This window comes from Bacillus haynesii (assembly GCF_014042035.1).
Lineage (GTDB): Bacteria > Bacillota > Bacilli > Bacillales > Bacillaceae > Bacillus > Bacillus haynesii.
Map to the genome: position 1 here is coordinate 57,672 of NZ_CP059494.1, position 115,343 is coordinate 173,014.

Annotated in this window: 115 protein-coding genes, 1 tRNA gene, 1 riboswitch and 3 other annotated features (2 of these 120 cut by a window edge); of the genes, 98 read left to right on the forward strand and 18 right to left on the reverse strand. The window is 46.7% G+C overall.

Translation table 11 applies throughout. The features are described from left to right. The 4 genes from H2R00_RS00275 to cstA form a co-directional block, all read left to right on the forward strand. Window positions 1-148, forward strand: partial view of a carbohydrate ABC transporter permease gene (locus H2R00_RS00275; RefSeq protein ID WP_154995560.1) — the 3' end only. Its footprint begins 695 nt before the window's first position; 148 of the gene's 843 nt are visible here — the last part of the coding sequence; its start codon lies off the left edge, out of view; its stop codon occupies window positions 146-148. A 35-nt stretch (window positions 149-183) separates the two neighbouring features. After that, window positions 184-1,692, forward strand: coding sequence for an arabinosylfuranosidase ArfA (gene arfA / locus H2R00_RS00280; protein WP_154995558.1), 1,509 nt, complete (start codon window positions 184-186; stop codon window positions 1,690-1,692). 93 nt (window positions 1,693-1,785) lie between these two features. Next, entirely contained in the window at window positions 1,786-2,061 is a 276-nt protein-coding gene (locus H2R00_RS00285) for a hypothetical protein (protein WP_154995556.1), read from the forward strand. Window positions 2,062-2,277: 216 nt separating this feature from the next. Beyond that, on the forward strand, window positions 2,278-4,074 hold the full coding sequence (gene cstA, locus H2R00_RS00290) for a carbon starvation protein CstA (protein WP_144498768.1): 1,797 nt from the start codon (window positions 2,278-2,280) through the stop codon (window positions 4,072-4,074). A 33-nt stretch (window positions 4,075-4,107) separates the two neighbouring features. Here the strand turns inward: cstA and sspI are convergent, their stop codons facing one another. Next, window positions 4,108-4,320 (reverse strand): small acid-soluble spore protein SspI, encoded by a 213-nt coding sequence (gene sspI / locus H2R00_RS00295; RefSeq protein ID WP_023855460.1) that lies wholly within the window; start codon window positions 4,318-4,320, stop codon window positions 4,108-4,110. A 117-nt stretch (window positions 4,321-4,437) separates the two neighbouring features. On the opposite strand from sspI, the gene H2R00_RS00300 reads away from it, so the two are divergent. From H2R00_RS00300 to pheT, 3 genes are all read left to right on the forward strand, one after another. Further along, a complete protein-coding gene (locus H2R00_RS00300; RefSeq protein ID WP_154995554.1) occupies window positions 4,438-5,184 on the forward strand; it encodes a TrmH family RNA methyltransferase in 747 nt (248 codons plus the stop codon). Between the two features lie 362 nt (window positions 5,185-5,546). Beyond that, window positions 5,547-6,581: a phenylalanine--tRNA ligase subunit alpha gene (gene pheS, locus H2R00_RS00305; RefSeq protein ID WP_076793188.1), complete on the forward strand. Its 1,035-nt coding sequence runs from the start codon at window positions 5,547-5,549 to the stop codon at window positions 6,579-6,581. A 15-nt stretch (window positions 6,582-6,596) separates the two neighbouring features. After that, complete coding sequence (gene pheT, locus H2R00_RS00310) at window positions 6,597-9,011, forward strand: phenylalanine--tRNA ligase subunit beta (protein WP_182070252.1); 2,415 nt, start codon at window positions 6,597-6,599, stop codon at window positions 9,009-9,011. 59 nt (window positions 9,012-9,070) lie between these two features. On the opposite strand, the gene H2R00_RS00315 is transcribed toward pheT, so the two are convergent. Both H2R00_RS00315 and rnhC read right to left on the reverse strand, forming a co-directional pair. Further along, the gene (locus H2R00_RS00315; protein ID WP_182070253.1) at window positions 9,071-9,874 is read right to left on the reverse strand and encodes a hypothetical protein; all 804 of its coding nucleotides are present in this window, start codon (window positions 9,872-9,874) and stop codon (window positions 9,071-9,073) included. A gap of 211 nt (window positions 9,875-10,085) precedes the next feature. Then, window positions 10,086-11,027, reverse strand: coding sequence for a ribonuclease HIII (gene rnhC, locus H2R00_RS00320; RefSeq protein WP_182070254.1), 942 nt, complete (start codon window positions 11,025-11,027; stop codon window positions 10,086-10,088). Between the two features lie 149 nt (window positions 11,028-11,176). On the opposite strand from rnhC, the gene zapA reads away from it, so the two are divergent. The 13 genes from zapA to H2R00_RS00385 all read left to right on the forward strand — a co-directional run bounded on the left by zapA (window position 11,177) and on the right by H2R00_RS00385 (window position 25,946). Then, window positions 11,177-11,434 carry a cell division protein ZapA gene (zapA, locus tag H2R00_RS00325; protein ID WP_020452506.1) on the forward strand — a complete coding sequence of 86 codons (258 nt, stop codon included), beginning with the start codon at window positions 11,177-11,179 and terminating at the stop codon, window positions 11,432-11,434. Window positions 11,435-11,442: 8 nt separating this feature from the next. Further along, window positions 11,443-11,979 carry a CvpA family protein gene (locus H2R00_RS00330; RefSeq protein ID WP_154997608.1) on the forward strand — a complete coding sequence of 179 codons (537 nt, stop codon included), beginning with the start codon at window positions 11,443-11,445 and terminating at the stop codon, window positions 11,977-11,979. Window positions 11,980-12,122: 143 nt separating this feature from the next. Next, window positions 12,123-13,838, forward strand: a complete 1,716-nt coding sequence (gene polX / locus H2R00_RS00335; protein WP_182070255.1) for a DNA polymerase/3'-5' exonuclease PolX — start codon at window positions 12,123-12,125, stop codon at window positions 13,836-13,838. Between the two features lie 16 nt (window positions 13,839-13,854). Beyond that, window positions 13,855-16,212, forward strand: coding sequence for an endonuclease MutS2 (locus H2R00_RS00340; protein WP_182070256.1), 2,358 nt, complete (start codon window positions 13,855-13,857; stop codon window positions 16,210-16,212). Window positions 16,213-16,230: 18 nt separating this feature from the next. Beyond that, window positions 16,231-16,635, forward strand: a complete 405-nt coding sequence (locus H2R00_RS00345) for a DUF350 domain-containing protein (RefSeq protein WP_026579111.1) — start codon at window positions 16,231-16,233, stop codon at window positions 16,633-16,635. A 207-nt stretch (window positions 16,636-16,842) separates the two neighbouring features. Beyond that, window positions 16,843-18,522, forward strand: coding sequence for an AMP-binding protein (locus H2R00_RS00350; protein WP_182070257.1), 1,680 nt, complete (start codon window positions 16,843-16,845; stop codon window positions 18,520-18,522). Window positions 18,523-18,663: 141 nt separating this feature from the next. Continuing rightward, window positions 18,664-19,266 (forward strand): fatty acid metabolism transcriptional regulator FadR, encoded by a 603-nt coding sequence (locus H2R00_RS00355; RefSeq protein WP_154997600.1) that lies wholly within the window; start codon window positions 18,664-18,666, stop codon window positions 19,264-19,266. A gap of 2 nt (window positions 19,267-19,268) precedes the next feature. Further along, entirely contained in the window at window positions 19,269-20,045 is a 777-nt protein-coding gene (locus H2R00_RS00360; protein ID WP_182070258.1) for an enoyl-CoA hydratase, read from the forward strand. A gap of 31 nt (window positions 20,046-20,076) precedes the next feature. Beyond that, window positions 20,077-20,850 carry an electron transfer flavoprotein subunit beta/FixA family protein gene (locus H2R00_RS00365; protein ID WP_182070259.1) on the forward strand — a complete coding sequence of 258 codons (774 nt, stop codon included), beginning with the start codon at window positions 20,077-20,079 and terminating at the stop codon, window positions 20,848-20,850. Window positions 20,851-20,899: 49 nt separating this feature from the next. Next, complete coding sequence (locus tag H2R00_RS00370) at window positions 20,900-21,877, forward strand: electron transfer flavoprotein subunit alpha/FixB family protein (protein ID WP_154997594.1); 978 nt, start codon at window positions 20,900-20,902, stop codon at window positions 21,875-21,877. A gap of 211 nt (window positions 21,878-22,088) precedes the next feature. Then, complete coding sequence (gene trxA, locus H2R00_RS00375) at window positions 22,089-22,403, forward strand: thioredoxin (protein WP_182070260.1); 315 nt, start codon at window positions 22,089-22,091, stop codon at window positions 22,401-22,403. A gap of 145 nt (window positions 22,404-22,548) precedes the next feature. Continuing rightward, window positions 22,549-24,321 carry an excinuclease ABC subunit UvrC gene (gene uvrC / locus H2R00_RS00380; protein ID WP_154997592.1) on the forward strand — a complete coding sequence of 591 codons (1,773 nt, stop codon included), beginning with the start codon at window positions 22,549-22,551 and terminating at the stop codon, window positions 24,319-24,321. 64 nt (window positions 24,322-24,385) lie between these two features. Further along, a riboswitch (Lysine riboswitch) is annotated at window positions 24,386-24,565 on the forward strand. Window positions 24,566-24,713: 148 nt separating this feature from the next. Next, window positions 24,714-25,946 carry an aspartate kinase gene (locus H2R00_RS00385; protein ID WP_154997590.1) on the forward strand — a complete coding sequence of 411 codons (1,233 nt, stop codon included), beginning with the start codon at window positions 24,714-24,716 and terminating at the stop codon, window positions 25,944-25,946. A gap of 562 nt (window positions 25,947-26,508) precedes the next feature. Here H2R00_RS00385 and H2R00_RS00390 read toward each other — a convergent pair. Together H2R00_RS00390 and H2R00_RS00395 are read right to left on the reverse strand one after the other, a co-directional pair. Further along, complete coding sequence (locus H2R00_RS00390; protein ID WP_182070261.1) at window positions 26,509-27,930, reverse strand: sensor histidine kinase; 1,422 nt, start codon at window positions 27,928-27,930, stop codon at window positions 26,509-26,511. Between the two features lie 2 nt (window positions 27,931-27,932). Beyond that, the gene (locus tag H2R00_RS00395; protein WP_182070262.1) at window positions 27,933-28,607 is read right to left on the reverse strand and encodes a response regulator transcription factor; all 675 of its coding nucleotides are present in this window, start codon (window positions 28,605-28,607) and stop codon (window positions 27,933-27,935) included. Between the two features lie 164 nt (window positions 28,608-28,771). Between H2R00_RS00395 and H2R00_RS00400 the strand changes: the two genes are divergently transcribed. Further along, window positions 28,772-29,521, forward strand: coding sequence for an ABC transporter ATP-binding protein (locus H2R00_RS00400; RefSeq protein ID WP_154997584.1), 750 nt, complete (start codon window positions 28,772-28,774; stop codon window positions 29,519-29,521). Continuing rightward, complete coding sequence (locus H2R00_RS00405) at window positions 29,518-32,091, forward strand: FtsX-like permease family protein (protein WP_182070263.1); 2,574 nt, start codon at window positions 29,518-29,520, stop codon at window positions 32,089-32,091. The genes H2R00_RS00400 and H2R00_RS00405 overlap by 4 nt, the downstream gene beginning before the upstream one ends. A gap of 176 nt (window positions 32,092-32,267) precedes the next feature. Here H2R00_RS00405 and H2R00_RS00410 read toward each other — a convergent pair whose 3' ends face one another. Then, a complete protein-coding gene (locus H2R00_RS00410) occupies window positions 32,268-32,711 on the reverse strand; it encodes a YslB family protein (protein ID WP_154997581.1) in 444 nt (147 codons plus the stop codon). 301 nt (window positions 32,712-33,012) lie between these two features. On the opposite strand from H2R00_RS00410, the gene H2R00_RS00415 reads away from it, so the two are divergent. The 15 genes from H2R00_RS00415 (at window position 33,013) to H2R00_RS00485 (ending at window position 45,070) form a co-directional block, all read left to right on the forward strand. After that, entirely contained in the window at window positions 33,013-33,621 is a 609-nt protein-coding gene (locus H2R00_RS00415) for a succinate dehydrogenase cytochrome b558 subunit (protein WP_154997579.1), read from the forward strand. A gap of 33 nt (window positions 33,622-33,654) precedes the next feature. Next, window positions 33,655-35,418 (forward strand): succinate dehydrogenase flavoprotein subunit, encoded by a 1,764-nt coding sequence (gene sdhA, locus H2R00_RS00420; protein WP_154997577.1) that lies wholly within the window; start codon window positions 33,655-33,657, stop codon window positions 35,416-35,418. Then, window positions 35,415-36,179 (forward strand): succinate dehydrogenase iron-sulfur subunit, encoded by a 765-nt coding sequence (sdhB, locus tag H2R00_RS00425; RefSeq protein WP_182070264.1) that lies wholly within the window; start codon window positions 35,415-35,417, stop codon window positions 36,177-36,179. The genes sdhA and sdhB overlap by 4 nt, the downstream gene beginning before the upstream one ends. Before the next feature lie 64 nt (window positions 36,180-36,243). Continuing rightward, a complete protein-coding gene (locus H2R00_RS00430) occupies window positions 36,244-36,714 on the forward strand; it encodes an acyl-CoA thioesterase (RefSeq protein ID WP_182070265.1) in 471 nt (156 codons plus the stop codon). Between the two features lie 17 nt (window positions 36,715-36,731). Then, on the forward strand, window positions 36,732-37,430 hold the full coding sequence (locus H2R00_RS00435) for an SDR family NAD(P)-dependent oxidoreductase (RefSeq protein WP_154997573.1): 699 nt from the start codon (window positions 36,732-36,734) through the stop codon (window positions 37,428-37,430). Between the two features lie 175 nt (window positions 37,431-37,605). Beyond that, the gene (gene gerE, locus H2R00_RS00440; protein ID WP_003184172.1) at window positions 37,606-37,830 is read left to right on the forward strand and encodes a spore germination transcription factor GerE; all 225 of its coding nucleotides are present in this window, start codon (window positions 37,606-37,608) and stop codon (window positions 37,828-37,830) included. 161 nt (window positions 37,831-37,991) lie between these two features. Then, the gene (locus tag H2R00_RS00445) at window positions 37,992-38,435 is read left to right on the forward strand and encodes a MarR family winged helix-turn-helix transcriptional regulator (protein WP_003184148.1); all 444 of its coding nucleotides are present in this window, start codon (window positions 37,992-37,994) and stop codon (window positions 38,433-38,435) included. A gap of 7 nt (window positions 38,436-38,442) precedes the next feature. Continuing rightward, the gene (gene racE / locus H2R00_RS00450) at window positions 38,443-39,261 is read left to right on the forward strand and encodes a glutamate racemase (protein WP_182070266.1); all 819 of its coding nucleotides are present in this window, start codon (window positions 38,443-38,445) and stop codon (window positions 39,259-39,261) included. 152 nt (window positions 39,262-39,413) lie between these two features. Then, window positions 39,414-40,523 carry a GerMN domain-containing protein gene (locus H2R00_RS00455; protein ID WP_182070267.1) on the forward strand — a complete coding sequence of 370 codons (1,110 nt, stop codon included), beginning with the start codon at window positions 39,414-39,416 and terminating at the stop codon, window positions 40,521-40,523. A gap of 125 nt (window positions 40,524-40,648) precedes the next feature. Further along, the gene (gene rph / locus H2R00_RS00460) at window positions 40,649-41,389 is read left to right on the forward strand and encodes a ribonuclease PH (protein ID WP_020452486.1); all 741 of its coding nucleotides are present in this window, start codon (window positions 40,649-40,651) and stop codon (window positions 41,387-41,389) included. Window positions 41,390-41,411: 22 nt separating this feature from the next. Then, window positions 41,412-42,002, forward strand: a complete 591-nt coding sequence (locus H2R00_RS00465) for an XTP/dITP diphosphatase (protein WP_154995892.1) — start codon at window positions 41,412-41,414, stop codon at window positions 42,000-42,002. Window positions 42,003-42,018: 16 nt separating this feature from the next. Further along, window positions 42,019-42,540 carry a YfcE family phosphodiesterase gene (locus tag H2R00_RS00470; protein ID WP_182070268.1) on the forward strand — a complete coding sequence of 174 codons (522 nt, stop codon included), beginning with the start codon at window positions 42,019-42,021 and terminating at the stop codon, window positions 42,538-42,540. Window positions 42,541-42,659: 119 nt separating this feature from the next. Further along, a tRNA-Arg gene (locus H2R00_RS00475) sits at window positions 42,660-42,733 on the forward strand. Window positions 42,734-42,909: 176 nt separating this feature from the next. Further along, window positions 42,910-44,205 (forward strand): Kelch repeat-containing protein, encoded by a 1,296-nt coding sequence (locus H2R00_RS00480; protein ID WP_182070269.1) that lies wholly within the window; start codon window positions 42,910-42,912, stop codon window positions 44,203-44,205. 382 nt (window positions 44,206-44,587) lie between these two features. Then, on the forward strand, window positions 44,588-45,070 hold the full coding sequence (locus H2R00_RS00485; protein WP_182070270.1) for a hypothetical protein: 483 nt from the start codon (window positions 44,588-44,590) through the stop codon (window positions 45,068-45,070). 43 nt (window positions 45,071-45,113) lie between these two features. On the opposite strand, the gene H2R00_RS00490 is transcribed toward H2R00_RS00485, so the two are convergent. Next, the gene (locus H2R00_RS00490) at window positions 45,114-45,368 is read right to left on the reverse strand and encodes a hypothetical protein (RefSeq protein WP_043926318.1); all 255 of its coding nucleotides are present in this window, start codon (window positions 45,366-45,368) and stop codon (window positions 45,114-45,116) included. 409 nt (window positions 45,369-45,777) lie between these two features. On the opposite strand from H2R00_RS00490, the gene gdhA reads away from it, so the two are divergent. Continuing rightward, entirely contained in the window at window positions 45,778-47,160 is a 1,383-nt protein-coding gene (gdhA, locus tag H2R00_RS00495) for an NADP-specific glutamate dehydrogenase (RefSeq protein WP_182070271.1), read from the forward strand. A 45-nt stretch (window positions 47,161-47,205) separates the two neighbouring features. Here gdhA and H2R00_RS00500 read toward each other — a convergent pair whose 3' ends face one another. Further along, window positions 47,206-47,433: a hypothetical protein gene (locus H2R00_RS00500; protein ID WP_234113250.1), complete on the reverse strand. Its 228-nt coding sequence runs from the start codon at window positions 47,431-47,433 to the stop codon at window positions 47,206-47,208. Between the two features lie 456 nt (window positions 47,434-47,889). Here H2R00_RS00500 and ilvE point away from each other — a divergent pair, with 456 nt between their 5' ends. The 14 genes from ilvE to yihA all read left to right on the forward strand — a co-directional run bounded on the left by ilvE (window position 47,890) and on the right by yihA (window position 66,405). After that, window positions 47,890-48,804 (forward strand): branched-chain-amino-acid transaminase, encoded by a 915-nt coding sequence (ilvE, locus tag H2R00_RS00505; RefSeq protein WP_182070272.1) that lies wholly within the window; start codon window positions 47,890-47,892, stop codon window positions 48,802-48,804. Between the two features lie 4 nt (window positions 48,805-48,808). Continuing rightward, window positions 48,809-49,070 (forward strand) — a binding site (T-box leader). A 157-nt stretch (window positions 49,071-49,227) separates the two neighbouring features. Then, window positions 49,228-50,952 (forward strand): acetolactate synthase large subunit, encoded by a 1,725-nt coding sequence (ilvB, locus tag H2R00_RS00510; RefSeq protein WP_154995881.1) that lies wholly within the window; start codon window positions 49,228-49,230, stop codon window positions 50,950-50,952. Further along, the gene (gene ilvN, locus H2R00_RS00515) at window positions 50,949-51,467 is read left to right on the forward strand and encodes an acetolactate synthase small subunit (RefSeq protein WP_154995879.1); all 519 of its coding nucleotides are present in this window, start codon (window positions 50,949-50,951) and stop codon (window positions 51,465-51,467) included. Before ilvB ends, ilvN begins: the two co-directional genes overlap by 4 nt. 23 nt (window positions 51,468-51,490) lie before the next feature. Next, window positions 51,491-52,519 carry a ketol-acid reductoisomerase gene (gene ilvC / locus H2R00_RS00520; RefSeq protein WP_003184095.1) on the forward strand — a complete coding sequence of 343 codons (1,029 nt, stop codon included), beginning with the start codon at window positions 51,491-51,493 and terminating at the stop codon, window positions 52,517-52,519. Next, complete coding sequence (locus H2R00_RS00525) at window positions 52,506-54,062, forward strand: 2-isopropylmalate synthase (RefSeq protein ID WP_182070273.1); 1,557 nt, start codon at window positions 52,506-52,508, stop codon at window positions 54,060-54,062. Before ilvC ends, H2R00_RS00525 begins: the two co-directional genes overlap by 14 nt. A 27-nt stretch (window positions 54,063-54,089) precedes the next feature. Then, window positions 54,090-55,202: a 3-isopropylmalate dehydrogenase gene (gene leuB, locus H2R00_RS00530; RefSeq protein ID WP_182070274.1), complete on the forward strand. Its 1,113-nt coding sequence runs from the start codon at window positions 54,090-54,092 to the stop codon at window positions 55,200-55,202. A 33-nt stretch (window positions 55,203-55,235) separates the two neighbouring features. Continuing rightward, complete coding sequence (leuC, locus tag H2R00_RS00535) at window positions 55,236-56,654, forward strand: 3-isopropylmalate dehydratase large subunit (RefSeq protein ID WP_182070275.1); 1,419 nt, start codon at window positions 55,236-55,238, stop codon at window positions 56,652-56,654. A 12-nt stretch (window positions 56,655-56,666) separates the two neighbouring features. After that, window positions 56,667-57,266, forward strand: a complete 600-nt coding sequence (leuD, locus tag H2R00_RS00540; RefSeq protein WP_154995875.1) for a 3-isopropylmalate dehydratase small subunit — start codon at window positions 56,667-56,669, stop codon at window positions 57,264-57,266. Window positions 57,267-57,395: 129 nt separating this feature from the next. Next, window positions 57,396-58,403, forward strand: coding sequence for a DNA damage checkpoint antagonist DdcA (gene ddcA / locus H2R00_RS00545; protein ID WP_076793590.1), 1,008 nt, complete (start codon window positions 57,396-57,398; stop codon window positions 58,401-58,403). Window positions 58,404-58,629: 226 nt separating this feature from the next. Continuing rightward, the gene (tig, locus tag H2R00_RS00550; protein ID WP_154995873.1) at window positions 58,630-59,904 is read left to right on the forward strand and encodes a trigger factor; all 1,275 of its coding nucleotides are present in this window, start codon (window positions 58,630-58,632) and stop codon (window positions 59,902-59,904) included. A gap of 260 nt (window positions 59,905-60,164) precedes the next feature. Beyond that, complete coding sequence (clpX, locus tag H2R00_RS00555; RefSeq protein ID WP_154995871.1) at window positions 60,165-61,430, forward strand: ATP-dependent protease ATP-binding subunit ClpX; 1,266 nt, start codon at window positions 60,165-60,167, stop codon at window positions 61,428-61,430. Window positions 61,431-61,611: 181 nt separating this feature from the next. Beyond that, window positions 61,612-63,267 (forward strand): ATP-dependent protease LonB, encoded by a 1,656-nt coding sequence (gene lonB / locus H2R00_RS00560; protein WP_043926307.1) that lies wholly within the window; start codon window positions 61,612-61,614, stop codon window positions 63,265-63,267. 229 nt (window positions 63,268-63,496) lie between these two features. Continuing rightward, entirely contained in the window at window positions 63,497-65,821 is a 2,325-nt protein-coding gene (gene lon / locus H2R00_RS00565; RefSeq protein WP_154995869.1) for an endopeptidase La, read from the forward strand. After that, entirely contained in the window at window positions 65,818-66,405 is a 588-nt protein-coding gene (gene yihA / locus H2R00_RS00570; protein WP_182070276.1) for a ribosome biogenesis GTP-binding protein YihA/YsxC, read from the forward strand. Before lon ends, yihA begins: the two co-directional genes overlap by 4 nt. 47 nt (window positions 66,406-66,452) lie before the next feature. Here the strand turns inward: yihA and H2R00_RS00575 are convergent, their stop codons facing one another. After that, the gene (locus H2R00_RS00575) at window positions 66,453-66,938 is read right to left on the reverse strand and encodes a hypothetical protein (protein ID WP_154995867.1); all 486 of its coding nucleotides are present in this window, start codon (window positions 66,936-66,938) and stop codon (window positions 66,453-66,455) included. 188 nt (window positions 66,939-67,126) lie between these two features. Here H2R00_RS00575 and hemA point away from each other — a divergent pair, with 188 nt between their 5' ends. From hemA to ysxE, 8 genes are all read left to right on the forward strand, one after another. Then, on the forward strand, window positions 67,127-68,488 hold the full coding sequence (gene hemA / locus H2R00_RS00580) for a glutamyl-tRNA reductase (protein ID WP_182070277.1): 1,362 nt from the start codon (window positions 67,127-67,129) through the stop codon (window positions 68,486-68,488). Between the two features lie 5 nt (window positions 68,489-68,493). Further along, on the forward strand, window positions 68,494-69,324 hold the full coding sequence (locus H2R00_RS00585) for a cytochrome c biogenesis protein (RefSeq protein ID WP_154995865.1): 831 nt from the start codon (window positions 68,494-68,496) through the stop codon (window positions 69,322-69,324). Between the two features lie 39 nt (window positions 69,325-69,363). Next, on the forward strand, window positions 69,364-70,305 hold the full coding sequence (gene hemC, locus H2R00_RS00590; RefSeq protein ID WP_154995864.1) for a hydroxymethylbilane synthase: 942 nt from the start codon (window positions 69,364-69,366) through the stop codon (window positions 70,303-70,305). Beyond that, window positions 70,295-71,086 carry a uroporphyrinogen-III synthase gene (locus H2R00_RS00595; protein WP_154995863.1) on the forward strand — a complete coding sequence of 264 codons (792 nt, stop codon included), beginning with the start codon at window positions 70,295-70,297 and terminating at the stop codon, window positions 71,084-71,086. The genes hemC and H2R00_RS00595 overlap by 11 nt, the downstream gene beginning before the upstream one ends. A 3-nt stretch (window positions 71,087-71,089) precedes the next feature. Beyond that, window positions 71,090-72,064, forward strand: a complete 975-nt coding sequence (hemB, locus tag H2R00_RS00600; protein ID WP_154995862.1) for a porphobilinogen synthase — start codon at window positions 71,090-71,092, stop codon at window positions 72,062-72,064. 26 nt (window positions 72,065-72,090) lie between these two features. Further along, window positions 72,091-73,386 carry a glutamate-1-semialdehyde 2,1-aminomutase gene (hemL, locus tag H2R00_RS00605; protein ID WP_154995861.1) on the forward strand — a complete coding sequence of 432 codons (1,296 nt, stop codon included), beginning with the start codon at window positions 72,091-72,093 and terminating at the stop codon, window positions 73,384-73,386. Window positions 73,387-73,534: 148 nt separating this feature from the next. Further along, entirely contained in the window at window positions 73,535-75,073 is a 1,539-nt protein-coding gene (locus H2R00_RS00610; protein WP_182070278.1) for a LysM peptidoglycan-binding domain-containing protein, read from the forward strand. A 27-nt stretch (window positions 75,074-75,100) separates the two neighbouring features. Next, window positions 75,101-76,123 carry a spore coat protein YsxE gene (ysxE, locus tag H2R00_RS00615; protein WP_154995859.1) on the forward strand — a complete coding sequence of 341 codons (1,023 nt, stop codon included), beginning with the start codon at window positions 75,101-75,103 and terminating at the stop codon, window positions 76,121-76,123. An 18-nt stretch (window positions 76,124-76,141) separates the two neighbouring features. Here ysxE and H2R00_RS00620 read toward each other — a convergent pair whose 3' ends face one another. Next, entirely contained in the window at window positions 76,142-76,333 is a 192-nt protein-coding gene (locus H2R00_RS00620; RefSeq protein WP_020452457.1) for a YszA family small membrane protein, read from the reverse strand. Window positions 76,334-76,500: 167 nt separating this feature from the next. After that, window positions 76,501-76,731, forward strand: a binding site (T-box leader). Between the two features lie 59 nt (window positions 76,732-76,790). Between H2R00_RS00620 and H2R00_RS00625 the strand changes: the two genes are divergently transcribed. The 11 genes from H2R00_RS00625 (at window position 76,791) to minD (ending at window position 88,503) form a co-directional block, all read left to right on the forward strand. After that, the gene (locus H2R00_RS00625; protein WP_154995858.1) at window positions 76,791-79,433 is read left to right on the forward strand and encodes a valine--tRNA ligase; all 2,643 of its coding nucleotides are present in this window, start codon (window positions 76,791-76,793) and stop codon (window positions 79,431-79,433) included. Between the two features lie 81 nt (window positions 79,434-79,514). After that, window positions 79,515-80,813 carry a bifunctional folylpolyglutamate synthase/dihydrofolate synthase gene (locus H2R00_RS00630; RefSeq protein WP_280527941.1) on the forward strand — a complete coding sequence of 433 codons (1,299 nt, stop codon included), beginning with the start codon at window positions 79,515-79,517 and terminating at the stop codon, window positions 80,811-80,813. Window positions 80,814-80,963: 150 nt separating this feature from the next. Continuing rightward, the gene (locus H2R00_RS00635; protein ID WP_154995856.1) at window positions 80,964-81,713 is read left to right on the forward strand and encodes a prepilin peptidase; all 750 of its coding nucleotides are present in this window, start codon (window positions 80,964-80,966) and stop codon (window positions 81,711-81,713) included. 204 nt (window positions 81,714-81,917) lie between these two features. After that, window positions 81,918-82,952, forward strand: a complete 1,035-nt coding sequence (locus H2R00_RS00640; protein ID WP_182070280.1) for an SPOR domain-containing protein — start codon at window positions 81,918-81,920, stop codon at window positions 82,950-82,952. 152 nt (window positions 82,953-83,104) lie between these two features. Next, window positions 83,105-83,677, forward strand: a complete 573-nt coding sequence (locus H2R00_RS00645) for a Maf family protein (RefSeq protein WP_154995854.1) — start codon at window positions 83,105-83,107, stop codon at window positions 83,675-83,677. A 55-nt stretch (window positions 83,678-83,732) separates the two neighbouring features. Continuing rightward, window positions 83,733-84,407 (forward strand): RadC family protein, encoded by a 675-nt coding sequence (gene radC / locus H2R00_RS00650; RefSeq protein ID WP_154995853.1) that lies wholly within the window; start codon window positions 83,733-83,735, stop codon window positions 84,405-84,407. Window positions 84,408-84,494: 87 nt separating this feature from the next. Beyond that, window positions 84,495-85,505 (forward strand): rod shape-determining protein, encoded by a 1,011-nt coding sequence (locus H2R00_RS00655; RefSeq protein ID WP_003184042.1) that lies wholly within the window; start codon window positions 84,495-84,497, stop codon window positions 85,503-85,505. 30 nt (window positions 85,506-85,535) lie between these two features. Next, on the forward strand, window positions 85,536-86,444 hold the full coding sequence (gene mreC / locus H2R00_RS00660; RefSeq protein ID WP_003184040.1) for a rod shape-determining protein MreC: 909 nt from the start codon (window positions 85,536-85,538) through the stop codon (window positions 86,442-86,444). Further along, a complete protein-coding gene (gene mreD / locus H2R00_RS00665; protein WP_003184039.1) occupies window positions 86,441-86,959 on the forward strand; it encodes a rod shape-determining protein MreD in 519 nt (172 codons plus the stop codon). Before mreC ends, mreD begins: the two co-directional genes overlap by 4 nt. A gap of 54 nt (window positions 86,960-87,013) precedes the next feature. Further along, a complete protein-coding gene (gene minC / locus H2R00_RS00670) occupies window positions 87,014-87,694 on the forward strand; it encodes a septum site-determining protein MinC (protein WP_182070996.1) in 681 nt (226 codons plus the stop codon). A gap of 2 nt (window positions 87,695-87,696) precedes the next feature. Continuing rightward, the gene (gene minD / locus H2R00_RS00675) at window positions 87,697-88,503 is read left to right on the forward strand and encodes a septum site-determining protein MinD (RefSeq protein ID WP_003184035.1); all 807 of its coding nucleotides are present in this window, start codon (window positions 87,697-87,699) and stop codon (window positions 88,501-88,503) included. Between the two features lie 45 nt (window positions 88,504-88,548). On the opposite strand, the gene H2R00_RS00680 is transcribed toward minD, so the two are convergent. Both H2R00_RS00680 and H2R00_RS00685 read right to left on the reverse strand, forming a co-directional pair. After that, a complete protein-coding gene (locus H2R00_RS00680) occupies window positions 88,549-88,872 on the reverse strand; it encodes an ArsR/SmtB family transcription factor (RefSeq protein WP_043925396.1) in 324 nt (107 codons plus the stop codon). Further along, a complete protein-coding gene (locus H2R00_RS00685; protein ID WP_182070281.1) occupies window positions 88,872-89,300 on the reverse strand; it encodes an SRPBCC family protein in 429 nt (142 codons plus the stop codon). The genes H2R00_RS00680 and H2R00_RS00685 overlap by 1 nt, the downstream gene beginning before the upstream one ends. 145 nt (window positions 89,301-89,445) lie before the next feature. Here H2R00_RS00685 and H2R00_RS00690 point away from each other — a divergent pair, with 145 nt between their 5' ends. From H2R00_RS00690 to pheA, 9 genes are all read left to right on the forward strand, one after another. Beyond that, window positions 89,446-90,237 carry a M23 family metallopeptidase gene (locus H2R00_RS00690; RefSeq protein WP_154995852.1) on the forward strand — a complete coding sequence of 264 codons (792 nt, stop codon included), beginning with the start codon at window positions 89,446-89,448 and terminating at the stop codon, window positions 90,235-90,237. Beyond that, window positions 90,230-91,096 (forward strand): M50 family metallopeptidase, encoded by an 867-nt coding sequence (locus tag H2R00_RS00695; RefSeq protein WP_182070282.1) that lies wholly within the window; start codon window positions 90,230-90,232, stop codon window positions 91,094-91,096. Before H2R00_RS00690 ends, H2R00_RS00695 begins: the two co-directional genes overlap by 8 nt. A 73-nt stretch (window positions 91,097-91,169) precedes the next feature. Next, window positions 91,170-91,244: a sequence feature (ribosomal protein L21 leader region), on the forward strand. 12 nt (window positions 91,245-91,256) lie between these two features. After that, a complete protein-coding gene (gene rplU / locus H2R00_RS00700; protein ID WP_003184027.1) occupies window positions 91,257-91,565 on the forward strand; it encodes a 50S ribosomal protein L21 in 309 nt (102 codons plus the stop codon). 12 nt (window positions 91,566-91,577) lie between these two features. Beyond that, window positions 91,578-91,919 carry a ribosomal-processing cysteine protease Prp gene (locus H2R00_RS00705; protein WP_043925400.1) on the forward strand — a complete coding sequence of 114 codons (342 nt, stop codon included), beginning with the start codon at window positions 91,578-91,580 and terminating at the stop codon, window positions 91,917-91,919. Between the two features lie 12 nt (window positions 91,920-91,931). Beyond that, the gene (gene rpmA / locus H2R00_RS00710) at window positions 91,932-92,213 is read left to right on the forward strand and encodes a 50S ribosomal protein L27 (protein WP_003184023.1); all 282 of its coding nucleotides are present in this window, start codon (window positions 91,932-91,934) and stop codon (window positions 92,211-92,213) included. A 225-nt stretch (window positions 92,214-92,438) separates the two neighbouring features. Further along, complete coding sequence (locus H2R00_RS00715) at window positions 92,439-93,017, forward strand: sporulation initiation phosphotransferase B (RefSeq protein WP_154995847.1); 579 nt, start codon at window positions 92,439-92,441, stop codon at window positions 93,015-93,017. Window positions 93,018-93,050: 33 nt separating this feature from the next. Further along, window positions 93,051-94,337 carry a GTPase ObgE gene (gene obgE, locus H2R00_RS00720; RefSeq protein ID WP_043925402.1) on the forward strand — a complete coding sequence of 429 codons (1,287 nt, stop codon included), beginning with the start codon at window positions 93,051-93,053 and terminating at the stop codon, window positions 94,335-94,337. 113 nt (window positions 94,338-94,450) lie between these two features. After that, complete coding sequence (locus tag H2R00_RS00725) at window positions 94,451-94,894, forward strand: ACT domain-containing protein (protein ID WP_003184018.1); 444 nt, start codon at window positions 94,451-94,453, stop codon at window positions 94,892-94,894. 27 nt (window positions 94,895-94,921) lie between these two features. Continuing rightward, a complete protein-coding gene (pheA, locus tag H2R00_RS00730; protein ID WP_182070997.1) occupies window positions 94,922-95,773 on the forward strand; it encodes a prephenate dehydratase in 852 nt (283 codons plus the stop codon). Between the two features lie 42 nt (window positions 95,774-95,815). On the opposite strand, the gene H2R00_RS00735 is transcribed toward pheA, so the two are convergent. Together H2R00_RS00735 and H2R00_RS00740 are read right to left on the reverse strand one after the other, a co-directional pair. Continuing rightward, the gene (locus tag H2R00_RS00735) at window positions 95,816-96,379 is read right to left on the reverse strand and encodes a transcription repressor NadR (RefSeq protein ID WP_411802384.1); all 564 of its coding nucleotides are present in this window, start codon (window positions 96,377-96,379) and stop codon (window positions 95,816-95,818) included. Further along, on the reverse strand, window positions 96,327-97,505 hold the full coding sequence (locus tag H2R00_RS00740) for an IscS subfamily cysteine desulfurase (protein WP_182070283.1): 1,179 nt from the start codon (window positions 97,503-97,505) through the stop codon (window positions 96,327-96,329). Before H2R00_RS00740 ends, H2R00_RS00735 begins: the two co-directional genes overlap by 53 nt. Before the next feature lie 100 nt (window positions 97,506-97,605). On the opposite strand from H2R00_RS00740, the gene nadB reads away from it, so the two are divergent. From nadB to H2R00_RS00775, 7 genes are all read left to right on the forward strand, one after another. Further along, entirely contained in the window at window positions 97,606-99,180 is a 1,575-nt protein-coding gene (gene nadB, locus H2R00_RS00745) for an L-aspartate oxidase (RefSeq protein WP_182070284.1), read from the forward strand. Further along, window positions 99,161-100,000 (forward strand): carboxylating nicotinate-nucleotide diphosphorylase, encoded by an 840-nt coding sequence (gene nadC / locus H2R00_RS00750; RefSeq protein WP_182070285.1) that lies wholly within the window; start codon window positions 99,161-99,163, stop codon window positions 99,998-100,000. Before nadB ends, nadC begins: the two co-directional genes overlap by 20 nt. 21 nt (window positions 100,001-100,021) lie before the next feature. Beyond that, window positions 100,022-101,131, forward strand: coding sequence for a quinolinate synthase NadA (gene nadA / locus H2R00_RS00755; RefSeq protein ID WP_182070286.1), 1,110 nt, complete (start codon window positions 100,022-100,024; stop codon window positions 101,129-101,131). Between the two features lie 115 nt (window positions 101,132-101,246). After that, window positions 101,247-102,302 (forward strand): SafA/ExsA family spore coat assembly protein, encoded by a 1,056-nt coding sequence (safA, locus tag H2R00_RS00760; RefSeq protein WP_154995833.1) that lies wholly within the window; start codon window positions 101,247-101,249, stop codon window positions 102,300-102,302. A gap of 170 nt (window positions 102,303-102,472) precedes the next feature. Beyond that, window positions 102,473-103,108: a YhcN/YlaJ family sporulation lipoprotein gene (locus tag H2R00_RS00765; RefSeq protein ID WP_154995830.1), complete on the forward strand. Its 636-nt coding sequence runs from the start codon at window positions 102,473-102,475 to the stop codon at window positions 103,106-103,108. 126 nt (window positions 103,109-103,234) lie between these two features. Further along, entirely contained in the window at window positions 103,235-103,957 is a 723-nt protein-coding gene (locus H2R00_RS00770; protein WP_154995828.1) for a YebC/PmpR family DNA-binding transcriptional regulator, read from the forward strand. Between the two features lie 145 nt (window positions 103,958-104,102). Further along, window positions 104,103-104,429 carry a hypothetical protein gene (locus H2R00_RS00775; protein WP_154995827.1) on the forward strand — a complete coding sequence of 109 codons (327 nt, stop codon included), beginning with the start codon at window positions 104,103-104,105 and terminating at the stop codon, window positions 104,427-104,429. A 109-nt stretch (window positions 104,430-104,538) separates the two neighbouring features. On the opposite strand, the gene H2R00_RS00780 is transcribed toward H2R00_RS00775, so the two are convergent. Further along, on the reverse strand, window positions 104,539-104,718 hold the full coding sequence (locus H2R00_RS00780) for a DUF8096 family protein (RefSeq protein ID WP_182070287.1): 180 nt from the start codon (window positions 104,716-104,718) through the stop codon (window positions 104,539-104,541). A gap of 413 nt (window positions 104,719-105,131) precedes the next feature. Between H2R00_RS00780 and H2R00_RS00785 the strand changes: the two genes are divergently transcribed. The 3 genes from H2R00_RS00785 to H2R00_RS00795 all read left to right on the forward strand — a co-directional run bounded on the left by H2R00_RS00785 (window position 105,132) and on the right by H2R00_RS00795 (window position 106,655). Then, window positions 105,132-105,842 carry a poly-gamma-glutamate hydrolase family protein gene (locus H2R00_RS00785; RefSeq protein WP_154995824.1) on the forward strand — a complete coding sequence of 237 codons (711 nt, stop codon included), beginning with the start codon at window positions 105,132-105,134 and terminating at the stop codon, window positions 105,840-105,842. 60 nt (window positions 105,843-105,902) lie between these two features. Next, complete coding sequence (locus H2R00_RS00790; protein ID WP_182070288.1) at window positions 105,903-106,367, forward strand: DinB family protein; 465 nt, start codon at window positions 105,903-105,905, stop codon at window positions 106,365-106,367. A 108-nt stretch (window positions 106,368-106,475) separates the two neighbouring features. Further along, the gene (locus H2R00_RS00795; RefSeq protein WP_154995820.1) at window positions 106,476-106,655 is read left to right on the forward strand and encodes a small acid-soluble spore protein H; all 180 of its coding nucleotides are present in this window, start codon (window positions 106,476-106,478) and stop codon (window positions 106,653-106,655) included. Window positions 106,656-106,932: 277 nt separating this feature from the next. Here the strand turns inward: H2R00_RS00795 and H2R00_RS00800 are convergent, their stop codons facing one another. Next, entirely contained in the window at window positions 106,933-107,580 is a 648-nt protein-coding gene (locus H2R00_RS00800) for a protein kinase family protein (RefSeq protein WP_154995818.1), read from the reverse strand. A 244-nt stretch (window positions 107,581-107,824) separates the two neighbouring features. On the opposite strand from H2R00_RS00800, the gene H2R00_RS00805 reads away from it, so the two are divergent. The 7 genes from H2R00_RS00805 to yajC all read left to right on the forward strand — a co-directional run bounded on the left by H2R00_RS00805 (window position 107,825) and on the right by yajC (window position 112,835). Then, entirely contained in the window at window positions 107,825-108,346 is a 522-nt protein-coding gene (locus tag H2R00_RS00805; RefSeq protein ID WP_154995816.1) for an intercompartmental signaling factor BofC, read from the forward strand. 123 nt (window positions 108,347-108,469) lie between these two features. After that, window positions 108,470-109,075: a Holliday junction branch migration protein RuvA gene (gene ruvA, locus H2R00_RS00810; RefSeq protein WP_154995814.1), complete on the forward strand. Its 606-nt coding sequence runs from the start codon at window positions 108,470-108,472 to the stop codon at window positions 109,073-109,075. 9 nt (window positions 109,076-109,084) lie between these two features. Next, a complete protein-coding gene (ruvB, locus tag H2R00_RS00815; protein ID WP_043925416.1) occupies window positions 109,085-110,089 on the forward strand; it encodes a Holliday junction branch migration DNA helicase RuvB in 1,005 nt (334 codons plus the stop codon). Then, window positions 110,082-110,282: a DUF2905 domain-containing protein gene (locus H2R00_RS00820; RefSeq protein ID WP_003183984.1), complete on the forward strand. Its 201-nt coding sequence runs from the start codon at window positions 110,082-110,084 to the stop codon at window positions 110,280-110,282. The genes ruvB and H2R00_RS00820 overlap by 8 nt, the downstream gene beginning before the upstream one ends. A 40-nt stretch (window positions 110,283-110,322) precedes the next feature. Next, window positions 110,323-111,351, forward strand: coding sequence for a tRNA preQ1(34) S-adenosylmethionine ribosyltransferase-isomerase QueA (queA, locus tag H2R00_RS00825; protein ID WP_182070289.1), 1,029 nt, complete (start codon window positions 110,323-110,325; stop codon window positions 111,349-111,351). A 28-nt stretch (window positions 111,352-111,379) separates the two neighbouring features. Beyond that, entirely contained in the window at window positions 111,380-112,525 is a 1,146-nt protein-coding gene (gene tgt, locus H2R00_RS00830) for a tRNA guanosine(34) transglycosylase Tgt (protein WP_043925418.1), read from the forward strand. A gap of 46 nt (window positions 112,526-112,571) precedes the next feature. Further along, window positions 112,572-112,835 carry a preprotein translocase subunit YajC gene (yajC, locus tag H2R00_RS00835; RefSeq protein ID WP_085959518.1) on the forward strand — a complete coding sequence of 88 codons (264 nt, stop codon included), beginning with the start codon at window positions 112,572-112,574 and terminating at the stop codon, window positions 112,833-112,835. Window positions 112,836-113,037: 202 nt separating this feature from the next. Here the strand turns inward: yajC and H2R00_RS00840 are convergent, their stop codons facing one another. Further along, the gene (locus tag H2R00_RS00840; RefSeq protein ID WP_154995807.1) at window positions 113,038-113,421 is read right to left on the reverse strand and encodes a TIGR04086 family membrane protein; all 384 of its coding nucleotides are present in this window, start codon (window positions 113,419-113,421) and stop codon (window positions 113,038-113,040) included. A gap of 154 nt (window positions 113,422-113,575) precedes the next feature. Between H2R00_RS00840 and H2R00_RS00845 the strand changes: the two genes are divergently transcribed. Next, on the forward strand, window positions 113,576-114,226 hold the full coding sequence (locus H2R00_RS00845; RefSeq protein ID WP_182070290.1) for a DUF421 domain-containing protein: 651 nt from the start codon (window positions 113,576-113,578) through the stop codon (window positions 114,224-114,226). 8 nt (window positions 114,227-114,234) lie between these two features. On the opposite strand, the gene spoVB is transcribed toward H2R00_RS00845, so the two are convergent. After that, window positions 114,235-115,343, reverse strand: the 3' portion of a protein-coding gene (gene spoVB / locus H2R00_RS00850; RefSeq protein ID WP_154995803.1) for a stage V sporulation protein B. It continues 445 nt past the right edge of the window; the window shows 1,109 of its 1,554 coding nt (coding positions 446-1,554); its start codon lies off the right edge, out of view; its stop codon occupies window positions 114,235-114,237.

The following is a 115,343-nucleotide window of genomic DNA, read 5'->3' on the forward strand; positions in this document are numbered from 1 at the left end:
GCTGTCCGCTTTGCTCAGTCCGTACGGGAACAATTATGACATGTTGATTTCGGGTTCTGTGCTGGCAATTCTGCCTGTGATTCTTATCTTCCTGTTCTTCCAGAAGTACTTTATATCAGGTTTGACGGCGGGCGGAATTAAAGGCTGATCCACTATATATTATCTTGAAAGGAATGGTTTAACATGACTGCACACAAAGCGAAGATGACGATTGACAAGGAATATAAGGTGGCAGAGGTTGATAAACGAATTTACGGCTCCTTTATCGAGCATCTCGGCAGAGCCGTTTACGAAGGCATTTATGAGCCTGATCATCCTGAAGCTGACGAATCGGGTTTTCGGAAAGACGTCATCAAACTGGTCAGAGAACTGAAGGTTCCATTTATCAGGTATCCCGGAGGAAACTTTGTCTCGGGCTATAACTGGGAGGACGGGGTCGGACCTGTCGAACAGCGGCCGACAAGACTTGATTTAGCGTGGGCGACAACCGAGCCGAACTTAATCGGGACGAACGAGTTTATGGATTGGGCAAAGCTTGTCGGGGCAGAGGTGAATATGGCCGTCAACCTCGGAACGAGAGGAATTGATGCCGCACGCAACCTTGTTGAATATTGCAATCATCCGTCAGGATCGTACTACAGCGACTTGAGAAAATCCCACGGATATAAGGAACCGCATAAAATTAAAACATGGTGTCTTGGCAATGAAATGGACGGTCCATGGCAAATCGGGCATAAAACAGCAGCCGAATACGGAAGACTTGCCGCTGAAGCTGCAAAGGTGATGAAATGGACGGACCCGTCGATCGAGCTCGTCGCCTGCGGAAGCTCGGGAAGCGGAATGCCGACATTCATCGACTGGGAAACGACGGTGCTTGATCATACGTACGAACACGTCGAGTACATCTCGCTTCACTCGTATTACGGAAACCGTGATAACGACCTTCCAAACTATTTGGCGAGATCGCTAGATATGGATCAATTTATCAAAACGGTCATCTCAGTCTGCGACTATATGAAAGCGAAAAAGAAAAGCAAGAAAACGATTCACCTTTCATATGATGAGTGGAATGTCTGGTATCACTCGAATGAAAAAGACAAAGAAGCCGAGCGCTGGGCGAAAGCGCCGCACCTTCTTGAAGACATCTACAATTTTGAGGATGCACTTCTCGTCGGCTGTATGCTGATTACGATGCTCAAGCATGCGGACCGTGTGAAAATCGCCTGTCTGGCTCAGCTTGTCAATGTCATCGCGCCGATTATGACAGATAAAGGAGGAGAAGCGTGGCGACAGACCATTTTCTATCCGTTTATGCACGCTTCCGTCTACGGCAGAGGAACGGTATTGCAGACGGCCGTATCGTCTCCGAAGTATGATGCGAAAGACTTTACGGATGTTCCGTACTTGGAGTCCGTGTCTGTTTTCAATGAAGAAGCCGAGGAATTAACCGTTTTTGCCGTCAACCGCGCAACAGACGGCAGCCTTGAAATGGAAGCCGATATGAGAAGCTTTGAAGGGTACAGCGTCTCTGAGCACATCGTTCTGGAACACGAGGATCATAAAGCGACGAATGAAAAAGACCGCAACAACGTCGTTCCGCACAGCGGAGGAGACGCCAAAGTATGTGACGGCAGGCTGACGGCTCACCTTCCGAAGCTTTCCTGGAATGTGATCAGAATGAAAAAACGATAAATTGAAAAACCGGCCCGGCGAGGCCGGTTTTTTTAGATGAAAAAAGGCTTCCGCAAATATGCCGAAGAATAAGATAAAACGGGAGGAGGATCTATGAAGACGTTTTTTTCGGCTGCCTACTGTTTTTTGATGTATGCATTTTTAGCATACCTTTGGCTTCTGTTTATCACAGCGGTCATCGATAGGGTACGGTCTTTTGATCAGCCGCTTTTAGCGGCGGGTTTTATTTTCATCGGCACCATGCTGTTTTTTTCACTGTCACGCCATTTTTCAGCTTCGCTTGTCACGACAACCGCCGGTCGAATCGCGGGTATCGCCGCTTTTTGTCTAGTCATGGCCGTTCATTTTTTTGTCGTTCCATTATGCTAACAGAAAAAAGGCGGATATCTTGTTGATATCCGCCAATGATGCCTTCAAAAAGGCTGCAGATGAAGCTTGTATTTATTTTATTCTTATTATTCCTATTCGTCAACTTGGTTTATGGTTGTCGGGAAGCAGCTGATTGAAAACTTCGCACAAAAAGATGATTGCGCTTACATAAAATATGAGATATGTTAAAAAAGAAACAAAGGGGGGAGGAATTGGATGAATGCAATAACAATTGTGATCGCTTCCATCTGTATTTTGGCGATCGCCTATCGTTTGTACGGAACATTTATGATGGTGAAAGTGTTGAAGGTTGATGATGACAAGCCGACTCCTGCCCATCTCCAGAAAGACGGCAAAGATTATGTGCCGACGAACAAATGGGTGTCTTTCGGCCACCACTTTGCGGCCATCGCAGCTGCAGGGCCGCTTGTCGGGCCGATCTTGGCGGCGCAGTTCGGCTACTTGCCGGGGCTATTGTGGCTCTTGATCGGAGCGGTGATCGGGGGAGCCGTGCATGATATTGTCGTTTTATTTGCGTCCATGCGGAGGAAGGGAAAGTCGCTTTCAGAAGTGGCGAAAGAAGAGCTCGGGCCTGTTGCGGGATTTTGCACGGGGCTTGCGATGCTGTTTATTATTACGATCACGATGGCAGGGCTGTCGATGGTTGTACTTCATGCGCTTGAACGCAATCCGTGGGGGACGTTCGCCGTTGCGATTACAATTCCGATCGCGATGGGGGTCGGTTTATTTTATAAAAAGACAGGCAACTTAAAATTAGCGTCAACCGGAGGATTTATTTTGCTGATGGCCGGTGTCTTCATCGGGCCCTCCATCGCGGAGACGCCGCTTGGAGACGCCTTGACGCTCGATACGAAAACGCTTGCTGTCGCACTTCCTGTCTATGCATTTTTTGCAGCGGCGCTCCCTGTCTGGCTGCTGCTTGCACCGCGCGATTATTTGAGCAGCTTTATGAAAATCGGAGTGTTTATCGCCTTGATTGCCGGGGTGTTCGTCGTCAATCCGGCGATTCCGTTTCCGGCGTTTACCGAGTTCACGGGCGGAGGGGGACCTGTATCGCCTGGTCCAGTCTGGCCGTTTATTTCAATTACGATCGCCTGCGGCGCGATTTCCGGCTTCCATGCATTTGTCGGTTCAGGCACGACGCCGAAGATGCTTGATAAGTGGAGCGACATGAAATTCGTCGGCTTCGGGGCGATGCTCGTTGAGTGTCTTGTCGGCATCATGGCTTTGATCGCGGCAACGGCCTTGCAGCCGGGCGATTATTTTGCCATCAACAGTTCACCAGAAGTCTTTCGGACGCTTGGCATGAATGTCGTCCACCTGCCTGAACTCAGCCGCGAAATCGGTCTCGATCTTGAAGGAAGAACAGGCGGAGCTGTTACCCTTGCCGTCGGCATGGCTTATATTTTTACGGATATTCCGTTTTTCAGCCATTTGGCCTCTTACTTTTTTCAATTTGTCATCATGTTTGAAGCTGTCTTTATTTTAACGGCGATCGATGCCGGTACAAGGGTGGCGCGTTATTTGATTCAAGACTTTTTCGGGGAAGTGTACAAACCGCTGAAAAAAACGGACTGGCTTCCGGGTTCGGTCGCAGCGAGCGCCCTTGCCTGTTTCATGTGGGGGTATTTGCTGTATTCAGGCGATATCAGCTCGATTTGGGCGCTGTTTGGCGTATCCAACCAGCTGATGGCATCCGTCGGTTTAATTATCGGAGCGACGGTCATTTTAAAAATTGCGGACAAACGGCGTTATATGCTGACATGCCTCATTCCGCTCGCTTATTTGTATGTGACGGTCAACTACGCGGGATACTGGATGATCAAAAACGTTTATTTTAATGCGGAAGCTGCCGGTTTCAGCGTTTTAAACGGCATTTTATCGATCATTATGCTGCTGTTGGGACTGGTGATCATGGCGGCTGCCATTAAAAAATGGACGGAGATTTGGCGTGATCCGGCTTTGCGGATGGAGCCTTCTATTCCTGGATGATCAAATAAACCGGGGCCATTTCAGGCCGCCGGTTTATTTCGTTTTTAAGCCTTGTTCCAATGTCTCGAGCATTTCGGTTTTGTCTGATTCAGTTGCGTGCTGCCAGATGACCTCGAACAACACACCCAATCCTGGAAGCATTTTTTCTTCACCGCTTTGGATCGCATCGACAATCGTATGCTCAAGCTCTTCTTGCGAGTTTCCTGATACATTGGCAATAACGGCATGGCGCAAATTCAAATCCATCATTTTTCACTCCATTTCATCATCTGATTTTCTATATTCTGCCTCGCTTTCGGGTTTATTATGTATCATTGATGAGATATAATGTGACTATTGCGAGACAAAAGGAGTCAAAACGATTTGAAACGAATTGAATCAGCTAAAAATCAAAAAGTGAAGGATTGGAAAAAACTTCACGCAAAAAAAGAGCGGACAAAAACCAATACTTTCTTAATAGAAGGCGAGCATCTTGTTGAGGAAGCGCTGAAGACACCGGGTGTTGTGAAAGAAATCATGGTCGCAGACGAAGCGGACTTCCCGGCTATGATTGATGAGTCTGTTGCCCGCTATATTTTGAGCGCTGATGCTTTTTCGGCGATTGCCGAAACGGAGACGCCTCAGGCTGTCGCCGCTGTATGCCGTATGCCCGAAAGCGGACCATTTCAATACGAAAAGGTGCTGCTTGCGGATGCTGTGCAAGACCCGGGCAATTTAGGGACGATCATCCGGACGGCAGATGCAGCGGGGATCGATGCGGTTGTTATCGGACAAGGCACTGTCGACCCTTACAATGCCAAAACGCTCAGGTCGGCTCAAGGCTCGCATTTTCACATTCCGATTTTAAAACGCGAGCTTTCAGAGCTGATTGAAGAGCTGAAGGGAAAAAGCGTCCCGGTTTACGGCACAGCGTTGCAGGATGCCGTGCCATTTAGAGAAGCGGAGCCGTCACAGTCATTTGCGCTTTTGATCGGAAATGAAGGATCTGGGGTCGATCCGGATCTCCTCGCACAGACTGACCAAAATCTGTACGTTCCGATCTACGGAAAAGCGGAGTCGCTGAATGTGGCGGCCGCAGCCGCGGTCCTTCTTTATCATCTCCGCGGATAACCGGTTGCACAGGACCATGTATTTCACTATAATGAATGTAATATGTTTAAAAACAGTGATAGAGGCTCCGTTTTTTCACATGCCGTCATTAAGGGAGAAAATGCCTTAGACTGCAAGCATTTTTATGACAGGCCGGAAAAACGCTTCACCTCTTGAGTTGTCACCGGGACCGCGTCTCTCAAGGGATGTGTAAAGGTGAACCGGATTCATTCCGTTATGCCAATGAAGTAAGCAGCAAAGCTTTTTTGCTTTGTTTTAAAAAAGGGTGGTACCACGGCCACGATTCGTCCCTTTCAATATGAAAGGGGCTTTTTTTATTGCCTAAAAAAACAGGTTGCTACATAAAAGGAGGAGTTTTTAAGATGCAGGAAGAGCTGAAACGGCTTGAGAAAGAAGCGGTTGAAAAAGTGGAAGCCGCTGGTTCATTAAAAGAAGTCAACGACGTCCGCGTTGCGTACCTGGGAAAAAAGGGACCGATCACAGAAGTGCTTCGGGGAATGGGAAAGCTGTCCGCTGAAGAAAGGCCGAAAATGGGCGCCTTGGCGAACGAAGTAAGAGAGAAAATCGCCGCGGCGATTGCCGAAAAAAATGCCCGCCTTGAGGAAGAAGAGGTGAAAAGGAAGCTGAAAGAACAGACGATTGATGTGACGCTTCCGGGAAGCCCTGTGAAAACAGGAGCACGGCATCCGCTGACGATCGTTATTGAAGAAATCGAAGACTTGTTTATCAGCATGGGATATTCGGTGGAAGAGGGTCCTGAAGTAGAAACCGATTATTATAACTTCGAAGCGCTCAACCTTCCGAAAGAGCACCCGGCCCGCGATATGCAAGACAGCTTTTATATTACGGAAGATACGCTGATGAGAACACAGACTTCTCCTGTTCAGACGCGCACGATGGAAAAGCATAAAGGCAAAGGCCCTGTCAAAATCATCTGCCCCGGCAAAGTGTACCGCCGCGACAATGATGATGCGACACACTCCCATCAGTTTATGCAGATTGAAGGGCTCTGTGTTGACCGCAATATCAGCATGAGCGACTTAAAAGGAACCCTTGAAACGGTCGCGAAAAAGATGTTCGGTGAAGAGCGCGAAATCAGACTGCGTCCAAGCTTCTTCCCGTTTACAGAGCCGTCTGTCGAAGTCGATGTTTCCTGCTTTAAATGCGGAGGCAAAGGCTGCTCCGTTTGTAAACAAACGGGCTGGATCGAAATTCTCGGCGCCGGAATGGTGCATCCGAACGTGCTCGAAATGGCCGGATTCGATTCCAAACAATATCAGGGATTTGCTTTTGGAATGGGTGTTGAACGAATCGCAATGCTGAAGTACGGCATTGACGACATTCGTCATTTCTATACGAACGATGTCAGATTTTTATCTCAATTTAAACAGGCTTAAAGAGGAGGACGCGTGATGTTTGTTTCATATAAATGGCTGCAGGAATACGTGAATTTAGACGGGATGACTCCCGAGATTCTCGCTGAAAAGATTACGAGAAGCGGAATTGAAGTGGAAGGCATCGAATATAAAGGAGAAGGAATGAAAGGCGTTGTCATCGGACATGTGCTGGAGCGCGAACAGCATCCGAACGCTGACAAATTAAACAAATGCCTCGTCGATATCGGTGAAGAAGAGCCTGTCCAGATCATCTGCGGGGCTCCGAACGTGGACAGAGGGCAAAAAGTAGCTGTCGCCACGGTTGGTGCGGTATTGCCCGGCAATTTTAAAATCAAAAAAGCGAAGCTCCGCGGGGAAGCGTCTAACGGCATGATCTGCTCTTTGCAGGAGCTTGGCATTCAAGGCAAGCTTGTGCCGAAAGAATATGCGGAAGGCATCTTCGTCTTCCCGGGCGATGCTGAAACCGGTGCGGACGCCCTTCAAAGCCTGGCGCTCGACGATGCGGTTCTCGAACTGGGACTGACGCCAAACCGCGCCGACGCCATGAACATGCTCGGCGTTGCCTATGAAGTGGCTGCGATTCTCGGCCGTGAAGTCAAGCTCCCTGAGACGGCTTATCAGGCAGGCGCCGAAAAAGCGGCGGACTATATTTCCGTCAAAATTGAAGATACAGAAGCCAATCCTTTATACGCGGCAAAAATCATTAAAGACGTCAAAATCGGCCCGTCGCCGCTTTGGATGCAGACGAAGCTGATCAATGCCGGAATCAGACCGCATAACAATGTCGTCGATATTACGAACTTTGTGCTGCTCGAATACGGTCAGCCGCTGCACGCGTTTGATTATGACCGCTTCGGCTCAAAAGAGGTCGTCATCCGCAAAGCATACGAAAACGAAAAGATAACGACGCTGGACGAACAAGAAAGAACGTTGACGCTTGAGCATCTTGTCATCACAAATGGCTCTCTTCCGCAGGCTGTCGCAGGCGTAATGGGCGGAGCGGACTCCGAAGTCCGCGAAGATACGGCGACAGTGCTGCTTGAAGCGGCGTATTTTAACGGCCAGACAGTTCGCAAGGCATCAAAGGACCTCGGTCTTCGCAGCGAATCAAGCATCCGCTTTGAAAAAGGCATCGATCCCGCACGGGTGCGCCTCGCTGCAGAACGCGCGGCAGATTTGATCAGCCGGTATGCCGGGGGAACCGTCTTGGAAGGTACGGTTGAAAAAAACCATCTTGACATCAAAGAGAATGTCATTCGCCTTTCCGTTGATAAAGTGACGAAGGTTCTCGGCATGTCCATCAGCAAAGAAGAAATGGTCAACATTTTTGAAAGGCTCGGCTTTGCCGTTGAAGACGCTGAACGTGAACTGGTCGTGACGGTTCCATCAAGAAGAGGCGATATTGCAATTGAAGAAGACTTGATCGAAGAGGTCGCAAGACTGTACGGATATGACAACATTCCGTCGACACTGCCTGAAGTGACAGGCTTTGCGGGCGGACTGACACCTTATCAGGACAAGCGCAGAAAAGTAAGGCGCTTTTTGGAAGGGGCAGGGCTTTCCCAGGCGATCACATACTCATTAACAAACGATAAAAAAGCAACGGCTTACGCATTGGAAAAATCGTTTAAAACGATCCTTTCGCTGCCGATGAGCGAGGAAAGAAGCGTGCTGAGGCACAGCCTGCTCCCTAATCTGCTCGATTCGGTTGCATACAACTTGGCAAGGCAGGCCGATTCAGCTGCTTTTTATGAGATCGGTTCAGTTTTCTTGAAAGCCGAAGAACATACGAAACCTGTCGAAAAAGAACACGTCGCGGGAGCCGTGACAGGCCTGTGGCACAAAAACCTCTGGCAGGGCGAGAAAAAGCCGGTTGATTTCTTCGTCGTAAAAGGCATCGTCGAGGGTCTGTTGGAAAAGCTCGGAATCACCGACGGCATCGAGTTCGCTCAATCTGAAAGAAAAGAGCTTCATCCTGGGCGGACAGCCAATATTTTGCACAACGGCTCATTAGTCGGCTTCATCGGCCAGCTGCACCCGTCAGTTGAAAAAGAGCTGGATTTGAGCGACACGTATGTGTTTGAGCTGGACCTGCACGAGCTCCTTCGATTGGATGTACCGGAGATCACGTATACACCAATTCCGAAGTATCCTTCTGTTACAAGGGATATCGCGCTTGTTGTAGACAAAGAAACAACGGCCGGCCAGCTTGAGGACGTCATCAAAACAGCAGGCGGCAAATGGCTCAAAGAAGTCCATGTCTTTGACGTCTACGAAGGCGAGCACATGGAAGAAGGCAAGAAATCCGTCGCCTTCAGCCTGCAATATTTAAATCCTGAACAAACATTGACCGAAGAAGAAGTGACAAAAGTTCACGACCAAGTGCTCAAGGCACTTGAGGACACATATCAGGCTGTATTGAGAGGATAAAGAAAAACCGGTCCCCGATCATTCGGGAACCGGTTTTTTGTCTTCAACATGGTCAAAAGCTACTGACGCTTCAGAATCCGTTCGATTTTTTCTTCATCGGAGTCTAAAGCTCCGTACAGTACACCGGGCATGCTGTATTGATGACGTTTCCCTGCTGCAGTATAACGTAAAACAGGAGTGACCGTATAAAAATCATATTCGCCTGTCAGATCAAAAGACGGGACGACGATGTGTTTGCTTTGTTTCGCTTGAACGGCGGTCCCCTTGTCAAATGTATACGTCATGACGCCGTTTAGATCGGTGATCTTTTCAAGGGAAATATCTTTTGCCAGATTGTTTTTCAGCCGAACGTCCAAGGACGGCTTTGGATATCCTGCAGTATACTGGCCGGCAGGCGACAGATCGCCGCTTCGAACATTGTGTTCGTTTTGAAGGGTGATCTTTCCGATTTGAAATGCTTCTCTATCACATCCGTTAAAAGATATCAGCAGCTGATCCGTTTTTTCCGGTTTATCGCTGGAGATCCGGACGTCAACGATAATGTTGACGAGCATATAGCCTTTATGGCGAATCCCTGTTTCAACCTTGTAATCGCTGATTTGTATATGATCGTTATCAAAAGCGAGCGATGTAACCGTATCACCGCTTATCGGAACGCCGGTGTTTGTTTTTTGCAGGCCGAAAATGTTAAACGACATCGTCTCGTCTTCCATCACATAGCTGATGTAGTTTCGGGCAAATAAAAGCCCGTTTTCTTTATTTTCGCTGGCCTCTGTAAAGTTCGCCTTGTTGAAGAAAATAAAGAGAGAAAATGCCAGAGCTGCGCATATGGTGAGCGTGATGATCCATTTTATTTTTGACATGGTGACTCCTTTCTGAGTCTGTCGATTTGTATGAGAAGGAATGCGGAGATATTCGCAATAGTCATCCATAGAGGTCAATGATTCACCATATAAAGAAGAGAAGGTTCAAACATTTCACAGCTGGTCAAAATTCAGCAGGGGCTCTGAATTTTTAGTGAAATATGCGGGTCCAGTTGCAACGGACCCGCTCATCCAACCTAGTCGGCACCGTTTAACGTTTCGCCGCAATCCGCTTCGCCTTCTGCGTATTGGCAAAGTGCAGCTTTGTAAATACCCTCAATGCGCCTTCGCCGTGTTTCTTAATCAGCTTTGCCGCTGCTTCATCGACGAGCGGACCCGCTCCTTTCGGGAGCGTCATCCCGGCTTCTTTCGAAAGCTTATCCATCTCCATTAAAAATGAATAGCGTGCGATGATCGAGGCCGCTGCAACTGAAAGATGGATGCCTTCCGCTTTTGTGCTGAAATATGTACGTTCTTTGACGGCGGTTTTGCCTGCCAGGTGCTTGAAGTATACGGCAGGTTCTGCGAACTGGTCGATTAAAATCGCTTCCGGCCTGGTGCCGTCCAACTTTTTGAGAAGGTTGCCGATCGCCTGGTTGTGGAGAAGGGCCTTCATTTTTCCCTGGCTCATCCCTTTTTCCTGCATTTCATTATACTTTTCATTTCTCAAGACGAGCAGGCTGTAAGGGACTGTCTTGATTAAGTCGCGCGCGATCTGAACGATTTGCGGATCTTTTAAGTTCTTCGAATCTTTAACACCGAGTTCCTTTAATAGCGGCAGCTTTGTTTTGTCAGCGTATACGCACGCGACAGTGATCGGGCCGAAATAATCGCCTGTCCCGACTTCATCAGATCCGATCACAGACATGGAACCGATGCCTTCAGGCGGCTGATAGACGGACGGGATGCTTTTTTTGGATACGGGCTTTTTGGCAGCCGGTGTTTCAGCATCCGCCGTCCAGCGCTCCGCTTCCTTTTCCGCGTTTTTTCCTTGGAACAGCACCTTCCCTGACCGGTATGCTGTAATGGTGCACCCTTGGGGTTTGGCCTGGAAAACCGCGCCCTGTACCGAAAGTGAAGTCATGTCAGGCCCGTAGTAGCTTTGCATTCGTTCAATAACAGAAGGGGGAACTTTTAAAACAGAATGTGACACGTTCTAATCTCCTTTATTAGCCTTAAACACGCTAAATCATTGTTTTTATAAGTGTATCATAACAGCGGAGGGCTCGTCTTTCCATTCAATCTCTAAACATGTTATGATATAGACTAGGATTCTCGCATAATTGGAATGGAGGAGAAACGTTGTCTGATGGTCAAAAAACGAAAACAACAGTTGACATCTACGGTCAGCAATTCACAATTATCGGCGATGAGAGCAAGAGCCATATGAGGCACGTTGCCTCGATTGTGGATGATAAAATGAGAGAAATCAACGAAAAAAATCCGTACCTTGATATAAATAAACTGGCCGTTTTGACGGCTGTAAATGTGGTTCACGATTATTTGAAGCTGAAGGAAGAGCTTGAGAGATTAAAAGGACAAATTAAAGAAAAGGATTGAACATCACGATGTTAGATATCATCATTATCATTTTGCTTTTGTCCGGTTTGTTTATTGGACTCAAAAGAGGGTTTATCCGCCAGTTTATCCGTTTGGTTACGTTTATCGCAGCGATCGCTGTGGCAGCAACCTATTACGGCGACCTTGCGCCTAAGCTCGGCTGGATTCCGTCTCCCGACTTTACGGGCGGCCAGGCTGCGCTGGCGTTTGTAAACGGAAGCCTTGAAGGCGCTTATTACAATATGATTGCGTTTTTGATTCTCTTTTTCCTGACGATTATCCTTTTGAGAATTGCCGCATCGTTTTTGGATGCCGTTGCAAGCATACCGGTTCTTAAACAGATCAACCAAGTACTCGGAGCCGTGCTCGGTTTTGCGGAAATCTATCTGTTCGTGTTTGTCGTTCTGTTCATCGGAACGCTTCTGCCGATCGATGTCCTGCAAAACATGATGGCCGGATCGGTCATGGCTGATTTGATCATTCATAAAACACCGTTTTTATCAAACATGTTAAACAATCTGCTGCATCAGTACGGATCTTTGTAAAAACTTCTCTGTTTGTAGGGAAGTTTTTTTTCGGGGCTCTTGAGAACCTCGGAAGCTGTCGGATATGCCTGTTTGTTGTAGGAACAGCCAAAAATTTGTATGATTGAAGCAGGATGAACGAGGGGAAACAAGAGGTGAACAACATGCATAAAAAAGATATTATCAAATTACTTGAAACGATTGCGATATATATGGAACTAAAAGGAGACAACCCGTTTAAAATCTCCGCTTTCAGAAAGGCTGCGGCAGCTCTTGAACAAGACGACAGAAGCCTCTCGGAAATCGATGATATGATGTCCCTGTCCGGGATCGGCAAAGGCACATATGCTGTCATCAAGGAATATATGGACACGGGAGCATCCGGAACGCTGGAACGATTAAAGGAAGAGGTTCCGGAAGGACTTGTCCCGCTTTTGAAGTTGCCGGGTCTCGGCGGCAAAAAAATCGCCAAGCTGTATCAGGAGCTCGGCGTCTGTGATGCGGCATCTTTAAAAGAGGCCTGCGAACAGCAAAAGGTTCAGGGGCTTGCCGGATTCGGCAAAAAAACGGAAGAAAAAATCCTGCAGGCTTTGGGTGAAGCGGGGAAACGCCCTGAACGGTACCCGATCGCGGTTGCTTTGGCCGTCGCTGACATCATCGAAGAGCAGCTTGAAGGGCTCGCGGGTCTCATCAAGTTTTCGCGGGCCGGAAGCTTGCGCCGCGCCAAAGAAACGGTGAAAGACCTCGATTACATTATGGCTGTCACTGATCCGGAACTTGTCCGGGAAGGGCTCTTAAAGCTTTCGAACATCAAGGAGGTCATTGCCGCAGGAGATACGAAAGTGTCTCTCACATTTGCGTTTGAATACGAAATCAGTGCGGATTTCCGGCTGGTGACAGAGGAACAGTTCCCAACGACGCTTCATCATTTTACCGGATCAAAAGACCACAATATCAAAATGCGCCAGCTAGCCAAAGAAAAAGGCGAAAGAATAAGTGAATACGGCGTCGAAACCGTTGAAACAGGAGAAATTAAAACCTTTTCAAGCGAAAAAGAATTTTTCGCCCATTTCGGGCTTCCGTTTATTCCGCCCGAACTGCGGGAGACGGGAAGAGAAGTCGAGGACTACAGCGACGACATCGGGCTCGTTTCCGCCGAGGATATTCAAGGAGATCTTCATATGCACTCGGCTTGGAGCGACGGTGCTTTTTCGATCAGGGAAATGGCGGAAGCATGCATGGCAAAAGGGTATCGCTATATGGCGATCACAGACCATTCCCAATATTTGAAAGTCGCAGGCGGTTTGACGCCAGAGCGCCTGCGCATGCAGGCAAAGGAAATTGATGAACTGAATAAGGAATTTACCGATTTTCATATTTTTAAAGGCGTGGAAATGGACATCCTCCCTGACGGAACACTTGATTATGACGATGAGCTGCTGGCGGAAATGGACCTTGTCATTGCTTCCATCCATTCAAGCTTTTCACAGCCGCAGCACGTGATCATGAAGCGGCTTGAAACCGCGCTGATGAATCAGCACGTTGACATTATCGCTCATCCGACCGGCCGTCTGATCGGAAGAAGAGCGGGTTATGAAGTCGATATTGACCAGCTGATCGAGCTTGCGAAAAAAACGAATACAGCATTGGAGCTGAACGCAAATCCAGCGCGGCTCGATCTCAGGATGGAACACTTGATGAAAGCGAATGCTGCCGGAGTGACACTCGTTATTAATACGGATGCACACAACACAGCGATGCTTGATGATATGAAAACGGGCATTACGGCAGCGAGAAAAGGATGGACGCCAAAGGCCAATGTATTAAATACCCGCTCCTTTGAAGAAGTCCAGGCATTTTTGTCGCGCCATCGATCTTAAGGAGGTTTAATGGACGTTGCAGCAAAAAGCGCTATCAGCACTTGAATTTCATAAAGTAAAAGAACAGCTCACAGAGCATGCGGCATCTTCTTTGGGGAAGGAAATGCTTTTGGAACTCAAACCTTCCCGTTCGCTCGAAGAAGTCAAAAAGCTGCAGGAAGAAGTCGATGAAGCAGGAACCGTCCTGCGCTTAAAAGGAAGCGCCCCTTTCGGCGGCCTTACGGACATTAGAAAAGCGTTAAGAAGAGCAGAAATCGGCAGCATTTTAAGCCTGGCGGAATTGACTGAAATATCGGGTCTGCTTTACGCAGCAAAACAGATGAAGCACTTTCTCGAAGGCCTGTTCGAAGACGGGGTTGAGATCCTTTGTCTTCACCAATATGCAGAAAAGCTCATTCCGCTTTCCGAATTGGAAAGAGACATCAATTCGTGCATCGATGACCATGGAGAAGTGCTTGACCATGCATCTGAGACGTTAAGGGGAATCAGGACTCAGCTGCGGACGCTTGAATCAAGAATCAGAGACCGGCTGGAATCGATGCTGCGTTCTTCATCTGCGCAAAAAATGCTGTCGGATACGATCATCACGATACGAAACGACCGCTTCGTCATCCCTGTCAAACAGGAGTACAGATCAAGCTACGGAGGAATCGTGCACGATCAGTCGTCTTCCGGTGCGACATTGTTTATCGAGCCTCAGGCGATTGTTGATATGAACAATGCGCTTCGCCAAGCAAAAGTAAACGAAAAACAGGAGATTGAACGGATCTTGCGCGTCCTGACAGAAAAGACGGCAGAGCACACAAATGAACTCTTTCACGATGTCAAAGTGCTCCAGACGCTGGACTTTATTTTTGCAAAAGCAAAATACGCAAAAGCGACAAAAGCGGTTAAACCGGCTGTCAACGCTGACGGTTATGTCCGCCTGATTCAAGCTCGCCACCCGCTTTTGCCCCTGGATGAGGTCGTTCCGAATGATATTGAGCTCGGCGGAGAGTATACGACAATTGTCATCACGGGCCCGAACACGGGCGGTAAAACGGTGACGCTTAAAACGCTCGGGCTTTTGACCATTATGGCGCAGTCGGGATTGCACGTACCGGCTGAAGAAGGATCAGAGACCGCCATATTTGATCAAGTATTTGCCGATATCGGCGATGAACAGTCAATCGAACAAAGCTTAAGTACGTTCTCGTCACATATGGTCAACATCGTCGAAATTTTGAAAGACATGACGGAAAACAGCCTTGTGCTTTTTGACGAGCTCGGCGCCGGGACAGACCCGCAGGAAGGTGCGGCCCTTGCGATCAGCATCCTTGACGAAGTGTGCCAGACAGGCGCACGCGTCATTGCCACGACTCATTATCCGGAGCTGAAGGCATACGGCTACAATCGCGAAAATGTCATTAATGCAAGCGTCGAATTTGATATCGATACACTATCACCAACCTACAAGCTCTTAATCGGAGTGCCCGGCCGAAGCAATGCGTTCGAAATTTCGAAGCGCCTCGGGCTGCCTGATTACCTGATCGGCCGCGCAAAAGCGGAGATGACGGCCGAACACAATGAAGTTGATACGATGATCGCATCGCTGGAAGACAGCAAAAAGCGCGCCGAAGCGGAGCTGAACGAGACCGAAGCCATCCGCGCGGAGGCTGAAGCCCTTCACCGCGACCTGCAACAGCAGATCAGCGAATGGCAGGAGAAAAAAGACAAGCTCTACGAAGAAGCGGAGCAAAAAGCGGCTGAAAAAGTCAAAGCAGCGATGAAAGAAGCAGACGAGATCATCCAGTCGCTCCGCATGATCAAAGAAGACCATAAAGCATTTAAAGACCATGAGCTGATCGAGGCGAAAAAGCGCCTTGAAGAAGCTGTGCCTTCGTTTGAAAAAGCGAAAAAGCCGGCTCAGAAAAAAACGGACAAGCGCGAATTAAAACCGGGCGATGAAGTCAAGGTTTTAACCTTTGGCCAAAAAGGGACGCTGCTCGAAAAAACGGGTGCGGCCGAATGGAATGTTCAAATCGGCATCCTGAAAATGAAGGTCAAGGAAAAGGATCTGGAATTCCTGAAATCGGCACCTGAACCCGAAAAACAAAAAACGATCGCCGCCGTCAAAGGGAAAGATTATCACGTCTCGCTCGAACTCGATCTTAGGGGAGAGCGGTATGAAAATGCGCTTCACCGGGTTGAAAAATACTTGGATGATGCGGTGCTTGCGGGCTATCCGAGAGTCTCGATCATCCACGGCAAAGGTACCGGCGCCCTCCGAAAAGGCGTCCAGGACCTATTGAAATCCCACCGCAATGTGAAAAACTCCCGGTTCGGCGAAGCGGGAGAGGGAGGATCAGGCGTCACGATTGTCGAATTAAAATAAAAAAGGGAGTCTAAAAGGATGAAAGAGTTTTGGGAGAACGACCTTGTGGAAATCGCCGCGTACTACAGCGTTTCCGTTTTGTGTCTTGTGATATTTTTATCTGTGTTTGAACTCGTCACCACGTATAAAAATTGGGAGGAGATTCAAAAAGGAAACATGGCGGTTGCGATGGCAACAGGCGGAAAAATTTTAGGCATCGCCAACGTGCTGCAAAAATCGATCAGCCAGCATAATTCCCTGCTGCAAATGATGGGGTGGGGGCTGTTCGGTTTTATCCTGCTTTTGATCGGCTACTTCATTTTTGAATTTCTGACGCCGCGCTTTAAAATTGACAAGGAGATTGAAAACGACAACCGCGCAGTCGGCTTCATTTCATTCGTCATTTCAGTCGGCCTGTCATTTGTCGTGGCTTCGGGTATCTAAAGGGGATCAACATGGAGAAATTAGCGAAAGTCCTGTTTTTTACAGCTGGGGTATTTGTGGTTATCGGCCTGATTTATATGATCTTTTATGCTTAAAAAAGGTGTCCTGAAAAGGGCGCCTTTTTAAAAATGAAAAAATATCATTACTTTCTGAATATTGTTTTGATATACTGAAATCAAGAATATATTGTTTAAAAGGGGGGATCTTATGCCGACTGAAAAACCGTGGCTGCGTCATTATCCTGAACAAATTCCTCACGAACTGCAATTTGAAGACCAAACACTCCATTCCATCCTGCAACAATCCGCCCAACAGTTTTCTGAAAAAACAGCGATTCATTTTCTCGGAAAAAAACGTTCGTACCGGCAAGTTTACGAGGACGCTTTAAAAATGGCAGATTACCTGCTGTCACTCGGCATTCAAAAAGGAGACAGAGTCTCGATCATGCTGCCGAACTGCCCGCAGGCGGTTATCGCGTATTACGGCGTACTTTTCTCCGGCGGCATCGTCGTTCAGACAAATCCGCTGTATACGGAAAGGGAGCTCGAACATCTGCTTCATGACAGCGGGGCAACCATCATCATTACGCTCGACATGCTGTACCCGGCGGCATATAAAATGAAAGCGCTAACAAATGTCGGGCACATCATTGCGACAAGCATAAAAGATTACCTGCCTTTCCCTAAAAATCTGCTGTACCCGATTGTTCAAAAAAAAGAGAATCAAATGTCGGTTGAGATCAATGAAAATGAGACGACCCACCTTTTCCGCACCATCATGAAACGCCCCGTTCCAAGCGGTCCGCCGGATATTGAAATCGATCCAGCCCACGACATTGCCGTCCTGCAGTATACCGGAGGCACGACAGGCACGCCAAAAGGCGTCATGCTCAGCCACCGCAACATACTAGCCAACATGGAGATGTGCGCCGCCTGGTTTTATCAATTGAATAAAGGGGAGGAGAAGGTGCTGGGGATCGTTCCGTTTTTTCACGTCTACGGAATGACGGCCGTCTTGAATTTCACGATCAGGCAGGGGTATGAAATGATCCTGCTGCCGAGATTTGACGCGCGCTCTGCGCTGAAAACGATCGATAAAGAAAAGCCGACGATATTTCCGGGGGCACCGACGATTTATATCGCCCTGTTGAACCATCCTGACCTTCACCAATACGATCTGTCGTCAATTAAGAGCTGTTTGAGCGGATCAGCGGCGCTTCCTGTTGAAGTCAAACAGCAGTTTGAAAAGGTGACGGGCGGAAGGCTTGTCGAAGGTTACGGAATGTCTGAAACCTCGCCCGTCACCCACGCCAATTTTATTTGGGATTTGAATAAAGCGGGCAGTATCGGGTGTCCTTGGCCTGGTACAGACGCGGCGATCTATTCGGAAGAAACCGGCGGTTTTCTCGGGCCTTATGAGCATGGAGAAATCGCCGTCAAAGGACCGCAGGTGATGAAAGGCTACTGGAACAATGATGAAGAAACAGCTCAGAGTCTAAGGGACGGCTGGTTTTTTACCGGAGACATCGGCTACATGGATAAAGACGGCTTCTTTTATATCGTCGACCGCAAAAAAGACGTGATCATTGCCGGGGGATACAACATCTACCCGCGCGAAATCGAAGAGGTGCTCTACGAGCATGAAGCCGTTCAGGAGGCGGTCGTTGCCGGCATCCCTGACGAATACAGAGGAGAAACGGTTAAGGCTTTTGTTGTGCTGAAAGATCATGTTACAATAACAGAGAAGGAATTGGACGAATATGCCAGATCGCGTCTGGCTCCTTATAAAGTGCCGAAAGTATACGAGTTCAGGGACGAACTTCCGAAAACGGCAGTCGGAAAGATTTTAAGAAGAGCGCTCGTTCAAGAAGAAAAGACCGGCGTCTGAAAAAGCGAAGTCTGCCGTCGATTTTGACGGCATGCTTTTGTGATGCGATTTGAGTTTAGCTTCTTGACAAACCGTCCATTTTTATTTACGATTAACTCATGAATGAGTATTCATTCATTAATTTGAAAGGGACGAAGCCAATTGAAACAAAAGAGACCAAAGTATATGCAGATTATCGACGCAGCTGTCATTGTGATTGCAGAAAACGGATACCATCAGGCACAGGTTTCAAAAATCGCCAAGCAGGCCGGAGTGGCGGACGGCACCATTTATCTTTATTTTAAAAACAAAGAAGACATTCTCATCTCATTATTCAAAGAGAAAATGGGACAGTTTATCGAGCAGATGAACGAAGAAATGAAAGCGAAAAATTCGGCGACAGAAAAGCTTTCGCTGTTCATCAAAAAGCACTTTGAACTGCTCAGCAGCGATCGCCACCTCGCGATTGTCACCCAGCTTGAGCTGAGGCAGTCGAATCTTGAGCTGAGGCTGAAAATCAATGAGATTCTCAAAGGGTACTTAACGATCCTGGAAGACATCATCACCGAAGGAAAAGAAGCGGGAGAATTTAAGAGCACGCTTGACGTCCGCCTGGCGAAGCAGATGATTTTCGGTACGGTGGATGAGACGGTTACAACCTGGGTGATGAATGATCAAAAATACGATCTGCCAAACCTGGCAGACAACATTCATGAATTGCTGATCCACGGGTTCAGCAGCCAGAAGACGAAGGAGGAGGAATAAAAATGGCAGCATTATCATACACCGTAGACGCCCATGTCGCGATCATTACGATTCAGCACCCGCCGGCAAATGCGCTATCGACGCAAGTGCTTGAAGATCTTTCCGCATGCCTTGATGAACTTTCAGAACGTCAGGATGTCAGAAGCGTCGTGATTCACGGAGAAGGAAGATTTTTCTCGGCAGGCGCTGACATTAAAGAGTTTACATCATTGATGGACGGGTCTGATTATGCAAATTTGGCTGATAAAGGCCAGCAGATTTTCGAAAAGGTAGAATCTTTTCCAAAACCGGTGATCGCCGCAATTCACGGGGCTGCTCTTGGAGGCGGCCTGGAGCTTGCGATGGCATGCCACATCCGGATTGCCGAGGAAAGCGCTAAGCTCGGCCTTCCAGAACTGAATCTCGGAATCATTCCCGGCTTTGCGGGAACGCAGCGACTTCCGAAGTATGTGGGCACCGCCAAAGCGCTTGAAATGATCGGGACATCTGAGCCGATATCCGGCAAGGAAGCTTTTGAATACGGCCTTGTCACGATTTTGGCGGCGAATGAAGAAGAAGTGCTGCAAAAGGCACAAGAGCTCGCGCAAAAATTCGCTGAAAAAAGTCCGCAGACGATGGCTTATGTCATTGAACTCCTGAATTCGAGCAAAGTGTATTCGTATGAAGGCGGCCTCAAGCTAGAAGGGAAATACTTCGGCGAAGTGTTCCAATCCGAGGATGCGAAGGAAGGGATTCAGGCATTTCTTGAAAAGCGGAAGCCGCATTTTAAAGGGAAATAACAAACGTGAAAACAAAGGGGATGAATAGAACATGAACATTTATGTCTTAATGAAGCGCACGTTTGATACAGAGGAGAAAATTCAGATTGAACAAGGGGAAATCAACACGGACGGAGCTGAATTCATCATCAATCCGTACGATGAGTACGCCATTGAAGAAGCGCTTCAGCTGAAGGAGAAGCACGGCGGTGAAATTACGGTCGTCACAGTCGGCGAGGAAGAAGCTGAAAAAGAGCTCAGGACGGCTCTGGCGATGGGGTGCGACAAAGCCGTTCTGATCAACATTGAAGACGACCTGGAAGAAGCGGACCAATATACGGCTTCAGCCATCCTTTACAACTATTTGAAAGACCGCGAGTACGACATTATACTCGGCGGGAACGTGGCGATCGATGGGGGATCGGGACAGGTGGCGCCTCGTTTGGCAGAGCTGCTCGGCATTCCTTGTATTACGACGATTACAAAGCTGACGGTAAACGGCGCAGATGTTGAAGCGGAACGCGACGCCGAGGGCGATCTTGAAGTGATCCAGACGTCGCTTCCAATCGTAGCGACTGCACAGCAGGGGTTGAATGAGCCGCGTTATCCGTCTCTTCCAGGAATCATGAAGGCGAAGAAAAAGCCTCTCGAGGAGCTCGAGCTTGATGATCTGGATATCGACGAGGAAGACGTGGCCGCCAAAACAAAAACGATCGAACGATTCCTGCCTCCGAAAAAAGAAGCCGGGAAAATCCTTGAAGGGGAACCGGAGCAGCAGGCGGCAGACCTTGTATCACTGCTGAGAAGCGAAGCAAAGGTCGTTTGAAGCCGAAGGGAGAAAAAACACGGTCATTAAAATACAGGGGGAAATGGACATGAGCAAAAAAGTTATCGTATTGGGAGAGTTCAGGGACGGTTCGTTGAGAAATGTGACATTCGAAGCGATAGCCGCAGGAAAAACGGTTGCCCAAGGGGGAGAGGTAATCGGCGTTCTCTTCGGTGAAAGCGTTTCAAGTCATGCGGCAGAACTGATCCATTACGGCGCTGACAGAGTGCTTACAGCCGAAAACCCGCTCTTGAAAAACTATACGTCTGACGGCTATGTTCAAGCCTTTTTGCCAATCATTGAACGCGAGAATCCGGACGTGATGATTTTCGGCCATACGTCAATGGGAAAAGACTTGTCGCCGAAGCTTGCAGCCCGTATGGGAACAGGGCTGATATCGGATGCCGTCGACGTCGAAGTGGCCGGCGGCAACATCGTGTTTACAAGGCCGATTTACTCAGGCAAAGCGTTTGAGCGGATCATTTCCGAAGATGAAACGATTTTTGCAACGATCAGACCGAATAATATCGCCCCGCTTGACAAAGATGAGACGCGGACAGGAGCGGTTGAAAGCATCGAAGCAGATATTCGGGACATCAGAACGGTCATCAAGGACATTGTCAAAAAAACGTCCGAAGGCGTCGATTTGTCTGAAGCGAAAATTATTGTAGCAGGAGGTCGCGGCGTCAAAAGCGAGGAAGGCTTTAAACCGCTGCAGGAGCTTGCCGACGTATTGGGTGGCGCGGTCGGCGCTTCTAGGGGAGCCTGTGACGCAGACTACTGCGACTATTCGCTTCAAATCGGCCAGACCGGCAAAGTCGTGACACCTGACTTATATATCGCCTGCGGCATTTCCGGAGCGATTCAGCACCTCGCAGGGATGTCAAACAGCAAAATCATCGTTGCCATCAACAAAGATCCGGAAGCTGATATCTTTAAAATTGCCGACTACGGGATCGTCGGCGACTTATTTGAAATCGTTCCGCTGCTCACGGAGGAATTTAAAAAGCTGAGCGTCAGCACTTGATCAAAAGCCGGCCTGAATGGCCGGCTTTTTACATAGGCACATTTCCGTCTTCTGCAAAATAACATGGGATATGGACATTTTCAGAAAGGCTAAAATCCCGATGTGTAAAACTGTGCAGATAGGGAAACGTATAATCAAGCATTATGTTAGCGTGAACCAAAGGGAGATGCTATACTAAAAAGCATAATTTCACAATTGGAGGAATGAAAGAATGGCTATCGTAAAAGCAACTGATCAAACATTCTCAACTGAAACAAGTGAAGGCGTAGTTCTCGCCGACTTCTGGGCTCCTTGGTGCGGACCTTGTAAAATGATCGCGCCCGTACTTGAAGAGCTTGATCAAGAAATGGGAGACAAACTGAAAATCGTAAAAATCGATGTTGACGAAAACCAAGAAACTGCCGGCAAATACGGCGTGATGAGCATCCCGACTCTCCTCGTACTAAAAGACGGCGAAGTGGTCGAAACATCTGTCGGCTTTAAACCGAAAGAAGCGCTTGAAGAATTGGTCAACAAACATTTGTAAAATAGAAACCTGTGAAAAAGGCGATTCCAAAGGGATCGCTTTTTTCTTACAAACCGCCATCTTCCTTCTCCAATTGTGGCGAACGTACGGTCGGTCATGGTAAACTAAAATTAAGGAAAAACGCCGAAACAAGGAAGGATTTTTGATGAACAAAAAAATCAAAGAAAAGCTGGCCCTTCTCCCGGATCAGCCTGGCTGCTACTTAATGAAAGACAGGCAGGATACCGTCATCTACGTCGGGAAAGCGAAAATCTTAAAAAACAGGGTCCGCTCCTATTTCAGCGGTTCCCATGATGCCAAAACACAGCGTCTTGTCAGTGAAATTGAAGACTTCGAATACATTGTCACATCCTCGAACATCGAAGCGCTCATTCTTGAAATGAATTTAATCAAAAAGTACGACCCGAAATATAATGTGATGCTGAAAGATGATAAAAGCTACCCGTTCATTAAAATCACGAATGAGCGGCATCCGAAGCTGATTGTCACAAGGAAGGTCAAAAAAGACAAAGGCCGCTATTTCGGACCGTACCCCAATGTCCAGGCTGCAAGGGAAACAAAAAAGCTGCTGGACCGCCTCTATCCGCTCAGAAAGTGCGCCAAACTGCCGGACCGCGTCTGTTTGTACTATCATCTCGGACAATGTCTGGCGCCATGCGTATATGATGTGTCTGAGGAGACAAACAGACAGCTCACAGAAGAAATTACCCGCTTTTTAAAGGGCGGATACAATGAAGTCAAGAAAGAACTTGAAGCAAAAATGCTTGAAGCCTCGGAAAACCTGCAGTTTGAACGGGCGAAAGAATTCCGCGATCAAATTGCCCATATCGAGTCAACGATGGAAAAACAGAAAATGATGCTGAACGACATGGTTGACCGCGATGTATTTGCCTATTCGTATGACAAGGGCTGGATGTGCGTCCAGGTCTTCTTCATCAGGCAAGGTAAATTGATTGAAAGGGATGTCAGCATGTTTCCTCTATACAGGGAAGCAGATGAGGAGTTTTTGACGTTCATCGGGCAATTTTACTCAAAAAACAACCATTTTCTTCCGAAGGAAATTTTGGTGCCTGACAGCGTCGATAAGGACATGATTGAGGAGCTTTTGGACGTGCACGTGCGCCAGCCGAAAAGAGGAGCGAAGAAAGATCTGCTGCTCCTTGCCCATAAAAATGCAAAGCTCGCTTTGAAAGAGAAGTTTTCGCTCATCGAACGGGACGAAGAGCGGACGATCGGCGCGATTGAAAAGCTTGGCAAAGCGCTGGGCATCTACACGCCGTACAGAATTGAAGCGTTTGATAATTCAAATATTCAAGGAACGGACCCTGTTTCGGCCATGGTTGTATTTCTCGACGGAAAACCGCATAAAAAAGAGTACCGCAAATATAAAATCAAGACAGTTGAAGGTCCTGACGACTACGGATCAATGCGCGAAGTCATCAGAAGAAGATATACAAGGGTGCTGAAAGAAAATCTGCCGTTGCCTGATTTAATTTTGATCGACGGCGGAAAGGGGCAGGTGTCTGCTGCCCTTGACGTTCTGGAAAATGAATTGGGTCTCGATGTCCCTGTTGCCGGTCTGGTGAAAGACGATAAACACAGAACATCCAACCTTTTGATCGGTGATCCCCTTGAGATCGTCCAGCTTGAGCGGAACAGCCAGGAATTTTACCTGCTTCAGCGCATTCAGGACGAAGTGCACAGGTTTGCGATCAGCTTCCACAGGCAGCTCAGGGGAAAAAGCGCATTTCAATCGGTGCTCGACGGCATACCGGGCGTCGGCGAACAGCGGAAAAAACTGCTGTTAAAACATTTCGGTTCCGTTAAGAAAATGAAGGAAGCGAGCGCCGAAGATATCCGCAAACTCGGCATTCCCCTGAAAACGGCGCAGCTGATTGAAGAGGCTTTAAAAAAATAATGTTGAACTTTTAAAAAGAATCTGATAGAATTTGTACTAATTTCATAATAAGATCGTGTGATATGGTGAAGATAGAGGTGCGAACTTCAAGAGTAGGCTTGATGAGGAAGATGGATTCCGATGAAGAAAGCTGAAAGGGGAGCGTCGCCGAAGCGGGGAAAAATCCATTCATTTTTCCTGCTGGCTTTACATTGAATAAATGTAAGGCTGTCAAGAATTCATTTCTTGGAGGGCTATCTCGTTGTTTAAGATCATCGGCATTTTTGTTGGTTAAAGCAATGAGGGAATTCTCTCATTGCTTTTTTTGTATGAAAAAACCGTACAGCCCGCTGGTCAAGCTTTCCTCTTCATACATAAACAAGCACGAACGAAAACAAAAAGGGTGGTATTTGATGGGTCTCATCGTCCAAAAATTTGGCGGAACTTCCGTAGGGTCAGTGGAAAAAATATTGAATGTCGCAAACCGCGTCATCGAGGAAAAACAGCGCGGTCATGATGTTGTCGTCGTCGTTTCGGCGATGGGCAAATCGACGGACTCCCTCGTCGCGCTTGCTAAGGAAATTACCGAACAGCCGAGCAGCAGGGAAATGGATATGCTGCTGACAACAGGAGAACAGGTGACAATTTCGCTGTTGACAATGGCTTTGCAGAACAAAGGGTATGATGCGGTTTCCTATACAGGCTGGCAGGCCGGCATCGAAACCGAAAATATTCACGGTAACGCAAGGATTACGAACATTAATACAGGCAAGCTGAAAGAGCGCCTGAATGAAGGGAAAATCGCCGTTGTCGCCGGATTCCAGGGCATCACAGCGGAAGGTGAAATCACAACGCTCGGCAGAGGCGGATCAGATACGACAGCCGTTGCCCTCGCAGCTGCCCTGAAAGCCGATAAATGCGACATTTACACCGATGTACCGGGGGTTTTCACAACCGATCCCCGCTATGTGAAAACAGCGCGGAAGCTGGCCGGAATCTCTTACGATGAAATGCTTGAGCTTGCCAATCTCGGAGCAGGCGTCCTTCATCCGAGAGCTGTTGAATTTGCGAAAAACTATCAGGTGCCTTTGGAAGTCCGTTCAAGCACCGAAAAAGAAGCCGGCACATTAATCGAGGAGGAATCATCAATGGAACAGAATTTAATCGTAAGAGGCATTGCATTTGAAGATCAGATCACACGCGTGACTGTATGCGGCCTGGCGAGCGGCTTGACGACGCTGTCAACGATTTTTACAACGCTCGCCAAACAGAACATCAACGTTGACATCATCATTCAATCGGTGACAAGCACAAGCAAAACGTCGATTTCTTTCTCCGTGAAAACAGAAGACTTAAAACGGACGGTCGAAGTTCTCGAAGAATACAAAGACGCGCTCGACTATGAACAGATTGAAACGGAAAACAGGCTTGCCAAAGTGTCGATCGTCGGTTCAGGCATGATCTCCAACCCGGGGGTAGCAGCGGAAATGTTCGCTGTGCTGGCGGAAAAAAACATCCAGGTCAAAATGGTCAGCACATCCGAAATCAAAGTTTCGACTGTCGTCAACGAAGGCGATATGGTGAAAGCCGTTGAAGCGCTGCATGATGCTTTTGAACTGTCGAAAATAAGCATAGCTGCGAATTAAACATCCTGCAATTTGCTAGCAGGAGGAGAATGGTATGTAATCAGAGTTAGTAAGGGCTAATGCAAAGTCGAATAAGGCGGGAAATCCGCGAAAATGAAGATGAATATTCTTCCTTAGGGAGCTCAATCATATCGCTGTTTTCCGCTCTGATAAGCTTTTATCCATTGTTTGTTGTGGAATGGCTTTAGTAGTCGGGAGACGATTGATAATAACACAGAGCGATTTTACGATGCTGCATCCTTTTTCTTCGTAAAATATATCCGCGGTCCCCGCCTATGACACTTTGTGCGAAATAAATTTGATTAAACAGAGCCCAATACGGTTGCGATGTTTGTAATACCGAATCAGCCAGAGGCCAAATTTTATTCCTTTTTGATATAAATAATAGGCCGAAAAATAAAATGTTACTTTTCAGCTATTGGTTGGCTGTTTTGGTTTCTACTTGATGTATGGGTCCTTTTTTCATATTCAGGCTATGTGCTTTTATTGTATGATGAGCGATTTCTTTATTGCTTTTTCTATATCATCTAAAACAAGCGATCAAAAAAAGTATGATGCTTAATCATGATCCATTAGGTAATGGCAAATATAATTTAAAAACGGCACCTTGTTTGTTATGGTTTTCTGCAGTAATTTTACCTCCATGTACTTCTAAAATCTCCTTGCTTATGGCTAAGCCCAATCCGGCTCCTCCTGTTTTTCGATTGCGAGAGGTTTCTCCTCTGTAAAGCGGCGTAAATATCTGGTCTAACTCGGACTCGTGCAGCCCCTTTCCTTTATCCCGAATGGCAATGACAGCGTATTTTTTCTCTTCGAACAGTGAAACGTAGATGTCGCTGTTTTTAAAAGAAAATCTTATGGCATTGTCTATTATGTTGTAAAAAGCTCTGGAAAAAAGCTCGGGATCTGCATAAACATATGTATCACCTTCAGGAATTGATTTTATGAGATGAATTCCCTTTTCTTCTAATATTGCTGAGTAATCGTTCAGGTAATCGTCAAGTAAGCGGTTTAGGTTTACAAACTCTACACTTGGTTTTTCTTTGTAAAGTTCTAGCTTCGTGTATGAGAATAGGTCTGACACTAAATGATTCAGCATATCCGCTTTATTTCTGCATGTCGCAATGTATTTCTTTACTTTTTCAGGGGCTTGGTGTAATTGCTTTTCTATGATTTCTAGATATCCCCGGATTGTAAATATTGGTGTCCGTAAATCATGCACGATAGAAGCAATAAACAGTTTTCTTTCGTTTTCAAGTGATTGTTGTTTGGCTAATGATTTCTTTAGCTGCAGCTGCATGGACTTAAATCCGTTTGATACTTCATGAATTTCTGTAACACGTGAAGAAGGAAGAGAAAAATTGAAATCCTGTTTTGAAATGAGCTGTGATGTTTTCTCCAGTGCAGTCAACGGGATTAATACTTGTTTATTCATAAACCATGCAGCTGTCGCCAAAAGCATCAGGAAAACAAATAATGCGATGAATAAGCCTCCATACTGTTCTAGAAAACTGTTTTCTGAACCATTGAAAGCATGGAGTGCAGGCCTTTTATCTTGAACATATAAAATGCCTGCGAGTTTTTTATTCTGATATACATAATATTCTTCAAGAAGATAGTTTGTATTCCCAACTGAGTAATCTGCTGTTTGCTCTATTTTTGTAATCTGATGATTATCTGGTTTTTCTATTGTTGAAAATAAGACTTTTTGATCTTTGTTCAGCAAGCGTATCCCTATATAAAGCTCATCAGTTTTATGATGTATTTGTTTTTGCCACTCTTTTTTGTTCCAATTTTCCGGCTGATTCAGAATGTTTTGTTCCAGCCAAGGCATTATATCTTCTATTTCAATAGAATTTGTTTTTGATTCATTATAAAAATGGACGGCCATTTTTGTAGTAAGAATGGGGAGCAAAATAAATGCAATAATGAAGAGAAACAGCCATTTTTTTATTGCCAGTCTTTTTTTGTGCCCCTTTAACATGTTTATGCCCCCTCCACAAATTTGTATCCGACACCCCAGACAGTTAGGATCCAGCGCGGCCGAGAGGGGATTTCTTCAATTTTTTCCCTGATTCTCGCGACGAATACCCTTACTGTATGCGGATCACTATAATGCTCTCCCCATATAAATTGGATAATTTGATCGTGTGTAAATACTTGATGGGGATGTCTGCTAAGTAGAGATAATAAGTCAAATTCCTTTGAGGTGAGGGAAACTTTTCTTCCGTGTATATGTACTTCTCGGGATAAGTAATCAATTGTAAGGCCGTTGAATGAGTGTCCGGGTTTTTGCTGTCCGGAGCGCCGTCTCACTGCTTTGATTCTGGCTACAATCTCACCTGGTGTTGCCGTTTTTACAATATAATCATCACCCCCGACACTTAATCCCCTGATTTTATCGGTTGGATCCTCTTTGGCGCTTAAAAATAAGATAGGGACATCCTTTATGTCTCTCAGCTTCTTGCATATCGAAAAGCCTGATTCCCCCGGCATCATTACATCCAGTAAGATACAGTCGACCTCTTGTTTGTTGACAATGGAGAGTGCTTGTTCTCCATTAAATGCTGTTAGAACATTGTAATTCTCGATCTCCAGAAAGTCTTTCATCAGTTCAATAATTTCTGCATCATCATCGACGACTAATATGGTTTCTTTCATTATCGCCATTCCTTTCTGTTTTGCTTCTGAATAACATTATGACGTTTTTTTGGTAATTGCGGAATATGTGTGAATAAATCTTGATATTTTATTGATATTTTATTAACGCCCTATTGAGTTTAGCTATTTAAAATGAAACTGAACTATAAAAAGAGGTGAAAAACATGAGAGCTTCAGTCCTGCAAACCAAAAAGTTATCAAAGTCATATGGAGAGGGAGTACATCAATTTTTTGCATTAAGAAATATTGATTTGGATATAAAAAAAGGTGAATTTACAGCTATTATGGGTCCTAGTGGTTCTGGAAAGTCTACGTTATTAAATATGCTGTCAGGGCTAGATAAACCAACTTCAGGAGAAGTCACACTAGACGGTATTCATTTATCTCAGTGTAATGAGTCCCAAATTACACAACTCAGAAGAAATAATATCGGTTTTATTTTTCAGTTGTTTAATTTGATTCCTGTGCTTACAGCAGAGGAGAATGTAACGCTTCCTATACTCCTAGCTGGAAAGAAAGATAAATCGGTAAATAAAAAGGCAAATGATTTGCTGCAATTATTAGGGATTGGAAGACTCGCTTCTTCTTATCCGTCCCAGATGTCAGGGGGACAGCAGCAGCGGGTTGCAATTGCAAGAGCGCTTATTATGGAACCCAGTATCGTATTAGCAGATGAACCAACCGGAAGTCTTGATACAAAAACTGGTGATGCCATTTTGACAATTCTCCGCCACTTTTGCGATACGAAAAAACAATCGCTTATCATGGTGACGCATGATGCAAATGTGGCTTCACATGCACATCGGATTGTATTTATGAAGGACGGGGAATTGGCGGGAGATATTCAGCTCACTGCGACTCCTAAAGTAAATTTAAGCCATATTACTAAAAGATTAGAGGATGTATACGCATGAATTTAACTGCTCAATTGGCTTGGCGATTTTTGAAAGCAAGAAGAGCCAGGTCTATATTTGCTGTGATCGGTATTAGTCTTGGGGTTATGCTGCTGATTATTTCGCAAATCATGATGACAACTTTAGAACAATCAAACGAAAAAACAGTGTTGGAAAAATACGGAGATTTTGATTTGGTTTCAGGTTATAACGGATCAACCAAAAAATTGAGTGCGAAAGATTTGCAAACAATAGAGGGATTTCCAGATGTAGATCAAATAACCCCGATGTTATTTCCGTATGCAAGCAAAGATATGCTGGCTGCTGTTGCATCTCAGCCTGTTTATATAGGCTTTAAACATCACCAATTGGCTATGGAGCACCCGTTGGTTTCCATCGGTAAAGGTGGATTTCCGAGAGCTCAGGAAGTGGTAATCCCTGCTCGATATGCAAAAGCTAAGGGCTTGGATGTTGATTCCGAAATTAGTTTTCCTTTTCCTCCAGGGGACAATGTAAAGGTAAGAGTATCTGGTATTTTAAATGAAAGCGAGCAATTAAATAATATCGTCATTTTTGATTATGATTGGCTCGCAGCGCAAACCCATAATGAAAATAAAGCAACGGCAGTCATGGTGAAATTAAATCAATCAGCTGATAAACAAAAAGTAATAGAAGATTTAAAGGACCATTTTGAAGACATATCCATTGATCAACGCAAGGCGATGACGACAGAGAAAGAACAACTGGGCGGGTTAAAACCGATTGTCAACGGTTTATCAATTACAGTCTTGTTAGGAAGCCTATTAATCGTAGTCAGCACTTTGCAAATGTCGGTTCAAGAAAGACAAAAAGAATTAGCAACATTAAGACTTTTAGGCGGAAAGCCTGCCCAATTGTTTTATATGGTCATCTGGGAAGCTTTTCTGATAGGGACTATGGCTGCATTAGTGGGAACGGTTACAGGTACTGTACTATGTTATGCCCTGTCCAATATTGCTGAACAATTTATAGGCTATTCCATCCAATCAATATCAATCCCGGCAAAAAGTATAATCATTTCGTTTTTTGGAAGCATTCTTTTGACTGTCTTAGCAGCAACAATACCAGCTTTATCGACTAGCAGGCTTTCTCCTATCGCTGCATACAGCCAAAAAATCAATAAAAGTAAAGCGGAATCAAAAGCAACCATTATCGGCCTGTTCATGATTTTGCTATTGCTGGCAGCTATGACATTTGCAGTGCATAAAAGCGGAGGAAGCGGCAGCTTCAGTATTCTGTTAGGGGTATCATTTGTACTCATTATGTTTGTGATGACTCCTACAGTATTGAGGATCATTGTAACGGCACTAACTTTTCTCTTAAGGCCGTTTTATCAAATGGAAAGCATGATTGCCGGAAGAAATGCTCTGAAAAGAATGAGAAGAAGTCAGCAAATTGCTAGGGTATTAACGTTAGCAGTCATTGTTGGATTCGTTGGATATATGATTTTGCAAGCTGTTGTCAGTCAAACAGAAAAAACAATATCAAAACAATATCCGCTTGATTATGTCATACAGGCTACCGAAGCCTCGTATGAGCCAGGTTTCTCTTCTTCAATTATAAAACAAATTGATCATATGAACGGAGTTGAAACAATCCCGGTTCAAACAAGTATATTAACACATACTTTGGATTTAGATATAAAAAAAGTAGATTCAAACTGGAACGGGCAATTTATGACCGTAAACGGAAAAAAAGAAATTTTAACGAGTGTGGGCGGCCTGGATTTGGAAAAAGTACGCAACACTGCTCCTTTTGAAATTGTAAAAGGCCGAATTGATCACCTTAAAGATGATGAGGCCGTGATTACGAAACAATTCTCTGAGGACATCGGGTTTCGAGTCGGAGATACAGTCACATTGGAACCAGATGAATTAAGTGAAGTTTCTGGCAAGAAGCCATTTACATTACGCATTGTCGGTGTCGTTGACGAAGTGCCTATTTTACCTGATGAAGATTTAAGATTCTTTACTAATGAGACTACGTTAAAAGGGTTGTTTCATCTTCAAAAAACAGAACAAATATTTTTTAATATTAAGGATCAAAGTGAAAAAGGCCATATAAAGGCCAAAATTGAGAAACTGATGGAAAATCCCCAATATCAAGATGCTATTTTGTATGATAGAAAAGAAGAGATGGATAAATTTTATCAACAGTACAAACAGCGTATTGTATTATTGGGAAGCAGCGTGTTAATCATCACCTTAATTGCACTTGTTGGCTTAATGAATAGTATGGCAAGCAATTTAAGGGAAAGTAAAAAAGAGTTTGCGATGATGAGAGCCATAGGTGGAAAGCCATGGCAAATCGTTCGACTCGCTTTATATGAAGGAATTGTTATTTCATTAGCTGGTTGTATAATGGGTTTAATTTCAAGCGTTATACTGGGGTATAATCTATTATCAGCTTTAGATGTAAAGAACCTCGAAATACCTTATGTGATAATTTTCATCATATTATTAATAAGTCCATTACTGGGTATTCTATCTGCCCTTCCTTCTGCATTGTGGCTTTCAAAAAGTAACTTAGTAAGATCGGTGTTTGAAGATTAATTTTTAAGCATAACCGTTTCTAACTTAAGTGATTATTGACGATAAAAATAGTGCCGGAAGAATGAAGCAGTGGATGTGTGATTTGCCGATATTCTCAGCAGAAGGTTTAAGAGTGTGTGTTCATTTGAGTTTTATTGTAAAAAGGCTGCTGAAAATCAACAGCAGCCTTTCGAGCATCATGCCGGATCTTTCATATCCCATTTGACGGTCAATACAACTTTTCCGGCTCTTTTTTTCACTTGTTCATACGATTCGGCAATTTGTTCGTTCATCAGTTGGATTTGCTCGGCGATAAATCCGGCTTCAAGCTGAAAGCAGGGTTCCTTTTGATATTTGAGGCGGTTTGAGACCAGCGGGCCTTCGAGCTCAAACTCAAGCTCCTGTTTTTTAGAATGGACGATCGTAAGCGTTCCCCAGCCTGCATCCAGAAAGAAAGCGGGAAGATCCTCCCTGGATTCAAGCGGGAACTTGCGGGCGAGCTTTTTTCCCGCCCAGTACATCATATCTGCGTAGTCTTGTCCCAGCATATCGGGAAGCAGCACTTCCCTGATCAACTCATAGCCATATGCGGAGACTTCTAGCTCTTTTAATTGCGCTAAGTTTGCTTCATATTTGTTCATATCCAATGTCTCCCCTCTTTTCTCCGTTTATTATAGCTTAAATGGGGTGAAAGATTACAGCGGGGATATGCATTTAGGAAGAAAAAAAACTGATATATTTATATTTTGATAAAATAAAATTTTCAAAAATATGATTAAATTTTAGAAAATTTCAATTTATGTACGCGTTTTCTTGACGCCTTTTTCTCATAGGAGTAAAATGAAATTGTCATAAAAACTTAACAAAGTGCGATATTTGAAACAGGACGGGGGATAGGAGACCTTTCATTTTTACTGCACTTTTCAACTAGGGGGTAAAGCAATGGCCGGGAACAGAGAGTTTGTTTATCGAAGACTGCATTCTTTGCTTGGCGTCATACCGGTAGGCATATTTTTAATCCAGCATTTGGTTGTCAACCATTTTGCGGCAAGCGGAGAGGAGGCGTTTAATAACGCCGCTCACTTTATGGAAAACCTGCCGTTCAGGTACGCTTTGGAAATCATCGTGATTTTCCTTCCGCTGATTTATCATGCTGTTTATGGAGTATACATAGCTTTTACAGCAAAAAATAATGCGAACAGATTCGGATTTTTTAGAAACTGGATGTTCGTTCTGCAGCGGATTACAGGAATCATTACCTTGATTTTTGTCAGCTGGCACGTGTGGCAAACACGGATTGCCGCCCAAATGGGGGCAGAAGTGAACTTTGACATGATGGCTGATATTTTGAGCTCCCCGATCATGCTCGGCTTTTACATTGTAGGTGTCCTCTCAACAATCTTCCACTTTTCAAACGGTTTATGGTCGTTTGCTGTCACTTGGGGAATCACCGTTTCTCCTCGCTCACAGCGAATCGCCACGTTTGTGACAATGGGAGTCTTTGTTGTGCTGTCCTATGTAGGGCTGAGAGCGATTTTGGCATTTGTGTAAAAGAACTAGATTACTAGAGGGAGTGGGGCAGGCATGAGCAATTCAAGCATCATCGTTGTCGGCGGAGGACTTGCGGGTCTGATGGCGACCATTAAAGCTGCGGAAGCAGGAACAAATGTAAAACTATTTTCGATCGTTCCCGTTAAGCGCTCACATTCCGTATGTGCGCAGGGCGGAATCAACGGAGCGGTCAATACAAAAGGTGAAGGCGACTCCCCTTGGGAGCATTTTGACGATACGGTTTACGGAGGAGACTTTCTGGCCAACCAGCCGCCGGTCAAAGCGATGTGTGAAGCGGCGCCGTCGATCATTCATTTGCTTGACCGCATGGGCGTCATGTTTAACAGAACACCTGAAGGGCTGCTTGACTTCCGGCGCTTCGGGGGAACCCAGCATCACAGAACGGCATATGCGGGAGCGACGACCGGACAGCAGCTCTTGTACGCGCTGGATGAGCAGGTTCGCCGCTTCGAAGTTGAAGGGCTTGTTTCGAAATATGAAGGCTGGGAGTTTCTCGGAGCCGTTCTTGATGATGACAATGCGTGCCGGGGTATCGTCGCCCAAAATTTAACGACGATGGAAATCGAGTCGTTCCGTTCAGACGCAGTCATCATGGCGACCGGGGGACCGGGCATCATCTTCGGAAAATCGACGAACTCGATGATCAATACCGGATCAGCCGCTTCGATCGTTTATCAGCAGGGTGCTTACTACGCGAACGGAGAATTCATCCAGATCCACCCGACCGCCATTCCGGGAGACGACAAGCTGCGGCTGATGAGCGAATCGGCGCGCGGTGAAGGCGGACGAGTCTGGACGTATAAAGACGGCAAGCCTTGGTATTTCCTTGAAGAGAAATATCCGGCATACGGAAACCTTGTGCCGCGTGATATTGCGACGCGTGAAATATTTGATGTATGCGTCAGACAAAAGCTCGGCATCAACGGCGAAAACATGGTATATCTCGATCTTTCCCACAAAGATCCGAAGGAATTGGACATCAAGCTGGGCGGAATCATTGAAATCTATGAAAAATTCATGGGTGACGATCCGCGCAAGCTGCCGATGAAGATTTTCCCTGCGGTCCACTACTCAATGGGCGGACTCTGGGTCGACTACAATCAGATGACCAACATTCCTGGACTGTTTGCCGCAGGAGAATGCGATTATTCAATGCACGGAGGAAACCGCCTGGGCGCGAACTCGCTCTTGTCAGCTATTTACGGCGGCATGGTCGCAGGTCCGAAAGCCGTTGAATACATTCAAGGTCTTGAAACATCCGCAGAAGATCTGTCTTCTTCCGTTTTCGACAGCTACGTCAAAAAGGAAGAAGAAAAGTGGGCTGACATTATGAAAATGGACGGCAATGAAAATGCTTATGTCCTTCATAAAGAGCTCGGCGAATGGATGACAGATAACGTGACGGTTGTGCGCCACAATGACAAGCTGCTGAAAACGGATGAAAAAATCCAAGAGCTTGCCGAGCGCTACCAAAACATCAATATCAACGATACGGCAAAATGGAGCAACCAGGGAGCCGTATTCACACGTCAGCTGCACAACATGCTGCAATTGGCACGGGTGATCACGCTCGGTGCATACAACCGGAATGAGAGCCGCGGCGCCCATTATAAACCGGATTTCCCTGAACGTAATGACGAGGAATGGCTGAAAACAACAATGGCGAAACATGCAGGCGATTTTGAAGCCCCGAAATTCCATTATGAGGATGTCGATGTTTCATTAATCGCACCGCGTAAACGGGATTACTCGAAGAAAAAGGTGGCGAAATCATGAGTGAAAATAAGACAATCAAGTTTATCATCACTCGTCAGGATACATCGGATTCCGATTCTTACCAGGAAGAGTTTAGAATTCCATACCGTCCGAATATGAACGTGATCTCCGCTTTGATGGAAATCAGAAGGAACCCGGTTAATGCGAAAGGAGAAAAAACGTCGCCGATTGCTTGGGATATGAACTGTCTCGAGGAAGTGTGCGGCGCTTGCTCCATGGTCATCAACGGCAAGCCGAGACAGTCCTGTACAGCGCTGATCGACCAGCTTGAGCAGCCGATCCGCCTTGAACCGATGAAAACATTCCCGGTTGTCCGCGACCTTCAAGTGGACCGGAGCCGCATGTTTGATTCATTGAAGAAAGTCAAAGCATGGGTGCCGATCGACGGCACATATGACCTCGGACCGGGACCGAGAATGCCGGAAAGAAGACGGCAGTGGGCTTATGAGCTGTCAAAATGCATGACTTGCGGCGTATGTCTTGAAGCTTGTCCAAACGTGAACGATAAAACAAACTTTATGGGACCTGCACCGCTCTCGCAAGTCCGCTTATTCAACACCCATCCGACAGGAGCGATGAACAAATCGGAACGGCTTGAAGCGATTATGGGGGACGGCGGACTGGCCGAATGCGGAAATTCGCAAAACTGCGTGCAGTCATGTCCGAAAGGCATCCCGCTCACAACCTCAATCGCTGCATTAAACAGGGATACGACCGTTCAGGCGTTTAAAAACTTCTTCGGAAGCGACAACTCGGAATAACACGAAAAAAACGCACCTCTTCAAGCCGAAGAGGTGTTTTCATGATCAAAGGGGATGAAAAACAATGAAGCTGCCGGGATATATTGAAGAACCGTTTGACACATGGTGTCAATCATTTTCTTTTTTTGATGAAGTATCCGTCCGTTTTTCAGAAACGGACATGTTCGGTCATATGAACAATGTCACACCGTTTGTCTACTTCGAAGAAGCGAGGATTTCCTATTTTAAGCACCTGGGCGTCATGGATCGCCTTTCAGACGGGAATAGCGCGGCAATTCCCGTCGTGGCGAGCCAGCAATGCGATTATTTTCAGCAGGTCATGCTTCATGAACATTTGAAAATCGGCGTCAAAACAGCATCTGTCGGCAACGCTTCCCTCACCCTCCACTATGCGGCGAAAAATGGGGAAGGTGACCTTTGCTTTACAGGAATGGCGGTCATGGTGCAAATTGCGAAAGATACGGGTAAGCCGGTGAAATGGACAGGTGAACAAAAAGCAAAACTGCTTGGCAATGACTCATTTCCTGAGAAATAATTGACAGGGAGAGGAAAATGAAAAAAGCGATGATCATCGGCGCGAGTTCCGGAATTGGCAAAGCGCTTGCCAAGCAGCTGTCAGCCGCAGGAGTGGAGGTCGGTCTTGCAGCAAGACGGTATGAACTGCTAGCCAAATTGCGTGACGACCTCCCTGGACCTTCATACATTAAAAAGGTCGATACAGCCGACAGCGAACGCTCGCCTATACTGTTGAAAGAACTGCTTGATGAGATGAATTGGGCAGACGCAGTCTTCATCTGTTCAGGTGTTGGATATTTGGAAAGCGAAATGGATTGGAGCAAAGAAAAGGAAACGATCGATGTAAATGTGACGGGATTTGTGTCCTGCTCGAACGTGTTGATGGAGCATTTTATCAAAAATAGGAGAGGGCATTTAGTCGGCATTTCATCCATCGCCGCGCTGAGAGGAAACGGAGGGGCCGTCACCTACGCCGCTTCAAAAGCATTCGTTTCAAATTATTTAAAAGGACTTCGTCAAAAAGTGAAAAAACTCGGTTGCGATGAAATTGTGGTCACCGAAATTCAGCCCGGCTTTGTGGACACGGCTCTTGCAAAAGGTGATCATCTGTTTTGGACGGCTTCGCCCGAAAAAGCGGCTGCACAAATCATTCACGCTGTGCAGAAAAAGAAAACGCACGCATATATTACGAAAAGATGGCGGCTGATCTCCTGGATTTTAAAATGTCTCCCTTAGAAATTCAGCCCTGAAACGATGCCTGTGTTATGATTTGAAAAATAGGTGTTTGAGGGAACCCTTTTCTCCGTCAGAAACGTCACCGACCTTGCGTATGTTTCATATGATATCACGACTATATCGAAACCCATTCGTTTCAGATCAGCTCTCACCTTAGCAAGGAGGGTTACAATACTTGAAGGAGAAAGAGTTTCAATCAAAGCCGCTGCTAACAAAAAGAGAAAGAGAAGTGTTCGAATTGCTCGTTCAAGACAAGACAACAAAGGAAATCGCAAGCGAGCTCTTTATAAGTGAAAAGACTGTACGTAATCACATTTCCAATGCGATGCAAAAATTGGGAGTGAAAGGCCGTTCGCAAGCTGTTGTTGAACTTCTTCGAATGGGTGAGCTAGAGCTCTAAATTGAGCCGGTGTTCCTTCTTGTAACAAGAAGGGAACCGGTTATTTGTTTTTAGGTGCAATTTGTATATTCATGTTGAAGTCTTGCAATTTATGTAGAAAAGAAGGAAAATAGACTCAAGTGTTTTGAAAACAAAACAACGAGTCGAGCGAGGTAGAGAAAATGAATTCGAATGCTTCTTTGAATCACATAGCGGATATTGAAAAATCACTCCGCCATATTGCGGGCATCATTAAACAAAAAGGAAGAGAAATTCTCACCCAATATACGATTACCCCTCCCCAGTTTGTCGGTCTTCAATGGCTGTATGAATACGGGGATATGACGATCGGCGAGTTATCACAAAAGATGTACCTGGCGTGCAGCACCACGACGGATTTAATTGACCGAATGGAGAAAAACAATCTCGTTGAACGGGTGAAAGATCCGTCCGACAGGCGCGTAGTCCGCATTCATCTTCTATCGGAAGGAGAGCGGATCATCCAGGAGGTCATTCAAAAAAGGCAGGACTATTTGGAAGACATGTTAGAGGCGTTTTCCGAGGAAGAAACAGCCGCATTTGAAAAATTATTAATTAAACTTCAGCAGGAAATGAACAGAAAATGAGGCGATTTTGTTGGATCAACCGATAGGAGTCATTGATTCGGGAGTCGGCGGTTTAACCGTTGCAAAAGAAATCATGAGGCAGCTGCCGAAAGAAAAAATTATATATCTTGGAGATACGAAAAGGTGTCCATACGGACCTCGGGACAGAAAAGAAGTCCTGTCATATACATGGGAAATGACAAATTATTTGTTATCCCGCCACCATATTAAAATGCTCGTGATCGCCTGCAATACAGCGACGGCCATCGCGCTTGAGGAAATCAGCAGAGAAGTCGCGATCCCCGTCATCGGCGTTGTGCAGCCCGGAGCCAGAACCGCGATTAAAGTGACGGAAAACCAGCGAATCGGCGTGATCGGAACGGAAAACACGATCAAAAGCGGCGCATACGAAGAAGCGCTTCTTTCGCTGAACGGAGATTTAACGGTAGAAAATCTGGCTTGCCCAATGTTTGTCCCGTTTGTGGAAAGCGGCAAATTTTTGGATGAGACGGCTGATGAAATCGTCAGGTCGTCACTGCACCCGCTCAGGGATTCATCAATCGATACGCTGATTCTCGGATGTACGCATTATCCGATTTTAAAAGAACCGATTCAGCGCTATATGGGAGAGCGCGTCAACATCATTTCCTCCGGAGATGAAACGGCCAGGGAAGTCAGCACGATCTTGTCATACAACGGTTTATTAAGCAAAACGTCGGAACCGCCTGAACACTTGTTTTTAACAACCGGGGAACGCGCCCGCTTCACAAAAATTGCAAACGATTGGTTTGGATACGAAGTGAAAAATGTGGTAAGCATTTCTCTTCAGGAAACCGCTATAAAATAAAGCTGCCGCACAAGCAAACGGCAGCTTTTTTCATGAGCCTTTTCTTTTAAAGAAAAGGTTTTTTGAATTCAGAGGGATTTTTTTAAAAAGCGGTCTAATTCAAAAGCGGGCTCGTATACATAATAGTACAAACTGCCTTAGGAGGGAAAAGTATGCTGAAAAAAGGAATGAAAGGAATCGCGGTTTCGGTTACGGCCTCCGCGCTGCTTCTTTCCGGGTGCGGAATATTTCAGTCAGATCAAGCCTCAGAGGAGATAGATCCGCCGCAGGACATCACATATGTAAAAGAGGAGAAGGAGCAAGACAAAACAGACAAAACCAAAGATAAAACAGAAGACAAAGGCAGCAAAACGACAAGCGACGATAAAGCGGCTCAAACGAGCGATACGGTCATGAGAGAGCTTTATCTCATTGATAAGAACGGCTATGTGACAGCCCAGACGCTGTCGCTGCCAAAGCAGGAAGGTACGGCTAAACAAGCGCTTGAATACCTCGTTGAAGGCGGCCCTGTTTCAAACATCCTGCCAAACGGATTCAGAGCCGTGCTGCCGGCGGATACAACGGTCAATGTTGATATTAAAGAAGACGGAACAGCAATTGCTGATTTCTCAAATGAATTTAAAAACTATAAAGCTGAAGACGAGCAAAAAATCGTACAGGCGATTACATGGACGTTAACACAGTTTAACTCGATTGATAAAGTGAAGATCCGCATGAACGGCCATGATTTGAAAGAAATGCCTGTTAACGGCACGCCGATTTCAGAAGAACTCAGCCGCGAGGACGGCATCAACCTCGATACGGCGGGTGTGACCGATATAACGGCGACACAGCCAGTTACCGTCTATTATTTAGCTGAATCAGACAAAGGCACATACTACGTTCCGGTAACAAAGCGGACGTCTGCAAAAGAAAAAGACCAGGTGACGGCGGCGATTAAAGAGCTGACGGAAGGACCGGGCAATAAAAGCGGCCTGCTTTCCGATTTCCAGGGCGACGTTAAGCTTGAAAACGAGCCGAAGATTGAAGACGGCCATGTAACCCTCGACTTTAACAAAGCGATCTACGGGAGTGCCGACGGCGAGAAAAAAGTGATATCAGATGAAGTGTTAAACAGTATTGTGTTGACATTAACCGAGCTGCCTGATGTAAAAAGTGTGTCGGTTACTGTGAACGGAAAAGCTGAGCTCGTAAATGAAAAAGGAGAAAAGCTTTCCAAGCCGGTTTCAAGACCGAGCAAGGTGAACACAGGTAGTTTTTAAGCAGAGATTTTTGATATACTATAGAAAAAGAGGTGAGCGATTAAAGCTGCCTCTTTCTTTATTCAGCTTTTTGGAAGAGCGGAATGATTGTGAAAGGTTTATGTACATACAATCGGAGGTAAAAAATGAGATACGATGGAAGAGAAAACAATGAACTGCGCCCTGTCACAATGGACCTCGACTTCATTACGCATCCTGAGGGATCGGTCCTGATTACAGTCGGCGGGACAAAGGTGATCTGCAACGCGTCTGTGGAAGACCGCGTGCCGCCCTTTTTGAGAGGAGAGGGGAAGGGCTGGATCACCGCCGAATACAGCATGCTGCCGCGGGCCACGAACCAAAGGACGATCAGGGAATCGTCAAAAGGGAAAATTTCCGGACGGACGATGGAAATTCAACGGCTGATCGGACGAGCTCTGCGGGCGGTCGTTGATTTGGAAAAGCTCGGTGAGCGGACGATCTGGATTGACTGCGACGTCATTCAGGCTGACGGAGGTACGAGAACCGCGTCGATCACCGGAGCATTTACGGCCATGGCGCTTGCCGTCGGAAGACTTGTCGAAAAAGGCACGCTGAAGGCGATGCCGATCACCGACTTTTTGGCTGCCACTTCAGTGGGAATCGATAAGGAAAAAGGATTGATCCTTGATTTGAATTATCAGGAAGATTCTGCAGCAGAGGTTGATATGAACGTCGTCATGACAGGCGAAGGCCGCTTTGTCGAACTTCAGGGAACAGGAGAGGAAGCGACATTCTCAAGAAGTGAACTGGACGGGCTTTTAGAACTGGCTGAGAAAGGGATCGCCGAACTCATCGAAAAGCAGAAAGAAGTGCTCGGCGACGTTGCATCAGCCATTCAACAATAACATGAGAAAGGCTTGATATACGATGAAAGAAGTCATCATTGCCACGAAAAACGAAGGAAAAGTCAAGGAATTCAAAGCGATGCTGGAACCGAGGGGCTACGATGCCAAATCTCTGCTGGACATCGGCTATACGCCCGAAATCGAAGAAACCGGGCAGACATTCGAAGAAAACGCGGTGATTAAAGCGGAAACGATTTCGAAAGAAACCGGCAAAATCGTGATTGCCGATGACTCCGGCCTGTCTGTCGACTACCTCGGCGGCAGCCCCGGCGTATACTCGGCCCGCTATGCAGGAGAAGAGAAAAACGATCTCGCCAACCTGAAAAAGCTATTGAAAGAGCTCGAAGGGGTGGAAAAAGAAGACCGTTCCGCGAGGTTCAGATGCGCGCTCGCATTATGCATTCCCGGACAGGAAACGAAAACGGTCGAAGGTTCTGTGGAAGGGTACATTACCGAAGAGCCGCGCGGCACAAACGGCTTCGGCTACGACCCGGTTTTTCTCGTCAAAGACAAAGATCAAACGATGGCCGAGCTCTCAAGCGGCGAAAAGAACAAAATCAGCCACAGAGCGGAAGCGCTGAAAAAACTGTCCGCTTTATTGGATCAAGCGTAAAGGAGGAGGGCCGATCATGAAGGTTCTGATTGTCAGCGACAGCCACGGCCTTGAAGACGAACTGGAAATGATCGCTGAGCGGCACGGGGAGGAAACAGATCTCATTATCCATTGCGGGGATTCCGAATTGGATCCTTCCCATCCCGCGCTTTCCTCTTACTTAACAGTAAAAGGAAACTGCGATTTTTACGGAGAGTTTAAAGACGAAATTGTCGTTCCCGTCGGATCGAGAAAACTTTTTTTCACACACGGGCATTTATACGGCATTAAACAGTCGCTTTTAAATGTGTATTACCAGGCTGAAGAGCTCGGCGCCGATATCATCTGTTTCGGCCATTCCCACATCGCGGGAAGCGAACTGATGGACGGAAAACTGCTGATCAACCCCGGCAGCATCCGCCTTCCGCGGGTGCGGAAAGAAAAAACTTATGCTATACTAAACATTGACAAAGACAATGCAACGGTCCGCTTTTATGACTTGGACGGCCGGGAAGTCGAAAGCCTGACGAACCACGTCCAATTGCCAGCACATTCATGAGGAAGAATTTTTTTCTTCCTCGTGAAGAAAAAAATTCTAAAAAGTTGTTGACTTTATGTCCCGATCCGCATATAATAAATCTTGTCGCTGATAGTTAAAGCGAAGCAAAACAACATCATGTCCCAGTAGCTCAGCTGGATAGAGCAACGGCCTTCTAAGCCGTCGGTCGGGAGTTCGAATCTCTCCTGGGACGTCTCTGAAAAAAGCCTCAAACTTCTTGGTATACAAGGGTTTGAGGCTTTTTTCTTTTGCCAGAAACTTTGTTCTATTTTAGGAGCGGATTTATAGGAAATAACAGGAGATGATATTAAAAAAAAACAAATATTGACGATAATATTTAGTGACATTAAATCGTTAGGAGAGAGAGAGTTGAAAAAGAAAATATTTTTGCTTTTGATCATTTTAGCTGCCTCCATTTTCCCTGGTAATATACGGGTAGAGGCAGAACAAGCATCTACAACGAAAGAGTGGGTACCACAAGCTTATCTTCCAGATAAAATAACTTCTGCTGCTGTAGCAGCAGTAGACAGAAAAATTTATGTAATCGGTGGTACAAGCAGAGGAAGGTCTAAAAATACCACTTATGTTTATGATCAAGATAGTAAGAAATGGACCGAAAAAGCAAGCATCCCTTTAACGGTATCTGCAGCCTCAGTAGCTGTAGTTGGGAAGAAAATTTATGTAATTGGAGGAACCTCAGGTAGTACTTATCGAAAGTCAGTTCAGATATATGATACACAAAATGATACATGGGAAAAAGGAATAGATATACCTACAGAAAGGTTGATTTTTTCCACTGCCTCTGTTGTAGACAATAGAATCTATGTAATGGGTGGAAACAATGCTGAAAGTTTATCTGCGAATTATTGTTATGATACAGAGACTAAAACTTGGACAAAGAAAAAAGACTTGCCCATTCCTTCGTCAGGGGCAACATCCCAGACAATTGATGGGAAAATTTATTTGATAGGTGGTGCGGATACAAGTATTGGTACACAACCAAAAATAAATGATTCTATTTATGAATACGATCCTAAGAGAGACATATGGTTAAAAAAACAAAATCTAATTATGGGAACTCAATATCTTACTTCAACAGTTTTAAATGGGAAAATTTACATCATGGGAGGGAAAACAAACAAAAACGACCCAACTACAAAAGTTCAGGTGTACAACCCTAAAGACGATTCAATATCAGATTTTCAACCTTTTAAGATTCCTAGATTAGCAGCGGGGGCAGCTACAATAGGAGAAAATCTTTATATAATTGGTGGACAATCAACAACGAATAATATAGTAATACAAGAAAATGGAATATACAACTCTGTACAAATGTATTCTGTTGAAACTCTTGATGATTCTACAGGAAATGGAGAAGATCCACAAACATCAGATGAACCGACTCAAGACATAAAAGGTAAACGAGCAATTCTAGTTGTAACTATGGTATCTGGTCTCGAAAAAGAGTTTGATCTATCGATGGAAGAGGTTAATGATTTTATTTCGTGGTACGATCAGAAAGCTGCTGGTACAGGCCCTGCGAGGTATGTAATTGATAAGCATGAAAATAACATAGGACCGTTTGATAACAGGAAAGACCATGTTATCTTTGGTAATATTCTTACGTTTGAAGTAAATGAGTATTCATCTAAAAAAGCTGAATAAAAACTGATGAAAATCTCTTTTTAATGAAGCTGTCCAAAAAAGTATCAGTCGTATAAAGATGAAGCCCTTTACCTGCCCGTAGAGGCTAACTACTAAGACCAACTGCATCATGAAATTTTATAAAAGGTGTCTCCTTTTTTGAATTATTATAGGGGAAATCGGAAATCGATGTTCCTTCTGTCCATGGGGCCATCGGCCTTCCGTCGGTCGGGAGTTCGAATCTCTCCTGGGACGTCACTGAAAAATGCCTCAAACTTCTTGGTATACAAGGGTTTGGGGCTTTTGATATTGCAAAACAACAACATCCTAAAAATTCCCTTTCATCATTTCAAACAAAATGAAAAAGCTAAAGGGTGTGATCAATTTTAAGGAGGATGTTGTCATGACAAAGCAACAGCAAAATCAGCAGCAAAAGCAGAAGCAACAAAAACAAAAGCATGAGCAGCTGCTCGGGGCCAATATTACGGATACCGAATTTGCTCAGGAATTCGGAAACATTCAGCAGCAGCTTGCCCAGCTGGAGCAAACTGTTAATCAAATGGGGGCGCAGCAGCAGGGCCAAAGCGGCCAGCAGAGCTCTCAATTGAGCCAGGGAATCAATCAGCTGAAGCAGCAAATTCAGCAATTCAGCTCCCAATCTCAGCAGCAAATGCAGCAGACGGATCAGCAAATTCAGCAAAGCATTCAGCAGGCTGTCCAGCAGCTGAATCAGGCGCTTCAAGGGATCCAGACAAACCAGGCCATGAACCAAATGAGCCAGGCACTTCAGCAGGCGCAGCAGTCATTTAACCAGCAAGGACAACAGGGTCAGCAAAACCAACAAAACCAGCAGCAAAATCAAAATTTCCAACAGCCCCTACAATAAAAAGCTTTAAAGAGCCGTTTAGCACGGCTCTTTTTTATATCGGTCATTCCTCGTTTTGATCCTCTTCGTCATGTGTTGGATGCGCTCCGGGGTACTGCCGTGGCATTCCTTGGTGGAGATTGCGGAATTCATATGTGAAATTGCTGTAGTATTGCTGACCTTCCTTCCATGGCGTGTTTTTGTTCTCAACAGGCTTGTCTTTGCCCTGTGCAGCTCCATACGCTCCTTCAGGAAATTCTTCAGCCGTTAAAAAGTTTCTTTGTGTTTCAACGTTTGACATTTCTTTTTTGTCGTCCATCAGATCACCCCCGTTTTCGTTTTATTGTTGCCATGAAATAAGAGAGCTATGTGTTTTCGTTTTGTATGCAGTAGGATTCATTTTAAAAACGGGATAAGATGCTCATCCTTTGCTGGGGGAACAACAGGAAATGCGCCGACCACAAAGAAAATAGACATTTTGTACGGATAGAACCTTTTAGATGAAGTGGTATTTTATGGTTTATTGGTCCTTTTCTCCTCAGCTTTTAAAAGCAGTTCTTCTATCTTAATACCCGTCTATTCTCGATTTTTGTTATACATCTCAATTCAGCAATGGTTTAATCTGTTTTCCAGATTGATGTAAGTGGGGCATTGGTTGTAAAATTTACCATGATAGAAAATCTTACAAGTTCGTTCTGCTTTTATTTTAGAAAGGGAGCTGAAGAAAGATGCACGCGCTAGAAAAAATGGAGCAAACAAATTTTCAGACGGCGAGAGATTATGTGACACAAGCATACGAGACAGTACAGAAGCGAAATCTTTACGAAAGCGAATTTCTTCAAGCTGTAAAAGAAATATTTGATTCCCTCGTCCCTGTATTGGCAAGGCATCCAAAGTATATCGAACACCGCATTCTTGAGAGGATTGCAGAGCCGGAACGGATGATCACCTTCAGGGTGCCGTGGGTCGATGATGAAGGCAATATCCGGGTTAACAGGGGATTCCGGGTTCAATTTAACAGTGCAATCGGTCCGTATAAAGGCGGAATCCGCTTTCACCCTTCTGTAAACGCGAGCATTATTAAATTTTTGGGCTTTGAGCAGATTTTTAAAAATTCTTTGACCGGACTGCCGATCGGAGGCGGAAAAGGCGGGGCTGATTTTGATCCGAAGGGCAAGTCGGACAGGGAGATCATGAGTTTTACGCAGAGCTTCATGAATGAACTGTACAGACATATCGGACCGGACACGGATATCCCTGCCGGCGATATTGGTGTCGGGGCAAGGGAAGTCGGGTTTATGTTCGGGCAGTATAAAAAGATTCGGGGGCGCTATGATGCAGGCGTGTTAACAGGCAAAGGCCTTGAATACGGGGGCAGTTTAACGAGGAAAGAAGCGACAGGGTACGGTCTCGTTTATTTCGTAGAAGAAATGCTGAAGGATCAGGGGCTGCGCTTTGAAAACAGCACTGTTGTCGTCTCCGGTTCAGGCAATGTGGCGCTGTATGCGATGGAAAAAGCCGCTCAATTCGGCGCGAAAGTGGTGGCCTGCAGCGATTCTGACGGCTATGTCTATGACGAAAAAGGCATCTGTCTTGAGACGGTGAAGCGGCTCAAAGAAGACGGCAACGGAAGGATTCGCGAGTATGTCAGCGAGCATCCGGAAGCACACTATTTCGAAGGATGCTCCGGTATTTGGTCTATTCCGTGCGATATCGCGCTTCCGTGCGCGACCCAGAACGAAATTGACGAAGAGACGGCCGAAGTGCTCATTTCAAATGGGGTCAAAGCCGTCGGAGAAGGGGCAAATATGCCGTCTGAAGAGGGCGCCGTCAAACGCTTTTTGGATGCGGGGGTTCTTTTCGGGCCGGCTAAGGCTGCAAATGCCGGCGGTGTAGCCGTGTCAGCGCTCGAAATGGCGCAGAACAGCGCACGGCTTCACTGGACGGCGGAAGAAACGGATGAGAAGCTCAGGACGATCATGGCCGATATTTACAAGAGAAGCGTTGCAGCGGCTTCAGAATATGGACGGCCCGGAAATCTGCTCGACGGCTGCAATATAGCCGGTTTTATCAAAGTGGCGGATGCGATGATCGCTCAGGGAGTCGTTTAACCGTAAAAAGAGAGAGCATGATGCCCTCTCTTTTTTTGTGCTTTGTTAATTTTCTCTGAATCCTCCGGTAAAGGCGTGCACAGCCGGAACGGAAATTCCCGGGTAGCCGATGCCGAATCCGAGAGTCGGAGTGGTGTACACCCCGCCGTACGGATAATAGGGATAGGGCCCGTGCGCTGAAGGATTATAGACATAAGTAGTCGGATAGCCGAAGTATCCTGGGTATTGGCGCACGCGTGGATCAGAGTGTGAAGGAAAAGTGCGGTACATCATATTCACCTGTTTCTTTTTTGATTAACAGCAGTTTATGTAAAAAATCGTAAAATGGAGTCTGTACACGTGTGTGGTAAAAAATCTAACCGGCCGGGATAAAATTTTAAAAAGTTGTCGGTGATAAAATCTAACAAAACTGTATAAAACACCAGTTTTTTTATGTAATCTTTATAGATTAAATAAAAAATTTTAAATTGTTTTTCAATTTTAAAATTTCCTTTTATATCAATCATGTAAGCGTATACAAGTAGATTGATTAATCGAAATTGTCTAATAATTTTAAAAAATACGGTTGACACTGCATGTAAAGGGGCGTAATATGAGTTCAAACAAAAGAACAAATCACTTGAAAACTTTTCATCTTTCCCGGGAATGACAGCGGGAAAACGGGTTCCCGCATCATGAATTTTTAATCGTTTAAAGCGTTCATTTACAACAGAAAGGTGTGCTAGAGGGATGGGGGACCAGAAAGACCAGTGGATCTTCCTAAACGACAAACTCGTTAAAAAAGAAGACGCTAAAATATCAGTCTATGATCACGGATTTTTATACGGGGACGGCGTGTTTGAAGGAATCAGGGTATACGACGGCAACATCTTCAGAATGAAAGAGCACATGGACCGCCTCTACGATTCTGCGAGATCGATCATGCTGGAGATTCCATATCAGCAGGAAGAACTGACACAGCACGTTCTTAAAACAGTCGAAAAAAACGGGCTTAGAGACGCTTACATCCGCTTGGTCGTTTCAAGAGGAGCAGGTGACCTCGGACTCGATCCAAACAATTGTTCACACCCGAGTGTCATCATAATTGTCGAACCATTGGCAATATTCCCGAAACATTTATATGAAACGGGAATTGATATCGTTACGGTTCCGACAAGAAGAAACAGACCAGATGTGCTGAGCCCTAAAGTAAAATCGCTGAACTATTTAAACAATATTCTTGTCCGGATCGAGGCGCATATGGCGGGCGTGACAGAAGCGCTCATGCTCAATGATCAAGGCTATGTCGCCGAAGGTTCTGCGGATAACGTATTCATTTATAAAAACGGAAAGCTCTTGACGCCTCCGGGCTATATCGGAGCGCTTGAAGGAATCACCCGGAATGCCATCATCGAAATAGCGCGAGAGCTCGGCTATGAAGTGAAAGAAGAGCCGTTTACCCGCCATGACGTATACACAGCCGATGAAGTGTTTTTAACCGGAACGGCTGCAGAAGTCATCGCGGTCGTAAAAGTTGACGGCCGCAAGATCGGGGACGGCAAACCGGGAGTCCACACAAATCGGATGCTTGAAAAGTTCCGCGAGCGCGTCGTCCGTGAAGGGTTAAAAGTCAGCCTCAAAGATCAAAGCTTAAGTGTCAGCTGAATAAAGACAAACGTTGAAGAGGATAAGTAACAGCGGAAACGCCGCCTGCAGAGAGCCGGGATTGCTGGGAACCGGTGACGGCCTCCGCTTGTGAACTCCCCTCTGAGTGTCAGCCTGAACGATTTCTACGTTTAGTAAGGCTGGCCGGGTGAACGTCACGAAGGTTCACTCGTTATTAAACCGGATAAGCGATTATCCATAAGGCGGCTTTCAAAAGCCGCGAACAAGGGTGGTACCGCGGAAAGAAAAGCCTTTTCGCCCCTTTGGCCTGCAAGGTGTGCAGCGTCAACAGTGGGCGGGAAGGCTTTTTTTAGCTGCAAAAGCAGATTGTATACATGCTTTGCGGCACATATACATTGATTATTTTTAAAAACCAATTGTGAATGAACAGTGATGAAAATCACTTGATAAGGAGGAAGAAAAATGGGGACGAATGTACAGTTGGATGCTGAAAATGCCCAATGTACACAAACAATGGCAGGGGCGTCAATGCTGATCGAGGCTTTAAAACAGGAAAATGTCGAAGTGATCTACGGGTATCCGGGCGGTGCAGTCCTGCCGATTTATGACAAACTCTACGGATCGGGAATGTTTCATGTGCTGACGCGCCATGAACAAGGCGCCATCCACGCAGCCGAAGGCTATGCAAGAATTTCCGGGAAACCAGGTGTCGTCATCGCCACATCCGGACCGGGGGCGACCAACCTTGTAACGGGTCTGGCCGATGCGATGATCGATTCATTGCCTCTCGTCGTATTCACCGGTCAGGTTGCGACATCGGTTATCGGATCTGACGCATTCCAAGAAGCGGACGTCATCGGAATTACGATGCCGATTACAAAGCACAGCTACCAGGTTCGCAATGCCGAAGATTTGCCGAGAATTATTAAAGAAGCATTCCATATCGCGACAACAGGAAGACCGGGCCCCGTTTTAATCGATATTCCTAAAGACATCGCCGTTGTAGAAGGAGAATTCCGCTACGACCATGAGATTCACCTTCCGGGTTATCAGCCGACGAAGGAACCGAATTATCTGCAGATCAGAAAGCTTGTGGAAGCGGTCAGTGCAGCGAAAAAGCCGGTTATTTTAGCGGGCGCGGGCGTCTTGCACGGGAAAGCGTCAGAAGAATTAAAAAATTATGTCGAACAGCAGCAAATTCCGGTGGCGCATACGCTGTTAGGCTTAGGAGGATTTCCGGCCGACCATCCGCTTTTCCTCGGGATGGCCGGAATGCACGGAACGTATGCGGCCAACATGGCTCTGTATGAAAGCGATCTGTTAATCAGCATCGGTGCCAGATTCGATGATCGGGTCACAGGGAATCTGAAGCATTTTGCAAAATATGCGAAAGTCGCTCACATTGACATCGATCCGGCTGAAATCGGCAAAAACGTTCATACGCACATTCCGGTTGTCGGCGACAGCAAGCTTGTACTGACAGAGCTGATCAAGCAAAACGGCAAGCCGAGCGCTTCTGATGAGTGGAAAAAGCAGGTTGCGGCGTGGAAAAACGAATATCCGCTCTGGTATGAAGAGAATGAAACAGAAGGGTTCAAACCACAGAAGCTGATCGAATATATCCACCGCTATACAAAAGGCGAAGCTATTGTAACAACGGACGTCGGACAGCATCAAATGTGGGCCGCGCAATTCTATCGGTTCCAAAAAGCCGACAGATGGGTCACTTCCGGCGGGCTCGGCACGATGGGCTTCGGACTTCCAGCGGCAATCGGAGCACAGCTTGCGGATAAGGATGCGACGGTTGTATCGATACTCGGCGACGGAGGATTCCAGATGACGCTGCAGGAGCTGTCCGTCATTCACGATCTGAACCTTCCGATCAAAGTCGTGGTCTTAAACAACCGCTGCCTCGGAATGGTCCGGCAATGGCAGGAAATCTTTTACGATGAGCGCTATTCACACTCCAAGTTCACATCACAGCCTGATTTCATCAAGCTGTCTGAAGCTTACGGCATCAAAGGTGTCCGGATCACATCCGAAGAAGAAGCGGAAGAAAAGCTGGAAGCGGCGCTAACGTCGAATGAACCGATGGTCATCGATGTTCAGGTTGCACAAGCTGAAAAAGTATTTCCAATGGTTGCGCCTGGAAAAGGGCTGCACGAAATGGTGGGGGTGAAACCTTGAAAAGAATCATCACGCTGACGGTTTTGAATCAAAGCGGCGTCTTAAACAGAATTACAGGGTTGTTTACAAAACGGCATTACAACATTGAAAGCATTACGGTCGGCCACACCGAAACAGCGGGAATTTCGAGGATCACATTTGTCGTTCATGTGGCAGATGAAAAAGAAACGGAACAGCTGACAAAACAATTAAATAAACAGATTGATGTACTGAAAGTCACGGACATTACGAATCAATCGATCGTCCAAAGAGAGCTGGCATTAATCAGGGTGGTTTCCCCTCCGTCGAGCAGGGCGGAAATAAACGGCGTCATCGCACCGTTTCGGGCGTCTGTCGTCGACGTCGCAAAAGACAGCGTCGTGATTCAAGTGACAGGGGAATCAAGCAAGATCGAAGCCCTGATCGAACTATTGAAACCATACGGGATTAAAGAGGTTGCCAGAACAGGCACCACGGCCTTTGCGAGGGGAACTCAGCAAAAGCCGGCCTCTATTAAAACAATATCTATTGTATAAAACATAAAAAGGGAGAGATTGAAATGGTAAAAGTATATTATAACGGTGATATCAAAGAAAACGTATTGGCGGGCAAAAAAGTAGCGGTAATCGGATACGGCTCACAAGGCCATGCGCACGCACTGAACCTGAAAGAAAGCGGAGTGGACGTCATTGTCGGCGTCAGAAAAGGGAAATCCTTTGCAAAAGCAGAGGAAGACGGCCATCAAGTTTTCACGGTAAGAGAAGCGGCAGAACAGGCCGACATCGTCATGGTGCTTCTTCCGGATGAACAGCAGCAAAAAGTGTATGAAGCGGAAATTAAAGACGGACTTCAAGCGGGCAATTCACTCGTATTCGCCCACGGATTCAACGTTCATTTCCATCAGATCGTACCTCCGGCAGATGTTGACGTATTCCTTGTCGCTCCTAAAGGACCGGGACATCTTGTCAGAAGAACGTTTGAACAAGGTGCAGGGGTTCCGGCGTTGTTTGCGATCTATCAGGATGTAACCGGGGAAGCGAAAGATAAAGCCCTTGCTTATGCTAAAGCGATCGGCGGCGCAAGAGCCGGCGTTCTTGAAACAACATTTAAAGAAGAAACTGAAACTGATCTTTTCGGCGAACAGGCGGTGCTGTGCGGAGGATTGACTTCCCTTGTCAAAGCCGGATTCGAAACGCTGACAGAAGCGGGCTATCAGCCTGAACTCGCATACTTCGAGTGTCTGCACGAGCTGAAGCTCATCGTCGACTTGATGTATGAAGAAGGTTTGGCAGGTATGAGATATTCGATTTCCGACACAGCGCAGTGGGGAGACTTCGTATCAGGCCCGCGCGTCGTTGATGAGAAGGTAAAAGAATCAATGAAAGAAGTATTGAAAGACATCCAAAACGGTACATTCGCGAAAGAATGGATCGTCGAAAACCAAGTCAACCGTCCGCGTTTCAACGCCATCAATGCAAGCGAAAACGAACACCAAATCGAAGTGGTTGGCAGAAAGCTTCGCGAAATGATGCCGTTTGTCAAGCAGGGCAAGAAGAAGGAAGCGGTGGTAGCCGGTGCGAAAAATTAACTTTTTTGATACGACACTCCGTGACGGTGAACAGTCGCCGGGCGTAAATTTAAACACGCAGGAGAAGCTGGCGATCGCCCAGCAGCTTGAAAAACTCGGGGTCAACATTATGGAAGCGGGCTTTCCCGCTTCATCCCCCGGGGATTTCAATGCAGTAAAAGAAATCGCAAGGACGATTAAAAACTGTTCGGTAACAGGGCTTGCCCGCTCTGTCAAAGGAGATATCGATTCGGCGTGGGAAGCGCTCAAAGACGGGGCTGAACCAAGGATTCACATTTTTATCGCCACTTCTGACATCCATTTAAAATATAAGCTGAAAAAAACGCGCGAACAGGTTCTGGAACAGGCGGTCGCAATGGTGAAATACGCCAAAGAGCGCTTCCCGATCGTCCAGTGGTCTGCCGAAGATGCGTGCCGGACCGATCTTCGGTTTTTAGCCGAGATTGTCAGCGAAGTGATCGCCGCGGGAGCGGATGTCGTCAATCTTCCGGATACGGTTGGTTATTTAGCGCCTGCCGAGTACGGAAATATCTTCCGCTATATTAAAGAAAATGCCCGCAATGCCGATAAAGTCCAGCTTTCGGCCCATTGCCACGATGATTTAGGCATGGCTGTCGCCAACTCTTTGGCTGCGATTGAAAACGGAGCAGATCAAGTCGAATCTGTCATCAACGGTATTGGCGAAAGAGCGGGGAACGCCTCTCTTGAAGAAATCGCCGTCGCCCTCTATATCCGAAAAGATTTCTACCAGGCGGAATCAACGATTCAGCTGAATGAGATTAAGCGGACAAGTGATTTAGTGAGCAAGCTGACCGGCATGGCCGTGCCGCGAAACAAAGCGGTCGTCGGCGATAATGCCTTTGCCCACGAATCAGGCATTCACCAGGACGGCTTCTTAAAAGAAAAAACAACATATGAAATTATTTCTCCGGAGCTTGTCGGCGTGAAAACGGATGCGCTTGTGCTCGGAAAGCATTCAGGGCGCCACGCATTTAAAGATAAGCTGCAAAACCTCGGATTCCAGTTTGGAGAAGAGGAAATCAATAAATTTTTTAACATCTTTAAAGAGCTTACTGGAAAGAAAAAGGAATTTACGGATGAAGATCTCATCTCGCTGATACTCGAGGAGAAAACGGCAGACCGCAAAATCGGCTATGACTTTATTTCACTGCAGGTTCATTACGGCACCTCGCAGGTTCCGACAGCAACGGTCTCTCTTAAAGATCAGGAAACAGATCAGATCATTCAGGAAGCGGCGACCGGAGCGGGAAGCGTTGAAGCGGTGTACAACACGCTGAAGCGCTGTATGGATAAAGAAGTCCAGCTTCTTGATTACCGGATTCAATCGAACCGCAAGGGACAGGATGCATTCGCGCAAGTATATGTCAGGGTGATGATCGACGGAAAAGAATCCGGAGGACGCGGGGTTGCCCAGGATGTTCTCGAAGCATCTGCCAAAGCTTACTTGAATGCGGTGAACCGCTATCTCGTATTGAAGACGAATGCGGAAGGATTGTCAAAACAGGCGGCTGTAGGATCATAACAGTAAGAAGGAAGGAGTTTGTTGAATTTGAAAAAACGAATTGCACTTTTGCCCGGTGACGGAATTGGTCCCGAAGTATTGGACGCGGCTGTTGATGTGCTGAAAAGCGTTGCTGAACATTATCAGCATGAATTCGAATTTGAATACGGCCTGATCGGCGGAGCGGCAATTGATGAGGCGGGAGCGCCGCTTCCTGAGAAAACTGTCGCCGCCTGCAAAGCTGCGGATGCCATTTTGCTCGGAGCTGTAGGCGGGCCGAAATGGGATCAAAATTCTTCTGAGCTGAGGCCTGAAAAAGGGCTGCTCGCCATCCGCAAGCAGCTCGACCTTTTTGCCAATCTGCGGCCTGTTAAAGTGTTTGAAAGCCTTGCGGGAGCTTCTCCGTTAAAAACTGAATATATCGAAGGTGTTGACTTTGTCATCGTTCGCGAGCTGACGGGCGGCTTGTATTTTGGAAAGCCGAGTGAGCAGTACGTCAATCAGAACGGCGAGGAAGAAGCTGTTGACACGCTGTTTTATAAAAAGTCGGAAATGGAAAGAGTCATCAGGGAAGCCTTCCAAATGGCGCAAAGACGAAAAGGCAAAGTGACCTCCGTTGATAAAGCCAACGTCCTTGAGTCAAGCAAACTATGGCGCAAGACGGCGGAAGAAGTAGCGAAAGAGTTTCCTGACGTCAAGCTTGAGCACATGCTCGTCGACAATGCAGCCATGCAGCTCATCTATGCGCCTGGACAGTTTGATATTATCGTAACTGAAAACATGTTCGGCGATATTTTAAGCGATGAAGCATCGATGCTGACCGGATCGCTCGGCATGCTGCCGTCGGCAAGCTTATCAAGCTCTGGACTTCATCTATATGAACCTGTGCACGGCTCGGCTCCTGATATCGCGGGACAAAAAATTGCCAATCCGCTTGCGGCGATCTTGTCCGCGGCGATGATGCTCAGGACGTCCTTCGGTCTTGAAGCTGAAGCGAAAGCTGTTGAACACGCAGTCGATCAAGTACTCCGTGCAGGAAAACGGACGAAGGACCTGGCAAAAGGATCGGAACATTGCACGACTCAATCGATTACAGGGGAAGTAAAAGCCGCGCTGGCAGACGACAATGCCATTTCAAACATCATGACCGCTTACGTTTAAGGAAAATGGATATTGGTAGAGGGAGGAAGAAAGATGATGCCTCGAACGATCATCGAAAAAATTTGGGATCAACACGTGATAAAAAAAGGTGAAGGGAAGCCTGACCTTCTCTATATCGATCTGCATTTGATACATGAGGTAACGTCACCCCAGGCCTTTGAAGGCCTAAGGCAAAAGAACAGAAAAGTCAGACGGCCGCAAAATACGTTTGCCACGATGGACCACAATATTCCGACTGTCAATCGGTTTGAGATTCAAGATGATGTCGCCAAACGGCAGGTCAGTGCGCTCGAACGGAATTGCGAAGAATTCGGCATCCGCCTCGCAGACTTGTCAAGCGTTGACCAGGGGATCGTCCATGTCATCGGGCCTGAACTGGGGTTAACGCTGCCGGGCAAAACGATCGTTTGCGGAGACAGCCATACATCCACACACGGAGCGTTTGGCGCGCTCGCTTTCGGAATCGGAACGAGCGAGGTGGAGCACGTCTTGTCAACGCAGACGCTTTGGCAGCAAAAACCGAAGACGCTGGAAATCCGCGTTGACGGCAAACTGCAAAAAGGAGTGACGGCTAAAGACGTCATTCTCGCAATCATCGGAAAATACGGGGTTAAATTCGGTGCGGGTTATGTCATTGAATATACCGGCGAAGTGTTCCGAAACATGTCGATGGACGAACGGATGACGGTGTGCAACATGTCAATCGAAGCTGGGGCAAGAGCCGGATTGATTGCACCGGATGAAACAACATTTGATTATGTCAAAACGAAAAAATATGCGCCAAAAGGCGAAGAGTTTGAGGAAGCTGTAGAAGAGTGGAAGAATTTGAGAACCGATCCGGGGGCGGTCTACGACCGGACGATCGTGATGGACGGAAGCGCCATTTCGCCGATGGTGACGTGGGGCATTCACCCTGGCATGGTGCTGCCGGTTGATGAAACGATTCCGGGGCCTGAGGCTTTCTCGCAGGAAGACGACAAAAAAGAAGCGCAGCGCGCATATGAATATATGGGTCTTGAACCATATAAAAAAATCGAGGACATTACAATTGAGCACGTCTTCATCGGTTCATGCACCAATTCGCGCATGACAGATCTTCGTCAGGCGGCTGAAATGATTAAAGGTCAAAAAGTTGCCGATGGCGTCAGAGCGATCGTCGTTCCCGGCTCGCAAAGCGTCAAAATCCAAGCCGAAAAAGAAGGGCTTCACGAGATTTTCATCGCAGCGGGCTTTGAATGGAGAGAATCGGGATGCAGCATGTGTTTGAGCATGAACAACGATGTTGTCCCTGAAGGAGAGCGCTGTGCTTCGACTTCCAACCGCAATTTTGAAGGCAGGCAGGGCAAAGGGGCCAGGACGCATCTCGTCAGCCCGGCGATGGCTGCGATGGCCGCGATTCACGGACGCTTTGTCGATGTCAGAAAATATTACCAAGAGACAACAGCTGTATAGAGGAGTGACAAGATGGAGCCATTAAAGACCCATACCGGAATAGCGGCGGTACTAAACAGAATCAACGTAGACACGGACCAGATCATTCCGAAGCAATTTTTAAAGAGGATCGAAAGAACGGGGTACGGCCGTTTTGCTTTCTTTGACTGGAGGTATTTGGATAACGGCGATCCCAATCCTGATTTTGAACTGAACCGGCCGGAATACAAAGGCGCTTCGATTTTAATTGCCGGCGAGAACTTCGGCTGCGGCTCTTCAAGGGAACACGCGCCATGGGCGCTTGACGACTACGGATTTAAAATCATTATCGCGCCGTCTTTTGCTGATATCTTTCACCAAAACTGTTTTAAAAACGGTATGCTGCCGATCCGCCTTCCTTATGAGACGTGGAAAGAGCTTGCTGAACAGTATGAATATCAATCTTTGACGATGGCTGTCGATCTCGAAAAACAGACGATAACAGACCACGCCGGGCAGCAGATTGCCTTTGAGGTCGATCCGCATTGGAAAGAGATGCTGCTGAACGGTCACGATGAAATTTCTTTAACATTGCTCCTTGAAGAAGAAATCGAACAATTTGAGAAACAGAGAAGCTCTTGGCTGCAAGCATAAAAAAGCTGTCCGATGTAGATCGGAGGCTTTTTTTGCTGGCGGCAGCATACTGCCGCCGGTTCTTTCTTGTGTTTAGCGGGCCGGGTTGATACACTTGTTAAAAAATAAGTGCCTGAAAGGAACTTAGAAATGAAGCATGACAAGAAAAACTCGAAGATCATCCCGTTCCCTAACGTAAAGGAGCGTTTAGTGCACAAAGGGATGGCAGCGCTCAAAGAAAAGAATTACCACGAAGCGCTCAGGCTGTTTTCTGAAGCGAAGCGCTATGATGATGAGGAATCGGATATTTATCTGGGAATGGCCATCTGCCTGCTGGAAATCGGCGAGCTTGAAGAAGCGAAGAGCATCTGTGAAAAAATGCTGAAAGAAGGCCACGGCCACTATTTTACCGTTTTACAAGTCTATATGACGATTTTAATCCAGCTCAGACAATACGAAAAAGTAAAAGAAACGATTGAAGCTGTACTCGAAGAAAACAAGCTTCCTCCTGAAAGCGCGGAACAGTTTTATAAACTGCTTGATTTCAGCCGCAAGATGACGGAAGACCCGGGACCTGAGGACATCACCGAAGACCTTCCTGAGACGGAGGAGGTTGATCAGGAAAGGCTTTTGCATGACACGGAAGAGCAGGTTAAGCTTCTTCACGGGCTGAAGGACCGCAATCTGACAAGCTATATCGGCTTGTTGAAAACGATTCTGCAAAATCCGAGCGCACATCCTGTCGTAAAAACGATGATCCTTCAGCTTTTGGCCGAGTCAGACCATGAAAAGCCGACGCTTGTCGCAAAATTTGGCGATTCGATGACAATTAATCCGACAGAGACGGTCAAGCCGGATGATATGCCGATATTAAAGCATGTTCTAAGCGTGCTCGATGATACGCTTGGGAATGAAAATCCCACGCTGTACCAGGCGGTCGAAGAGCTGTGGAGAAGGCATATTTACGTCCTCTATCCGTTTCAGCCGAAATACTCAAACCGCGAGCTCTGGGCTGCTGCGCTGCATAAAGTCGGATATGAGATGCACGGGATCGACATCGATAAAGAGGAGCTTCACATTCTCTATGAATTCAATGACAGACAGCTTGACGAAGCATGCGCGCTGATCAAAGACATAGAAGAAATTTCTTATTTGTAAATGTTGAAAGCAGCGGGCATTGTGTTATAATATAGTGGTTGCATTTGTGAAAAACGGAAGTTGATCCGTTTGCCGCTAAAGATTCATTATTTATCTTTGTATACATAATGATGGCTGTCAGAAACACATGAGCTGCACACAGTCGGCAGCTTGCGATGGACGTAGCCGTTTGCTTGTTTTAAAATGGAAAAACGACACAACCTGAATAGATTTTGGAGGGAAACACATGTCAGTAAAATGGGAAAAGCAAGAAGGAAATGAAGGCGTTTTAACGGTTGAGGTAGATGCTGATACCTTTAATAAAGCCCTTGATGATGCATTTAAAAAAGTAGTAAAGCAGGTATCCATTCCTGGATTCCGCAAAGGGAAAGTGCCGCGCGGTTTGTTTGAACAGCGTTTTGGCGTTGAGGCGCTTTATCAGGATGCGCTGGACATCCTGCTTCCTGTCGAGTATCCGAAAGCGGTAGAGGAAGCGGGCATTGAGCCTGTTGACCGTCCAGAAATCGATGTGGAAAAAATCGAAAAAGGCGAAAACCTGATCTTCACTGCGAAGGTAACGGTTAAGCCTGAAGTGAAACTTGGCGAATATAAAGGCCTTGGCATTGAAAAAGACGACACTGCCGTGACGGATGAAGACGTTCAAAACGAACTTAAGTCTCTTCAAGAGCGCCAGGCTGAACTCGTTGTAAAAGAAGACGGCAAAGTGGAAGAAGGGGACACTGTTGTTCTTGATTTCGAAGGATTCGTAGACGGCGAAGCATTCGAAGGCGGAAAAGCGGAAAACTATTCCCTTGAAGTCGGTTCAGGCTCTTTCATTCCAGGCTTTGAAGATCAGCTTGTAGGACTTGAAGCCGGTGCTGAAAAAGACGTTGAAGTGACATTCCCAGAGGAATACCACGCGGAAGAGCTTGCGGGCAAACCTGCCGTATTCAAAGTGAAAATCCACGAAATCAAAGCGAAAGAGCTTCCTGAGCTTGATGACGAGTTTGCGAAAGATGTCGATGAGGAAGTTGAAACGCTTGCCGAGCTGACTGAAAAAACGAAAAAACGTCTCGAGGAAGCAAAAGAAAACGAAGCGGATGCTAAACTTCGCGAAGAGCTTGTCGTGAAAGCAGCTGAAAACGCTGAGGCTGACATTCCTCAAGCGATGATCGACACAGAGCTTGACCGCATGATGAAAGAATTCGAACAGCGTCTGCAAATGCAGGGCATGAACCTTGAGCTTTACTTCCAATTCTCAGGACAGGATGAAAACGCGCTGAAAGAGCAAATGAAAGAGGATGCTGAAAAACGCGTGAAATCAAACCTGACACTGGAAGCGATCGCCAAAGCGGAAAACCTTCAAGTCACTGACGAAGAAGTCGAAGAAGAGCTTTCTAAAATGGCTGAAGCATACAACATGCCTGTTGAAAACATCAAACAAGCAATCGGTTCTACAGATGGAATGAAAGAGGACTTAAAAGTTCGCAAAGCAATTGATTTTCTTGTAGAAAACCGTTAATATGTTTCATAATCATACTTTATATAAAACAGGGCGCGAATGTTTCGTGCCTTGTTTTATACAATTTTGACTTATCATCTTTTCTTTGGGAAAGGATAGATAATGTCGTTTTGATCAACATACATATTGAATATGCCGAACGGCAAACACAACGTTATCGCCTTTTTGGAAAGTGTGGTAAAATGCAATACATAATGGTTTTCAAGCGATGTTTCTTTTAACGAAGAAACTGGAATGACAAGGATATAAGGGGTGAAAGAATGTTTAAATTCAACGAGGAAAAAGGACAATTGAAATGCTCGTTTTGCGGTAAAACACAAGATCAGGTACGCAAGCTTGTCGCCGGACCAGGCGTATATATATGTGACGAGTGCATCGAACTTTGCACTGAAATTGTAGAAGAGGAACTCGGCTCTGAAGAAGAAGTGGAGTTCAAAGATGTTCCGAAGCCAAAGGAAATCCGCGAGATTCTTGATGAATACGTCATCGGCCAGGACCAGGCAAAAAAATCCCTTGCCGTGGCTGTCTACAATCATTACAAGCGGATCAATTCAAACAGCAAAGTCGATGACGTCGAGCTGTCAAAAAGTAATATTTCCATGATCGGACCGACTGGAAGCGGAAAAACGCTTCTTGCTCAAACGCTTGCCCGCATCCTGAATGTGCCGTTCGCCATTGCGGATGCCACTTCGCTTACTGAAGCAGGCTATGTCGGTGAAGATGTGGAGAACATTTTGCTTAAGCTGATCCAGGCTGCTGACTACGATGTTGAAAAAGCGGAAAAAGGCATTATCTACATCGATGAAATCGATAAAGTGGCCAGAAAGTCTGAGAACCCTTCGATTACACGCGATGTATCAGGCGAAGGCGTTCAGCAGGCTTTGCTTAAAATTCTTGAAGGTACGGTTGCAAGCGTTCCTCCACAAGGCGGAAGAAAGCATCCTCATCAAGAGTTCATCCAAATTGACACAACCAACATCCTGTTCATTTGCGGAGGAGCTTTTGACGGAATCGAGCAGATCATCAAGCGCCGTCTCGGCCAGAAGGTCATAGGCTTCGGCTCTGACAACAAGCATGAAGACCTTGAAAAAGAAGCGCTTCTTTCCAAGGTGCTTCCGGAAGACTTGCTTCGCTTCGGGCTGATCCCTGAATTCATCGGCCGTCTGCCGATCATCGCAAGCCTTGAACCGCTCGATGAAAAAGCGCTGGTTGAAATTTTAACAAAACCGAAAAACGCACTTGTTAAACAATATAGAAAAATGCTTGAGCTGGATGATGTGGAGCTTGTATTTGAAGACGAAGCGCTCACAGAGATCGCTAAAAAAGCAATTGAACGTAAAACAGGAGCACGCGGACTTCGTTCCATTATCGAAGGAATCATGCTTGACGTGATGTTTGATTTGCCGTCTCGCGAAGATATTGAAAAATGCGTGATTACAGGCAAAACCGTCACTGACGGCGAACCGCCGCGTCTCATGATGAAAGACGGCACGGTCGTCAATAAAGACAAAAAAACTTCAGCATAATGCAGAGAACCTCCTGGCCAAAAGGAGGTTCTTTTTTTACATTCGGAAACCGTCGGCATACCGGAACAGATTGACGGTTTGAAAAGCAAAATTATCCCTTTCTCTACGTTTATTCCCTCCCTGATCAGGAAATACTATCTGACATACTCAGATACGAAACCATTTCAGGAGGGACCATCAGTTGAGCTGGACGAGCATTGCACTTTTTGTACAACTATTTTTCGGGATCATCATCGGATTATATTTTTGGAATTTGCTCAAAAATCAAAGAACCCAAAAGGTTACGATAGACAGAGAGTCCAAAAAAGAGATGGAACAGCTCCGGAAAATGAGATCAATCCATTTATCAGAACCGTTATCGGAAAAGGTGAGGCCGACGGCTTTTAAAGACATCGTCGGCCAGGAGGACGGCATTAAAGCGCTGAAAGCCGCCCTATGCGGACCGAATCCGCAGCATGTCATTATTTACGGCCCTCCAGGTGTGGGGAAAACGGCAGCTGCAAGGCTTGTCCTCGAAGAAGCGAAAAAGAACAAGCGCTCACCGTTCCAGGAACATTCCGTCTTTGTCGAGCTTGACGCGACAACGGCCCGCTTCGACGAGCGGGGGATCGCCGACCCGTTGATCGGTTCGGTCCACGATCCGATTTATCAGGGTGCCGGAGCGATGGGGCAGGCCGGAATTCCCCAGCCAAAGCAGGGAGCCGTCACACATGCACACGGTGGCGTATTATTCATCGACGAAATCGGAGAGCTTCATCCGATTCAAATGAATAAAATGCTGAAGGTGCTTGAAGATCGGAAGGTGTTTTTGGAAAGCGCCTATTACAGTGAAGAAAACACGCAAATCCCCAAGCACATCCACGACATTTTTCAAAATGGGCTGCCGGCGGATTTCAGATTGATCGGCGCGACGACGAGGATGCCTGACGAAATCCCGCCTGCCATTCGGTCGAGATGTCTGGAAGTGTTCTTCCGCGACCTTGAAAAGCACGAATTAAAAACAGTCGCCAAAAAAGCGGCTGATAAGATTCAGAAGCGAGTCGCAGAGGAAGGACTTGACCTGTTGACGCGGTATGCGAGAAACGGCCGCGAAGTCGTCAATATGATGCAAATCGCCGCCGGAATGGCTTTGACTGAAGAGCGTGACGAGGTGACGGTTGAAGATATCGAATGGGTGATCCATTCGAGCCAGCTGACACCGAAATACGAACAAAAAATCGCTTCTAAACCGCAGGTCGGCATCGTCAACGGACTTGCCGTCCACGGACCTAACAGCGGTTCGCTGCTCGAAATTGAAGTCACAGTCAATCAGGCTGCTGATAAAGGATCAATTAATATCACAGGCATTGCAGAAGAAGAGAATATCGGCAACCAGTCAAAATCGATCCGCCGGAAAAGCATGGCTAAAGGGTCGGTCGAAAATGTCATGACTGTATTGCGGACAATGGGAGTAAAAGCTTCGGATTATGATATTCATGTCAATTTCCCCGGCGGTATCCCTGTTGACGGACCATCTGCAGGCATTGCAATGGCAGCGGGCATATTCTCCGCCATTCATAAGATTCCGATAGACCATACAGTCGCCATGACGGGGGAAATCAGCCTGAACGGCCGGGTAAAGCCGATCGGCGGCGTGATTCCGAAAATCAAAGCGGCCAAACATGCGGGAGCAAAAACGGTTATTATTCCGCACGAAAATGTCCAGTCAATTTTAAAGCGGATAGAAGGCGTACATATCATTCCCGTCAAAACCTTGCAGGAAGTACTGGACCTCGCATTGGTCAACCCTCCTTCAGAAATGCCTGACGGCGTTCAAATGAAAAGAGAATCCGTATAAATCCCCATCGTTTCAGATGGGGATTTTTTTCGGGCCGGTTTTCTCGGAAAGCCCGGAGCTGCAGGTGCCGGCATGTTTTCTTAGCGGAGGACATCTTTTCCTTTTTCAGAACTGAAAGAAAGGGTATACTACAGGAGACCCTTTTTATTTCGCCGGGCTTACAATTGTACAGGGATAAAAAAAGTATATTATAATGGTTCATACTAAAGTTACGGAGGTGTCAGTCAAAATGGCAGATGAAACGAAACGAAACATCCCGCTCCTCCCTTTAAGAGGTTTACTCGTCTATCCGACGATGGTTTTGCACCTTGACGTCGGGCGTGAAAAGTCGGTTCAGGCGCTTGAACAGGCGATGATGAATGACCATATGATCTTTTTGGCAACGCAAAAGGACATATCCATAGACGAACCGGATGAAGACGAGATTTTTACATTCGGAACCTATACGAAAATCAAGCAGATGCTCAAGCTGCCGAACGGAACGATCCGCGTTTTGGTGGAGGGGCTGCAGCGCGCCCGCATTCTTGAGTACCACGATTTAGATGAATATACGTCTGTAAAAATCGAGCGAATCGATGAAGAGACTGAAAAAGATGTTGAAGATGAAGCACTCATGCGCACATTGCTTGACCACTTCGATCAATACATAAAGATTTCAAAAAAAATATCGGCTGAAACATTTGCCGCTGTGACAGATATTGAAGAGCCGGGAAGAATGGCCGATATCGTCGCTTCCCACCTGCCGCTTAAGCTGAAAGACAAGCAGGAAGTGCTGGAAACGATCGATGTCAAAGCCAGATTGAACAAAGTGATCGACCTGATTCACAACGAAAAAGAAGTCCTTGAGATTGAGAAGAAGATCGGGCAGCGCGTCAAGCGTTCAATGGAAAGAACGCAAAAGGAATATTACCTGCGCGAGCAGATGAAAGCCATCCAAAAAGAGCTTGGTGATAAAGAAGGAAAAACGGGTGAGGTCCAAAAGCTGACTGAAAAAATCGAGCAGGCCGGAATGCCTGACAATGTGAAAGAAACCGCGCTTAAAGAGCTGAACCGGTACGAAAAAATTCCGTCCAGCTCAGCTGAAAGCTCTGTTATCCGCAATTATATTGAATGGCTTATTTCCCTCCCATGGAACGATTCGACAGAAGACAGGCTTGATTTAAAGCTTGCCAGTCAAATCCTTGATGAAGAACACCATGGACTTGAAAAAGTGAAAGAGCGGGTTCTCGAATATTTGGCAGTCCAAAAGCTGACCCGCTCGTTAAAAGGGCCGATCTTATGCTTGGCCGGGCCTCCGGGTGTTGGAAAAACCTCGCTGGCCAAATCGATCGCCAAATCGCTCGGGCGCAAATTTGTCCGCATTTCCCTTGGCGGCGTGAGGGATGAATCTGAAATCCGCGGCCACCGCCGCACTTATGTAGGCGCTATGCCGGGCCGCATCATTCAGGGGATGAAAAAAGCAGGCAAGAACAATCCTGTGTTCCTTTTGGATGAGATTGACAAAATGGCTTCGGATTTCAGGGGAGATCCTGCTTCAGCGATGCTGGAAGTGCTCGATCCGGAACAAAACCATACGTTCAGCGACCATTATATTGAAGAGACATTTGACTTATCAAAGGTTTTGTTTATTGCAACCGCGAACAACCTGGCCACAATCCCCGGCCCGCTCAGAGACCGTATGGAGATCATCACGATCGCCGGCTATACGGAAGTGGAAAAGGTCGAAATCGTCAAAGATCATCTGCTTCCAAAACAGCTGAAAGAACACGGTCTGAAAAAATCCAATCTGCAAATACGGGAGCAGGCTGTCCTCGACGTCATTCGCTATTATACGAGGGAAGCCGGCGTCAGAAGCCTTGAGCGCCAAATTGCAGCGATATGCAGAAAAGCGGCGAAGCTGATCGTATCAGGGGAAAGAAAAAGAATAACGGTCACAGACAAAAACCTTGAAGACTATTTAGGAAAAAGAATGTTCAGATACGGACAGGCTGAGCTCGACGATCAGATCGGCGTTGTCACAGGTCTTGCCTACACGACGGTCGGCGGAGATACGCTGTCCATTGAAGTGTCTCTTTCCCCCGGGAAAGGCAAACTCATTTTGACCGGAAAACTCGGCGACGTCATGAGAGAGTCGGCGCAGGCCGCATTCAGCTATGTCCGTTCAAAGGCGGAAGAGTTAAAAATCAGCCCTGATTTTCATGAAAAACACGATATTCACATTCACGTGCCGGAAGGAGCCGTTCCGAAGGACGGCCCATCCGCGGGGATCACAATGGCGACGGCTCTTGTCTCAGCGCTGACGGGCCGACCTGTTTCACGAAATGTCGGCATGACCGGCGAAATCACGTTAAGAGGCCGCGTTCTTCCGATCGGCGGCTTGAAGGAAAAGGCGCTCGGCGCACACCGTGCCGGCTTAAAGACTGTCATTATGCCGAAAGATAATGAAAAAGACATTGAGGACATTCCAAACAGCGTGCGGGAAGGCTTGACCTTCATTCCCGTCGCTCACTTGGACGAAGTTCTAAAGCATGCGCTAGTAGGAGAAGAGAAATGAAAGTAACGAAATCAGAGATTGTCATCAGTGCGGTGAAACCCGAGCAGTACCCTGAAGGGGGACTGCCGGAAATCGCCCTTGCCGGGAGATCCAATGTTGGGAAATCGTCATTCATCAATACAATGATCAACCGTAAAAACTTAGCGAGGACATCTTCAAAACCGGGCAAAACACAGACATTAAACTTTTATATCATTAACGATGTCCTTCACTTTGTCGATGTGCCCGGCTACGGATTTGCAAAAGTCTCCAAAACGGAGCGCGAGGCCTGGGGACGTATGATAGAGACGTATTTGACATCCCGCGAAGAACTGAAAGCGGTCGTCCAAATCGTCGATCTCAGGCATGCTCCTTCACAGGATGATGTCATCATGTACGACTTTTTAAAGCATTATGAAATTCCTGTGATCGTGATTGCGACAAAAGCGGATAAAATCCCTAAAGGTAAATGGGAAAAGCATGCCAAAGTCGTTAAAGAAACGCTTAATATAGAAAAAGAAGACCAGCTCATATTGTTTTCCTCCGAAACGAAAAAGGGTAAACAAGAAGCATGGTCGGCGATCGAGCATATGATCGCGAAATAAAAGAAAAAGCACTTGCGGGATTGATGCAAGTGCTTTTCTTGAATAAACTATTTTCTTTTTAAGAATAATAAGAGCAGACTAACCGCGATAAAAGCAGCCGGCCAATAAGCTTCTACATATGCCGTCTCGATATTCACCGACTTCAGCCAGGCGGCAATCTGCCGGAAAAAGTAAAGGTAGAGGGCGACGGCGATCATCAGCAGACTCTCATATTGATATTCTTTTGTCTTAAACGATTTGACAAGAAGCGCAGCACCGAAGATCAGCACGATGACCGCAAAATCATCCGCGCGGCTGAAATAGTCCTCTTTAAATGTGAAATAAACACCGATCGCTGTCATGAAGAGCCCTGCAAAGGAATGGGCGGAATCGGCTTCTTTCTGCCCCTGATAAAAAAGAGCCAGTCCGATCAGTCCCGCAAGTACAGACCATTCTTCCTGTCCGTCAAACAGGCTGATCTGGCCCGACCGCAAAAAGGCATAGACAGCCACGGCTATCAACAGCAATGGGAGCAAAACAGATTTCTTTTTCAAAGTATCACCTTCTTGATGTAGTGAAAGAAATAGAAACACATTTTCTACTATATCACATCAATTTTTTAAAATCTGTTCACATTTTGGGAAGAGAAAATAGTGAATATATGTTATAATCGTTTTGAATAATAAATTCTATATTGTAATCATTCTAATTTAGATAGATGTTGGGGGTGCAAGCAAGAGTTATGCATATACTTGTCGTGGGATTGGATTACAAATCAGCCCCTGTTGATATACGTGAAAAGTTAACCTTTCAGCCGGATGAGCTGGGGCAGGCGATGTCGCAATTGAAAGAAGAAAAAAGCATACTTGAGAACATCATCGTGTCGACATGCAACCGGACAGAGCTGTATGCAGTCGTTGATCAGCTGCACACCGGACGTTATTATATGAAAATGTTTTTGGCGAACTGGTTCGGATTAAGCAAAGAGGACATTTCGCCTTACTTGAAGTTTTATGAAAACGACGGAGCCGTTGAACACCTGTTCCGCGTATCGTGCGGATTGGATTCGATGGTTATTGGAGAAACGCAGATTTTAGGCCAAGTGCGTACAAGTTTTAAGCTGGCTCAGGAAGAGAAGACAATTGGTACCGTTTTCAATTATTTGTTTAAGCAGGCGGTCACCGTCGCGAAACGCTGCCATGCCGAAACGGACATTGCTTCAAATGCTGTATCCGTCAGCTATGCCGCCGTCGAGCTTGCCAGGAAAATCTTCGGCGACCTTTCCGATAAACACGTGCTGATTCTCGGTGCGGGCAAAATGGGTGAGCTTGCGGTTCAAAACTTGCACGGCCACGGAATCGGACAGGTTACGGTGATCAACAGAACATTTTCAAAAGCGAAAGAGCTTGCCGGCCGTTTTTCAGGCGCAGCGAAAAGCTTGAATGAGCTGCAATGCGCTTTGATGGAAGCCGACATTCTCATCAGTTCAACCGGCGCCAGCGGCTATGTCATCACAAAAGAGATGATCGAACATGTCAATAAGCTTCGCAAAGGCTGTCCGCTTTTTATGGTGGATATTGCCGTGCCGCGGGACCTTGACCCGGCTCTCAGCGAAGTGGAAGGCGTCTTCCTGTACGATATTGACGATCTTGAAGGGATCGTCGAAGAAAATTTGAAGGAGCGTCAGGCCGTTGCTGAAGAAGTGGAGCTGATTATTGAAGCTGAGATTGTCGCTTTTAAACAATGGCTGAATACGCTCGGCGTCGTGCCGGTCATCTCTGCTCTCAGGGAAAAAGCTTTGACAATCCAGGCGGAAACGATGCAGAGCATCGAACGGAAGCTCCCTCATTTGAGCACAAGGGAGAAAAAACTTTTAAATAAGCATACGAAAAGCATTATCAACCAGCTTTTGCGCGACCCGATTTTAAAAGTGAAGGAGTTTGCGTCAGAAGCTGACGCCGAAGAAAAGCTTGCGCTGTTCACGCAGATTTTTGATATTGAAGAAGCGGCTTTTCCTGACGGGGAGAAACAAGACGAACGTCAGCCGGTTCATGCATTTAAGCGGCAAAACCAGCAGGGTTTGACTTCTATCGCGAGCGAGTGACAGACATGACAGACACATTGTTAGCAAGGCTTAACGAAGTTACAATCGTGTTGTACGCGCTCACCGTTCTCTTTTATTTTATAGACTTTTTACAGCACAACCGGAAGGCGGGCAAAACGGCCTTCTGGTTGCTTTCTATTGTCTGGATTCTCCAGACGGTATACCTTTTTTATTTCATGCAGTACACAGATCAGTTTCCTGTTTTGAATAATGCGCAGGGGCTTTATTTTTACGCGTGGGTGCTCGTCACGCTGTCTCTCGTTTTGACGAAGCTTTTGAAAGTGGAATTTCTCGTTTTTTTCACCAATCTCATCGGCTTTTCAATGGCGGCGATCCACACGTTTACTCCGACGGCCCAGCAGTCGGCGGAGCTTTCGGGCAGGCTCGTTTCCGAGCTCTTGATCATCCACATTACAATGGCGATTCTTTCGTATGGAGCATTTTCATTGTCCTTTGTCTTTTCCGTTCTGTATCTTTTTCAATACCGCTTATTGAAAAAGAAAAAGTGGGGGAAATGGCTCTTAAGAATCGAAGATTTGTCAAAACTTGATCATATGGCTTATGTCCTCAATCTCATCGGCGTTCCTATGCTTCTGCTGAGCCTGATTCTGGGGATTATCTGGTCGTATGTATCGCTTGAAACCCTGTATTGGGCCGATCCAAAAGTGCTCGGATCGATCGTGCTGCTTTTTTTATACGGATACTATTTGTTTATCAGGATTGTCAAAGAGCTGCAGGGAAGGATTGCGGCCATGTGGAATGCCGCGTCTTTTCTTGTTCTTTTAATCAATTTCTTTTTGCTCGGCAGCTTTTCGCAATTTCATTGGTTTAGTTAGTTAAAACGGTTGCCCGTGACGGATTGGGAGGAAGAAAACATGAGAAACATCATTGTAGGCTCAAGAAGAAGCAAATTGGCGATGACCCAGACAAAATGGGTGATCAAAAAGCTGGAGGAATTAAATCCGGATTTCACGTTTGAAATAAAGGAAATCGTTACAAAAGGCGACCGGATATTGGATGTTACGCTGTCAAAGGTCGGCGGGAAAGGTCTGTTCGTCAAAGAAATCGAACAGGCGATGCTTTCCGGGGAAATTGATATGGCTGTCCACAGCATGAAGGACATGCCGTCGGCGCTTCCCGAAGGGCTGATGGTCGGCTGCATTCCAAAACGGGAAGACGCCAGGGACGTTCTCATTTCAAAAGGCCGTCAAAAGCTGGCGGACCTGAAACAAGGCGCGGTTGTCGGAACGAGCAGCCTCAGAAGGAGCGCGCAGCTTTTGCAAATGCGCCCCGACCTTGAGATCAAGTGGATCAGGGGAAATATCGATACAAGGCTGAAAAAACTTGAGACCGAAGATTACGATGCGATTATTTTAGCGGCGGCCGGCCTGTCAAGAATGGGCTGGAAGGACGATGTCGTCACTGAATTTCTTGATCCGCAGAGCTGCCTTCCCGCCGTTGGGCAAGGCGCTTTGGCGATCGAGTGCAGAGGCTCGGATGAGGAGCTGCTGTCCCTCTTTTCGCGCCTGAACGACCGCTACACACAGCTGACCGTCACGGCTGAGCGCGCTTTTCTTCATGCGATGGAAGGCGGCTGCCAAGTGCCAATCGCGGGATTTGCAACGATGGACGTAGACGGCGTCATCGAACTGACCGGTCTTGTGGCATCGCCTGACGGAAAAACCGTATACAGAGAAACAATAAAAGGAAAAGATCCGGAGGCTGTCGGCAGAGAATGCGCCGCGGTCATGTCGGAAAAAGGAGCAAAGGCACTGATTGACCGGGTGAAACAGGAGCTGGAAGACAATGAAGCATGATCTTCCTTTACAGGGAAAGAAAGTGCTCGTCACCCGCAATAAAGCGCAAGCCCAATCCTTTAGGGAAAAGGTGGAGGCTTTGGGCGGAGAAGCTGTTTTAACGTCATTGATTTCGTTTCGGCCCGCCCTTCCGCCAGAACATGCCCGGCGCTTTCGGGCGGATCTTGAAAGCGCGGACTGGCTTGTTTTTACAAGCGTAAACGGGGCAAAATTCTTTTTTTCTTATTTAAAGGACGCCGGGTTCAGCGTTCCTCTCGCATCAAAGGCGAAGGTTGCTGCAGTCGGTGAAAAAACAGCACGGTATTTGCGCGACAGGGGTCTTTCTGTCGATCTGATGCCGGAGTTATACGTGGCTGAACATTTGGCGGAGGCACTCAAGAAAAATGCCGGCCGTCATGACAAAGTGGCCGTTTTAAAAGGGAATTTATCCCGGGACGTCATCAAGAAAACCCTCTCTCCCCTCGGAATTCAAGTTTCAGAATGGATTTTGTATGAAACCGTGCGTGATGAAAGCGGAATTCTGGAGCTGAAGGAAGCGGCAAAGCACTCGTCTTTTGATTTTGTGACGTTTACCAGTTCCTCGACGGTACATACATTCATGTCCATTCTGAAAGAGGAGAGCAGAACGTGGGCCGAAAAGAACCGTACGGCTTTTATTACGATCGGGCCTTTGACAAAGAAGGCGCTGTCGGACTACGGAATTCCTTCCTATATGCCGGACGTCTATACAATCGACGGAATGCTGGGCGAAATGTGCCGCATTTCAAGAAAGGGAGAATGACAAATGGAAGCATCATTTCAAAGACACCGCCGCCTGCGGACGACAGCAGGTATGCGGAAATTGGTAAGGGAAACCGAGTTAAGAGCATCTGACTTTATTTATCCGATATTTGTTACCGAGGAAAAGAACGTCAAAAGCGAAGTTCCGTCCATGCCGGGCGTTTACCAGCTGTCTTTGGACCGGCTGAAAGAGGAGATGGAGGAAGTCACAAGCCTCGGCATTCAATCTGTGATCGTCTTCGGCGTGCCTGAGCACAAAGATGATGTGGGAAGCGGAGCCTATCACGACCACGGCATCGTTCAAAAAGCGATTGCACAAATTAAACAGGACTTTCCTGAGCTTGTCGTTATCGCAGATACATGTCTATGCGAGTACACGGACCACGGTCACTGCGGCCTGGTTGAAAACGGTGAAATTTTAAATGACGAATCCCTCGTTCTTTTGGCAAAAACCGCTGTCAGCCAAGCTCGTGCAGGCGCTGACATTATTGCGCCGTCAAACATGATGGACGGTTTCGTTGCCGCCATAAGGGAGGCCCTTGATCAGGAAGGATTTACACATGTGCCGATCATGTCGTACGCTGTAAAATATGCGAGCGCGTTTTACGGCCCGTTCCGCGATGCTGCGGGAAGCAGTCCGCAGTTCGGGGACCGCAAGACGTACCAAATGGATTATGCCAACCGCAGGGAGGCTCTCCGGGAGGCAAAATCCGATGTGGAAGAAGGCGCCGATTTCCTGATCGTCAAGCCGACGCTTTCATATCTTGATATCGTCAGAGAAGTGAAAAACGAATTTAACCTGCCTGTTGTCGGATACAATGTGAGCGGGGAGTATGCAATGGTCAAAGCCGCCGCCCAAAACGGCTGGATTGAAGAAAAAGCTCTTGTTCTCGAAATGCTGACAAGCATGAAGCGGGCGGGTGCCGATTTGATCATTACGTACTTTGCAAAAGACGCGGCAAAATGGATTTCGGAATAAGAATTTGAACTGGGGGGTTTTAGAGGATGCGGAGCTATGAGAAGTCTAAAGCGGCATTCGAAGAGGCGCAACGAGTCATGCCGGGCGGGGTGAACAGCCCGGTCAGAGCCTTTAAATCAGTGAACATGGACCCGATTTTTATGGAGCGGGGAAAAGGATCAAAGATCTATGATATTGACGGAAACGAGTACATCGATTATGTCTTGTCATGGGGACCGCTTATTTTAGGACACAGCAATGAAAAAGTGGTGAAAGAGATTCAAAAAACGGCAGAATACGGGACAAGCTTCGGTGCGCCGACAGAACTGGAAACCGAGCTTGCCGAGCTTGTCATCGACCGCGTTCCTTCCATGGAAATCGTCCGGATGGTGAGCTCCGGCACGGAGGCGACGATGAGCGCCCTGCGGCTGGCGCGCGGATACACAGGCCGAAACAAAATCGTGAAATTTGAAGGCTGCTACCATGGACACGGTGATTCCCTGCTGATTAAAGCGGGCTCGGGAGTAGCGACGCTCGGCCTCCCTGACAGCCCCGGAGTTCCGGAAAGCATTGCAAAAAACACGATTACCGTTCCTTACAATGATCTGGAAAGCATGAAGTTTGTCTTTCAAGAATTCGGAGACGACATTGCCGGCGTCATCGTTGAACCTGTTGCGGGCAATATGGGTGTCGTACCGCCGGTTAAAGGGTTCCTCGAAGGGCTTCGTGAGCTGACTGAGACGCATGGCGCTCTGCTGATTTTTGATGAAGTAATGACAGGGTTCAGGGTGGATTACAACTGTGCGCAAGGCTATTTCGGAGTGACACCTGATTTGACGTGCCTCGGAAAAGTGATCGGCGGCGGTCTTCCTGTCGGCGCTTATGGAGGAAAGGCGGAAATCATGGAGAAAATCGCGCCGAGCGGTCCGATCTATCAGGCCGGCACGCTGTCCGGAAACCCGCTTGCCATGACAGCCGGACTCGAAACATTGAAACAGCTGACTCCTGAATCGTACCGGGAGTTCTCCCGCAAAGCAGACCGCTTGGAAAAAGGGATTTCTGAAGCTGCAGAGAAAAATGGCATTCCGTGTACATTTAACCGAGCGGGGTCTATGATCGGCTTTTTCTTCACAAATGAACCGGTCATTAATTATGATACAGCGAAACAGTCTGACCTCGGACTGTTTGCCGAATATTATAAAGGAATGGCCGATGAAGGCGTGTTCCTGCCGCCTTCACAGTTTGAAGGGCTGTTCTTGTCAACCGCTCATACGGATGACGACATTGAGCATACGATTAAAGCTGCTGAACGCGTATTCGAAAGAATCAGCCGCTCCAGATAAAGAAAAGGGCTGCCGGACATTGCCGGCGGCTCTTTTTTGCATGGTGCCGGAAATGGCTGCTGATTTTTCTGTTCATATTCTGCCTGCTTTTCTCATACATCTTTACTGACATCTAATTTTAAAAATTAGGTGAAGGGAGGATATCAGTTTGCCGCAAAACAATCGTTTGCAATTTTCTGTAGAAGAGTCAATCTGTTTTCAAAAAGGACAGGAAGTATCCGAATTATTATCGATTTCATTGGATCCTGACATTACCGTTCAGGAAGTAAATGATTATGTATCCATACGAGGGTCATTAGAGCTGACAGGCGAATACAACATAGATCAAACCCGGGAGTATGCAGAGCTGCCTGCGACAAGCCGATTTGTGGAAGATGTAAAGCTGAAAGGGGACGGCAGCGCAGAGCTGACGCATTGTTTCCCAGTGGATATTACCATCCCGAAAGACAAGGTCAATCATTTAAACGACGTATTTGTTTTTATTGATGCTTTCGATTATCAGCTGACAGATGCGAGGATGCTGACGATTCAAGCTGATTTGGCGATTGAAGGCCTCTTGAATGTGAGCGGTGAAGCGGGTAAAGAAGAACCGCGTACTATGCCTGCGGCCGTCCAGCCGGAAGAGGAGTTCGAGCCTGCCTTCAGATCAGAACAGGATGAAGAGAAGGAATTTTTAATCCAGCTTGACAGAGCTTATGAAGAGCAGGACGAAGAACAGCCGTATGAAGAGGCAGAAGAAAATGATACCGATGAGGAAACGGTACCGATTTACCAGTCGTTTCTCGGAGACGACACAGAGGAAGCGAAGCCGTTTTTTACAGCGTCTTTGTCGGCGGCAGAACGTACGAAACGCGAAACGGAAAGTCAAAAAGAAGCCGCTCTTGAACAGCCGAAAGAAGAAGAATATGAGCTGAAAAGAGAAGAAGCGAGAGAAGAAGAATATGAGCTGAAAAGGGAAGAAGCGAAAGAAGAAGAATATGAGCTGAAAAGGGAAGAAGCGAAAGAAGAAGAATATGAGCTGAAAAGAGAAAAAGCGAAAGAAGAAGAATATGAGCTGAAAAGAGAAGAAGCGAAAGAAGAAGAATATGAGCTGAAAAGAGAAGAAGCGAAAGAAGAGGAATATGAGCTGAAAAGAGAAGAAGCGAAAGAAGAAGAATATGAGCTGAAAAGGGAAGCGGAAGAAGAGCCGGAGCCGCTCCAAAGGACTTATCAACCTCATGAGAAACCGAAAGAAACCCCGTTCTACGGTGTTCCGCCTCTTCTGGAGGAAGATCAGAATGACAGGGAGCCTGAGGCGTTTGAGGTTGAAGTGACACAGGAAAAAGAAGCGATTGATGAAGAAGAGGAAGCCGGGCATACGATTGAAATCCCGGAATATTCGTTTCATGAGCAGACGGAGCCCGAAGAAGAAAGAGATGAAATGCCGGCAGCGGATGAACAGGAAGTGTCAGCGAAGGAGAACGACAATGCTCTCTATTTGACAAAGCTGTTTACAAAGCAGGGAGAGGAGGAGTTTACTCGAATGAGGATGTGCATCGTTCAGCAAAATGATACCATTGATCTTCTGTGCGAGCGCTATGATATTAACGTCCAGCAGCTCATCCGGATGAATTCCCTTTCCCTTGACGAGGAATTAAAAGAGGGACAGATCCTTTATATACCGGATTATCAAAACAGCCATGCCTAATGTATTGATAAAAATGTGGTGAAGCCGATGGAAGGCATCCAGTCTGTTTTAAATGAATACGGTCTTACGCCTGAATATATGGAATCGGTCAGTCCAAAGGTATGGAAAGTGTACACGGATCACGGTGTATTCGCCCTGAAAAAATTGGCGGCTTCAAGAAATGTCCGCTTCACGGAACAGATGATCATGCTGGAGGAAAAAGGCTACAGGCAGTTCGTTCCCGTCTATCGAAACCGCACGGGTGGATTTTTAACGCAAGCCGGAGAAGACGTCTGCTATCTCATGCCCTGGCTTACTCTTGAAAGAGAGGAGGAGCGGGATCAAAAACACGAATATATGTTTAAAGAAATCGCTCTTCTTCACCAGCGGACGGAAAAAGACCTCGGTGTGAAGCGGGAAGAGATACTCGGGCACTATGAACGGACAAAACGGAAATGGGAACAACAAAAACAGAAATATGAAGAATTCGTCAGCAGAGCGGAAAACGAATGGTATATGTCTCCGTTCCAGCTTCAGGCAGCCATGTATTTCAAAGAGACGATATCTGCTGCCGACTTTGCGCTCGCCCGCCTTGAAGATTGGCATGAAACCATGAAAGACAAAGAGTCTTCAAGAATGGTGTTAAACCACGGGCAGCTGTCCGTCCGGCATTTTCTCTATAACGATACCGGAACGGGTTACTTTACGAACTTTGAGAAAGCGGGACACGCGCCGCCTGCGAATGATCTCATCGTATTTTTTACAAGAATGTTTAAGACGAATCCCGTCATGTGCACGGAATGTGTAAACTGGTTTTATACGTATCACAATGTCTATCCTTTGCGGGAGGAAGAAATCAACTTATTCCTCAGCTATATGGCTTACCCCGGGCCTGTATTCGGCGTGCTGAACCGCTACGATCGGGAGAAGAGGCTCGGGGAAAAAGAAGCCTGTACAAGGCTTTTGAAAGCGTACTGGCAAATGAAAAACGCTGAACCGCTTGTGATGAGCATTCACGAGACGGAAGAAAACAGAAAACTGCAGGAAGAAACAGAGTCCCCATCATCATGATGCGGACTTTTTTCGTGCTTATATCCAGTCAAGGTGAAAGGCGCACGCAAGGAATATGAGAATGCCCAAAAGGAGGACATCAAATGTGGTAGGAAAGATGATCGTGCGGATACCCTGGAAGATCGTGATCGGGAGGACGACTTGAACAGCAACAAGTCTGACTTGCTTCAGCCACGGCTGGAATGAATGTGTGTTGAATTTTTTTCGCATCTTATGCCTCCTCTCCTTTTCGTTACAGCATCATATGAGGAAAAGGAGCTTGTGTGCATGGCCCAGTCTCGTATAAAACAAGAGAAAAACGGAAAAGATGATTGACGAAAATGAAAAAGATTTAGTAATATAAGAAAAAGAAAAAGTACGTGCTGAAAAGTCAATGATCACCCGCTTTGAATGGGAAGAGTACAAAAACAGACGCTTGCAGAGAGGGAAGCCGGTTCGCTGAAAGGCTCCCAGTCAGTCTTTTTTGGAAGGTCGCCCAGGAGCGTAATTTCTCGAAAGAAAAGTAGAGAAATTCGGGAAAGTCCCGTTATCCCATTTAAGTGCGTGAATGCGTTTTTCGCATTCATGAAAAAAGGTGGTACCGCGAGAGAGTTCTCTTCGTCCTTTTAACAGGATCAAGAGGGCTTTTTTTATTGTTCAGCCGTTTAATACTGTTGGAGGTTTGAAAATGGATAATCAAGAACTGACGATGCCGACAAAATACGATCCGTCTGCAGTTGAAAAAGACAGATACGACTATTGGGTGAACGGCAAATTTTTCGAAGCGAAAAACGATCCTGAAAAAGAACCGTATACCGTTGTCATTCCCCCGCCGAATGTGACGGGTAAGCTGCATTTGGGGCATGCTTGGGATTCCACCTTGCAGGATATCGTGACAAGAATGAAACGGATGCAGGGCTATGACGTGCTCTGGCTGCCGGGTATGGATCACGCCGGTATTGCAACTCAGGCAAAAGTAGAAGCGAAGCTTCGTGAAGAAGGAAAAACACGCTATGATCTCGGACGCGAAAAATTCCTCGAAGAAACATGGAAATGGAAAGAGGAATATGCCGATTTTATTCGAAGCCAATGGGCAAAACTCGGCCTCGGCCTCGACTATTCAAGGGAGCGGTTCACCCTTGATGAAGGGCTTTCTAAAGCGGTGCGCGAAGTATTTGTAAAGCTTTATGAAAAAGGGCTGATTTACCGCGGAGAATATATCATTAACTGGGATCCGGCCACTAAAACGGCTCTGTCTGACATCGAAGTCATCTATAAAGACGTACAAGGTGCGTTTTATCATATGCGCTATCCGCTGAAAGACGGTTCAGGCTCGATTGAAATTGCGACGACCCGTCCGGAAACGATGCTCGGCGATACAGCGGTTGCGGTACATCCGGAAGACGAGCGGTACAAACACCTAATCGGAAAAACGGTCATTCTGCCGATCACGGGAAGAGAAATTCCGATTGTCGGAGACGACTACGTCGATATGGAATTCGGTTCAGGCGCCGTTAAAATTACGCCTGCCCATGATCCGAACGACTTTGAAATCGGAAACCGCCACAACCTTGAACGCATTCTTGTCATGAATGAAGACGGCACGATGAATGACAATGCGCTTCAATATAAAGGCATGGACCGTTTTGAATGCCGCAAGCAGATCGTGAAAGATCTTCAGGAAGAGGGCGTGCTGTTCAAGATTGAAGAACATACGCATTCGGTCGGCCACAGCGAACGCAGCGGAGCAGTCGTTGAGCCGTACTTGTCAACGCAGTGGTTCGTGCAAATGCAGCCACTTGCCGATGCCGCCATCGAATTGCAAAAAAGCGAAGGAAAAGTCAACTTCGTCCCTGACCGTTTTGAAAAAACGTATCTGCACTGGATGGAAAATATCCGCGACTGGTGCATTTCCCGCCAGCTCTGGTGGGGCCACCGGATTCCGGCGTGGTACCATAAAGAAACGGGTGAAATCTATGTCGGCGTTGAAGCGCCGGAAGATGCTGAAAACTGGGAGCAGGACAAAGACGTTCTTGATACATGGTTCAGTTCCGCTCTTTGGCCGTTTTCAACGATGGGCTGGCCTGATATCGATGAGGAAGATTTCAAGCGCTACTATCCGACGAACGTCCTTGTCACAGGATACGATATTATTTTCTTCTGGGTATCCAGAATGATCTTCCAAGGTATTGAATTTACCGGAGAACGTCCGTTTAAAGATGTCTTGATTCACGGACTCATCCGCGACGATCAGGGCCGCAAAATGAGCAAATCGCTCGGAAACGGCGTCGATCCGATGGATGTGATCGACAAGTATGGAGCGGATTCACTGCGCTACTTCCTTGCGACAGGAAGCTCTCCGGGGCAGGATTTACGCTTCAGCTTTGAAAAAGTGGAGTCGACATGGAATTTTGCGAACAAGATTTGGAACGCATCAAGATTCGCCCTGATGAACATGGACGGCATGACATATGAAGAGCTTGATCTGTCAGGTGAAAAATCTGTTGCCGATAAGTGGATTTTAACAAGGTTGAATGAAACGATTGAAACCGTGACACAGCTGGCTGACAAGTACGAATTCGGCGAGGTTGGCCGCCATCTCTACAATTTTATCTGGGATGATTTCTGTGACTGGTACATCGAAATGGCGAAACTTCCGCTTTACGGTGAAGATGAAGCGGCGAAGAAGACAACCCGCTCCATTTTAGCGTATGTGCTGGATCAAACGATGCGCCTTCTGCATCCGTTTATGCCTTTCCTGACGGAGGAGATTTGGCAGCACCTTCCTCACGAAGGGGAATCCATTACAGTCGCCAAGTGGCCTGAAGCCGTCAAAGAATATACGGACACCGAGGCCGCGGCGGATATGAAGCTTCTCGTTGAAGTCATCCGCGCCGTGCGGAACATCCGCAGCGAAGTCAACACGCCGCTCAGCAAGCAGATTGAGCTTTATATTAAAACAAGCACGCCGGAAATCGCCGAACGGCTTGAAGAAAACCGTTCGTACGTGGAACGCTTTACGAATCCGAGCCTTCTTCAAATCGGAACGGATATCCAAGCGGTTGATAAAGCGATGACCGCTGTTGTATCCGGCGCCGAGCTGATCTTGCCGCTCGAAGGTCTGATTAACATTGAGGAAGAAATCAGCCGCCTTCAAAAAGAACTCGATAAGCTGACGAAGGAAGTAGAACGGGTTCAGAAGAAATTAAGCAATGAAGGATTTATGAAAAAAGCACCTGCACATGTCATTGAAGAAGAGCGGGCGAAAGAAGCCGATTATACGGCAAAACGTGAAGCTGTAGAAAAAAGAATTGCCGAATTGAAAAACTAATAACACGAAAAAAGGAGGTGTTTTCCAGGTCGTTCACAGTCGCTGGAAAACACCTTCATCAATTGAAGGGAAGGAATGCGCTTGTTCAAAACGTTTGATGAAGCACTCAGCTGGATTAACGGAAGGCTTAAATTCGGCGTGAAGCCGGGTTTGGAACGAATGGAATGGCTGCTGAGAAAGCTCGGGCACCCCGAGAAAAAGCTCAATGCGGTTCATGTCGCCGGTACAAACGGAAAAGGTTCAACGATCGCTTTTCTCCGTTCGGTATTAAATGAAGCCGGTTATACAGCAGGCACCTTCACATCACCGTATATCATCACCTTTAACGAACGAATCAGCGTTGACGGCGTACCGATCTCAGACGAAGAATGGACGGCGCTCTTTAATGAGGTCGGGCCTCTCGTCTTTGAGCTTGAAAAAACCGAATTCGGAGCCGCCACCGAATTTGAAATTATTACGGCATGCGCATTTTTATATTTTGCTAAATACCGGAGCACCGATTTTGTTATTTTTGAAACGGGATTAGGTGGCCGTTTGGATTCGACAAACGTCGTGAAGCCGATGTTAACGGTCATTACTTCGATCGGCCATGACCATACGGCGATATTAGGCAGTACATTGAAAGAGATTGCCGCAGAAAAGGCGGGGATCATCAAACGCGGCGTACCTGTTATCACAGCCGTTCATCAGCATGAAGCAGCTGAGGTGATAAAGCAAAAGGCGATGGAGACAGAATCTGCTTTTATATCCCTTCACGAGGATTGCGAGCTGTACGGCGAGCGTTCACTGCCTGATGGTGAGCAGTTTTCGCTGAAAACACCGTTACATCATTATGAAAGAATTGAAACAAGCCTGATCGGCACCCATCAGCGCCAAAACGCGTCTTTAGCAATACTTGCGGCCGAATGGCTGACGGCCGAAAAACATGCGGCCATCGGCGAAGAAGAGCTGAAACGCGGCATTCGTAACGCGGGATGGCCAGGCCGGTTTGAGAAGGTATTGAACAGGCCTCTCGTTTATATTGACGGCGCTCATAACAAAGAAGGGGTGGAACGGCTGGCCGAGACGATCACGTCCCACTTCGACGGGCGGAATATTCACGTATGCTTCAGCGCTCTCAAAGATAAGCCGTACAGAGACATGATCCGCAAAATCGAGTCGTTCGCGTCATCGATTCACTTCACATCCTTTGATTTCCCGAGGGCGGAATCCGCTCAAAAGCTATTTGAGCAAAGTACCGCTGATCATAAAACATTTGATGAAGACATCGGCTCTGTTTTCCGCTATATCGAAGAACAAGCTGAAGATGAAAAAGCGGTGGTCGTTATTACCGGGTCGCTTTACTTTATTTCCGCCGTCAGGGCAGCTTTAACTGAATAAAACATAAAAATGCGCTTTTGGCCATCGGCTGACGGCGCATTTTTATGTTTTATGAAAAGCGGAGGCACTTCATATTTGCTAAAATAACAGCCTCAGGAAGCCGCTCTTTCCCATGAAGCGGTTAAATTTGATTCTGCGAGGCTGATAGTGATGTTCATCTTTTACCTTTTTACGGCAGGTTTGGTGCTCGGTTCCTTTTTTAATTCGGCCGGGCGCCGCATTCCTGAAAAGATATCATTGATTGCTCCGCGTTCTCTCTGCCGGGTCTGCAACAGGCAGCTGGGTTTCTCGGAACTAATACCGGTTTTGTCCTATTTGATGCAGCTGGGGAGATGCAAAGGGTGTCAAACCCCGGTATCGATCGTGTATCCGGCAGTTGAGCTTTCCGCCGCCAACCTGTTTGCGTTTGCCGGCATGCACATTGGGCATCAAGGGGAACTGGTGATTGTGCTTGCTCTTATTTCCCTGCTTTTGATCGTCTTTGTATCTGATGTGACACATATGGTCATTCCGGATGCTGTTCTTTGTTTTTTCCTGCTTGTCTTTGCCGTCGGCCGGTTCCTTGTTCCCCTCGAACAGTGGCATTCCGGTTTGAGCGGTGCGTTTGCCGGCGGTATGCTGCCTCTCTTGACGCTGCTTTTGACGAAAGGGGGAATCGGCTGGGGAGACGTAAAGCTGTTTGCGGTGATCGGCATGGCGCTCGGCAGCCACCTCCTCATTCTCGCTTTTTTCCTCTCGGCAGCCGCAGGAACGGTGCTAGGGCTTATTGCACTGCTGGCAGGCAAGCTGAAGAAAAATGAACCCATGCCGTTTGCTCCCGCAATTCTGATCGGGACGCTGACGAGCTGTTTCTATGGTGATCCAATGATCGAGTGGTACCTTCAAACGGCATGGTGGTGAAAAATTTGACGAAACCTTTTTGGGCAAGACGACAAAAGTCTTGTTCTTTTTTTTTGAGGCTGTGATAAAGTGTGGACAATAAGAGGGACAGCCTTTTGGAGAACTCCTCCTTCCTTTTGGCTTCCCTCTGCCGATCGTATAGAGAGCGGCCAACCTGCCGCCTAATCTCAATATAAAACAATAAACGGAAAGCGAGGGAAGCATATGAAAAAACGGAAAAGCAAGAAAAACTCAGCTAAAAAAGCGCCCCAGGAAGACCCGCTTAAAGTGATGATCAACGGCAGAGAAGAGACCATCTACGGAAATGAAAAAGAGTTTTCCAACAGAAATGAAGAAAAGAAGTTCACCTTTTCGAACTGGGAAGAAAAAAGAAAGGCAGAACGGGAAATATCGGCTTCAAAAGAGGACGGCACACCAGAAACAAGTGAATTTACATGGACGCCTCCAGATGAAGAAGAAACCGTGTATAAAGACGATCCTAAAGTGGTGGCGCCTTATCAAAAGAAAAACGAAGCCAAAAACAACCGAAAAACGAAAACGTCCCTTACGTATCCTGTGAAACGCTTTGCTGCGACCATTATCTTTGCTGTTTTGCTCGGTACGGGACTCGGGCTGTTTGCGCTGAATCTCGCAACCCATAAAGAAGGGGTGCCGGCTTCCGGCAGCCTGGGTGCGGATGCGGAAAACGGGCAGACGGTTAAAGCCGGTGACTCCGATGCTGATGAGAAAAAGAGCGGAGAAAAAAATAGCGGACAAGCGGGAGAATCTTTTAACAGCTTTGCCGTTCAGGCCGGCAAGTTTTCATCTAAAGAAGGAGCGGAGACGCTGGCCTCTCAAATCGCAGACAAGGGGTATGCCGCCGTTTCGATTGCCAAGGACGACGGATTTTATGTGATCGCCGGAATAACGGGGGAAAAGCAGATGACATCTGAGCTTGGCAAAATATTAATCGAAAACGATCTTGAGGCGTGGGGCGGAAAAGAGCTTCCGGTTGCACTCGAGCCCGGTTTGCTTGAGCCTTTTAAAGAAGCGGCTGAGCTGTCGGCCAAAGCGATTCTCGGCGCGGAGGTTACATCTCAAAACATAGCCGGTGTCAAAGCTGAACTTGACGGCGCCCAATCAAAAGGTGAGTCTGAAGAGATAAAGAAGAGCATACTGGAAGCCGTCAACCTGCTGGAGAAACCGACCGCAGCCAACGGCTGGAAGAGCCAGCAGCTATTGCTGAGCCAAATTAAATAAATAAAAAACCAGCAGACGTGCTGGTTTTTTATTTTCGCGATTTTTGTCATTAAAAAGTTATTTTTCTGAAATTGTGGCGGCGGCGTTCTTTTGGTAGGATAAAACAGGTATCTTTTTTTCCTATGCAAAAACCTTTGAAAGGATGGCTTCTTATGACTCGACAGCTCATATTGGCTTCACAATCACCCCGCAGAAAGGAACTCCTCGATCTCCTGCAGATTCCGTATAGCATCATTACGAGCAACGCGGAAGAAAAATTAATTCGAAACTTTTCACCAGCAGAAAACGTCAAATGGTTGGCGGAACAAAAAGTGCGTGCAGTAGCCGAACAATATCCTGATGCCGTCGTGCTTGGCGCCGACACCATTGTTTTTTATGAAGGGGCTTATTTGGGCAAGCCCAAAGATGCCGAGGATGCAGAAAGGATGCTGAGCATGCTTTCGGGACAGACCCATTCAGTGCTCACCGGCGTCTGCATTAAGGACGGCGAGAGATGCGAAACATTTTTTGAAGAAACCGAAGTTTCTTTTTGGCCTCTTGAAGAAAAGGAAATCAGCGCTTACATCGCTACGGGAGAACCGTTTGATAAAGCCGGTTCATACGGAATACAAGGAAAAGGCGCGCTTTTTGTCAAACAGATAAAAGGAGACTATTATACAGTTGTGGGCCTTCCGATTTCCAAAACGATGAGAATGCTGAAAACGTTTGATCTCCACTCCTTTTGATGAACCCAAACGAGAAGGGAATCAAAAGGGAGGGTTTATCATAAGCAATCTGCCATTGAAATTAAGGGATTTTCCTGATGAAGAAAGGCCTCGGGAGCGCCTTCTCAACATAGGCGCCGAAAGTTTGTCAAACCATGAACTGCTTGCGATACTGCTCAGGACCGGGACGAAAAAAGAATCGGTTCTTCAGCTTTCAAGCCGGCTGCTTCAAACGTTTGACGGCCTCCGTTTGTTAAAAGAAGCATCAGCAGAGGAGCTTTCCAGCATTTCCGGGATCGGCCGCGCAAAAGCCGTGCAGATTTTGGCGGCGCTTGAACTGGGCCGGCGCATTCACAGCCTGGCTTGCAAAGACCGTTATGTGATCCGTTTTCCCGAAGATGCGGCCAATTTTTTAATGGGGGATATGCGTTTTTTGTCTCAGGAGCACTTCGTATGCCTGTATCTCAACACAAAAAACCAGGTGATTCACAAGCGCACGGTTTTTATAGGAAGCTTGAACTCTTCAATCGTCCATCCGAGAGAAGTGTTTAAAGAAGCTTTAAAGCGCTCCGCAGCTTCATTCATCTGCGTTCACAATCACCCGTCCGGAGATCCGGCTCCGAGCCGCGAAGATATAGAAGTTACACAGCGCCTTCACGAGTCCGGACAGCTGCTTGGAATCGAATTGCTCGATCATATCATCATCGGTGATCAAAAATTTGTGAGCTTAAAAGAAAAAGGATATTTGTAACACTTTTTTTTTCATTAAATTAAGCTATAATAGAATTTATGGGTTTTTGCTTAGGAATATTGTTTTAAGAAAGGAAGATACATACAAATGTTTGGAATTGGTGCGAGAGACCTTGGAATAGATTTAGGAACGGCGAATACGCTTGTTTTTGTGAAAGGTAAAGGAATTGTCGTCAGGGAGCCTTCTGTCGTTGCACTGCAAACAGATACAAAACAGATCGTTGCAGTCGGAAATGATGCGAAAAACATGATCGGACGTACGCCCGGCAATGTCGTTGCCCTCCGCCCGATGAAGGATGGCGTAATCGCTGATTATGAAACAACAGCGACAATGATGAAACATTATATTAGCAAAGCTGTTAAAAACAAAGGCTTATTTGCGAGAAAGCCGTATGTCATGGTCTGTGTCCCGTCGGGAATTACGGCGGTTGAGCAGCGTGCGGTAATCGACGCCACGCGCCAGGCCGGAGCGAGAGATGCATATCCGATTGAAGAACCGTTTGCAGCCGCGATCGGTGCCAACCTTCCTGTTTGGGAGCCGACTGGAAGCATGGTGGTCGACATCGGCGGCGGAACGACCGAAGTCGCAATTATTTCCCTCGGTGGCATCGTCACATCCCAGTCTATCCGCGTTGCCGGAGATGAAATGGATGAAGCAATCATTACTTATATTAGAAAAACATATAACTTGATGATCGGTGACCGTACTGCGGAAGCGATCAAACTTGAAATCGGTTCTGCCGAAGCTTCTGAAAACGGAGAAAGCATGGAAATCCGCGGCCGCGACCTTTTAACAGGTCTGCCGAAAACGATTGAAATCACTGAAAAAGAAATTACAGCGGCGCTTCGCGACACTGTGACTGCAATTGTCGATGCCGTAAAAAATACGCTTGAAAAAACTCCGCCTGAACTCGCGGCTGATATTATGGACCGCGGAATCGTCCTGACGGGAGGCGGTGCACTGCTTCGCCACCTGGACAAAGTCATCAGCGAAGAAACGAAAATGCCGGTTTTAATTGCGGAAGACCCTCTTGACTGTGTAGCGATCGGAACAGGTAAAGCTCTTGAGCAAATTCATCTATTTAAAGGCAAAAATTAAGGACACAGGGAATAGAAGAGGTGTATAATCATGCCGCAGTTTTTTACGAATAAACGGTTGATGCTTTTACTCCTTTGTATCATCATTTTAGTGGCAATGATTGGATTTTCGTTAAAGAATGACCGGAATGCAACTTGGCCCGAAAAATTTATTGGCGATACAACTGGTGTATTCCAGACGATTTTTCATACGCCCGCTCAATTTTTTGCGGGCTTCTTTGAAAATATCGAAGACTTAAAAAATACGTACAGCGAAAATGAGCGCCTGCGGAAAAAGCTCGACGGCCAGACGCAATACGAGGCAAAGCTGCAAGAGCTTGAAAATGAAAATAAGTCTTTAAGAAAAGAGCTCGGCCATTTGAAATCAATTAAAGACTACACGCCGATTCTGGCAACCGTTATCGCCAGAAATCCCGATAAATATGAGTGGTGGAACCTGATCACGATTAACAAAGGTTCTAAGCACGGCGTTGAAAAGGATATGGCAGTCACAGATGAAAACGGCAACTTGATCGGAAAAATCAAAAGCACAAAAGTGAACAATTTCACTTCCACCGTCCAGCTTTTAAGCGCAACAGACAGAAACAACAGAATTTCTACGGTTATCGCTGCAGATAAAGGCAAGAAAACGGTGAACGGAATCATCAACGGCTACGACTCCGATAAAAAGGCGCTTTCCATGGAAATCATTGAGCCTGATGAAGACAGGGAAGTGAAAAAAGGAGACCTCGTCGAAACTTCCGGTGCGGGCGGCGTTTTTCCGAAAGGCCTGACGATCGGAAAAGTGACAGAGGTTGAACCCGATTCCTACGGCTTGACGAAAATCGCTTATGTAGAACCGGCAGCCGATATGTATAACCTTGATAACGTCATCGTCGTCGACAGAACGCTTGATACGGTGGATGTCGACAAGATGGACGATGAGGAGGAAGGTTCGTGAAACGCTTCCTTCTTCCCGTCGTCATGATGTTTGTTTTAGTATCTGACAGCGTCTATGCGGATTTTGTCAACTTGCCTTTTGTGACGGAAGAACAGCAGCTCATTCCGCGTTTTCTGCTGCTTGTCTTAGTTTTTATGACGGCTTATGTCAATCAGCCTTTTGCCATTACATATGGATTTATTTTCGGACTGTTATATGATATTAATTACACCGACCTTTTAGGTGTATATATGTTCGGTTTTGCCGGTATTTGCTATTTATCGTCAAAAGCGTTCAAAGTATTGCAGACAAACGCGCTGGTCGTCATTTTTATTTCGCTGCTCGCCGTCTGTGTTCTTGAATTCTACCAATATGGCGTGCAGATGCTGATACGTCCGGAAATCATGCCGTTCCATCAATTTGTGCTCGGCAGGCTCCTGCCCACGCTTGCGCTGAACGCGGTTGGCGGCCTTTTACTCATTTACCCGTTCAAATGGTTTTTTACCAGTCTTAAGAAAGAGCTGAGGAATGAGTAAAAAGAGGATTTTATGAGCCGATGTCGAAAAGAGTATGATGTTGAGGTGAACACCGTGAAGACCCAAAAGCAGCAATACGTAACAATTAAAGGAACGAAAAATGGATTGACGCTTCATCTTGATGACACATGCTCTTTTGAAGAATTATTGTACGGTCTTCAGGATATGCTGTCACTCGAACATTATATGGATGGAAAAGGCCAGAAAATCAGTGTTCTCGTTAAGCTCGGCCACCGCTATGTGACCGAGGAGCAAGAACAGATCCTGACCGATGTGATCACTGAGAAACAAAATCTGTTCATCCACTCCATTGAAAGTGAAGTCATGACCAAAGATGAAGCAAACCGCTTAAAAACGGAAAGCGAAATCATTTCTGTCGCTAAAATAGTCCGTTCAGGGCAAGTCCTCGAAACGGAGGGTGATTTGCTTCTCATTGGGGATGTGAATCCGGGAGGAATGGTGAAAGCCGGAGGGAATATTTTCATCCTCGGCTCATTAAGAGGGATTGCCCACGCCGGTTTTAATGGAAATAAACGAGCTGTTATTGCGGCTTCGGATATGAGACCGACTCAATTGCGTATCAATCATGTGCTCAATCGCTCCCCAGACCACATCCAAGAAGGGAACGACATGGAATGTGCTTATTTAGATGAAAATGAGAATATGGTCATTGACCGCCTTCAGCAATTAGCTCATTTAAGACCTAGTTTAACAAGGCTTGAGGGAGGAATGTAAAATTGGGTGAAGCTATCGTAATAACCTCGGGGAAAGGCGGAGTAGGCAAAACGACGACATCCGCAAATCTTGGCACCGCCTTGGCCATTTTGGGGAAACGGGTATGTCTCGTTGACACGGATATCGGCCTGCGCAATCTAGATGTCGTCATGGGCCTTGAAAATAGAATCATATATGATTTGGTGGATGTCGTTGAGGAACGATGCAAAATCCATCAGGCGCTTGTAAAAGATAAGCGCTTCGATGATTTGCTTTATTTGCTGCCGGCCGCCCAGACAAGCGATAAGTCGGCTGTTTTGCCCGAACAGATGGTCAAGCTGATTCAGCAGCTCAAACAAGACTTCGACTACATTGTCATTGACTGCCCTGCAGGGATTGAGCAAGGTTATAAAAATGCGGTCTCGGGCGCAGACAAAGCGATTGTCGTGACAACACCGGAAATCTCCGCTGTTCGTGACGCTGACCGGATCATCGGCCTGCTTGAAAAAGAAGAAAATATTGAGCCGCCGAGACTTGTCGTCAACCGGATCCGCAACCACTTAATGAAAAACGGCGATACGCTGGATGTTGATGAAGTCATTCAGCATTTGTCGATCGAACTGATCGGTATTGTTGCAGATGATGACGAAGTGATTAAAGCTTCCAATAACGGAGAGCCTGTCGTCATGGATCCGAACAATAAAGCTTCAATCGCATACCGGAACATCGCCCGCCGCGTGCTGGGCGAATCTGTGCCTTTACAGTCGTTTGAAGAAGAAAATAAAGGCGTTTTCGCAAAGATTAAATCATTTTTCGGCGTACGCGCTTAACTGCAAAAAAGCAATCTCCAAAGCGAGATTGCTTTTTTCGCAGTTTCATTGATCGTTTTCGACTTTGTGCTTTAACAAGGAAAGCTTATTGTCCCAATACATGTCGAAATAGGCGAGCCACTGCTGCAGCTCGGCGAGAGGTTCGGGATGAAGCCTGTACAGTTTTTCTCTGCCCGCTTTTCTCCCGCTGACAAGCCCGGCTTCGGACAAAATTCTTAGATGCTTTGAAACAGCCGTCCGGCTCATCGGGAAATGGCTGCTGATATCTGTTACAGGCAGTTCCCTGCCGGCAAGGAGCTTCAGCATCTTTCGCCGAGAGGGATCGGAAACAGCTTGGAACACATCGTGTTTTACAGCGGATGATGTCACTAGCCTTCAACTGCCTGACGCAGCTTTTGATTGACGATCGTTTCCCAGCCGCCATTCATCCGCTTGCGGACATCCGCTTGCTTTTCTCCCGCTTTTGAAACCGTTTCTTCCGGCGCGCCCCATCCTGAATGAATCAGGGTAAATTCGGTTTTTTCTGCAGATAGCTCTTTCAATTCAAATGTGACGATCCATCCCGACGTATCCCAGCTGAAAGCGAGCCGGTGCGGCGCTTCAAGCTCGATCACTTTGCACGGGGAGGGGCCGAACGGAGACTGCAGAGTGAATTCACAGCCGATCTCCGGGCGGAAATCATTTGGCATAAACCAGACGGCGATGCCTTCACTGGTGGCGACGGCCTCCCACACTTTTTCTATCGATGCGTGAAAAACAGCCTGTTTATGTATATCAGGCACTTGTTGATTGCTCATAATAGACCTCCTGAAAAAAAGTAAAACCAAATGGTTTCCTATCTATTATATGAAACCATTTGGTTTTATGTCAATGTTCCGTCATAATCCCTTGGGACAAGGCATATCATTGAACAAACGAACCTGAATGTAAAGGATGAGGGTTATGAGTCATAGAGCAGATGAGATTCGAAAAAGAATGGCCAGAAAAAGAAAGCGGAAGACGCCGGACAAACAGCTCTTTTCGTCAGACGGCAAAAACCGGCCGGTCAAGCCGCCTGCATGGACAGCCTTTTCGGAAGATGAAAAGGGAGGAGACTTTTCTCCGCCTGAAGGAAGCTCCCTGCTGATAAACGGGAAGCACCCGCTTGTCAAGGCGGATGCGCTCATCATGAAATGTCTTCTGTCGGCATGCCTTGTTCTTGTGTCCGCCATTGCCTACAAAGGCCAGTTTGAACCCGCAAACCAAATCAAACCGGTCATCAGCCAGGTGTTTACTGAAGAGTTCCAATTTGCGGCCCTCCAGAATTGGTATGAATCCAAGTTCGGCGATCCCCTCGCATTCTTTCAACCGAAAGGCGCCAAACCGTCCGGCCAGGTCGAGGTGAATCAGGATCTCGCTGTACCTGCCATGGGAAAGGTTCAGGAGAAATTCTCAGGCCAGGGCATTAAGGTAGAAACAGAAGACGAAACGATCCGCAGCATGAAGGAAGGCTATGTCATTGAAGTGGACAAAAATCCGGAAACAGGCCTGACGGTGGTCCTGCAGCATGCGGACAACAGCTATACCTACTACGGCCAGCTGAAAAAAGCGGATGTCGCTTTATACGATTTTATAGATAAAGGAACGAAGCTCGGAACGATTGAGCAGGATAAAAATCAAAAAGGCGTCTATTACTTTGCGATCAAACAAGGAGAGGAATTTGTCGACCCGATACAGGTGATCACATTTGAATAAATGGACGGAGCTCTTCACCAAGCTTCACATTCATCCGCTGCTGTGGCTTGTCATGGCAATCGGTATCATGACAGGACATATTAAAGCGCTGTTTTGTTTAATGATCATTATTTTAATCCACGAGCTTGGCCACGCTGCTGCTGCCGTTTATTTTTCATGGAGAATTAAAGGTATTTTCCTGCTGCCTTTTGGAGGAACGCTGGAAGTCGATGAACATGGCAACAGACCGTTAAAGGAAGAGCTAGCCGTCATCGCCGCGGGGCCTGTTCAGCACATTTGGCTTCAATTTGCAGCCTGGCTTTTGGCGGTCAATTCGCTCGTCAGCCCTCATATATTTGAAACGTTTACCTTTTACAATCTGACCATTCTCTTGATTAATCTGTTTCCGGTTTGGCCGCTTGATGGCGGGAAGCTGCTGTTTCTGCTGTTTTCAAAACGCCTTCCATATCAGAAAGCGCAGCGGATGATGCTGACTGTGTCGTGCTTTTGCTGCGCTGTTCTAATCGCGGCGATTTTGTTGGTTTCCCCGTCACAGCTGAGCGCTTGGGTGCTCCTCGTATTTTTGGCTGCATCCCTTTACCAGGAATATCGCAATCGGCATTACACCCATATCCGTTTTTTGCTTGAGCGTTACTATGGAAAGGAGAGGGAAGTGCGGCGCCTCGCACCGATCACGGTGTGCGCCGAACAGCAGATTTATGAGGTCATGCTCATGTTTAAGAGGGGCTGCAAACACCCGATCATTATTGAGAAGGACGGACAAAAACTGAGCCAGCTGGATGAAAACGAAGTTCTCCACGCTTATTTTACAGACAAGCGCACGACTTCCTCCATGGAAGATCTGCTTTTGGTTTATTGACCGTCCATCCTTCTAAAAGACATTGACACTCGGGCTCTTTTCTGGTATATTTTTTAATGTTATGGATGTAGCACCCGTGCTACAACCGCTCAGCACAGGTGTTAAGTGCTTTCTTAGCCCCCTGTGACTGGCGAGTCTTAGTTTATTAGGAGGTGCAGAGATGTACGCAATTATTCAAACAGGCGGAAAACAAATCAAAGTTGAAGAAGGCCAAACTGTATACGTCGAAAAGCTTGCTGCTGAAGCCGGCGAAACAGTTACTTTTGACAACGTATTGTTTGTCGGCGGTGAAAATGTTAAAGTTGGCAGCCCTACGGTTGAAGGTGCTACGGTAACAGGCAAAGTTGAAAAACAAGGCCGCGCTAAAAAAATTACCGTATTTAAGTACAAACCGAAGAAAAACCAACATAAAAAACAAGGTCATCGTCAACCTTACACTAAAGTTGTAATCGAAAAAATCAACGCTTAAGGCGTGTATGATATGATTCATGCAAAGGTTACCAGATCCCGATCGAACAAAGACATCCTAGGCTTTGAAATGTCGGGACATGCGAATTTTGCTGAACATGGTCAGGATCTCGTTTGTGCAGGGGCATCGGCGGTCGCCTTTGGAGCCGTCAATGCCGTAATGAAGCTGACAGGCATTGAGCCGGTCATTGACCTCGGGGAAGACGGCGGATTTTTATCTTTCGGATTCCCGGACGGTACGGATCGGGAGGCTTTTGAAAAGGCGCAGCTCCTTCTCGAAGGCATGATCGTCTCCCTTGAAACGATCGAACGAGACTACAAAGGTTACTTAAAAGTAACGACGAACAAAATATAGGAGGTGAGCTACATGCTAAGATTAGATCTTCAGTTTTTTGCATCTAAAAAAGGAGTAGGTTCAACGAAGAACGGACGTGACTCTGAGGCGAAGCGCCTAGGTGCTAAACGTGCAGACGGTCAATTCGTATCTGGCGGTTCCATCCTTTATCGTCAGCGCGGAACAAAAATCTATCCAGGTGAAAACGTTGGGCGCGGCGGAGATGACACTCTATATGCAAAAGTCGACGGAACTGTTAAATTCGAACGTTTCGGCCGTAACCGCAAAAAAGTGAGCGTATATCCTGTAGCCTAACCTTTAAACGAAACTCCGGTCGTTATGACCGGAGTTTTTTACATACAGCACCATGACTTGCTTAAAACACCTTCCCGCCGCCTGAACAAGGCCGGGTTTCCGCTCTGATTCTGCTTCGTTAAAGCATATAAACGTGTTTCATTTATACTGCCTTCTCTGTTATAATTCAAAGTACAAACTGAATCAGACTCCTAAAAGAGAGAACAAACGATTGGGAGTGCCAAAATGGAAGAAACTTCGAAAAAACAAGAAAAGAATATGGATGATAAGGCTTTGACACATGAGCTTATCCATCTGCTCAGCCACTCAAGGCACGACTGGATGAATAAACTGCAATTGATTAAAGGAAACTTAACATTAAAAAAGTATGACCGCGTATTTGAAATTATTGATGAAGTGGTCATCGAAGCTCAGCATGAATCAAAGCTTTCAAACCTTAAAATCCCGCGTGCGGCGTATGAGCTGCTTACATTTAACTGGATGGCCCATTCGCTGACGCTTGAATATGAGGTGATCGGTCAGGTCAGGGATTTGTCAGCTTATGAAGAGAAGCTCGTCGTTCTCGTCAGAAAGCTGTTTGGGATTTTTGACGATGCCGTTTTGAAAGGCAGCGACAATCATCTGACGATCACGCTGCAGACGGACGGTGCGGACGACCGCCTCGTCATCTTTCTGGATTTCCACGGCGTATTCACAAAGCTGACCGGTATCAAAGACTTTCATCATTCACTGGCCGACTTTTATGAAATCAAGCGGTTTGATGTAACAGACCGGGAGTGCATCGCCGAAATTCATATCAAGTAACGCGGTTTTTTTAGGAATAGAACGGAGGACATTATGTTTGTTGATCAGGTAAAAATATACGTAAAAGGCGGAGACGGAGGCAACGGTATGGTTGCTTTCCGCCGCGAAAAATATGTGCCAAAAGGAGGCCCTGCCGGAGGTGATGGCGGAAAAGGCGGAGACGTCGTTTTCAAAGTTGACGAAGGTCTCAGCACGCTGATGGATTTTAGATATCAAAGACATTTTAAGGCAGTGCGCGGAGAACACGGCATGTCTAAAAACCAGCACGGCCGAAATGCCGAAGACATGGTTGTAAAAGTCCCGCCCGGCACTGTTGTCATTGACGATGATACAAAGCAGGTCATCGCTGATCTAACGGAGCACGGACAGGAAGCCGTCATCGCAAAAGGAGGACGCGGCGGACGGGGCAATACCCGTTTTGCGACGCCTGCCAACCCGGCGCCGCAGCTTTCTGAAAACGGCGAACCCGGCAAGGAGCGCTATATCGTTCTCGAGCTGAAAGTTTTGGCCGATGTCGGTCTTGTCGGTTTCCCAAGCGTCGGAAAATCAACACTCCTGTCTGTCGTGTCTTCGGCCAAGCCGAAAATTGCCGATTACCACTTTACAACGCTGAATCCGAATCTCGGAATGGTCGAAACGGAAGACGGACGCAGCTTTGTAATGGCGGATCTTCCGGGACTGATTGAGGGGGCGCACGAAGGAGTTGGCCTCGGACACCAATTCCTCAGGCATATCGAAAGAACGCGCGTCATCGTCCACGTGATTGACATGTCGGGTCTTGAAGGGCGCGACCCGTATGAAGATTATGTGACCATCAATAAAGAGCTTGAACAGTATAATCTGAGGCTGACAGAACGTCCTCAAATTATTGTCGCCAATAAAATGGATATGCCGGATGCGGAAGAAAATCTGAAGGCTTTCAAAGAAAAGCTTACAGATGATTACCCTGTTTTTCCAATCAGTGCGGTGACCAGACAAGGCTTGAGGGATCTGCTGTTTGAAATTGCCGACCGTTTGGAAACGACGCCGGAATTCCCGCTCTACGACGAGGAAGACATGGCTGAAAACAGAGTCATGTATAAGCTTGAGGATGAGGAAGCGCCGTTTGAGATCAGCCGTGATCCTGACGGCACCTTCGTGCTCAGCGGAGCCAAGCTTGAACGCTTATTTAAAATGACGGATTTTTCAAGAGACGAGTCTGTTAAGCGTTTTGCCAGACAGCTTCGCGGAATGGGCGTTGATGATGCGCTTCGGGCCCGCGGTGCGAAAGACGGGGATACGATCCGTCTTCTCGAATTTGAATTTGAATTTATCGACTGATCATACCGGAGAGTTTGCCAAGCAAGCTCTCCGACTTTTAGCTGAAAGGAACACCTTTCCTTTCGCTGGATCAATGTAAAGGAATCAGGGTTTTTAAAAGGAGAGAAAAGTCTGTGAAAGAGGAGACCTTTTATCTTGTCAGGGAAGACGTGCTGCCGGAGGCAATGCGGAAAACACTTGAGGTCAAAAAGCTGATTGAGCGGAAAAAAGCGGAATCTGTAGCTGAAGCCGTCCAAAAGGTAGATTTGAGCCGAAGCGCTTTTTACAAGTATAGAGATGCGGTTTTTCCTTTTTATACGATGGTCAAGGAACAGATTATCACGCTTTTTTTTCATTTGGAGGACCGTTCGGGAACGCTGTCCCATCTGCTGCAAGTGGTAGCTGAATCGGGCTGCAATGTGCTGTCGATCCACCAGACCATCCCTCTTCAAGGAAGAGCGAATGTCACGCTGTCTGTCAGTACGAGAGGAATGGATGAGAATATCGATTTGCTGATGAACAAATTAAGAAAGCTGGAATTCGTAGAAAAGGTCGAAATACTAGGTTCGGGCGCTTAAAGGGAGAGAATGTCATATATCATGAGTATGAGAGTAGGTTATTTAGGTCCAGAAGCAACTTTTACGCACCTTGCTGTCTGCTCCTGCTTTTCAGATGCAGACCAGCAGGCATTTAACACGATACCCGCCTGTATGGATGCGGCGATGAACGGAGAGATCGATCTGGCTGTCGTCCCGCTTGAAAATGCGATTGAAGGATCGGTGAATTTGACAATAGACTACTTAATTCACGAACAGCCTCTTTATATTGTCGGAGAAATCACCGCTCCCATCCGTCAGCATTTGCTTGTGCATCCTACGAGAAAAGAGGCTTGGGAAGACATTCAGAAGGTTTATTCCCATTCCCATGCCATCGCGCAATGCCATAAATTTTTGCACAGCAAGTTTTGCTCCATTCCGTTTGAATATGCGACATCCACCGGAGCAGCTGCAAAATACGTGAGCGAAAATCCGGACGAGAACATCGGCGTGATCGCCAATGAAATGGCAGCCGATACGTATGGATTAGACATCGTCAAAAGAGATGTGCATGACTATGAATACAATCACACGAGATTTGTGATGCTTCATCCGGATCACGAGGCATCCCCGCCGGTCAATCCTCAGCTGAAGGGAAGGCCGAAAACGACTTTGCTGGTGACCCTTCCTTCGGACAGATCAGGGGCTCTCCACCAGGTGCTGTCGGCTTTCGCCTGGAGAAATTTGAATCTTTCTAAAATTGAATCGCGGCCGACAAAAACCGGTCTCGGCAATTATTTCTTCATTATTGATATTGAAATGGCACTTGACGACGTGCTGATTCCAGGTGCAATAGCTGAGCTTGAAGCTTTGGGCTGCAAGGTGAAAATGCTCGGAGCCTACAATGCATATACACTATAAAAGAAAGGTCCTTTGCGTCGATAACGGCAAAGGACCTTTTCTTTATTCGGGAATGAGGATGCCCGCTTTTTGGAGGGCGTCACAAGCTTGTTCGATCTTCTCTTCGTCATCTGCCTCCAATGTGTGGAGATGGATGCCGTTTGTCAGTTGAGACAGATAAGCGGCGTTTGTCGAAGAGATTTTTTTGACGAAATCCGAGACTTCTTTTCTTGTGCTGACCCTGATCGAAGCTGTTAAGTCGCCGTAGACCGGATGTTCAATCGTTACATCTTTCACCGTTACGCCAAAGTCGACGATCAGATTCAGTTCTTCTTCTGTTTTTTCCGGCTCGTGGTCACAGGCGATGATCCGCTGAACCGGCTGTTTTTTGCCGAGGGCCGACCGCAAATACATGTATCCTTGGCTTGTTGCGATGATCGGTTCGTTTTTTGCTTTTAATAAAGAAATGTCCTGTACGATGACCTGCCGTGAAACAGATGCTTTTTTCGCCAGTTCGCTTCCTGTCAGCGGAGCCTCAGACTCCTTCAGCCAGTCCAGCAGCTGCTGGCGCCGCTCAGCTCCCGTAAGTTTTATTCCGTCTGCCAATCCGATGGTCTCCTTTCTCATGCATCATATCTTCAAAAACGTCCAACAGCTGATCAACATGTTCGCTTGTCGTATCGCATCCGAACGAAATTCGAATGAATTGAAGCGCGAGCTCCCTTGGGATCAAAAGGGCTTTCATCGTATTCGAAGGCTCATGATAGCCCGCAGAACACGCGCTTCCGGTAGAAATGCAAATTCCTCTCCGATTACATTCCAGCATAGTATATTGTCCTTCAAAGGAATGAAAAAAACAACCTATAATATGCGGCAGAACATGAGAATTTACCGAATCCGGCACAGCAAGGGAGACGGGGAGCTTCCGGGTTTTTGCCCCTTCCAGAAAACGGGTGCGCAGCTCCTGATATTTGAGATACGCGGCATCCATACGGTTTATTGTCAACTCGGTAGCGGTAATGAAAGCGCCGATTCCGGGGACATTGACGGTGCCGCTCTTAAATCCGTTTTCATGCAAAGTGCCCGGGTAGACGGGTTTCCAGTTCACACCCGGCCGAATATAGACAGCCCCAACTCCTTTTGGGCCGTATACTTTATGGCTTGAGACAGATAGGGCATCAGCGCCGAGATCATCAACGCCGACCGGAATCTTGGCAAATGTTTGTACGCAGTCGCTGTGCAGGAGCACATCCCGCTTATGCAGATAAGCCGAGAGCTTTGCCAGGGGCTGGATGACGCCTGTTTCTGAATTGGCATGCTGAATCGAGACGAGACCTGTATCAGGGCGGAGGTGCCGTTCCAGTATCTCCGTTGTGATGATGCCTGAAGCATTCGGCTTCATCAAGTCGACTTCAATCCCCAGCATCTCAAGATGCTGTTTCAAAATGTGGATCGACTGATGTTCCATTTCTGCCATTAAAAAACGCTGCTTCCCGGCGGGGAGCCCATTTAAGATCGAGTGAATCGCCAAAAAATTGGCTTCGGTGCCGCCGCTCGTAAAATAAACGCCTTCTTCTTCACCTGATAAAAGTTCTGCCATCCTTTGGCGGCAGTAACGCAGAATGCTTTCGGCTTTCCCTCCCGCATCGTGCAGGCTGCTCGAATTTCCGTACACGTCTGTGCTCAGTTTTTGAAACGCGTCCAAAGCTTCTTTTGACACCGGTGTCGTCGCTGCATAATCAAGATAAATCACGGCTCTCGTCTCCCATTCTTTATAAAAAATACTTGAGTTTATTTTATCGATGTGTAAATATATGTGTCAAGACACATGTAAATTCACAGGGGGAGTCGATATGTCTCATCAGACGATTATTGTTGTCGGAGCAGGTGCCGCTGCGCTGTCTTTTGCTGCATCCATTCCGCCGTCTTATGAAGTGATTGTGATGACAAAAGCATCTGTAAAAGACAGCAATTCAACCCTTGCTCAGGGAGGAATTGCATCGGCTGTACTGCCTCGCGATTCCTGGTCAGCTCATGCGGACGACACGTTGTATGCCGGATGCGGCCACAACCAAATTGAAACGGTCCAAGATGCCATTAAAGACGGACAGCGCCTTGTTGATGAGCTGATCCTTCAGCATTTCCCTTTTGACACTGACGAATCTGGAAAGCTCAGCCTCGGAAAAGAAGGTGCACATTCGATGAACAGAATTTTACATGCCGGGGGAGACGCAACAGGACAGGCGCTGATCCGGCACTTAATCGGACGGCTCGGTCCTCACGTCGTGCTGAAAGAATACGAAATGGCGGCGGATTTATGGATTGAAGACGGACGCTGTTGTGGCGTCTGGACGAAAGACCGCCAGGGAAAGACTTTTCTCAGGAAAGCCGACTTTGTTGTGCTGGCGGCAGGAGGCTGCGGAAATCTATTTCAAATCAACACAAATAACCGTTCTGTGACAAGCGATGCGATCTCTTTGGCGTATCGGGCAGGAGCCGAGCTCGCAGATTTGGAATTCGTTCAATTTCATCCTACATTGCTCGTCAACGACGGGCGTGCACACGGGCTTGTTTCAGAAGCGGTGCGCGGTGAAGGTGCTGTATTGGTTGATGAAAGCGGAAAGCGGGTGATGGAAGGCATTCACCCCTTGCAGGATTTAGCGCCGCGGGACGTCGTATCTCGCGCGATTCACGAAAAGCTTGGCTGCGGAAACAGCGTATTTTTGGATATTTCTCGTATACCAAATTTTAAAAGCCGCTTCCCTACGATTTCCTCTCTTTGCGAAAAAGCCGGAATTTCCATTGAAGAAGGCCGGATTCCGGTTTCACCGGGCATGCATTTTTTAATGGGGGGCGTTTCTGTGAACAAATGGGGGGAAACGGCCGTTCCAAACCTTTATGTGATCGGTGAAGCCGCATGCACCGGCTTTCATGGCGCCAACCGTCTGGCAAGCAATTCTCTCTTGGAATGCATCGTCTTCGGAAGGAGAGCGGCGGATCGGATTCAAACTTGTCAAAAACCGGAGCCTGTCAAAGGCCAATCTCCTCAGCCTGAGAATGTGACGTATTCTGTTCCTCTGACAGATGTGAAGGATATTCAGAAACAAATGACGGATCATGCATCGATCGTGCGGACGGAGGATGAATTGGTGAAGGTGAAAGAATGGCTTGAACGATTGCCGGTTCAAATCGTAAATGTGAAAAAAATCACAAAAGAACAGCTTGAATTAGCTCATTTATGGCAGACTGCCAAACAGATGACAGCCTCAGCACTGCTTCGTACAGAAAGCAGAGGCGGCCATTACCGTTCAGATTGCCCGATCCCAGATGATAAAAACTGGCATGGCAAGCAAATCGTTCACACAAAAGGCGGGATCAAGATGAGACAAAACGAAGGGATTGTGAAATATGCAGCGGTTCATGCTTAGGAACATGCTTGAGGAATTTTTCAAGGAAGATATCGGCTGGGGGGATCTCACTTCAGAAGCCGTTTTTGATGACAATCAACAATGTGAAGCTGTCATCACAGCAAAGGATGACGGCTTGTTTGCAGGAGAATTAGTGATTCTGGAAGGCTTTCGGCTCCTTGATGAAACGATCGCCGTCCAAATGCTGAAAACAGATGGCGAAGCGGTTCATGAAGGGGAAACGATCGCGCGGCTCAAAGGTCGTGCAGCTTCCCTCATGACCGGCGAACGGGTCGTGCTGAATCTCATCCAAAGAATGTCGGGGATCGCCACATTAACAAAGCAGTCCGTGATCAGGCTGAATGATCCGGATATCGCGATTTGTGATACGAGAAAGACGACACCGGGCCTGCGCGTCCTTGAAAAATACGCGGTCAAAACCGGCGGGGGCTGCAATCACCGCTTTGGCTTGGACGGCGGCATTATGATTAAAGACAACCACATTGCCGCCTGCGGATCGATTTCAAAAGCGGTTGAAAGAGCACGGTTAGCGTGCGGCCATATGGTCAAGATCGAAGTGGAGATTGAGTCTGAACAAGAGCTCCATGAAGCGATTGCGGCTGGAGCCGATATCATTATGTTTGACAATTGCCCTCCTGAAACGGTGAAAGCATTTGCGGAAATGACACCCGCCGGCATTATTACGGAAGCTTCAGGCGGAATTTCATTTGAAAATCTCCCCGCATACAGGGGGACAGGAGTGCACTGTATTTCATTGGGCTACTTGACTCATTCGGCGAAAAGCCTTGATATCAGCATGAATGTTGATCTGAAAAAATAAGCGGGATTGGAGAGGTGACAGATGTCTATTTTAAATTTGATTCATGACAGGAACGCAGGCATGATGCCGGAGCTGTATAAAGAATTGACCGAAGAAGAAATGGCCGGAAGGATTTTGAAAATCAAAAAGAAATTCGGAGAAAGATTGTTTATCCCTGGGCACCACTATCAAAAAGACGAAGTGATCCAATTTGCGGACACGACGGGAGATTCGCTCCAGCTGGCACAAGTCGCCCAAAAAAATAAAAAAGCAGAATATATCGTGTTCTGCGGCGTACATTTTATGGCAGAAACAGCCGATATGCTCACTTCGGATGAACAGATTGTCGTTTTGCCGGACATGCGTGCAGGCTGTTCGATGGCCGATATGGCCAACATGCAGCAGACAAACCGCGCCTGGGAAGAGCTGATAGAGCTGTTTGGCGATACGGTCATTCCGCTCACATATGTCAATTCGACAGCGGAAATCAAAGCTTTTGTGGGAAGAAACGGGGGAGCAGCCGTGACATCCTCAAATGCGGCCCGCATGTTGACATGGGCGCTATCGCAAAAGGAGAGGATTTTATTTCTTCCGGATCAGCACTTGGGACGCAACACGGCATTTGACCTCGGCATTCCACTCAGCAGGATGGCGGTATGGGATCCAATTGCAGAAAAACTTGAGTATAACGGCGATTTGGAAGACATAAAAATCATTTTGTGGAAGGGGCATTGCTCTGTACACGAAAAATTTACCGTCGCGAATATCAAAAGCGTTAAAGAGCGGGATCCGGACATCAATGTTATCGTTCATCCGGAATGCACCCACGAAGTCGTCGCGCTCAGCGATTTCAGCGGGTCTACAAAAAAAATCATCGACACGATTAATGAAGCAAAACCGGGGAGCAAATGGGCGGTTGGAACAGAGATGAACCTTGTTTCACGCATCATTCAAGAACATCCTGATAAACAAATTGAATCCCTTAATCCTGATATGTGCCCTTGTTTGACAATGAACAGAATCGACATGCCGCATTTGCTGTGGTCGCTGGAGCAGATTGACAAAGGTGAACCGACAGGCGTGATCAAAGTTGATCAAAATATCGCAAAAGATGCCATTCTAGCGCTGAATCGGATGTTGACGACCCGTTAGCTTTTTGGAGAACAAGTTTTTATCATAACCCCTCCGCTATGCGCATAAATTTGTGGAGAAGCATATTTGTTATTCTCATCTGTTCGTTCACGTTTTTGCATAGGAGGGGAAAACGTTGAAAATTCATATTGTCCAAAAGGGCGATTCTCTGGAAAAAATCGCGGAAAGATATGAAGTGGACTTTGAAGAACTGAAAAAGCTGAATTCGCAGCTGAGCAATCCAGACTTGATTATGCCGGGCATGAAAATCAAAGTACCGTCAGGGGGAGTGCCGGTCAAAAAAGAAGAACAGCTCAATATGCGAAAAGAATTACCGAAAAAACAGCAGGAACATCCATTTGCAAAAGAAAAGCCGAAAAGCAAGCTTGATGTTGAAGATATAAAACCGAAAGAAAAGCCTTCGGTTCCTTATGTTCCGCCTGTCCCGAACATCGGGCAGTCAAGTTTGCCTGAAGGCGACATATCGAATTTTTATCAAAGCGTCAATCAGCTTCATCAGCCGTACGTACCTCCAAAACCTTATGAACATCAAGAGAAAGGCTCCAACATGTATAATCCATGGACAAATGAGGAGGAGAATCATATGGAAAATGTCAATTATCCGAATGTTCCGCAGCCGCCAAATGTCGGTGCAGCAGGTGATGAAAATAAGCAGTTTCACGGCATGCCGAATGTAGCTGCAGCGGGATATCATCACCATCCATATCCTTATCCGTTCTATCCTGGAGGATGCTGGATTCCTGTTTCACCGGTGCTGCCTGGATCGGGATTATGCCACCCTTGGCATCCATATCCTGCTCATATGCCTTACATGCATCAGCCTAGCTATGTATCTCCTGCTGAATATGACGGTGATGACAACATGGGGCATGACAATGCCGGTCATCACGGATATCATCATCAGCCGATGACTGCTCCGGCATATGCGCCTTATCAGCAGTTCCCGGGATTTGCACCGCCAAACGTCGGTCACGCGGGCGATCCTAATATGGCACACGGCAAAGAAGATGACTGCGGGTGCGGGCCAGGCCAATTCCCGGGAGGTTTTCCAGGTGCGGCGCCATATGGACAAATGCCGCAAATGGGAGCTCCGTACGGTATGGGCGGATACGGACAGCAGCAGCCTGCAGGCGGACAGATGTTTAACAGACCGGAAGATGATGAAGACTGATTCGGAATGGGACGATGATCTATCGTTCCTTTTTTATTGTCGACCGCTATAAACATTTTCATGCTTTCTAACGGACTGTCTATAACTGTCAAGGGTAACTCTTCGCATCCCGCACATCCTAAAAAAGAGCGTAATGCTCAAATTCAGCGGTTTTCACGGGGGGACTACCATTGGACAGCAAGCTTAAAGTGTTTTCGGGTATTTTGCTTTTGACAGCTGGTCTATCTGCCTGCGGAACGAACGACGCTATAGATAATGGAAACAATACGCGTCCGATCGGATATTATTCAAATGATGCAGATCGTAATGCCGGTCTTGATAATGAAGGTCCTGTTACAGAAATGCTTGAAAACATGAACGGGAGAAACGGTGCAACAAACGTGAACAATCGAGCGGGCAACGGCAATCCCGTTCCAACAGGCGATGGAACTTACAGCCGGGGAGACATGAATTATCACAACCATTTGGTGAATACGGCGGATACAGGCTATGACAGACCGGAAAATCGTAAAATCTCAAGGAATATCACTGGGCGCGTCAACAAATTGAATTATGTTGACGAAAGCCAGGCTGTCGTAACGAATGAAACGGTCATCATCGCGGTACGGTCAGATAAACGGCTGACAAATAACGAGAGAACTCAAATTAGAAAAGCAGCCAAAACGTTTGCTGGAGACCGGACCGTTCAAGTAGTAGAGGACGACGGCGCATTTACAAGGCTGCGCGAAATGAACGATGATCCTCAGAACATTAGGGATCGCGGAGACACGACGAATAACAACTTGAACCGCTTGCGCAACCAATAACAAGCTGGGAATTGCCGGGGATTCCCCGGCAATTTTTTTGTAAGCGTCCGGCCGATTTCTTTACAAAAACGGGGAAAACCGTATAAAGTGTACATAGAGACGAGAATTTTTTTGGAGGTAGAAGATATGGCTGGCCATTCTAAATGGAAAAATATTCAGAGAAGAAAAAATGCCCAGGATGCTAAACGCGGCAAAATTTTCATGAAGCTTGCCAAAGAAATATATGTAGCCGCAAAAGAAGGTGGAGCTGATCCCGAATCTAACGCAAGTCTGCGTCTCGTCATCGATAAAGCCAAAAATGCAAACATGCCAAATGACAACATCGACCGCGCCATCAAAAAAGCTTCCGGCAGCCAGGATGGAAAAAGCTACGAGGAAATTACGTATGAGGGCTACGGCCCAAGCGGGGTGGCTGTCATGGTCAAATGTTTGACAGATAATAAAAACCGGACGGCGACAAGCGTCAGAACCGCTTTCAGCAAAAACGGCGGCAGCTTGGGAGAAACAGGATGCGTTTCTTATATGTTCGACCGGAAAGGATATATTGCAATCGAGCGTGAAGATCTTGAGATAGATGAGGAAGAGTTTATGCTTGAGGTCATTGATGCCGGTGCCGAGGAGCTTGAAACGAGCGAAGAGCTTTTCGAGATTTATACAGAGCCCGAACAGTTTGAAGAAGTGAAGAAAAGCTTGGAGGAGCGCGGCTACCAAATGGCAACAGCCGAAATTACAATGGTTCCGCAAACCTATGCAGAAGTTGATGAAGCGCTTCAGGAAAAAGTCGAAAAGCTCATTGACGTACTTGAAGATGATGACGATGTGCAGGAAGTATATACGAACGTTCATTAAAGAAAAGGACGCCGCTCAAGATTAGCGGCGTCCTTTTCTGCATCATCAACCATTTAGCAGCCATATCAAGCTGCTGCGGAATCAAGATTTGATTGTTCATCATATATTGTGAAGGAATCTGTCATCATGAGAGGAGGTTCTATAAATGGCTGAACAGCGCAAAAATGAGAAGCCTTTCACGGCTATGGACGCCGGTGCGCAAGATCAGGAAACCGCTCAAATCATCGAAAAAATCAACAGCTTTATCACGGGATTTGGCCAATCCATCAATGAGCTGGTTCAGAAAAACAGCGGCATCGATCTGAGAGAGGCCGACCTCACAAAAAGCGAAAATGCAGAGATTAATCAAGCGGTCCAAAATATCATCAGCGAATACATTCAAAATATCAACAGCCTGAATGCTGATCTTAACGGAAAGATCGGTGAATCGATCAACGGCATCGTCACAAGCAAAGATCAAAAAGATGTTTAAACATTTGACAGCATGACATGTATTGCCGGCGAAGCTCTATTCAGCCTTGCCGGCAAGTTTTTTTATACATATAAAAATGCTGAAGTGAAAACCGATCGGGCTGTAACGCTCAAATGCTTTTTTTCATGCCGCAGCGCCGACATTCGCGCAAAAACTGCCCGTTTTTTACAGAGCTTTTAAACAGGGTGTAATCACAATTGTCGCATCGTCCGTGGCGGACATCTGGATATTGATTGTAATCATAAACTTGTGTCAGGTCGTAGCCTTTTGTTTCATATTCTGTTTCCATGTTTTATCACCTGCATTTTTATTGTCGGTATTAGGATAACAGAACGGAGAGAAAAAGAAAATATAACATCTGCAGCCGGCAGACGCAGCTGATTTTTACTTTTATCAAACCGTATACCCCGTTCCTGATAGAACGCCTCATTCTCAAGCGGGATGGGCTGTGGGGAAAACCATGCAACCAGAGACGCGTATAGTTATGAGATTTTCTTCTTAAAATTTATCAATCTTTTAAACTAATGAAAAAGTATTGTTTTAATAAAATTATTTAAATTTTTATTTTTTATCAAACTTATTCATAATTGAACGCGTCATGTCTAAAGCGTAAAATAACTGTGTCACAAAAAAGCCAAATATACAATGAGGCATGAAGGACATGCTTAGAAATCGAAAGGTAGTGTAAAAGGGGAATAATCAATGAAGAAAAAAGTACTCATCTACTTGGTGATCGCAGCAGTGATGATAAATGGTGTATACAGGTGGTCTGAAAAAACAACCCGGGAGAACTATCAGATCCAGGCCGGGGACAGATACAAGAACTTCAAGGAATTGCAGGAACACGAAAAAAGCGGCTATGACATTGAGTATCATGAAAAAGCGGGAAGCGACTGTTTAATCTTTTCGCCTCACGGAGGAAGAATAGAAGGCGGAGTGAGCGAGCTTGTCCGAGCTTTCAAAGATGATTATTCAACTTATTTATTCGAAGGAAAAAAGGATGAGAACAACTCCGATCTTCATATTACAAGCACAAACTTTGACGAGCCTCTGGCATTGCAGAAAATCAAAGAACACCGCTATACCATCGCATTTCACGGCTATTCTGGCGACCGCCCGCACACGCTTGTGGGAGGAACGGACAGAAAGCTGGCAAAAGCTATCGTCAAATCGCTGAAGAAGTCTGACTTTTCCGCAGAATTGGTCAAAGTGGACGGGAAATTTGCAGGAACTGCTGAGGAAAACATCAATAATGAAAGCCAGACAGGAATGAGCGTGCAGCTTGAAATCAGCACGGCCCAAAGGAAAGAGTTTTTCGAAGACTTTTCTTATAAAGAGAGGGAGGAGACAAAAACGAGAACATTCCGCAAATATGTCAAGGCGGTCCGAAGGGTGCTGCAGGATAGATGCTGAAAATGGAAACTCGTGTTATTCTGTGTATGAACTGCTAAAACATGAAGGAGGAATAAAAGAATGGAACGGAAAGACCGCATCGTTCAGGAATTTATGTCCCACCGCCTGGTGACAGAAGAACTGATTCAAAAGATTGATGAAAAACATCTCGATTACAAACCGACTGAAACGTCAATGCCTGCGAAGGAACTTGTCACGCATATGCTGCAATCTTTCTATGTCTTTGCATCGGCGGCAAAGGAAGGGAACGGTGAGCCTTTTAAAAAGAAGCCGGAAGAAACAGGGGCAAGCCTGAGCGAGCTCGCCAAAACGTATACAGAAAAAACAAAAAAGCTGCTTGAATCTTTTACGGATGAAGAATTGGATCGTGAAGTTGATTTGACCGGTGTCTTCGGACGAAAAATAGCCGGCGAACAGCTGCTGCAACTCGCGATCGGACACGAAATTCATCACAAAGGCAATCTGTTTGTTTATGTGCGTGAAATGGGACACACGGATCTGCCTTTGTACGTAAAGATTCATTGATCCCGGGAGCCTGAATATAAACCCTCCTTGAAAGAAAACCGGTTAAAAAGGAATACGAAAGCAGCCGGGAGTACACATTATAAGTAAAAGCTAAAGGAGGGTGTCAGGATGAATACGCAGCGTGCCCAGGAAATCGTCGAATCACCCGACATGGTTGATGTTACTTATAACGGCAGGCCGATTTATATTCAGCGTGTCAACGAACAAAATGAAACCGCAAGAATCTTTCCGCTCGGCCAGCCGGAGAACGAGCAGGAAGTACCGCTCGCAAATTTGGAAGAACATTAAAAAGCAACCCCTTCTGATGAAGGGGTTTTGTTTTGTATTTGACCATTATATAACCATCAAAAAAACACCCGAAAGCCCGAGTGTTTAATTTATAATTTTCGCAAGGCCTCTTACTGCCAACCTCAGCACATAAAACAACGGCTCAAGCAAATCAACGAGATAAAGATAATCCCATTTGTCATCATTTCGTTTATTTTTTTTCTTCAACAGTTGTTTCTCCTTTCTTGACGGTAATGGGGTTATTTCATATACGGGCATGCTTCCTTTAAGTTTCAGATTACGGGTGAAATTTGTTTTTTCTGGAGGCCCATTGTTTTTTAAGCCAGCTTTTTTTATAAAGATAAGCGATCAATTCCATCCACAGCTTAGGAAGCCTCTGCGGGAAACGGCTTTTTTTGTAAATGGTTTGATAGGCTGTTTTTAAGTCATCCCATTGTCTGCATTCTTTCGTCTGCAAAAACCTGGCGACATCGATGACTTTGATTGTTCCAGACGGCGTCAATATCAGGTTTCGGAGGTGGATATCGGATGGATTCAACCCTTTCCGCCTCGCATCGTTCAATGCGCGGTCGACCTCGCAGATCATGTCATCATCGATCGGAATGCCTTTGTTTAAACACTCATAAAAAGTGTATCCTTTAATATACTCCATTAATATATATGATGGCCCTGTTTCATATATATCAGGATAATAATTCGAATCAGAAAGCTTTTTGTAAATCTCAGCTTCCCTTGCGGCAATGTTCTTAAATTCGGGAAAAAAGACTTTAAGAGCCATTTCCCTGCCCTCTTCAGTCAGCTTAAAAACGTATGCGCTCCTGCCTTTCCCGATCAACTCCAGGTCATCGGGTTTTTGGACAAGTTTGTTGAACTTTTTTTTCGTATCATACTTTACGGCTTCTGCATAGGTTTGCGCCTTTTTCACGCTGAGCTCACCTTCTTTTTAAGGGCTGGTTTCAAACGAAAAACTCTCTATAATGTTGTTTATACATGAGAACGGGCGGTTTTGCACCTTAAATGCTTTTGAGTTCTTCATATTGGTTTGAAAATGTAACATTCGTAAACCGGTTGTCATCTAAAAAGAGATCGCTTGCTTTTTTAGATTAATTTTTAAAAGCGTTGGTCAAACTATAGATATGATCGTTAAGGCAAAAAAGAAGGTGATATTGATGAACAGCCGAAGCAAGTTCAAAATCGGTTTATTGCTTATTGGAAGTCTGCTGGCCGCGCTCAGCTTTCACCTGGAGGCCTTGGCCGAAAAGCCGGCTAAAGTTCAAATCCAGCTTGAAAAGGTTTATCTGGATGGAGACGTTGGAATCGAAAATAAAGTAGAGGCCGCTCGTACACTGGAAGACTTTAAAGCTGCCTATAAAGGGTGGCAGCTTATCGATCAGAAAAAGGGGTTTATTCTGTTTCGCAAACAGGTGGACGACATTTCTCCCCTCAGCAAAACAAACGGTTATATCGGAGTGACGGAAGACGGCGTAATTTCGACTTTTCACGGCCGCCCTGGCATATTATCAGAACCGATTCAATCGTTTTTTCAGATTGATATAAAGCGCCTGGAAAGTCGGATGGCGGATGATTTGCGCAAAGGGATACCATACCGCACGAAAAAGGAATTTGAACATGTCATTGAAGCCGTAAAATCATCCGGAAGCCAACATCATGTAAAAGATATGAAGACATGACGCTGTTATGTCTTTTTTCAGCTGCAAACAGAACCCTTTTTTAGCGAACATATGTTAACTTTTTCATTCTAGCTTTGCCTGTTTTGTGTTACAATGAAGAGCAGTCAAAGAGGTGAATGAACGTTGATCGAATTCGTAAAAGGGACGATTGATTATGTATCGCCCCAATATATTGTCATTGAAAACGGCGGGATCGGCTATCAGATCTTTACGCCAAATCCGTTTATTTATAAGAAAAACAGCAAAGAAACAATCTATACATACCATTATGTAAGAGAAGACACAAATGCGCTGTACGGCTTTTCAACAAGGGAAGAAAAGATGCTGTTTACGAAAATGCTGAATGTTACGGGAATCGGCCCAAAAGGAGCGCTTGCGATCCTCGCCTCCGGCGATCCGGGAGCGGTGATTGAAGCGATCGAGAATGAGGACGAAGCATTTCTCGTCAAATTCCCCGGCGTAGGCAAAAAAACGGCAAGGCAGATCATCCTTGATCTGAAAGGGAAGCTTGCAGATGCTGTTCCTGACATCGCGGCCGATCTGTTTAACCATGAAGAGCGGGAGCAAATTCATGAAGCGGAAACGGCTCTTGAGGAGGCGCTTGAAGCATTGAGGGCGCTCGGCTATTCCGACCGGGAAATTAAAAAAGTCCAGCCTCATTTGAAAAAGGAAGAGGCGCTTTCGACGGATCAATACGTTAAAAAAGCATTGCAAAAATTGTTAAAGTAAGGTGATATCATGGATGAGCGGCTTGTATCAAGTGAACTAGACAACCATGAATCAGCGATTGAGCAAAGTCTGCGTCCGCAAAGACTGGCGCAGTATATCGGCCAGGAAAAAGTGAAAGATAACCTCAAGGTTTTCATCGAAGCTGCGAAAATGCGGGAGGAAACCCTTGATCATGTCTTATTGTACGGGCCGCCGGGATTGGGAAAAACGACGCTCGCCGCGATCATCGCCAACGAAATGGGAGTCAATCTCAGAACGACGTCAGGTCCGGCAATCGAGCGCCCCGGCGATTTGGCGGCGATATTAACGGCTCTGGAGCCAGGTGACGTTTTATTTATTGACGAGATCCACCGCCTGCACCGTTCGATCGAAGAGGTGCTGTACCCTGCGATGGAAGATTTCTGCCTTGATATCGTGATCGGCAAAGGACCGTCGGCACGTTCTGTGAGGCTCGATCTTCCTCCTTTTACCCTTGTCGGCGCGACCACAAGGGTCGGGCTGTTAACCGCGCCTCTCAGGGACAGGTTCGGCGTTCTGTCGAGGCTTGAGTATTACACGCGTGACGAGCTTTCGGAAATCGTGATCAGAACGGCAGAGCTGTTTGAAGTCGACATCGATTCGCTCTCGGCTCTCGAAATCGCGAGACGGTCACGAGGGACGCCGCGGATTGCCAACAGGCTTTTGAGGAGGGTCCGGGATTTTGCCCAAGTGCTTGGAAACAGCTCCATCACGGAGGAAGTGGCGGTTGATGCGCTTGAACGCCTCCAGGTTGATAAACTCGGGCTTGACCATATCGACCGCAAGCTTTTGCTGGGCATGATCGAAAAATTTGGCGGCGGTCCCGTCGGCATCGATACAATTTCGGCTACCATCGGTGAGGAATCTCACACGATTGAGGATGTGTATGAGCCGTATCTTCTTCAAATCGGTTTTATTCAAAGAACGCCGCGGGGACGCATCGTAACCCCTGATGTTTACAGCCACTTTAAAATGGAGGTTCCGAACCATGACTGAATTTCCAAAGATTTTAATGGTGCTGGGCGCCGTCATTTTTGGCATCGGTTTATTCATGCAAGTCATCGGCAGGCTTCCCGGCGATATTTTTGTGAAAAAGGGAAACGTGACGTTTTTCTTTCCGGTTGTTACATGCATTGTCATCAGCATCATTCTGTCCGTGGTGTTTTCGTTTTTCGGACGAATGAAATGATGCGAAATTCAAGTCTATAGATAGAGTAAGGTGAAAAAAGATGAAAGTAGAATTATTCGATTTTGACTTGCCTGAACGCCTCATCGCACAGGTTCCTTTAAAAGAGCGGGATGCGTCCAGGCTGATGGTGCTGGATAAAAAAACAGGGGAGATCACTCACAGTACGTTTAAGCACGTGATTGATTTTCTGAACGCGGGCGATTGCATCGTGCTGAACGATACGAGGGTGCTTCCGGCCCGCTTGTACGGAGTCAAGGAAGAGACGGGAGCAAAGGTTGAAGTTCTTCTGTTAAAACAGGAGGAAGGGGACGTCTGGGAAACGCTTGTCAAACCCGCTAAACGGGTCAAGCGAGGAACTGTTCTTTCGTTTGGAGACGGCCGTCTAACGGCGGTCTGCACAGAAGAGCTCGAGCACGGCGGAAGAAAAATTGAATTCCGCTATGAAGGGATTTTTTATGAGGTGCTCGAATCGCTCGGTGAAATGCCTCTGCCTCCTTATATTAAAGAACAGCTCGATGACAGGGAGCGCTATCAGACGGTTTACTCAAAGAAACAAGGATCGGCGGCTGCGCCGACGGCCGGGCTGCATTTTACGGAAGAGATTCTCGATGCGCTCAGGAAAAAAGGCGTGCATATTGCGTTTATTACCCTTCATGTCGGACTCGGGACATTCCGGCCTGTCAGTGCGGAAAATGTAGAGGAACACGACATGCATGCCGAGTTTTATGAAATGTCGGAAGAAACGGCAGCATTGTTAAACCGCGTCAGACAGGATGGCGGAAGGATCATTTCCGTCGGCACGACATCGACGAGAACGCTAGAGACCATCGCTTCCGAGCATGACGGCCGCTTCCGGGAAGCGAGAGGCTGGACATCGATTTTTATCTATCCCGGCTACACATTCCGGGCGATAGACGGGATGATTACCAATTTCCATCTTCCGAAATCGTCCCTCATTATGCTTGTCAGCGCGCTCGCAGGCAGAGAGCATGTGCTTTCCGCCTACCGGACCGCAGTGGAACACGAATACCGCTTCTTCAGCTTTGGAGATGCCATGTTGATCAAATAAAATTCAAAAAGATTGGAGGGCTCATAATTTGTCGCAGCAACCGATACGCTATGAGTTCATTAAAGCATGTAAACAAACAGGAGCAAGGCTGGGGAGAGTGCACACTCCCCACGGCTCATTTGAAACGCCGGTGTTTATGCCCGTAGGAACGCTCGCCACAGTTAAAACGATGGCGCCGGAAGAGCTGAAAGAAATGGGTGCAGGCATTATTTTAAGCAATACGTACCACCTTTGGCTGAGACCGGGCCATGACATCGTCAAAGAGGCGGGGGGCCTTCATCAGTTTATGAATTGGGACCGCGCCATCTTGACGGATTCAGGCGGCTTTCAGGTGTTTTCCCTGAGCGAGTTCCGCAAAATCGAAGAGGAAGGCGTTCATTTCCGCAATCATTTAAACGGAGACAAGCTGTTTTTGTCTCCCGAAAAAGCGATGGAAATTCAAAACGCGCTCGGATCAGATATCATGATGGCGTTTGACGAATGCCCGCCATACCCGGCAGAGTACGATTATATGAAGAAGTCTGTTGAACGGACGAGCCGCTGGGCAGAAAGGTGCCTGAAAGCTCACAATCGTCCTGACGAGCAGGGGCTTTTCGGAATCGTTCAAGGCGGTGAGTACGAAAATTTGAGAAAACAAAGTGCGAAAGACTTGATTTCATTGGATTTTCCGGGATATGCTATAGGTGGACTATCCGTCGGAGAGCCAAAAGACGTGATGAACCGTGTGCTGGAGTTTACAACTCCGCTGCTTCCTGCGGATAAACCGCGCTACTTAATGGGTGTTGGTTCACCGGACTCACTGATTGACGGAGCCATCCGCGGAGTGGATATGTTCGATTGCGTGCTGCCGACAAGGATAGCGAGAAACGGTACGCTCATGACGAGCGAAGGGCGCCTCGTCGTCAAAAATGCCAAATATGAAAGAGATTTCAGACCGATTGACGAGCAGTGCGACTGCTATACGTGCCGCAATTACTCGCGCGCTTATATCAGACATTTAATCCGCTGTAACGAAACGTTTGGAATTCGTTTAACTTCTTATCATAATCTTTATTTTCTGTTAAAATTAATGGGGCAAGTGAGAGATGCCATTCGTGAAGATCGTTTAGGTGATTTCCGGGAAGAGTTTTTTGAGCGCTACGGTTTTAATAAACCAAATGCTAAAAGTTTCTGACACATAAACGAAGAAAGCGATAAAGCCATTTGAAAGGGGTGAAAAAATAATGGAGATGCTTGGAACATTACTTCCGATTATTTTAATGTTTGCGGTTCTTTATTTCCTTTTGATCCGTCCGCAGCAAAAGCAGCAGAAGGCTGTCCGCCAGATGCAGGAGGAGCTGAAAAAAGGAGATAAGGTCGTGACGATCGGCGGCCTGCACGGCATCGTTGATTCAATTGACGAAAGCAAGGTTGTCATCAAAACAGGCGACAATACCCGTCTGACATTCGACCGCCGCGCGATCAGAGAGGCGTCAGCAGAATAGCCGAAAGGCTGATACATAAGCATCGGAAATCGGGCTGTCACAGGACGTGAAGACGGCGCTGCTCGGACAGGACGTCCGCGCGCTTTAAGCGCCGTTCCTTATGTTTTGATGAAGCTGCATTTGTTCCTGATGTGAAGTGGCATAAAATAGCCTTTATGCACGAGGAAAGGGAGCGGATTGATCCGCTCCCTTTTTGCTGCCTTTATGCACGGCTCCCCTGCAGATTGACCCCGAAAATTCCGCCCAGCATGCTGACTCCCAAAAAGCCGGAATGATAGAGGAGCTGCTTCAAATTGAAGGCCTCGCCAAAGCCGAGATATTGAAACAAAAGCACCGTAAGAGAGAAGCAAAGCGCTGTCAAACCTCCGCTCAGCCATCCCTTTTCCTTCGATTTTCCTCCCGCAATAAAACCGCCGATGAACAAGGTAATAAAAGATATGGCGGTAATGAACCAGCTGAATGAACTTTCGGTTAATGATGTGAATGTGAGGAGCAGCGAAATGAGCAGGCTTCCTACGAACATCAAAGCGAAAATGACCACCAAGCTGTATAAAATCCCTTTGCCGACTTGTTTTGGTTCGTTCATCACGATCCTCCTTTCAAAATAGACGGGCTCGTCTTTTTAAATGTATTCTGCACGTTTCGCAAATAGACTAGCTTCCCTGACCTTTTATACATAAAAGCCTCAATTTAACAAAGGCTATGATTATGATCATGATAGGCGGAAGGAGGCGGCCGTATTGGATGAAATCTTCGCTCTTACGTTTCGGACGATCATTTTGTATTTCATCATCTTTATTTTGTTTCGCTTGATGGGGAAGAGGGAGATAGGCGAGCTGAGCATATTGGATCTTGTCGTTTTTATCATGATGGCCGAAATCGCGGTTATGGCCATTGAAAATCTCGATGACCACCTTCTCCATACGATCATTCCGATTCTTGTTTTGACGCTGATCCAGGTTATATTTGCGTATCTGTCATTGAAAAATCAAAAAATCCGCCAGCTTCTTGATGGAAAGCCGACGATTATTATAGACCGCGGAAAAATTGATGAACACGCCATGAGGACACAGCGATATAATTACGATGATTTGATGACGCAGTTGAGAGATAAGAATGTGGAACGGATCTCAGATGTTTCATATGCGATTTTGGAGCCGACCGGGAAGCTTTCAGTGTTTACAAAAGACGGGCCGAACAAAATGATCGAACTGCCGTTGATTGTTGACGGAGTTGTTCAACAAGAAGAATTGGAAAAGATTGGGAAAGATTCGGAGTGGCTTGAGCAAAAGCTTGAAAAAAGAGGGCACCACGATCTTTCCAAAATTTCTTATTGCACATACAATAAGGGTTCTTTTTTTATTGACATAAAGGATGAATTTAAACCTTAAAGCGAAAGCTACGAAATCCAGCGGCCGAACAGCGGAAACCGCTGGATTTCTTCTTTTTTGACCAGCTTGAATGCGATCAGAAGGAAGACGTAGAGACAGCTTGTAACCGTAATACACAAGAGCAGGCGCATCGGCTCGGTCTGGTCTAAAAAAAGGTGTTCTTTCATCAGCAGGCTGCCCCATCCCGAAATCAAAATGACGCCGAAAGATACGAAATATTCTTTTAGATTGATGCTGATGGGAAGTACTTTGCTAACGGTTGCAGCATGCAGCAGGGTGACAAGAATGATCCCCGTCAAAATTGCCAGCGCAGCTCCCATAATGCCAAGGGAAGGCCGTGAAGCGAGAACAAAAATGAGACCGGTTTTCACAACGGCCCCGACAAGGCTGTTCATCATTGCCGCGCCGGCCAGGTTTAAAGCCTGCAGGACGGCCTGCAGCGGACCTTGGAAATAGTAAAACAAAAAGAATGGGGCCATGATTTTAACGTAAATCGCGGCATTTGACGACCCGTACATCACGCTGACCAGCTCATCCGCATACGAAAACAAAATGACTGCCGATATTCCGCCGCTTAAAAGGCAAAGCCGCATCGCCTGCTCAAGCCTGTATTCCACGACCTGCATTTTTTTCTGTTCGATTCCTTCACTGATGGCGGGAACAAGCGCGGTAGACAGCGAATATGTGATAAAGCTCGGGAGGGTGAGAAGCGTCAGGGCAAAGCCGGTCAACTCCCCGTACTGGCTCGTGGCGGCGGAAGCGGCGACCCCTGCTATCGCAAGGCTTTGTGCTACGACAATCGGCTCAAAAAACCATGACAGGTTGCCGATAAAACGGCTGCCCGTCGTTGGGAGCGAGACGCTCATCAGCTCGAAAAACGTGGTTCGCCCCGATTTCAACGATTGGAAAAAACGTTTTCTGATGCGGATTTTCTTTTTGTATTTAAAGGCGACGAACAAATAAAGGAGTGAAGCCAACTCGCCAAACACGGATGACAGCATGGCGCCTGCCGCTGCATATTCGATGCCGAGCGGAAGGAATGCTGTCGTGCAGACGGCGACGAGCGATATCCGGACAATTTGTTCGAGAACCTGGGACACGGCAAGCGGCCGCATGT

Excerpts from the sequence above, each read along its gene's own strand:
- H2R00_RS00640 (WP_182070280.1), top strand. The coding sequence starts at position 81,918 with ATGAAAAAACGGAAAAGCAAGAAAAACTCAGCTAAAAAAGCGCCCCAG.
- sdhA (WP_154997577.1), top strand. The coding sequence starts at position 33,655 with ATGAGCAATTCAAGCATCATCGTTGTCGGCGGAGGACTTGCGGGTCTG.
- H2R00_RS00795 (WP_154995820.1), top strand. The coding sequence starts at position 106,476 with ATGAATACGCAGCGTGCCCAGGAAATCGTCGAATCACCCGACATGGTT.
- H2R00_RS00840 (WP_154995807.1), bottom strand. The coding sequence starts at position 113,421 with ATGAACGAACCAAAACAAGTCGGCAAAGGGATTTTATACAGCTTGGTG.
- yihA (WP_182070276.1), top strand. The coding sequence starts at position 65,818 with ATGAAAGTAACGAAATCAGAGATTGTCATCAGTGCGGTGAAACCCGAG.
- H2R00_RS00330 (WP_154997608.1), top strand. The coding sequence starts at position 11,443 with ATGTTAGATATCATCATTATCATTTTGCTTTTGTCCGGTTTGTTTATT.
- H2R00_RS00820 (WP_003183984.1), top strand. The coding sequence starts at position 110,082 with ATGACTGAATTTCCAAAGATTTTAATGGTGCTGGGCGCCGTCATTTTT.
- sspI (WP_023855460.1), bottom strand. The coding sequence starts at position 4,320 with ATGGATTTGAATTTGCGCCATGCCGTTATTGCCAATGTATCAGGAAAC.
- H2R00_RS00345 (WP_026579111.1), top strand. The coding sequence starts at position 16,231 with ATGAAAGAGTTTTGGGAGAACGACCTTGTGGAAATCGCCGCGTACTAC.
- H2R00_RS00410 (WP_154997581.1), bottom strand. The coding sequence starts at position 32,711 with ATGAACAAATATGAAGCAAACTTAGCGCAATTAAAAGAGCTAGAAGTC.
- rph (WP_020452486.1), top strand. The coding sequence starts at position 40,649 with ATGAGATACGATGGAAGAGAAAACAATGAACTGCGCCCTGTCACAATG.
- pheS (WP_076793188.1), top strand. The coding sequence starts at position 5,547 with ATGCAGGAAGAGCTGAAACGGCTTGAGAAAGAAGCGGTTGAAAAAGTG.
- H2R00_RS00790 (WP_182070288.1), top strand. The coding sequence starts at position 105,903 with ATGGAACGGAAAGACCGCATCGTTCAGGAATTTATGTCCCACCGCCTG.
- pheA (WP_182070997.1), top strand. The coding sequence starts at position 94,922 with ATGAGAGTAGGTTATTTAGGTCCAGAAGCAACTTTTACGCACCTTGCT.
- lon (WP_154995869.1), top strand. The coding sequence starts at position 63,497 with ATGGCAGATGAAACGAAACGAAACATCCCGCTCCTCCCTTTAAGAGGT.
- leuC (WP_182070275.1), top strand. The coding sequence starts at position 55,236 with ATGATGCCTCGAACGATCATCGAAAAAATTTGGGATCAACACGTGATA.
- H2R00_RS00780 (WP_182070287.1), bottom strand. The coding sequence starts at position 104,718 with ATGGAAACAGAATATGAAACAAAAGGCTACGACCTGACACAAGTTTAT.
- H2R00_RS00390 (WP_182070261.1), bottom strand. The coding sequence starts at position 27,930 with ATGTTAAAGGGGCACAAAAAAAGACTGGCAATAAAAAAATGGCTGTTT.
- nadB (WP_182070284.1), top strand. The coding sequence starts at position 97,606 with ATGTCTCATCAGACGATTATTGTTGTCGGAGCAGGTGCCGCTGCGCTG.
- hemL (WP_154995861.1), top strand. The coding sequence starts at position 72,091 with ATGCGGAGCTATGAGAAGTCTAAAGCGGCATTCGAAGAGGCGCAACGA.
- hemC (WP_154995864.1), top strand. The coding sequence starts at position 69,364 with ATGAGAAACATCATTGTAGGCTCAAGAAGAAGCAAATTGGCGATGACC.
- rplU (WP_003184027.1), top strand. The coding sequence starts at position 91,257 with ATGTACGCAATTATTCAAACAGGCGGAAAACAAATCAAAGTTGAAGAA.
- H2R00_RS00445 (WP_003184148.1), top strand. The coding sequence starts at position 37,992 with ATGAATTCGAATGCTTCTTTGAATCACATAGCGGATATTGAAAAATCA.
- ilvE (WP_182070272.1), top strand. The coding sequence starts at position 47,890 with ATGGGGGACCAGAAAGACCAGTGGATCTTCCTAAACGACAAACTCGTT.
- H2R00_RS00645 (WP_154995854.1), top strand. The coding sequence starts at position 83,105 with ATGACTCGACAGCTCATATTGGCTTCACAATCACCCCGCAGAAAGGAA.
- sdhB (WP_182070264.1), top strand. The coding sequence starts at position 35,415 with ATGAGTGAAAATAAGACAATCAAGTTTATCATCACTCGTCAGGATACA.
- mreC (WP_003184040.1), top strand. The coding sequence starts at position 85,536 with ATGCCGCAGTTTTTTACGAATAAACGGTTGATGCTTTTACTCCTTTGT.
- H2R00_RS00365 (WP_182070259.1), top strand. The coding sequence starts at position 20,077 with ATGAACATTTATGTCTTAATGAAGCGCACGTTTGATACAGAGGAGAAA.
- H2R00_RS00770 (WP_154995828.1), top strand. The coding sequence starts at position 103,235 with ATGGCTGGCCATTCTAAATGGAAAAATATTCAGAGAAGAAAAAATGCC.
- H2R00_RS00655 (WP_003184042.1), top strand. The coding sequence starts at position 84,495 with ATGTTTGGAATTGGTGCGAGAGACCTTGGAATAGATTTAGGAACGGCG.
- H2R00_RS00585 (WP_154995865.1), top strand. The coding sequence starts at position 68,494 with ATGACAGACACATTGTTAGCAAGGCTTAACGAAGTTACAATCGTGTTG.
- ysxE (WP_154995859.1), top strand. The coding sequence starts at position 75,101 with ATGGAAGGCATCCAGTCTGTTTTAAATGAATACGGTCTTACGCCTGAA.
- H2R00_RS00415 (WP_154997579.1), top strand. The coding sequence starts at position 33,013 with ATGGCCGGGAACAGAGAGTTTGTTTATCGAAGACTGCATTCTTTGCTT.
- leuD (WP_154995875.1), top strand. The coding sequence starts at position 56,667 with ATGGAGCCATTAAAGACCCATACCGGAATAGCGGCGGTACTAAACAGA.
- H2R00_RS00775 (WP_154995827.1), top strand. The coding sequence starts at position 104,103 with ATGGCTGAACAGCGCAAAAATGAGAAGCCTTTCACGGCTATGGACGCC.
- H2R00_RS00400 (WP_154997584.1), top strand. The coding sequence starts at position 28,772 with ATGAGAGCTTCAGTCCTGCAAACCAAAAAGTTATCAAAGTCATATGGA.
- H2R00_RS00435 (WP_154997573.1), top strand. The coding sequence starts at position 36,732 with ATGAAAAAAGCGATGATCATCGGCGCGAGTTCCGGAATTGGCAAAGCG.
- H2R00_RS00735 (WP_411802384.1), bottom strand. The coding sequence starts at position 96,379 with ATGAGAAAGGAGACCATCGGATTGGCAGACGGAATAAAACTTACGGGA.
- H2R00_RS00455 (WP_182070267.1), top strand. The coding sequence starts at position 39,414 with ATGCTGAAAAAAGGAATGAAAGGAATCGCGGTTTCGGTTACGGCCTCC.
- gdhA (WP_182070271.1), top strand. The coding sequence starts at position 45,778 with ATGCACGCGCTAGAAAAAATGGAGCAAACAAATTTTCAGACGGCGAGA.
- polX (WP_182070255.1), top strand. The coding sequence starts at position 12,123 with ATGCATAAAAAAGATATTATCAAATTACTTGAAACGATTGCGATATAT.
- H2R00_RS00315 (WP_182070253.1), bottom strand. The coding sequence starts at position 9,874 with ATGTCAAAAATAAAATGGATCATCACGCTCACCATATGCGCAGCTCTG.
- H2R00_RS00715 (WP_154995847.1), top strand. The coding sequence starts at position 92,439 with ATGGAAGAAACTTCGAAAAAACAAGAAAAGAATATGGATGATAAGGCT.
- rpmA (WP_003184023.1), top strand. The coding sequence starts at position 91,932 with ATGCTAAGATTAGATCTTCAGTTTTTTGCATCTAAAAAAGGAGTAGGT.
- hemB (WP_154995862.1), top strand. The coding sequence starts at position 71,090 with ATGGAAGCATCATTTCAAAGACACCGCCGCCTGCGGACGACAGCAGGT.
- H2R00_RS00350 (WP_182070257.1), top strand. The coding sequence starts at position 16,843 with ATGCCGACTGAAAAACCGTGGCTGCGTCATTATCCTGAACAAATTCCT.
- H2R00_RS00360 (WP_182070258.1), top strand. The coding sequence starts at position 19,269 with ATGGCAGCATTATCATACACCGTAGACGCCCATGTCGCGATCATTACG.
- nadA (WP_182070286.1), top strand. The coding sequence starts at position 100,022 with ATGTCTATTTTAAATTTGATTCATGACAGGAACGCAGGCATGATGCCG.
- H2R00_RS00690 (WP_154995852.1), top strand. The coding sequence starts at position 89,446 with ATGAGTCATAGAGCAGATGAGATTCGAAAAAGAATGGCCAGAAAAAGA.
- H2R00_RS00685 (WP_182070281.1), bottom strand. The coding sequence starts at position 89,300 with ATGAGCAATCAACAAGTGCCTGATATACATAAACAGGCTGTTTTTCAC.
- H2R00_RS00285 (WP_154995556.1), top strand. The coding sequence starts at position 1,786 with ATGAAGACGTTTTTTTCGGCTGCCTACTGTTTTTTGATGTATGCATTT.
- queA (WP_182070289.1), top strand. The coding sequence starts at position 110,323 with ATGAAAGTAGAATTATTCGATTTTGACTTGCCTGAACGCCTCATCGCA.
- H2R00_RS00500 (WP_234113250.1), bottom strand. The coding sequence starts at position 47,433 with ATGATGTACCGCACTTTTCCTTCACACTCTGATCCACGCGTGCGCCAA.
- H2R00_RS00395 (WP_182070262.1), bottom strand. The coding sequence starts at position 28,607 with ATGAAAGAAACCATATTAGTCGTCGATGATGATGCAGAAATTATTGAA.
- ilvB (WP_154995881.1), top strand. The coding sequence starts at position 49,228 with ATGGGGACGAATGTACAGTTGGATGCTGAAAATGCCCAATGTACACAA.
- H2R00_RS00595 (WP_154995863.1), top strand. The coding sequence starts at position 70,295 with ATGAAGCATGATCTTCCTTTACAGGGAAAGAAAGTGCTCGTCACCCGC.
- H2R00_RS00485 (WP_182070270.1), top strand. The coding sequence starts at position 44,588 with ATGACAAAGCAACAGCAAAATCAGCAGCAAAAGCAGAAGCAACAAAAA.
- H2R00_RS00465 (WP_154995892.1), top strand. The coding sequence starts at position 41,412 with ATGAAAGAAGTCATCATTGCCACGAAAAACGAAGGAAAAGTCAAGGAA.
- ilvC (WP_003184095.1), top strand. The coding sequence starts at position 51,491 with ATGGTAAAAGTATATTATAACGGTGATATCAAAGAAAACGTATTGGCG.
- pheT (WP_182070252.1), top strand. The coding sequence starts at position 6,597 with ATGTTTGTTTCATATAAATGGCTGCAGGAATACGTGAATTTAGACGGG.
- nadC (WP_182070285.1), top strand. The coding sequence starts at position 99,161 with ATGCAGCGGTTCATGCTTAGGAACATGCTTGAGGAATTTTTCAAGGAA.
- arfA (WP_154995558.1), top strand. The coding sequence starts at position 184 with ATGACTGCACACAAAGCGAAGATGACGATTGACAAGGAATATAAGGTG.
- ruvB (WP_043925416.1), top strand. The coding sequence starts at position 109,085 with ATGGATGAGCGGCTTGTATCAAGTGAACTAGACAACCATGAATCAGCG.
- H2R00_RS00430 (WP_182070265.1), top strand. The coding sequence starts at position 36,244 with ATGAAGCTGCCGGGATATATTGAAGAACCGTTTGACACATGGTGTCAA.
- H2R00_RS00470 (WP_182070268.1), top strand. The coding sequence starts at position 42,019 with ATGAAGGTTCTGATTGTCAGCGACAGCCACGGCCTTGAAGACGAACTG.
- ddcA (WP_076793590.1), top strand. The coding sequence starts at position 57,396 with ATGAAGCATGACAAGAAAAACTCGAAGATCATCCCGTTCCCTAACGTA.
- cstA (WP_144498768.1), top strand. The coding sequence starts at position 2,278 with ATGAATGCAATAACAATTGTGATCGCTTCCATCTGTATTTTGGCGATC.
- H2R00_RS00490 (WP_043926318.1), bottom strand. The coding sequence starts at position 45,368 with ATGGACGACAAAAAAGAAATGTCAAACGTTGAAACACAAAGAAACTTT.
- H2R00_RS00620 (WP_020452457.1), bottom strand. The coding sequence starts at position 76,333 with ATGCGAAAAAAATTCAACACACATTCATTCCAGCCGTGGCTGAAGCAA.
- hemA (WP_182070277.1), top strand. The coding sequence starts at position 67,127 with ATGCATATACTTGTCGTGGGATTGGATTACAAATCAGCCCCTGTTGAT.
- H2R00_RS00370 (WP_154997594.1), top strand. The coding sequence starts at position 20,900 with ATGAGCAAAAAAGTTATCGTATTGGGAGAGTTCAGGGACGGTTCGTTG.
- clpX (WP_154995871.1), top strand. The coding sequence starts at position 60,165 with ATGTTTAAATTCAACGAGGAAAAAGGACAATTGAAATGCTCGTTTTGC.
- tig (WP_154995873.1), top strand. The coding sequence starts at position 58,630 with ATGTCAGTAAAATGGGAAAAGCAAGAAGGAAATGAAGGCGTTTTAACG.
- H2R00_RS00385 (WP_154997590.1), top strand. The coding sequence starts at position 24,714 with ATGGGTCTCATCGTCCAAAAATTTGGCGGAACTTCCGTAGGGTCAGTG.
- H2R00_RS00785 (WP_154995824.1), top strand. The coding sequence starts at position 105,132 with ATGAAGAAAAAAGTACTCATCTACTTGGTGATCGCAGCAGTGATGATA.
- H2R00_RS00625 (WP_154995858.1), top strand. The coding sequence starts at position 76,791 with ATGGATAATCAAGAACTGACGATGCCGACAAAATACGATCCGTCTGCA.
- uvrC (WP_154997592.1), top strand. The coding sequence starts at position 22,549 with ATGAACAAAAAAATCAAAGAAAAGCTGGCCCTTCTCCCGGATCAGCCT.
- H2R00_RS00405 (WP_182070263.1), top strand. The coding sequence starts at position 29,518 with ATGAATTTAACTGCTCAATTGGCTTGGCGATTTTTGAAAGCAAGAAGA.
- H2R00_RS00805 (WP_154995816.1), top strand. The coding sequence starts at position 107,825 with ATGAACAGCCGAAGCAAGTTCAAAATCGGTTTATTGCTTATTGGAAGT.
- obgE (WP_043925402.1), top strand. The coding sequence starts at position 93,051 with ATGTTTGTTGATCAGGTAAAAATATACGTAAAAGGCGGAGACGGAGGC.
- trxA (WP_182070260.1), top strand. The coding sequence starts at position 22,089 with ATGGCTATCGTAAAAGCAACTGATCAAACATTCTCAACTGAAACAAGT.
- H2R00_RS00705 (WP_043925400.1), top strand. The coding sequence starts at position 91,578 with ATGATTCATGCAAAGGTTACCAGATCCCGATCGAACAAAGACATCCTA.
- H2R00_RS00635 (WP_154995856.1), top strand. The coding sequence starts at position 80,964 with ATGTTCATCTTTTACCTTTTTACGGCAGGTTTGGTGCTCGGTTCCTTT.